Origin of the sequence: Psychrobacter sp. UBA3962, from assembly GCF_002385225.1 — a bacterium.
GTDB lineage: Bacteria > Pseudomonadota > Gammaproteobacteria > Pseudomonadales > Moraxellaceae > Psychrobacter.
Genome location: NZ_DGDC01000041.1, coordinates 1 through 83,435, shown reverse-complemented (window position 1 = coordinate 83,435; position 83,435 = coordinate 1). Strand labels below are relative to the sequence as shown.

68 protein-coding genes are annotated in these 83,435 nt (G+C 41.3%); 41 read left to right on the top strand and 27 right to left on the bottom strand.

What is annotated here, in order from left to right; translation table 11 throughout:
• Nucleotides 1–38: 38 nt before the first annotated feature.
• The 3 genes from B3S92_RS09965 to argS all read right to left on the bottom strand — a co-directional run bounded on the left by B3S92_RS09965 (nucleotide 39) and on the right by argS (nucleotide 3,615).
• Nucleotides 39–797 (bottom strand): IclR family transcriptional regulator, encoded by a 759-nt coding sequence (locus B3S92_RS09965; RefSeq protein WP_296205548.1) that lies wholly within the window; start codon nucleotides 795–797, stop codon nucleotides 39–41.
• Nucleotides 798–831: 34 nt separating this feature from the next.
• A complete protein-coding gene (locus B3S92_RS09960) occupies nucleotides 832–1,641 on the bottom strand; it encodes an SPOR domain-containing protein (RefSeq protein ID WP_296205545.1) in 810 nt (269 codons plus the stop codon).
• Nucleotides 1,642–1,785: 144 nt separating this feature from the next.
• Nucleotides 1,786–3,615: an arginine--tRNA ligase gene (argS, locus tag B3S92_RS09955; RefSeq protein WP_296205542.1), complete on the bottom strand. Its 1,830-nt coding sequence runs from the start codon at nucleotides 3,613–3,615 to the stop codon at nucleotides 1,786–1,788.
• 242 nt (nucleotides 3,616–3,857) lie between these two features.
• Between argS and B3S92_RS09950 the strand changes: the two genes are divergently transcribed.
• Entirely contained in the window at nucleotides 3,858–4,088 is a 231-nt protein-coding gene (locus B3S92_RS09950; RefSeq protein ID WP_296205541.1) for a DUF2788 domain-containing protein, read from the top strand.
• 63 nt (nucleotides 4,089–4,151) lie between these two features.
• On the opposite strand, the gene B3S92_RS09945 is transcribed toward B3S92_RS09950, so the two are convergent.
• The 4 genes from B3S92_RS09945 to cmoA all read right to left on the bottom strand — a co-directional run bounded on the left by B3S92_RS09945 (nucleotide 4,152) and on the right by cmoA (nucleotide 7,528).
• Nucleotides 4,152–5,288 (bottom strand): DUF1176 domain-containing protein, encoded by a 1,137-nt coding sequence (locus tag B3S92_RS09945; RefSeq protein WP_296205539.1) that lies wholly within the window; start codon nucleotides 5,286–5,288, stop codon nucleotides 4,152–4,154.
• Nucleotides 5,289–5,426: 138 nt separating this feature from the next.
• On the bottom strand, nucleotides 5,427–6,488 hold the full coding sequence (cmoB, locus tag B3S92_RS09940; protein WP_296205536.1) for a tRNA 5-methoxyuridine(34)/uridine 5-oxyacetic acid(34) synthase CmoB: 1,062 nt from the start codon (nucleotides 6,486–6,488) through the stop codon (nucleotides 5,427–5,429).
• Between the two features lie 120 nt (nucleotides 6,489–6,608).
• Nucleotides 6,609–6,722, bottom strand: coding sequence for a bifunctional adenosylcobinamide kinase/adenosylcobinamide-phosphate guanylyltransferase (locus B3S92_RS09935; protein WP_296205533.1), 114 nt, complete (start codon nucleotides 6,720–6,722; stop codon nucleotides 6,609–6,611).
• On the bottom strand, nucleotides 6,719–7,528 hold the full coding sequence (cmoA, locus tag B3S92_RS09930; RefSeq protein WP_296205531.1) for a carboxy-S-adenosyl-L-methionine synthase CmoA: 810 nt from the start codon (nucleotides 7,526–7,528) through the stop codon (nucleotides 6,719–6,721). The genes B3S92_RS09935 and cmoA overlap by 4 nt, the downstream gene beginning before the upstream one ends.
• A 162-nt stretch (nucleotides 7,529–7,690) precedes the next feature.
• Here cmoA and msrA point away from each other — a divergent pair, with 162 nt between their 5' ends.
• From msrA to B3S92_RS09910, 4 genes are all read left to right on the top strand, one after another.
• Complete coding sequence (msrA, locus tag B3S92_RS09925; protein WP_296205529.1) at nucleotides 7,691–8,212, top strand: peptide-methionine (S)-S-oxide reductase MsrA; 522 nt, start codon at nucleotides 7,691–7,693, stop codon at nucleotides 8,210–8,212.
• A gap of 68 nt (nucleotides 8,213–8,280) precedes the next feature.
• Entirely contained in the window at nucleotides 8,281–8,973 is a 693-nt protein-coding gene (locus B3S92_RS09920; protein ID WP_296205527.1) for a thiopurine S-methyltransferase, read from the top strand.
• A gap of 71 nt (nucleotides 8,974–9,044) precedes the next feature.
• A complete protein-coding gene (locus B3S92_RS09915; RefSeq protein WP_296205525.1) occupies nucleotides 9,045–9,950 on the top strand; it encodes a D-hexose-6-phosphate mutarotase in 906 nt (301 codons plus the stop codon).
• 352 nt (nucleotides 9,951–10,302) lie between these two features.
• Nucleotides 10,303–11,691 (top strand): lytic murein transglycosylase, encoded by a 1,389-nt coding sequence (locus B3S92_RS09910; RefSeq protein ID WP_296205523.1) that lies wholly within the window; start codon nucleotides 10,303–10,305, stop codon nucleotides 11,689–11,691.
• Nucleotides 11,692–11,800: 109 nt separating this feature from the next.
• On the opposite strand, the gene B3S92_RS09905 is transcribed toward B3S92_RS09910, so the two are convergent.
• From B3S92_RS09905 to B3S92_RS09895, 3 genes are all read right to left on the bottom strand, one after another.
• Entirely contained in the window at nucleotides 11,801–12,103 is a 303-nt protein-coding gene (locus tag B3S92_RS09905; protein ID WP_296205521.1) for a hypothetical protein, read from the bottom strand.
• A gap of 253 nt (nucleotides 12,104–12,356) precedes the next feature.
• Nucleotides 12,357–13,262 carry a glutamate racemase gene (gene murI / locus B3S92_RS09900; RefSeq protein WP_296205518.1) on the bottom strand — a complete coding sequence of 302 codons (906 nt, stop codon included), beginning with the start codon at nucleotides 13,260–13,262 and terminating at the stop codon, nucleotides 12,357–12,359.
• A gap of 80 nt (nucleotides 13,263–13,342) precedes the next feature.
• Entirely contained in the window at nucleotides 13,343–13,960 is a 618-nt protein-coding gene (locus tag B3S92_RS09895) for a DUF1285 domain-containing protein (RefSeq protein WP_296205516.1), read from the bottom strand.
• Between the two features lie 352 nt (nucleotides 13,961–14,312).
• Between B3S92_RS09895 and B3S92_RS09890 the strand changes: the two genes are divergently transcribed.
• Complete coding sequence (locus B3S92_RS09890) at nucleotides 14,313–15,980, top strand: electron transfer flavoprotein-ubiquinone oxidoreductase (RefSeq protein ID WP_296205514.1); 1,668 nt, start codon at nucleotides 14,313–14,315, stop codon at nucleotides 15,978–15,980.
• Between the two features lie 84 nt (nucleotides 15,981–16,064).
• Here B3S92_RS09890 and B3S92_RS09885 read toward each other — a convergent pair whose 3' ends face one another.
• Nucleotides 16,065–17,573 carry an alanine/glycine:cation symporter family protein gene (locus B3S92_RS09885; protein ID WP_296205513.1) on the bottom strand — a complete coding sequence of 503 codons (1,509 nt, stop codon included), beginning with the start codon at nucleotides 17,571–17,573 and terminating at the stop codon, nucleotides 16,065–16,067.
• Between the two features lie 611 nt (nucleotides 17,574–18,184).
• On the opposite strand from B3S92_RS09885, the gene B3S92_RS09880 reads away from it, so the two are divergent.
• The 3 genes from B3S92_RS09880 (at nucleotide 18,185) to B3S92_RS09870 (ending at nucleotide 21,007) form a co-directional block, all read left to right on the top strand.
• Nucleotides 18,185–18,445: a DUF4212 domain-containing protein gene (locus tag B3S92_RS09880; RefSeq protein WP_296205511.1), complete on the top strand. Its 261-nt coding sequence runs from the start codon at nucleotides 18,185–18,187 to the stop codon at nucleotides 18,443–18,445.
• Between the two features lie 3 nt (nucleotides 18,446–18,448).
• A complete protein-coding gene (locus B3S92_RS09875) occupies nucleotides 18,449–20,317 on the top strand; it encodes a sodium:solute symporter family protein (protein WP_296205509.1) in 1,869 nt (622 codons plus the stop codon).
• Between the two features lie 159 nt (nucleotides 20,318–20,476).
• On the top strand, nucleotides 20,477–21,007 hold the full coding sequence (locus B3S92_RS09870; protein ID WP_296205506.1) for a hypothetical protein: 531 nt from the start codon (nucleotides 20,477–20,479) through the stop codon (nucleotides 21,005–21,007).
• Between the two features lie 29 nt (nucleotides 21,008–21,036).
• Here the strand turns inward: B3S92_RS09870 and B3S92_RS09865 are convergent, their stop codons facing one another.
• Nucleotides 21,037–21,390: a ComEA family DNA-binding protein gene (locus B3S92_RS09865; RefSeq protein ID WP_296205504.1), complete on the bottom strand. Its 354-nt coding sequence runs from the start codon at nucleotides 21,388–21,390 to the stop codon at nucleotides 21,037–21,039.
• The gene (gene mazG / locus B3S92_RS09860) at nucleotides 21,383–22,258 is read right to left on the bottom strand and encodes a nucleoside triphosphate pyrophosphohydrolase (protein ID WP_349678958.1); all 876 of its coding nucleotides are present in this window, start codon (nucleotides 22,256–22,258) and stop codon (nucleotides 21,383–21,385) included. Before mazG ends, B3S92_RS09865 begins: the two co-directional genes overlap by 8 nt.
• A 180-nt stretch (nucleotides 22,259–22,438) precedes the next feature.
• On the opposite strand from mazG, the gene B3S92_RS09855 reads away from it, so the two are divergent.
• The 3 genes from B3S92_RS09855 (at nucleotide 22,439) to B3S92_RS09845 (ending at nucleotide 26,545) form a co-directional block, all read left to right on the top strand.
• On the top strand, nucleotides 22,439–23,728 hold the full coding sequence (locus tag B3S92_RS09855) for a nucleotide sugar dehydrogenase (protein ID WP_296205502.1): 1,290 nt from the start codon (nucleotides 22,439–22,441) through the stop codon (nucleotides 23,726–23,728).
• Between the two features lie 160 nt (nucleotides 23,729–23,888).
• Nucleotides 23,889–24,995, top strand: a complete 1,107-nt coding sequence (locus B3S92_RS09850; RefSeq protein WP_296205500.1) for an RNA-guided endonuclease InsQ/TnpB family protein — start codon at nucleotides 23,889–23,891, stop codon at nucleotides 24,993–24,995.
• Between the two features lie 71 nt (nucleotides 24,996–25,066).
• Entirely contained in the window at nucleotides 25,067–26,545 is a 1,479-nt protein-coding gene (locus B3S92_RS09845) for a phosphomannomutase CpsG (protein ID WP_296205498.1), read from the top strand.
• 124 nt (nucleotides 26,546–26,669) lie between these two features.
• Here the strand turns inward: B3S92_RS09845 and B3S92_RS09840 are convergent, their stop codons facing one another.
• From B3S92_RS09840 to sdhC, 12 genes are all read right to left on the bottom strand, one after another.
• On the bottom strand, nucleotides 26,670–28,007 hold the full coding sequence (locus B3S92_RS09840; protein ID WP_296205496.1) for a UDP-glucose/GDP-mannose dehydrogenase family protein: 1,338 nt from the start codon (nucleotides 28,005–28,007) through the stop codon (nucleotides 26,670–26,672).
• Nucleotides 28,008–28,063: 56 nt separating this feature from the next.
• Complete coding sequence (pgi, locus tag B3S92_RS09835) at nucleotides 28,064–29,743, bottom strand: glucose-6-phosphate isomerase (RefSeq protein ID WP_296205494.1); 1,680 nt, start codon at nucleotides 29,741–29,743, stop codon at nucleotides 28,064–28,066.
• A 26-nt stretch (nucleotides 29,744–29,769) separates the two neighbouring features.
• On the bottom strand, nucleotides 29,770–30,648 hold the full coding sequence (locus B3S92_RS09830; protein ID WP_296205493.1) for a UTP--glucose-1-phosphate uridylyltransferase: 879 nt from the start codon (nucleotides 30,646–30,648) through the stop codon (nucleotides 29,770–29,772).
• A 248-nt stretch (nucleotides 30,649–30,896) separates the two neighbouring features.
• A complete protein-coding gene (sucD, locus tag B3S92_RS09825; protein WP_296205491.1) occupies nucleotides 30,897–31,772 on the bottom strand; it encodes a succinate--CoA ligase subunit alpha in 876 nt (291 codons plus the stop codon).
• A gap of 33 nt (nucleotides 31,773–31,805) precedes the next feature.
• Complete coding sequence (gene sucC / locus B3S92_RS09820) at nucleotides 31,806–32,975, bottom strand: ADP-forming succinate--CoA ligase subunit beta (RefSeq protein ID WP_296205488.1); 1,170 nt, start codon at nucleotides 32,973–32,975, stop codon at nucleotides 31,806–31,808.
• A 137-nt stretch (nucleotides 32,976–33,112) separates the two neighbouring features.
• Nucleotides 33,113–34,570, bottom strand: coding sequence for a dihydrolipoyl dehydrogenase (gene lpdA / locus B3S92_RS09815; RefSeq protein WP_296205485.1), 1,458 nt, complete (start codon nucleotides 34,568–34,570; stop codon nucleotides 33,113–33,115).
• A 222-nt stretch (nucleotides 34,571–34,792) separates the two neighbouring features.
• A complete protein-coding gene (odhB, locus tag B3S92_RS09810) occupies nucleotides 34,793–36,016 on the bottom strand; it encodes a 2-oxoglutarate dehydrogenase complex dihydrolipoyllysine-residue succinyltransferase (protein WP_296205483.1) in 1,224 nt (407 codons plus the stop codon).
• A 226-nt stretch (nucleotides 36,017–36,242) separates the two neighbouring features.
• Nucleotides 36,243–39,119, bottom strand: coding sequence for a 2-oxoglutarate dehydrogenase E1 component (locus B3S92_RS09805; RefSeq protein WP_296205480.1), 2,877 nt, complete (start codon nucleotides 39,117–39,119; stop codon nucleotides 36,243–36,245).
• A gap of 999 nt (nucleotides 39,120–40,118) precedes the next feature.
• On the bottom strand, nucleotides 40,119–40,829 hold the full coding sequence (locus tag B3S92_RS09800; protein ID WP_028859107.1) for a succinate dehydrogenase iron-sulfur subunit: 711 nt from the start codon (nucleotides 40,827–40,829) through the stop codon (nucleotides 40,119–40,121).
• Between the two features lie 116 nt (nucleotides 40,830–40,945).
• Nucleotides 40,946–42,796, bottom strand: coding sequence for a succinate dehydrogenase flavoprotein subunit (sdhA, locus tag B3S92_RS09795; RefSeq protein ID WP_077450680.1), 1,851 nt, complete (start codon nucleotides 42,794–42,796; stop codon nucleotides 40,946–40,948).
• A gap of 151 nt (nucleotides 42,797–42,947) precedes the next feature.
• The gene (gene sdhD / locus B3S92_RS09790) at nucleotides 42,948–43,301 is read right to left on the bottom strand and encodes a succinate dehydrogenase, hydrophobic membrane anchor protein (RefSeq protein WP_208606897.1); all 354 of its coding nucleotides are present in this window, start codon (nucleotides 43,299–43,301) and stop codon (nucleotides 42,948–42,950) included.
• Nucleotides 43,302–43,318: 17 nt separating this feature from the next.
• A complete protein-coding gene (gene sdhC, locus B3S92_RS09785) occupies nucleotides 43,319–43,696 on the bottom strand; it encodes a succinate dehydrogenase, cytochrome b556 subunit (RefSeq protein WP_296205475.1) in 378 nt (125 codons plus the stop codon).
• Nucleotides 43,697–45,300: 1,604 nt separating this feature from the next.
• Between sdhC and gltA the strand changes: the two genes are divergently transcribed.
• Complete coding sequence (gene gltA / locus B3S92_RS09780) at nucleotides 45,301–46,581, top strand: citrate synthase (RefSeq protein WP_296205471.1); 1,281 nt, start codon at nucleotides 45,301–45,303, stop codon at nucleotides 46,579–46,581.
• Nucleotides 46,582–46,752: 171 nt separating this feature from the next.
• Here the strand turns inward: gltA and B3S92_RS09775 are convergent, their stop codons facing one another.
• Nucleotides 46,753–47,826 carry a hypothetical protein gene (locus tag B3S92_RS09775; protein ID WP_296205469.1) on the bottom strand — a complete coding sequence of 358 codons (1,074 nt, stop codon included), beginning with the start codon at nucleotides 47,824–47,826 and terminating at the stop codon, nucleotides 46,753–46,755.
• Nucleotides 47,823–48,308, bottom strand: a complete 486-nt coding sequence (locus B3S92_RS09770; protein WP_296205466.1) for a hypothetical protein — start codon at nucleotides 48,306–48,308, stop codon at nucleotides 47,823–47,825. Before B3S92_RS09770 ends, B3S92_RS09775 begins: the two co-directional genes overlap by 4 nt.
• Nucleotides 48,309–48,702: 394 nt before the next feature.
• Here B3S92_RS09770 and B3S92_RS09765 point away from each other — a divergent pair, with 394 nt between their 5' ends.
• The 28 genes from B3S92_RS09765 (at nucleotide 48,703) to B3S92_RS09630 (ending at nucleotide 83,333) form a co-directional block, all read left to right on the top strand.
• Nucleotides 48,703–50,031: a replication-associated recombination protein A gene (locus tag B3S92_RS09765; RefSeq protein ID WP_296205463.1), complete on the top strand. Its 1,329-nt coding sequence runs from the start codon at nucleotides 48,703–48,705 to the stop codon at nucleotides 50,029–50,031.
• Nucleotides 50,032–50,243: 212 nt separating this feature from the next.
• Nucleotides 50,244–51,362 carry a bifunctional 3,4-dihydroxy-2-butanone-4-phosphate synthase/GTP cyclohydrolase II gene (ribBA, locus tag B3S92_RS09760; protein WP_296205461.1) on the top strand — a complete coding sequence of 373 codons (1,119 nt, stop codon included), beginning with the start codon at nucleotides 50,244–50,246 and terminating at the stop codon, nucleotides 51,360–51,362.
• A complete protein-coding gene (locus tag B3S92_RS09755; RefSeq protein WP_296205458.1) occupies nucleotides 51,346–52,452 on the top strand; it encodes an alpha/beta fold hydrolase in 1,107 nt (368 codons plus the stop codon). Before ribBA ends, B3S92_RS09755 begins: the two co-directional genes overlap by 17 nt.
• Nucleotides 52,453–52,691: 239 nt before the next feature.
• Nucleotides 52,692–53,558 (top strand): bile acid:sodium symporter family protein, encoded by an 867-nt coding sequence (locus B3S92_RS09750; protein WP_296205455.1) that lies wholly within the window; start codon nucleotides 52,692–52,694, stop codon nucleotides 53,556–53,558.
• A 324-nt stretch (nucleotides 53,559–53,882) separates the two neighbouring features.
• Nucleotides 53,883–54,764, top strand: coding sequence for a beta-1,6-N-acetylglucosaminyltransferase (locus B3S92_RS09745; protein WP_296205452.1), 882 nt, complete (start codon nucleotides 53,883–53,885; stop codon nucleotides 54,762–54,764).
• A gap of 92 nt (nucleotides 54,765–54,856) precedes the next feature.
• Entirely contained in the window at nucleotides 54,857–57,064 is a 2,208-nt protein-coding gene (locus tag B3S92_RS09740; RefSeq protein ID WP_296205449.1) for an ATP-dependent helicase, read from the top strand.
• A 321-nt stretch (nucleotides 57,065–57,385) separates the two neighbouring features.
• Complete coding sequence (locus B3S92_RS09735; RefSeq protein ID WP_296205447.1) at nucleotides 57,386–58,531, top strand: polysaccharide biosynthesis/export family protein; 1,146 nt, start codon at nucleotides 57,386–57,388, stop codon at nucleotides 58,529–58,531.
• Between the two features lie 63 nt (nucleotides 58,532–58,594).
• Nucleotides 58,595–59,029: a low molecular weight protein-tyrosine-phosphatase gene (locus B3S92_RS09730; RefSeq protein WP_296205445.1), complete on the top strand. Its 435-nt coding sequence runs from the start codon at nucleotides 58,595–58,597 to the stop codon at nucleotides 59,027–59,029.
• A 109-nt stretch (nucleotides 59,030–59,138) separates the two neighbouring features.
• Entirely contained in the window at nucleotides 59,139–61,397 is a 2,259-nt protein-coding gene (locus tag B3S92_RS09725; protein ID WP_296205442.1) for a polysaccharide biosynthesis tyrosine autokinase, read from the top strand.
• A 60-nt stretch (nucleotides 61,398–61,457) separates the two neighbouring features.
• The gene (locus tag B3S92_RS09720; RefSeq protein WP_296205440.1) at nucleotides 61,458–63,437 is read left to right on the top strand and encodes a polysaccharide biosynthesis protein; all 1,980 of its coding nucleotides are present in this window, start codon (nucleotides 61,458–61,460) and stop codon (nucleotides 63,435–63,437) included.
• A gap of 56 nt (nucleotides 63,438–63,493) precedes the next feature.
• Complete coding sequence (rfbB, locus tag B3S92_RS09715) at nucleotides 63,494–64,552, top strand: dTDP-glucose 4,6-dehydratase (protein ID WP_296205437.1); 1,059 nt, start codon at nucleotides 63,494–63,496, stop codon at nucleotides 64,550–64,552.
• On the top strand, nucleotides 64,552–65,421 hold the full coding sequence (gene rfbA, locus B3S92_RS09710; protein ID WP_296205433.1) for a glucose-1-phosphate thymidylyltransferase RfbA: 870 nt from the start codon (nucleotides 64,552–64,554) through the stop codon (nucleotides 65,419–65,421). The genes rfbB and rfbA overlap by 1 nt, the downstream gene beginning before the upstream one ends.
• Before the next feature lie 10 nt (nucleotides 65,422–65,431).
• Nucleotides 65,432–66,505, top strand: coding sequence for a DegT/DnrJ/EryC1/StrS family aminotransferase (locus B3S92_RS09705; protein WP_296205431.1), 1,074 nt, complete (start codon nucleotides 65,432–65,434; stop codon nucleotides 66,503–66,505).
• Nucleotides 66,506–66,507: 2 nt separating this feature from the next.
• Entirely contained in the window at nucleotides 66,508–67,077 is a 570-nt protein-coding gene (locus tag B3S92_RS09700; protein ID WP_296205428.1) for an acyltransferase, read from the top strand.
• Nucleotides 67,078–67,147: 70 nt separating this feature from the next.
• On the top strand, nucleotides 67,148–68,263 hold the full coding sequence (locus B3S92_RS09695) for a TDP-N-acetylfucosamine:lipid II N-acetylfucosaminyltransferase (protein WP_296205425.1): 1,116 nt from the start codon (nucleotides 67,148–67,150) through the stop codon (nucleotides 68,261–68,263).
• A gap of 13 nt (nucleotides 68,264–68,276) precedes the next feature.
• A complete protein-coding gene (locus B3S92_RS09690; protein WP_296205423.1) occupies nucleotides 68,277–69,707 on the top strand; it encodes a lipopolysaccharide biosynthesis protein in 1,431 nt (476 codons plus the stop codon).
• Nucleotides 69,708–69,752: 45 nt separating this feature from the next.
• Nucleotides 69,753–70,922: a nucleotide sugar dehydrogenase gene (locus B3S92_RS09685; protein WP_296205422.1), complete on the top strand. Its 1,170-nt coding sequence runs from the start codon at nucleotides 69,753–69,755 to the stop codon at nucleotides 70,920–70,922.
• Between the two features lie 40 nt (nucleotides 70,923–70,962).
• Nucleotides 70,963–71,841, top strand: a complete 879-nt coding sequence (locus B3S92_RS09680) for a glycosyltransferase (protein ID WP_296205419.1) — start codon at nucleotides 70,963–70,965, stop codon at nucleotides 71,839–71,841.
• 124 nt (nucleotides 71,842–71,965) lie between these two features.
• On the top strand, nucleotides 71,966–73,144 hold the full coding sequence (locus B3S92_RS09675; protein WP_296205418.1) for an EpsG family protein: 1,179 nt from the start codon (nucleotides 71,966–71,968) through the stop codon (nucleotides 73,142–73,144).
• A gap of 91 nt (nucleotides 73,145–73,235) precedes the next feature.
• Complete coding sequence (locus B3S92_RS09670) at nucleotides 73,236–74,183, top strand: glycosyltransferase family 2 protein (protein WP_296205416.1); 948 nt, start codon at nucleotides 73,236–73,238, stop codon at nucleotides 74,181–74,183.
• A gap of 148 nt (nucleotides 74,184–74,331) precedes the next feature.
• On the top strand, nucleotides 74,332–75,444 hold the full coding sequence (locus B3S92_RS09665; RefSeq protein WP_296205413.1) for a glycosyltransferase: 1,113 nt from the start codon (nucleotides 74,332–74,334) through the stop codon (nucleotides 75,442–75,444).
• An 84-nt stretch (nucleotides 75,445–75,528) separates the two neighbouring features.
• Nucleotides 75,529–76,659: a non-hydrolyzing UDP-N-acetylglucosamine 2-epimerase gene (wecB, locus tag B3S92_RS09660; protein ID WP_296205411.1), complete on the top strand. Its 1,131-nt coding sequence runs from the start codon at nucleotides 75,529–75,531 to the stop codon at nucleotides 76,657–76,659.
• 8 nt (nucleotides 76,660–76,667) lie between these two features.
• Entirely contained in the window at nucleotides 76,668–77,930 is a 1,263-nt protein-coding gene (gene wecC, locus B3S92_RS09655) for a UDP-N-acetyl-D-mannosamine dehydrogenase (protein WP_296205409.1), read from the top strand.
• A gap of 47 nt (nucleotides 77,931–77,977) precedes the next feature.
• Complete coding sequence (locus B3S92_RS09650) at nucleotides 77,978–79,201, top strand: glycosyltransferase family 4 protein (protein WP_296205407.1); 1,224 nt, start codon at nucleotides 77,978–77,980, stop codon at nucleotides 79,199–79,201.
• The gene (locus B3S92_RS09645) at nucleotides 79,194–79,790 is read left to right on the top strand and encodes a sugar transferase (RefSeq protein WP_296205405.1); all 597 of its coding nucleotides are present in this window, start codon (nucleotides 79,194–79,196) and stop codon (nucleotides 79,788–79,790) included. The genes B3S92_RS09650 and B3S92_RS09645 overlap by 8 nt, the downstream gene beginning before the upstream one ends.
• A 13-nt stretch (nucleotides 79,791–79,803) precedes the next feature.
• On the top strand, nucleotides 79,804–80,451 hold the full coding sequence (locus B3S92_RS09640; protein ID WP_296205403.1) for an acetyltransferase: 648 nt from the start codon (nucleotides 79,804–79,806) through the stop codon (nucleotides 80,449–80,451).
• A gap of 96 nt (nucleotides 80,452–80,547) precedes the next feature.
• A complete protein-coding gene (locus B3S92_RS09635) occupies nucleotides 80,548–81,750 on the top strand; it encodes a DegT/DnrJ/EryC1/StrS family aminotransferase (protein ID WP_296205402.1) in 1,203 nt (400 codons plus the stop codon).
• A gap of 104 nt (nucleotides 81,751–81,854) precedes the next feature.
• Nucleotides 81,855–83,333, top strand: coding sequence for a capsule assembly Wzi family protein (locus B3S92_RS09630; RefSeq protein ID WP_296205400.1), 1,479 nt, complete (start codon nucleotides 81,855–81,857; stop codon nucleotides 83,331–83,333).
• Nucleotides 83,334–83,435: the final 102 nt, after the last annotated feature.

Here is an 83,435-nt window from a genome sequence, read left to right as displayed (position 1 = left end):
ATTTTGTGGAATTGGTATTAATTTCAATTAAATCAGCTTTAGCTTTGCAGCTCATACACCAAAGTTTGAATGTCTAAGGCCGCTTCGCGCAAGCGGGGAACCGACTGCATCATATCCTCAAGCGACACCCGTACCGTTGGGGCATGCATATATAAGGAGGCTAAGTAGCGGTCTTTTTTATCTAAAATAGGCACCGAGACGGCGACCATCTCTGATATAAACTCTTCGTTGTCGATACCCACTCCTGTTTCAGCAATGGCATCTAAGGCTTTATTAAGCTTATCAACATCCGTAATGGTATTTTTGGTGAACTTATCTAAGCTTAAGTTTTGTAGCATTTTACTGCGACGCTCAGGCGAAAGTTGGCTTAAATACAGCTTACCGGTCGCAGTACACCACATCGGTGATTTGGCGCCCACTGGCAAATAAATCTGTAACGGCAAATCGGTCTTAGCACGGTTGGTATAAATCATGTGCATATTGTGCGGTACACTAATGCCGCAAGTCTCTTTTACATCGCGCACCAGACGCTGCAAAATAACATGGCGCTCACTATAAAACTGGCGCTGTTGCCATAGCTCGACACTCATATTGCGTACTCGGCGTCCAGCGACAATGCCACCCGTAATATCCACCATGACAAACCCCTCTTCTATCAGCTGCTGTAACAGGCGATGAATCGTTGGTTTGGGGATATCAAGTTGTTGCGACAGCTCTAGCGGTGTGATTGGCTTGGCTGAGTAAGAGACTGCTTCAATAATTTGCAGTACTCGAGTAATAGAAGAAACTTTTGCCATAGTTAACCCACCTATAGATTAAGGATTATGTAATTTAACGGCGCTGTTCAACGACCAAAGAATCAATACCGTTATTTTGTAATCTTTGCTGGGCAGCAACCACATTTTGACGATTGCTCATGGTGGGTGAAACTACTTGATAAACCACCTGACCGTTAGCCATCTTGCTCTTTACTACATTAGCATCCACCCCTGCCATTAGCACTTGAGCCCGACGTTTATCTGCTTCTTCTGCACTGCTAAAGCTATTAATCTGTAGGATATAGCTAGGTTTTGCTGGCGCAGGCTTGGCAGCGGCTTGTGAGGCACTATTGATCTTGTTGCTTCGATTAGCCACCCCTTGATTGCTCTCGGCTGGATCATCATAGGTGCCTTCTTCCTCAACAATGACAATATCCTGCTCACCGCTAGGTGCCTGCTGATTTGGGGTCGGACTAATGGTTCTTTCTTCAGAGATATCAAAATTGTCAGGAGCGCGAACGCTACTGTCTCTAGGCTCTGTACTTGGCTGAGTTAGCACCACATCTGGCTGTAAATCACCGATACTGTCAGCAGGCTCGTCTTCTATAAATACTGCCTCATCTGGTAAGCTAATCATCTCTTGATCGGGTAGCAAATCATAGAACTCAAAGTCATTGGTTTCAGACATCGGCTGATTGATCGGCTCAACCGTACTCTTTTCGACCTTAGTTTCTGATCCAATATCAAATGGATTCCATAGATACAGTACCAATACGCACATGACGGTAAGCACTGCACCCACGAACATCCACAGTAAGCTTGCAGCCCCACCGCTTTGGCGTCTTTCTACGGTACCTTTACCTTTGGGTCTTTTTGCTAACATAAATTTTCTCCATTTATGATTCAGTCAGGCCATTTTTTTAAAATTGTTAATAAACCTATAAGTCAATCATAGCAAATAAAGCTGACAATTAACTTATAGGGGTTCAGCATAGAAAACCAATAGCCCGATCCAATCAACGGATTGCTACATACTGGTAGGAGCTGACAATCCTAATAAGCTTAAACCATTGGCCAATACTTGACGTACCGCCTTAGACAGACGTAAGCGGGCTTGCATTAAGTCTAGCTCTTCTTGGCTTGGGGTTTCATCGGCAATGATGCTGACAGGCAGAATACGATTGTCGTTATACCAAGCGTGGAATAAGGAGGCCAAGTCTTTTAGGTAGTTGGTCAATACGTGAGGGTCATAACCGGTAGCTGCTCGTTTTAAGGTTGCAGGATATGCCGCTAACAGCTTAATTAGCTCACTTTCTGCCTCTGCAGAAAGTAGACTTTGCATAGCTTTACCTTGTGCATCATCGACATCAAAGCCTTTGGCAATTATCTTTTCAAGCACACTGCATACTCGAGCATGAGCGTACTGAATATAATAAACGGCGTTGTCTTTACTTTGTGATTTGGCAAGCTCAAGATCGAAGTCAATGTGAACTTCTGGCTTACGAGCCACATAATAAAAACGAGCGGCATCGTTACCTACTTCTTCACGCAGCTCACGTAGGGTCACAAACTTACCTGAGCGAGAAGACATTTGGATTTTTTCTTCACCGCGCCATAGCGCCACGAACTGCACCAGAATAACTTCTAAACGTTTTTCATCGATACCCAAAGCAGTTAACGCTGCACGAACACGGGCAATATAACCGTGGTGGTCAGCGCCCCAAACGTTAATTACCGTATCAAATCCACGCTCAAATTTGTTTTTATGATAAGCAATATCGGAAGCGAAGTAAGTAGTTAAACCATTGGCACGACGTACCACACGGTCTTTTTCGTCGCCAAAATCTGTTGAACGGAACCAAGTATTGCCGTCTTTTTCGTATAGATGACCTTTGCTTTCAAGCTCTGCCAATACCGGCTCAATCTCATCAGCAATAGATCTTTCACTAAACCACTGTTCAAAACGAACCCCAAAGTCATTTAAATCATCTTTGATATCGTCAAGAATTTCATTAAGAGCAGCGTTTAAGAATACCTCGTATCCTTCACCAAGCGCTTTTTTACTATTGGCAATGAGCACATCAATGTGTGCGTTTTTATCACCAGAGACCACTTGTTGTTCCCCGGCCTCATTCACCTCAGACACTTCATCTTCTGGGGCATTGTCACTGATTACATCATACGGATGTAGGTATTTATCGCCACTTTCCGCTTTAATTTTTTTGGCAATATCGGTGACATAATCCCCTTGGTAGCCGCCGACAGGAAACTTGATTTCTTCACCGCACACCTGCAAATAACGCAGATAAGTACTGGTCGCTAAAATATCCATCTGACGACCGGCATCGTTAACATAGTATTCACGGGTCACTTGATAGCCGACAGCTTCTAACAGGTTAGCCACACTCATACCAAAGGCAGCACCGCGGCCATGACCGACATGTAGACTTGAAGTAGGGTTAGCTGAAACGAACTCAACTTGAATCTTTTTATCTGAGAACTCATCGGTCAAGCCGTAACGCTCATTGTTATCAAAAATAGCGTCTAATACCGCAAATTTGGCATCACTATTTAAAAAGATATTAATAAAGCCAGGGCCCGCCACCTCTAACTTACCGATGCTGTCATTGTCAGGCAAAGCGGCGATCAGTTGCTCTGCCAAAGCACGGGGATTGGACTTAGCGGCTTTGGCTGCTGTTAAAGCGATATTACTGGCATAATCGCCATGCTCAGGGTTTTTACTGCGCGTGATCTGACTGTTATTTTGCCAGTCATTCGGCAATATACCTTGATCAATCAGTACTTTGGCTGCGCTATCTAATAACGCAAAGATTTCATCAATTTGAGCTTGCGACATAATTTATTAAACTCTGAAGTTAAGTGAATATTAGATGGATATGATTTTACAGCAATACAGACCGATAAGGTATCGCTAATATATTTGGAGCAACCCTTTAATATATCAAGGTTTGACAGTTTTTTCCATAAACTTTGATGTTTGTTGTTTTGTTAGAGTTATATGGCGTTCATAGCATTTTACAAGCCCACTCCTCTATAATGGGCACTGTATTTTAAACTTTTTTATAACTGGATAAATTTATGATTGCTACTGTATTTGCTATCGCTGCTGAAACCGTTACCAATTGGGGCTTATATGTTTTACTGCCCATCTTTATCGCTTTTTTGTTCTTTATTATGTGGGACATCTCCAAAAAGTCTGATGCCGGTCGTGCCGGTACGTTTTGGATTTTCCTAGCGTTAGGGGCAGGTTTTGTTGGATTCTTATTGAAACTTCTACTAGAAGTTGTGTTCGAGAAATGGGTTCTTTAGCCCTAACGATGTCTATTTAAGCGTCGATAGCTAATTGACATTCGACGCTTTATTGTCGATTACCTAATTACTATAAACGTCACTAACGTAGGTAGGTAATTGCCACGCACCACCAGCAAAGCCACGACACATGCCCGTGGTCGCCTCTTTTGAAACTACAAAAGATTTCCCATTCCAAACCCACTGTTTTTGTCCCCAGCAGTCGCCTAACCCGCGACCTTTATGAGTTGCCCAAATCTCACCCTCAGAATACTCTGAACCGGAAGTAGTGATAAGCTGAGGCTTACTGGGTTTGGCGTCATCTATCAACCAATACCCATATCCCATATTATAAGCACCACTCCAGCACAAATGACTGGCCAATGTATGAGCACTATCTACTCGAGTAAAGGTCCAGTCAAGAAGGTTTGAGTCATATTGTTTGAAGGATTGATATTGTTCCGACTTGGGGTTTGCCAGTTCACAATCCCCCATTTCATCTTGAGTACCCATTAGGCTTTTAGAGTCTACGTTTATCCACTTCTCAATATTGGACTTAAAATAGTTAAGCTTTGCGGGCGGCAGCGTTGTTTGTTTTTTATCAGAAAAAGCAAACGCTTTATGAATAATAGGTTTGGTTACCGCTGATTTAGGGACTTGTTTATTACGATGACTCTGACTGACCAGCGCCAACGAGTTACCTACTCGACCTTGTACGTCATCTAATTTGAGTAATACCGCACTCATGCCCTTATCGCTGACTTGCCAGCGTGTACTTCCCACCTTGGAAACGGCCACTATCTCAATTTTAGTATTTTGCTTCGCCTGTCTGAGCAACGCTTGGGTCTGTTTTTGGTTTAACTCATAAATATCGCCGTCTAAACTGACGCTTAACTGTCCATAAAATTTATCATTCAGCCACAGCTCAATGTCCTGCTTATCGGCGGACTTTAATGGGGGTAAAAATTGTACTTCCACCTTAGGTATCATCTGCTGAGGTATGGCAGTGATTAAAATTGTGGCTGGCCTGTCGAAGTTGTCCTCGCTTGAATAACCTGCTGCTCGGCAGGTTAATGTATTATCGCAGACCAATTGCCAATCGTCTTTGTTATATCCCCAATCTTCAAATGGTTTGCCATAGCCCTCTGACGCCAGAGCAGGTAAGGTCATCACTGTAGACAATCCAAATAAAGCTGTGCTTATTAAATGCAATTTATCCATAGCCACTCTCCTGCTGTGTCGTCTAGACAAGATATTTCGACTAGGGTTAATATAACTTATATTTTGACTGTATCACAGCACAGGAATTTTCAATAAGCAATTTAAATGAATGGCTAAATTAATGCTAAATGCTAATAGCTACTTAGTGGCTATCAACGTGGCTCGCATCGGCGCTGGGTAACCTTCGACAGTTTTGGTCGGATCATTAGGATCTAAGAAATCTTTGAGCGATTGATAGGTCATCCAGTCTGTCGCACGCTGCTCTTCCACTGAGGTGATATCAATATCCACACACTTCACCTCACTAAAGCCCACTTTCTCTAGCCAGCCGGTTAATGCCGCCACCGACGGTAGAAAGTAAACATTATTCATCTTAGCGTATCTATCATGAGGGACAAGCACCGTGTTTTTATCACCTTCGACCACCAAGGTTTCTAGTACCAATTGCCCGCCTTTAATCAGTTGATTTCTGAGCTGATGCAAATGCTCAAAGGGCGATTGACGATGGTACAGCACCCCCATACAAAATACAGTATCAAACAGCTGATTGCCCTGATCCGAGCTTGAGGGTAATTCTTCCAAACCTACCGGAATATAATGAGTGCGATAGCCCACTCCGGTCTTATCGTCATCGGTATCAGCATCGAAACCAGCCACAAAATGACGAATGGCCATAAACTGATGATAGAACAAACAAGAAGGATCGATAACTATAACTTGTTTCGCGCCCGCTCCTGCCATGCGCCAGCCGTGGTAGCCTGAACCACCGCCCACATCTAATACATAACGGCCTTCTAGCGTCCCCAAATGTGGGGCAACCCGATTCCACTTCCAATCGCTGTGCCATTCGGTATCAATAAATACTTTATTATCGCCAGTTCCAATCTGAAACGGGCCCTTACGCCATGGCATCAACTGCTTCATCAAAGCCGTTATCTGTTTGTTTTGACCGTCAGTTAACTCAGCATCAATGGTCAATATGTCACTATTTAGATCGACATTTTTTATGTCTAGCTGAGGCAGGTTCTCTACCGAGGATAAATAGGCCGGAGCATGGGCATTACGACGCTTGTCTTTAATGTCGCTTAGCCACTGCGGTAGCTTGGCCAACCACTCATTAGCAATCGGACGATATTGGGCGCGTTGAATTAGTGCAAGGTATAGCTCGCGTTCTGCGGTTTCGATGGTTTTATTGGTCATAGAGGGTTCGGTTCGTTTTGTATTTGAATGTAGGGTAGCTATTTTTAAGGTAATTATATTTTAGTGCTTATTATGAAGGGTGTGGTTATGTGCGTGAACTTGGAGAAGAAAGCAACAAACTTATTTCAAGGTAGAGGTGGCCAAATAATAAGACTGGTCACTTATTTGCTCAGCTAAGGATTGCGCCAAGCTACTTTTGCCTGAGCGCTCCCCGCCGGTTATGTAATGACTCACTTAAAAGCAATCATAGAAGCAAAGTTTAAGAACTGGAACCACGTCAGGCTACGACGAAAACCTACTTCTGATAAGCGCTGATGGTGCTGCTCTAAAGTATCAGTAATCAATACGTTCTCTAAAGCATTACGCTTGCCACTAATCTCAAGCTCGCTATAACCATTGGCACGTTTAAAGTCGTAATAGCGCTCGACTAACCAAGCGTCGTCTTGCTCGTCACCGGTGTGATTTTTTTCGGTAAGTATCAGAATACCGCCCTCATTTAGGGCGTTATATACTGCTTGTAAAACTTGCGTTCTATCTTCAGGCGGTAAAAACTGTAAGGTGAGGTTTAAGATCACCATATCGCAAGGTTCAAACTCAAGCTTACGAATGTCTGCAGTAATGACTTCAATGTCATGGTCTGGGTAGTTTTCTTTCAGTAGCACCTCTGCTTTCTCAGTCATGGCAGGAGAAATATCTACCGCTTTTATTTGTAACTCGTCAGGCGCAAACCCTCCTGTTTCATTAAGAAGGGCCATAGTTGCACCACCCAATGAAGTACCCAAATCATAGACACGGCTGATACGCTGACCGTCTTCATTTACCTGTCCAAACTGACAGTGACGTTTGGCAAATATCGGCAACATCGCCAGCATCTGCCCGTACCCCGGCACACTACGACGAATCATATCTGGAAAGCAGGCCACCACTTGCTCATCAAAGCTAAAGCGGGCCGCTTTATCTAAAGGCGTAGTGAATACGTTATCATAGACCACAGTTGCAGTTTGGGGATGATTCGAATCAGTATCAGCAGTATTTGACATTTAAAATCTCTTATTTAAGGGACGACGCGTTGTATTATATCATTACTGTTTGTTACTTATAGCACCTCCCTACCCTGATAAAATTTAAGGGTAGCAATAACTTCTGATAAATAAGTTTCGATAATAATATTCGATAATTCGATAAAAAATAAGGATAAAAATATGCAAACAATTATCTTAGGTGGTGGCTGTTTTTGGTGTACCGAATCTGTCTTCCAGTCAGTAAAAGGTGTTAAAAAAGTGACTTCTGGTTACATGGGTGGTGAGGCAGCCACAGCCAATTATGATGCTGTATGCAGTGGGACAACCGGACACATTGAAGTCATTAAAGTTGAGTTTGATGACACAGTAATACCGTTAGAAGTGGTTTTAGATATCTTCTTTACCACCCATGACCCCACTACCAAAGACCGTCAAGGTAATGATGTGGGCAGCCAATATCGCTCTGTGGTTTTCTATACTGACGAAGAAGCCCAAAAACCCACTATTGATCGTACTATTAATAAGTTACGTAATATGGGGATTGGCGTGGTTACTGAAGTGCATCCTGCCAGCGAGTTTTTTATTGCAGAAGAGTACCATCAAGACTTTTATAATAAAAACCCAAATCAAGGCTATTGCCAGTTTGCTATTCCGCCAAAATTGTCTAAACTGCGTAAAGAATTTAAGGAATATGTGGGTTAAACTAAGTTTCTTTGATCAAGAAGTACCCACGCCTAATAAGTTTTTCAACAAGGACGTAGAGAGAATTCATGGAACCTAACTTTTGGCAAAATAAATGGCAAAGTAATAAAGTGGGATTTAACCAGTCAAAGCCCAATACTTTGTTAATGAAGCATTTTTCTGTATTGCAGCTGCCTAAAAACAGCTGCATTTTCGTGCCGCTATGTGGCAAAAGTATTGATATGATTTGGCTGGCCGATCAAGGCTATGATGTGGTCGGGGTCGAATTAGTAGAGTTGGCTGTTGAGCAGTTTTTTGAGGAGAATCAAATACAGCCCATAGTGGTGGAGCATCCCACTACTGCTGGGCTTAAGTACTATCAGGGTCGCTTAAACTCACAAACCATCACGCTTTGGGTGGGGGATATTTTTAAATTAACTGCGCAAGACCTAGGCTCAGTTGACGCTATCTATGACCGAGCTGCTTTGGTTGCTTTGCCAGATGATGGTACGAATGAGTCGCTACGGGTGCGCTATGCTCAGCAGCTTATTAAGCTGGCCCCAAAAGCTCAGCAACTTTTATTAAGCTTTGGGTTAAGTGGTGTCGATGAAGCTGAGTATGCCAGCTATTCAGGACCTCCCTTTCTTATTCCGACCCAAAAAATTCACGACTATTATCAGCACGCTTACCAACTTGATTTACTTGAGGCCTATGAAACCCAAAAAGTGAATAGTGAAGGCAAGCCTTTTTTAAACCTAGCTTGGTACCTAGTACCTTTATAACCTGTAATACCTGATAGTTACTGACTTACTCCGACTGCCTTTATTTTAAATGATTACCTTAAGGAACTGACTTGTTACCCACTCTTGAACGCAGCAAAATTGATGAGCTGGATGCAATTACTATTACCTCCCCTGACTATCGTGCCACTGTTTTATTGCAAGGGGCGCAGCTGATACACTTCTCCACCCCAAATGATCCTGATAATTGGCTTTGGGTTAGTGAAAAAGCCGAATACAAAACGGGCGACTCGGTTCGAGGCGGAGTACCGATATGTTGGCCTGTGTTCGGTCAGCTTGATGCCAATCCTCAAGCCGTGAAAGACAGTTTCGCGGACTGCCGTTTTGATTTAAAGCAGCATGGATTCGCTCGTAATCAAATCTTCAATGTTGATCTATTTAATCCCCTCCATCTCAACCGACGTTTGGATCACTACTCAAGCTTAACGTTAAGCTTGCCTGAGTTAAAGGGTTTTCATCCTAAGCTTGGTCTGCAAGTTAAGTTCTTATTTGGGGCGGAGAGCTTTAGTATTGCGCTAACCACTATCAACCATAGTAAAGAGACGGTTCATTTTTCGCAAGCATTGCATACCTATTTGCCTACCGGTGATATTGAGAAAACTACCATTAGAGGCCTTGATCAGGTCACCTACTCCGATGCCTTAGACAACTGGATAACTAAAACCCAGCAAGGCGACGTGACCTTTAGCGAAGGGGTCGACCGCATCTATCATGCTGCTCCTACAATAATCGTAGATGAACCCCGAATAAGCCTCCCTCATCTGGCGAGTAAGGGCAGTAATAGTACCGTCGTTTGGAACCCTTGGCATACTAAAGCTCATGAAATTTCTCAATTTGCAGCAGACGATTATAAAAAAATGCTGTGTGTAGAAACTGCCAATGCTCACTTGGATACCGTTAGCTTAACGCCAGGTGAAAGCCATGAGCTTAGTGTAGAGATTATGCATCTTCCTTTCTAGCGGGCTAATTCATCCCTATTTTAGCGACTCACAATCCTAAGCTGCATTTATCAAAATAGGCCCCATCAAATAGAGCCTATTTTGGACTGATACTTAGATTTATAACCTTAATATTCCTATCCTTATCTCTCTCACCTTACCCCAAACCTTGCTACACGTTTTCTTATGGTAACCAAACCTGCTCACAGCTTTAATTTAATCTTCATTTTGGTTACCCTAAGGTAGCGCCAACTATAAGCGTCTTGTTTGACAACTTTGTAAAACGGTTATGTTGTTTTACTGCTTAAAGGGTTGTCACCCTCTTTCTTATTTCTCATATTATAAATAACTAACCTTACTAAGGATTAACCCTATGCTGCCTACCCGTATTGCTGCTGCTTTAACCACAGCCATTGGCCTCTCTTTGGCTGCGACCAGCGCTCAAGCCGCTGCAGAAGCGCCTTATTTGTCCAACTCTCAATTTCAACAGTGTTTGAATGGGCTAAAAAACTCAAGCACTTTCCGCGGTGTCAGTAGCTCTACTTTTGAAAACTACCGCCCAAGTGAGCCTGATCCAAGCGTTATTGCTTCGCTAAATTATCAGCCCGAATTTCAAAAAGATGTCTGGGATTATCTGTCTTCACTAGTAGACAAAGAGCGCGTTGAAGATGGTATTCGTGCTAAGCGTGAAATGGCCGATACCCTGCGCCGTATTGAAGCCCGTTATGGGGTAAAGCCTGAGCATGTCTTAGGGGTATGGGGTGTTGAGTCCAACTTCGGTCAGACCCTAGGTAAAAAAGACTTATTCCAATCATTGGCCACTTTATCTTGCTTTGACCGTCGCCAATCTTATTTCCGTGGTGAATATGCCAATGCGCTAAAAATCGTTCAAAATGGTGATATTGCCGCCAGCGATATGAAAGGCTCATGGGCGGGTGCCTTTGGTCAAACTCAGTTTATGCCAGGCACTTTCTTAGAATTAGCGGTTGATTTCGATGGCGATGGCCGTCGTGACTTGGTAAACAGTAAGCCTGACGCTCTGGCTTCAACAGCGAACTTTTTGGCAAAACGTGGCTATCGTAGTGGCGAGCCTTGGGGTTATGAGGTGAAAATCCCTTCAGGCTTCTGGGGCAGCAACAGCCGTAAAGACAAGAAGTCTATGAGCTACTGGCGTGACAAAGGCTTTACTCTAGCCGATGGTCGCCCGCTACCTTATGACTTAAGTAGCGCAGGTTTATTATTGCCTGCAGGCTTAAACGGTCCTGCCTTCTTAGTGGGTAAAAACTTTGATACCTTCTATTCTTATAATGCTTCAGAAAACTATGCCTTAGCCATTGCCCATCTTTCAGATTTAATCGAAAAAGGCGACAGCAGCAAGACTGACTTTATTACTGCTTGGCCAACCGATGATCCAGGTATCAGTCGTCAGCAAGCCAAAGACATTCAGCAAGGATTAATTAATGCCGGTTATGACATTGGCGAAGTGGACGGTATTATTGGTGATAATACGCGTAAAGCGATCCAGCAGTATCAGACCAGCAAGGGTGTATTCCCAGCAGATGGTCGTGCGGGACAGAAGTTTTATCGCTTAATTAGTGGCGATCAAGGCATCTCTTCGCAGCCTACTTATCAGCAAAACCAATCAAACTCTCAAGGTGGCAGTGACAGTATCAGCCGTCTTATTCAGCAACAAGATGGGGCTCGCCAAGTCACTTCAGGAGATGGCACTATTCGTATTATTCGTACCGATACCGGTAAATAACTTGATATCGAGTAAAGCATAAAAAAGCCACGCAATTTTGCGTGGCTTTTTTTATATTATAGTGTTCAACCTAAATAGTGTCCGACCTAAATTAAAGTGTTGGCTCAGCTTAGATAACTGGTGGTGGATTAGGTTTACCGTTCTCGCCATCCCATTCTTCTTGAGCTTTTTTGTCTAGGTCAGCGGGGGTCTTGTGCTCCCACTTACCATTTTCTTTCCAAGTTTCATCGCCCCAATCATCTTCTTTGTCTTTTTCATCATCCCATTTTTTATAGGCGCTACTTGGGTCGATGCCACGACGCTTCATATCCGCCACTTGCTCTTCTAGGGTATGAAACTGATCCGCATCATGCATGGTTTCTTCTAGATGATTGATTTCATCTTTTAGGTTACGCTCATTACTATTCGACATATTATTTTCCTTAGACCACTGGGGGTCACTAAATTCTTATTTATTAATTAAAGGTTATTTACTGGTTCTAATTATAGTGAATATACTCAAATTCTACTGCAAGCTTGAGTCTGGCACAAACCAAACTCGTATGCTTTATATTAATAAAACAAGCTTTGAGTAACTTATTGGCCCTAACTGTATTCCTAGTCCCTTAACCAGATATCATTGACCCAAAATTAGTCAAAGTTAACTGGCGACTCCAAAGTAATTTTTAGCGATAAATTAATCGGCTTACGAGCTTTGAAACCTCGGCTAAATCCGCTTTGGGATCAGAGACAAAGAAGGCCAACTTAGATTGGGCTAAGTCCAATTCTTCTCGCGCTTGATTACTATGACCAATGTATAGACTAGCCTCTGCGGTGTTTGTTTGTTTTACGACGGCCAAAGACTGTGACTGCTGTAATAAAGTTTTGACCCGCGCTGCTATGGCCGCTCCAGAGTCTACCACCTTAATACCTAAGTCCTCATCGGCAATCTGGGCCATGACAAACTCTCGAAAAAAAGGATAGTGCGTACAGCCCAATACTAAATGATCTACTTTTTGTTGCGCAAAACTCTTAAGCTGTGCTTTTAATCGCTCTGGCGTCTCGCTCAGGGTTGGCATGCCTGCCTCCACCCAAGGCACCAAGCTGGGATCAAACCACTTCACCACATTAACCTGAGCCGGTAGCGCATAATCACTAATAACTGTGTTTAACAGCTCACCATCTAAAGTCGCTTTGGTAGCCAACACCGCCACACTTTTGCTACTACTGTTTAATACCGCAGGCTTTAACGCAGGCACCAAGCCCACAATAGGAATGGTGGGATATTTATGTCTTACTATTTGCAGCGCATGGGCCGAGGCACTGTTGCAGGCGATAACGATTAGCTTACATCCTGCTGCTACCAGCCAGTCCACCGCAATTAAGGTCAGCTCTTTAATCTCTGTACTAGATCTTGGCCCATACGGCACATTTAGCGTATCGGCATAATAAAGATACTGCTCATCGGGAAGCTGCTGCTTTAAATGAAGATAAACCGATAAACCGCCTACCCCAGAGTCAAAAATGCCAATGGGAGCGCTGTCAGTGTTAATTAAAGAGGAAATAGGAAGGGTTATAGCTTGGGTTGCCATGGTTTAGATACCAATTTACAGCATCAAAGCCAGCGCATTGGGTATCTACGCTGGCCTGATTAACGATAAGAAACTAGCAATTAATTTTCGACAGTCACTGAGTAGGCTTTCCCACCACTTTGTAGAGTCAAACTGGTGTTGCCACCCTCTTCAGTCAGCTCTCCTAGCTTAATCAAATGCATCAGCACATTGCGGGAGATTAGCCCTTTCATACCAAAGCGCACTTCAATATAAGGTCTTTGCTCGCCTTGATACTCTCCCATCACTAGAGGGTGCTCGTCATCTAAAGGCACCACATCGCCTGTACTGGTGATAAATTCAATCACAGGAGAATTAGCTGCTTGCTTTTGCTCAATGAGGTTGACTTCAGTGATTAAAAAAGGCACATCTTCAACCTGAATACGTATTTTTTCGACCGGGGTTTTTAAGTAGTAGCTAGGATCCTGATCAGTGCCTTCTCGCCACAATACTGTTGCAAACAAATCCACTAAAGATTGACGGCTAATCTTGCCTCCTTCATGCCACCACTCGCCATTGGCCTTAATCACCATGTCCATCTCACCCTGACGCTCAGGATGCCACTTGTCAAGAGGTGGTATTGAGCGACCCCGACGGTCACTACTCTCTTGCTTTATAAACTCCGAAAGGGAATCTAAGCTGCTCGATACTGTGACTGCTTGTTGCTCTGAGTGCGACATTATTATTATATCCTTGTATTATTGCCAATGACATCACCTTTAATTTTGATAGTTAACTTCACTGTCAAATGGTGAGTGTTGTTACTTTACCACGGCTGAGTCACAAATCGTGTCGTCTTTATCTAACTTTTATTTTATAATAGGTAACTAACTGCAACCCTTTTTTTATATTTCCGCCAGCCTAAATCATGAAAACCTTTTTTTAGCCTGACTGTGGTCGCTTATTGATACACAATTGGGTATATTTGACAGGTATTCAAATTAATATTTGCTAGCGATTCAATTAATAGTGTCCACACCTACGACTATTGTGTGGTGTTGGTATGATTTAGCCAGCTATAAGGAGTTTAAAATGCAAGATGAACAAATAGAACGTGAGTCGATGGATTTTGATGTTGTTATTGTTGGGGGTGGTCCCTCTGGCCTTTCAGCAGCCATCCGTCTCCGTCAACTCGCCCTACAAGCTGGCCTAGATGAGTTTATGGTCTGTGTTGTAGAAAAAGGCTCTGAGTTTGGTGCTCACACCTTATCTGGTGCGGTTATCGAACCTCGTGCTTTAAATGAGCTGATTCCTGACTGGAAAGAAAAAGGCGCGCCTTTAAATGTGCCGGTGACTGAAGATCGCGTGTTCTATCTAAACTCAGCGACCCGCTCTACCCGTACCCCTGATTCGATTATTCCTGCTCCTATGCACAACCAAGGCAACTATATCGTCTCATTAGGTAACGTCGTACGCTGGTTGGCTGAACAAGCTGAAGAGCTTGAAGTAATGATGTTCCCAGGCTTCCCTGCCTCTGAAATTCTGTACAACGATGATGGTTCAGTACGCGGTGTATTAACTGGCGATATGGGTGTGGCTGCCGATGGCTCACAAAAACCAAGCTACGAGCCAGGCTATGAGCTAAATGCTAAATACACCATCTTTGCTGAAGGTTGCCGCGGTCACTTAGGTAAGCGTCTAATCAGCCGCTTTGCGTTAGACAAAGACAGTGATCCACAACACTACGGTATTGGTATCAAAGAGCTTTGGGAAATTGACCCAAGCAAGCATGAGCCAGGTGTGGTGATGCACGGTCTAGGCTGGCCATTAACCGAAACCGGATCTAGCGGTGGTTGGTGGTTATACCATGACGAAAACAACCAAGTGAGCTTCGGTTTGGTGGTTGACCTAGCTTATCACAACCCATATATGTCTCCATTTGACGAGATGCAGCGTCTAAAAACACACCCCGTTATCAAGCAAGTATTAGAAGGCGGTAAACGTCTGTCTTATGGGGCTCGTGCACTAACTAAAGGTGGTCTAAATTCACTGCCTAAACTAACCTTCCCAGGTGGTGTGTTGGTAGGTGACGATGCCGGCTTCCTAAACCCAGCTAAGATTAAAGGTACCCATACTTCAATGAAGTCAGGTATGTTGGCTGCTGAAGCCATCTTTGCGGCGCTACAATCAGGTCGTCAGCATGATGAAGTCGAAAGCTACAGCCAGATGTTTAAAGACTCTTGGTTGTATGAAGACAACCATTCAGCGCGTAACTTCGCGCCAGCCATGCACCGTATGGGTCTGTTCATGGGCGGCGCCTTTACCTTTATCGAGCACAACTTGCTTAAAGGTAAAATGCCACTGACCATCCGTGACACAACCCCTGACTATGATAATCTAGACAAGGCCAGCACTTCTTATAAGCCAAATTATCCGAAGCCAGATGGTAAGTTAACGTTTGATAAGCTGTCTTCAGTGTTTATCTCTAACACCAACCATGCTGAAGATCAGCCAAGCCACTTGAAGCTTACGGACCCAACCGTTCCGGTAACTGTGAACCTACCCATTTATGCAGAGCCTGCACAGCGTTATTGCCCAGCTGGCGTGTATGAAATTGTGAAGGACGCAGAAGGTGCTAAGTTCGTTATCAACGCGCAAAACTGTGTACATTGTAAGACCTGTGATATCAAAGACCCCTCACAGAACATCACTTGGGTAACGCCAGAAGGTGGCGGTGGTCCAAACTATCCTAATATGTAATTACATAAGTTATTGATATTAAAAGAAAAACCCAGTCAAATGACTGGGTTTTTTATTATCTAAAGGATTGATGTTTAACTTTAACTAATCTTTCCAAGCATCACGGTTGGCTTCATTTTTTAGTTTTACAAATTGATCGGGATCAAAAGTAATTTGCTCGGGCGACTTCCCCTCTTTAACCTGACGCTCATAATCACGCAATACACGTAGCGCCACAGGCGTTAACAGTACGATAGCCACTAAGTTAGTCAGGGCCATTAAGCCCATGGATAGGTCAGCGAAGTTCCAAATGGCTGGCAAGCTGGCCACTGAACCCACAAATACCATGCCCAATACTAAGAAACGGAAAATCATAATCGCTACTTTGGCGCTTTTTTCACCCGAGATAAACTCTAAGTTTGACTCTCCATAGCTGTAGTTGGCAATGATTGAGGTGAAGGCGAAAAAGAAGATGGCCACTGCAATAAAGTAAATCCCCATATCACCCACATACTCAGATAAGGCCAACTGGGTCAACTGAATGCCTTCTTGTTCCACATTCGGATCACTCACTACCCCTGATAAAATGATGATAGACGCGGTTGCGGTACAAATGACTAGGGTATCAATAAAGACCCCCAACATTTGCATAAAGCCTTGCACCGCAGGGTGGTCTGGATGACTTTTGGCAGTCGCCGCAGCGTTAGGAGCAGAACCCATACCCGCCTCGTTCGAGAACAGACCGCGTTTGATACCATTAATCATAGCCTGAGCAATACCATAACCCAGTACCCCGCCTGCCGCCTGTTCTAGCCCAAAGGCAGATTTTACAATTAACGCAATGGCTGCTGGGAACTCAGAGAAGTTAGTAACAATAATAAATAACGCCAGTAATACGTATAAAATGGCCATTACTGGAACTACTTTACCCGCCACTCGAGCCACAGAACGTAGGCCTCCGAACACCACAGGCGCTACTAATACCACTAACACTAAACCGGTTAGCCAAGTTGGGGCACCAAAAGCTTGATGCGTGGCTTGAGCGATGGTGTTGGCTTGAACCCCATTGAAAGCCAGTCCAAAGGCAACCAGTAGACACAATGAGAAAAATATCGCCATCCAGCGTTGACCTAGGCCCTTTTCGATATAGTAAGCGGGGCCACCACGATAGACGTTATCAGTATGAGGCACTTTATACGCCTGAGCCAACGTTGACTCAATAAAGCTGGTCGACATTCCCAAAAGCGCGGTAATCCACATCCAAAACACTGCACCAGGACCACCGATATAGACTGCAATGGCCACCCCAGCTAAGTTACCGGTACCGACCCGGGCGGCAAGCGAGGTCATTAAGGCTTCAAAAGAGCTGATGCCGCCATCTTTGCGACCCTGCCCTGAGCTACGTAATAAATTCCACATGTGACCAAATTGGCGGAACTGGACAAAACGGGTGGCAATTGTAAAAAAGATACCTGCACCAATCAGCACAAATACCAACAGACCATACCAGGGGTTGTCCATGATTAACCAGGAATCATTGCCCCAGATAATCCCATTCCCCCAGTTTACAAACGCATTAAAACCTTCAACGAAGGCATTCGACGATTCCGCCATAGCAATTCTCCTTGTCTCTACCCCTTCCTGAATCTGCAAGCCTCTTTTGCTTAACTTCTAATCGGCCAATCTTTATTAAAAGCCAAGCAAAATCTAAGTACGAAGCCTCAGTAGATAACTGTCGGGTATAGAGCCATTTAGTGAGCTTAAATTAAATAGATAAGTAAGGGGAGACGCCATTTGCGTAGCTTGAAGCCCACAACTAAGTTAGCCATAACGCCCCTTCCTAGATAATCCGATGATAACTGCACGGGCAGTGGGCCATTTGTGCAGACAAACCGGTCATTCTATGAAAATGTCGAGTCGAGTACAACAAGCGAGATAAAAAAATAAACTGAAAATAGAGTAACTAATCTTAACCTTTTATATTTATTTTAATTATATTTAAACAAACTTCATTTACTCAATAAATGATTTTTATGAAAATAGTTAATTGCTATCGTTCAATTACAGCTGTAAACTAAAAAAATAACAAGTAACCAGATTGATACAGTTTGTGTTACTTTAAAATTTTATCGAAACAATGTTTACATTGTACTTAGTGACTGCAGGAAGCAGTTTTCCTTCAAGGGGGCTCCCTCCCCCTTTCATTGACAAAAGGAGTTTGTCTTATGAATCCCTCACAAGATTCGTCAGGCTATTGGAAAGCCAATGTCCGTTTGATTCTTATCTGTCTTTTTATCTGGGCTTTTTGCTCGTATGGCTGTGGTATTTTATTCCGTCCTTTATTGGCTGGGATAACCTTCGGCGGTGCTGATCTTGGCTTTTGGTTTGCCCAACAAGGTTCGATTATCACCTTTATTATCCTCATCTTCTTCTACGCTTGGCGTATGAATAAGCTGGATAAACAATACGGCTTAGATGAGGAGTAGTTTATGAGTCAATTTACCATTAATATTTTATTTGTCGGTGCCTCGTTCCTACTCTACTTTGGTATCGCTATTTGGGCACGAGCGGGCTCTACCAAAGAATTCTACGTGGCTGGGGGTGGCGTTCACCCCGTTCTAAATGGCATGGCAACCGGTGCTGACTGGATGAGTGCCGCCTCTTTTATCTCAATGGCAGGCCTGTTGGCCGCTGGCGGTTATGGAGCTTCTACTTATCTGATGGGCTGGACTGGCGGTTATGTTCTTTTGGCCATGTTATTAGCCCCATACTTACGCAAATTCGGTAAGTACACCGTGCCTGATTTTATTGGCGATCGCTTCTATTCTAAGGGGGCAGCTTTAGTCGCAGTGGCCTGCTTAATTATCGCCTCTACTACGTATGTTATCGGTCAGATGACAGGCGCTGGTGTGGCCTTCTCACGCTTTTTAGAGGTCGATAATACCACGGGGCTAATTATTGCCGCCGTTGTGGTCTTCTTCTATGCCGTATTGGGCGGTATGAAAGGCATTACCTATACTCAGGTTGCTCAGTATGTGGTATTAATCATTGCTTATACCATCCCTGCAGTCTTCATCTCTCTTGAATTAACAGGCAACCCTATTCCCGCTTTAGGCATGTTCTCAAACCACACTGAATCCGGTATCCCTCTACTTACTAAGCTTGACCAAGTGGTTACTGACCTTGGCTTCACTGCCTACACAGCAGATGTGCCTAACAAGCTAAATATGGTGCTATTTACTTTATCATTAATGATCGGTACTGCTGGTCTGCCGCATGTCATCATTCGCTTCTTTACGGTTCCTAAAGTAGCGGATGCGCGTTGGTCTGCAGGTTGGGCATTGGTATTTATCGCTCTGCTATATTTTACAGCCCCTGCTGTTGGCGCTATGGCCCGCCTAAACCTTATGGATACTGTTTATCCTCAAGGTGTTGAAGCGCCTGCGCTACGTTATGATGAGCGTCCAAGCTGGATGCAAACTTGGGAAGAAACCGGTCTGATTCAATACAATGATCTAAACGGTGATGGTCGTATTCAGATGTACAATGACAGTGGCTTAGGAGCAGCGCAAGCAGCTTTAGTCACTGCACAAAATGAAGGTGGCGATGTTGCCGCTGCTACAGCTGCCGTTGAAGAAGCGAAAGTGGCGCATGCAGCAGAGCTCGAAGGTAAATTTACTAATGCGGGCTGGGCAGGTAACGAGCTGGATGTGAACAATGACATCATGGTATTGGCCAACCCTGAGATTGCCAACTTACCACCTTGGGTTATTGGTTTAATTGCAGCAGGTGGTTTAGCCGCAGCTTTATCTACCGCAGCAGGTCTGCTATTGGCCATCTCTTCTGCCATTAGCCATGACTTAGTCAAGCGTAACTTTAATCCTGATATTACCGATAAAGGTGAGCTATTGGTAGCCCGTATCTCAATGGCGGTTGCTATTGTGGTCGCGACCTACTTAGGGATTAACCCACCAGGTTTTGCGGCGCAAGTAGTGGCGCTAGCCTTTGGTATCGCTGGTGCTTCGCTGTTCCCTGCATTGATGATGGGTATTTTCTCAAAACGCATCAATAACTATGGGGCTATCGTAGGCATGTTGGCCGGTTTAATTACCACTTTGGTCTATATCTTCGTGTACAAAGGTTGGTTCTTTATCCCAGATACTGCCAACTTCCCTGATACCGCTGAGTACTGGTTATTTGGTATCTCGCCAATGTCGTTTGGTGCCGTTGGTGCTCTAATTAACTTTATCCTAGCTTTCTTGGTATCTTCAATGACTCAAGCACCTCCAGTACATATTCAGCAATTGGTTGAAAGTGTTCGCTCTCCTCGCGGTGCTGGGGCAGCTATTGACCATTGATATGCAAACAAGACATTCTATTTTTCTTAACTGCAAAACAACTCAGTGGCCCGCCCACTGAGTTAGTCAAAAAGATGAATAGGTCACTTAAGCGGCTTATTCATCTTTTGTTTATTAATACTAGCCATTTTTTGACTCACTAACCTCGGACTCCTGCCCATGATTTATGAATTTATTGCCACGATAACTGCAGGCTTTGGTATGGCTGGTATCGCCATGATTATCCGCCATCTTACTAAGTTTGCTGGCAAACAAGCCCCGAAATGGCTCATTCCTATTTTTGCAGCAATCGGCATGTTAGGCTTTCAAATTCATCAAGAATACAACTGGCAACAGCAGCAGATAGACAGGTTGCCCGAACAAGTAAAAGTGGTCAAAACAGTTGAAGGACAGGCTTGGTATCGCCCTTGGAGCTACCTAAAACCACAGGTGATTCGCTTTATGGCGGTTGAGGCAGGCGAGCCGCTTGGCTCTGATATTAATCTGACCACAGAAGATATCAGACGCAGTAATATCTACTTGTTTGAGAGACGCATTAGCACCAAAATCATTCCACAGCTGGTCAACTGCCAACAACCTGCCATCACCAGCTTAACCACCAAAGCCCCTTTGTCTGCCGCTACTTTTAAACAGCTGCAATGGCAACCTTTAGCCGCTGATAATGAGATTTTGCAAGTGGTTTGTCAGTAATCCGCTTTTGGTACTGGCGAAGCTTATGACTACTCTACACTCATCCGAGCTCTATTTTTGGCCACAGTTTTATCCCCAATGCCTTTCACTTTTACCAAATCATCAACAGAAGCAAATGGCCCAAAGGCCTCTCTATATAACATGATCTGCTGAGCCTTACTGCTACCGATGCCTTTTAATTGTGTTAACTCCCCCTCAGCTGCAGTATTTAAATTAATAACCCCGCTTTGCTTAACCAATTGTTTATTCTGCTGCTGAGTTATTAGATACGCATAGGCACGATTGGCATCAGCAAAACATTGCTGCGCCCAAGCATTTGAGATTACGCCCAACTGGAGTATCAATAATATCCCAAGAACTACTGTTCTTATGGGCTTATTCATGCTGTTTGGCCAGCTCCCACAGCGCATCCATTTCCTCTAAGCTACTTTCTTCAGCCGTTTTACCTTGCTTCGCCAATTCCGCTTCTATAAAGCCAAAGCGTGAGCGAAACTTATGCACGCAGGTTAAGGTAGCCGCTTCAGCATCTAAGTTCAGCTTGCGTGCGACATTCACTAAACCAAAGACACAGTCACCGAGTTCTTTTTCAAGCTCCTGTTTATGAGTGGCATCCACCTTCTCGCCGGCTTGTGGCAGGATTTGCTTTAATTCCGCGATTTCCTCTTCTAGCTTCTCAATCGCTCCGGCTACTCCTTCCCAGTCAAAACCTAACTTACTGGCGGCTTGTTGTAAGCTTTGCGCCTGCATTAACGCACTGCCAGCTTTGACAGCATCTAAGCTGCGTTTGGGCTTACCGCGGCGTTCGCGCTCTGCATTTTCTAGAGCTTTAATCTCATCCCAGCGTTTTTTTACTGCGGCCTCATCAGGCAGCTTATCAGCTTCAAACACATGCGGATGACGGCGAATCAGTTTACTTTGCAGGGTATAAATTACCTCGCCTAAATCAAACTGTTGCTGCTCAGCATAGATTTGGCAATGGAAAATCACTTGTAATAATACGTCGCCAAGCTCGCCTTTAATATCTTCAACATCACCTTCCTGAATCGCTTCAGCGAGCTCGTATGCTTCTTCTATCGCATAAGGAATTAAACTGTGATTGGTCTGCTTAATATCCCACGGACAGTCAGCGCGCAATCTGGCCATCAAAGCCAATAAATCGCTCATATCAGAGGTGGGCTCTGGAGTTCCGGTTACTGGGGTTGGTGCTTTTATTGATGCATTGTTTGATGTAGCTTTTGGTGATTGAGACATGGCCCTATTACCTTTATAAAATTAAAATTACTGTTTATAGATATGGTTAAGCTAGCTACTACTTTGAGTGTGATACCTGAAGTGTATCATTTTATAATTGTAATTATGGTTTCATCAGCATATAGTAAACTTCATAATAACAGCTCAGTAATACACTTTTTAAATAAGAAGAAAAAAGACATGACCGATAAAACAAATCACCCTGCTCCTCTAGAGAATGCAACAAACACAACTTCAAATGATACTTCACCTAACCACGATACTTTACCCTCTTTAACCCACATTGTGGTCATTGGCGCAGGCTACGTAGGCTTATCCAATGCCGTTTTATTGGACCAGAAACATCTAAATACCCAAGTCACGCTGTTTGATATCGACCAAAATAAGATAGAGCTGTTACAACAAAATAAGTCTCCATTACAAGACACTGAAATTTGTGATTACTTGACCAATAAACCGCTTAATTTGACCGCCACCGAGCAGTCAGTGATAGACAATCAGGGCATTTATCAAAATAGTGATCTGGTAATTATTGCCACACCAACTAACTATGATGTGGCTTCAGGCAAATTTGATACCTCCTCGGTTGAAGCCAGTATTGCTGCAGTCCGAGAGCAAAACGCTAGTGTACCTATCATCATTAAGTCGACTATTCCCATTGGCTTTACCGATAGCATGCGTCAGCAATTTGACAGCCAAATTCTATTTATGCCTGAATTTTTACGTGAAGGCCAAGCCCTGTATGACAACTTATATCCCTCACGTATCATTGTTGGCGCAACCTCCAAGCAGCAAGCTTTGGCGACGGCCTTGATGAACTTATATCGACAAGCCAGCCTAACTCCTGAGGTGGCCACCCTTATGATGCCTCCGACTGAAGCTGAAGCAGTTAAGCTTTTTGCCAATAGCTATCTGGCCACCCGCATTGCTTTTTTTAATGAACTGGACAGCTTTGCCGAAAAGCATCAGCTAAATAGCCAGTCTATTATCACCGGCGTTGGCTTAGACCCTCGTATCGGGCAGCATTACAACAACCCCTCATTTGGCTATGGTGGCTACTGCCTCCCTAAAGATACGCAGCAACTCAAAGCCAATTACGCCGGTATTCCCGCTAACCTAATCCATGCTGTGGTCGATGCCAATAACACGCGCAAGCGCTTTATCGCCCGTCAAATTATTGATAAAAATCCCAATCAAGTAGGGATTTATCGTCTAAGCATGAAAAAAGATGCTGACAACTTTAGAGACTCGGCGGTGCTTGACGTGATTAATACGCTTAAGCAGCATGGTATGAGTATCACTATATATGAGCCAGCTTTAGACACCGACAGCTTTGAAGGTTGCCAGGTGATTAATGAGTTAGACCGTTTTAAACAGCAAAACGACTTAATTGTCGCCAACCGCTGGCACGATGAGTTATCCGATGTTAAAGACAAGGTTTACTCGAGAGACGTGTTTGGCTATAGTTAAGCCGATATCTCAACCTAGTTATAGCACACGGTTTTTAGCTATTTTATCACCGGTCGCCGTAAAACCACCCACTTCAGAGGTTGAATATAAAGCGACATACACTGTCGTGAGAAGTATTTAAAGGGTTGTAAGTTAAAATTAACCTCGCCATACTAAATGTATGAAAACCCTCAAGCTACGCATCAAAGACAAGCACATAAAAGAGCTGAATCGTCTAAGCGGTTCCGTAAACTTCGTGTGGAACTATGTTAATGCGCTTTGCTTTGAGCATTTAAAACGTACCGGTAAGTTCTTTAGTGCTTATGATCTAAGTGAGTACACCAAAGGAAGTGGTGAGTATTTAGGTTTGCATAGTCAAACCTTGCAAGCTATTAATGAGACTCACGCTAAATCACGTAAACAGTTTAAAAAAGCTAAGCTTAATTGGCGTACCAATCGTCCTGATGCAAAACGCAAATCACTGGGCTGGATACCTTTTAAAAAATCTGCCATCAAGTATTTACATACAAGGCAAACTGGGAAGAAAGCACTTAAATCAACCATACAACTATCACTCTCTAAAGGTGACAAGTTAGTCATTGACGTGTTTGATAGCTACAACTTATCTTTGTATCAAATCAACACGCTTGAGATAGTACAAGACAGTCGTAATCGTTGGTATGCGTGTATTACTGTTAAGGACTACCCCAAACAAGTAAGCGGTACGGGTAGTGTTGGCATAGACTTAGGCTTAAAAGAAGCTGCCGCCACATCAACGGGTGATAAACTACAGATTAAGCAAACTCAAAAATGGGCGCATAAATTAGCGACAGCCCAGCGTGCCAAGAATAAAAAACGTGTCAAAGCAATCCATGCCAAAATCAAAAATACAAGATTAGATTTAATTCATAAATTCACCACCAAGCTTGTTAAAGATAATGCTTTAATTGTGGTCGGTGATGTTAAATCACGCTCATTTACAACTAAAAAAACCAAGCTGGCTAAATTGACATACGATGCCGGATGGTTTGAGCTTAAAAGACAACTGGAATACAAATGCAAGCATGCAGGTTGTCGTTTTGAGATAGTAAATGAGAGTTACACTACCCAGACCTGCTCGTGCTGTCATAAAATAAGTGATAGTAGTCCGAGAGGTAGATCAGGTCTTGGAATAAGAGGATGGACTTGTGCTGAGTGTGGCACATGGCATGATAGAGATATCAATGCTGCCAAGAACATCCTTGCGGTCGGGCTTGACCGTCTAGCTGTAGGAATCCCCTCGGTTTAGCGAGGGGAGGAAGTCAAAACTGATTATTTAACGTACTGTATTGCTAATCCATTTTACAAAAAAGGCTGCACATGACCACACCCAGTAGTTCTGATATTGCTAATAAAAATAATGATACTTTAACCCATCGCCCCATTACTTCCTTTAAAGCTTATGACATTCGCGGTGAGCTCGACGTTAATCTAGATGAAGACATTGCTTATCGAATCGGCCGTGCTTTTGCTCAGATTTTAGCGAGTCAAAAAGCTGACAGTGAAAGTAATGAGACGTTAGAGAACAGTATCGTTATTGGCTGCGACATTCGTGACTCCAGCGAGACACTAAAGCAGGCGACCATTCGCGGTATTGTTGATGCAGGAGTTGATGTGATTGACTTGGGCATGACCGGTACCGAAGAGGTGTATTTTGCCACTAGCCATTATAATGCGCTAGGCGGTATTGAGGTGACTGCCAGTCACAACCCCATCAATTACAATGGGCTAAAGCTAGTGCGTGAAGGTTCAAGACCGATTAGTGCGGACTCTGGTCTGGCAGAGATTCAAGCTTTGGCAGAGCAAGGTAGCTTTGCCGCCTCTGCTCAAGCAGGGAAGGTAGTAGAGAAGTTTGATAAAACCGCTTATGTCGATCACTTAATGAGCTTTATCGATACCGATAAGCTAGTACCATTAAAAATTGTCATTAACTCTGGCAATGGCAGTGCTGGACCCACAGTAGATCTGTTACAGCAGCGTTTACAACAACAAAACGCTCCTATTGAAATCATCAAAGTACACCACACCCCAGATGGTAGCTTCCCCAATGGTATTCCCAACCCCATGATTTTAGCCAACCGTGACTCTACCAAACAAGCGGTTATCGACAATAAAGCCGATTTAGGGATTGCCTTCGATGGCGACTTCGACCGCTGCTTCTTATTTGATGCTCATGGCGAATTTGTAGAAGGCAGTTATGTGGTCGGCATGCTGGCCCAAGCCTTCTTGCAAAAGCATCCCGGTGCAGCCATCGTCTATGACCCTCGCGTGCTTTATAACACCGAAGCGATTATCGCAGAGGGTAATGGTAAAGCGGTGGTTAGTAAATCAGGCCACTCTTTTATTAAGCAAGTCATGCGTGAATCAGGAGCCGTATATGGCGGTGAAATGAGTGCTCATCACTACTTCCGTGACTTCTTTTATTGCGATAGTGGTATGATTCCTTGGCTACTGACCATTGAGCTGTTATCGACCACCGGCAAATCATTAGGTCAATTGGTGAATGAGCGCATCAGCGCCTACCCTAGCTCAGGTGAGATTAACTTTAAGCTGACTCAAGCCAGCAGCGATGAAATCATTGACGCTATTGAAGACTACTTTAGCGCGCAAAACCCCAATAAAAACACTTTGGATGGCTTAAGTCTAGACTTTGGCCAGTGGCGCTTTAATATTCGCGCCTCCAACACTGAACCTTTAATTCGTTTGAACATCGAAACAAAAGGTGACGAGGCCTTATTGACTGAAAAAACTGCCGAAATTAAGCAGTGGTTGGCCACACAAGGGGCTGAGATTGCTTAAGTCTAATTTTTAAGTTGTCAGGTAAAACTTTGAGCCACAAAAAAAATGCCTAAAAAATCCCGTTAACCAGTTTTGGCTTAACGGGATTTTTGCTTTTAACCTAAAAACTTTAAAGTAAAACCACTTACTTACTACGGCCAATACCTTGATAGTCGCCAGTCAGTGACTGGATTTGATCCTTAGTAAACGCATTTTGGGCATCAAATACCGGTATCACCACCTCATTAAGAGCACTGATTGGTAGACGCTTGGTCTCTGGCCATGATAGTACAAATAAGGCATCACAATTCGCTAATTGCTCGGTTGGGTTCTCAATAATTTGCAATAAAGGCTGATCAGGATACAACCCTGCCAGCTCGCTTTCCGCCTCTGATGCATAAACCTGAGTGGTAATGTTATAAGACCACAGCAAAGTTAATAACGGGTGAATAGCCGCCTCAGAAGTGCGGCCTGAACCTGCTTTATAACTGGCACCCCAGATAGAAACCTGTTTATTCTCAATAGCTCCGTCAAAATACTGCCAGAATTTACGGAAAATAAGCTCTTTTTGGTCATTATTGATAAGATCCACAGCTTGCATTAAACGATGATCCACCTGCGTGTGAGTCAAGGTTTGTTGTAATGCTTTAATCTCAGCTGGCAAGGTAGTTCCGCCAAAGCCCCACCCTGCCTGCAGATAGCTACTGCCAATACGGGTGTCTAAGCCCATAATGTCAGCCACTTCTTGTATATCTACCCCTTGACTATCGGCCAGTCTGGACCACTCATTCATAAAGCTTACCCGAGTGGCGAGCATACTCATAATTGCACTACGCGAAAACTCGATAGTCGCAATATCAGTGATATAGCTGCGCTGGGCTTGAGCAATTAACGGCTGTAATACCGCCACTTTATCTATTGAGTCGGCTGTCTTTTCTCCCATCAGCCATAGCTTAGGCGAAAGCATTGAAAGGTAAGCGCTACCGTCTTGTAAGAACACGAAGGGTACGTAATAAACCCATGGACGTTGACAATAATCAGCAATATCGGCAAAAACTCCTAAAGTACTAATACCACTTAAGATAATCGGAGTCTGACTGGGAACCTGGCTTTCATTCAGCTGAGTTACCCAAGCCGGCTTATTGTCACTATTCTGACACCAAGTCTCAGGTAAATCACTATGAAACACCCAGTATAAACTCGCAGCTTGCTGAGTAAATACTTCAGTCGCTTGTTCTGGAATAGGCTGTACCACAATACTTTGTTGGTTTAGATATAGCTGCCATAAAGCTTGCTGTTGATACTCAAATTTATAGTTGGTTAAGGTATGCTCAAGCTCTTGTTGATTGGCATACAAGCTGACCTTATTCCCCAAACTCACCATCACAGTAGCAGTGGTAATGGCATCAATTGAGTGACCAATAATTACGCACGGGTTGTCTTCTGAGCTATTACTGGGCTTAACATAGGCGGGCATGCTCATCAAATCTCATCCTTTTTATTTTTTTAGTAATCATTAGTAAGCTTCATATAGACTACTTACTCTTCAATTTGTTTATTAATATGCTGCAATAAAGCCTGAGTAGAGCTGTCAAAAGTGGCTTGTTCTTCTGCAGCTGCCCTTGATTCAGGTTTTGTTAAATGAATATGAGCAAAGACTTCATCGGCCACTTTTTTACCCATTTCCACACCCCATTGGTCGAACGGGTTGATGTCCCAAATACTGGCCATGACAAACACTTTATGTTCATACAAAGCAATTAGAGCCCCAAAGCTACTAGGGGTTAGCTCATCTAATAAGATCGTGGTCGATGGCTGATTGCCGCGATAGCGTTTGAATTTGTCCAATTCCGAAACTTCTTGCTCTGGTTTGGCGGCTAGCGCCTCGTTACCAAAAGCTAGGACGCGACTTTGCGCCAAACAGTTAGCCAACGACAAAGCATGTTGACGCTTTAACTCACTAGACTCAGACTCTTGATAATAATTGACGCAGGCAATGAAATCACAGGATACTTTTTGGGTTCCTTGATGAAGCAATTGATAAAAAGCATGCTGTGCATTAGAGCCAATTTCCCCCCATAAAATTGGGCAGGTGGCATAGGTGACTGGCTGACCGTCATTGGTCACTGATTTACCATTACTTTCCATTTCAAGCTGGGTTAAGTAGCTTGGAAAGTACTTAAGACGACCATCGTAAGGCAGCACGGTATGGGCATTAATATCTAAGAAGGTACTGTTCCAAACGCCAATTAATCCCAGTAACACCGGCAAGTTTTGATCAAAATCGGCATGCAGAAAATGTTGGTCCATCGCATAGGCGCCTTTCAGCATTTCATTGAAGCGCTCACTACCAATGCGAATGGCCACTGCCAGTCCAATAGCTGACCACATCGAGAAACGGCCACCCACCCAGTCCCAAAGCTTTAATTGGTGTTCCGCGGGAATTCCCCAGGCGCTGACTCTCTCAGGATTGGCAGAAATACCAATAAAATGTCGGCGTAGTAAGGTGGTTTTACTGGCCCCAGTACTTAGTAGCCAAGCTCGAGCCGTCTCTGCGTTAGACAAGGTATCTACGGTGCCAAAGGACTTAGAGGAGATGATAAATAACGTCGTTTCTGGATTAAGGCGCTCCAATAAACTGCCCAATTGAGTGCCATCCATATTAGACACAAAGTGGACTTCAATGTCACTGTCCGCCCATTCATCGAGTGCAGTATTGGCCATAACCGGGCCCAAATCTGAGCCACCTACCCCAATATTAACCACATCGGTAATGGCTTTACCCGAGTAACCACGCCAAATACCATTGCGAATTCGACTCACCAAGTCTGCTGCTTTATCCAGACTATCATGAACCTCTGCCACCACATCTACGCCTTGATGGGATAGCTTGGCAGTCTTTGGTAGACGGAGGGCAGTGTGTAGTGCCGCCCTATCCTCACTAGTGTTTACCTTGTCGCCTTGATATAGACTCTGAATTCGTTGCGGTAAACCGCAAACCTCAGCTAATTGTATCAATTGCTGTTTCACTGACTCATCAAGGCATTGCTTAGAGTAGTCAAAATAAATCCCTGCGGCCTGAACACTGAACTTTTGCGCTCTGTCTTGCTGCTGATCAAATAGCTGTGTCAACGACCAAGACTTTTGTGCCAACTGTTGCAGCTGTTGCCACTGTGGTAACTGAGTAGGTAGAGCATTTTCTTTGTGCGCTGGTATCATAATACTGTGACTCAATAAGGCTAAAGTTAGGCTTGAAGCTGCTGCTCAGCAAAGTAGATAAAGGCCTTCATGTAGCTGGTCATATCGCCGGCATCAAAGCTTTCGCCTAGCATGGTAGTGATATCCACCCCTTGAGTGCTAATTAAGGCATCGATAGCATCGGTCAATTGGATTTCACCGCCTACTGAAGGCTTAGTCTCAGCCAAATAATCAAAGATAGTGGCGGTAAACACATAACGTCCCACCACCGCCAGATTAGAAGGCGCGTCGGCTAATGCTGGTTTTTCTACAAAGCCAGCCACCGCAAAATTGGCATTCTTATCGGCAGACAACTGTGAAAGCTCTTCATCATCTTTTAGTTTAGCGATACCATATTTATGTACATCTTCATCGGCTACGGCACTTACTAATATTTGCGAATGGTTACTTTGCTCAAAGGTCTGAATCATATATGCCAAGTTGTCTTTATCCATACTAGTGGTGAATGGGTTCAGCACCACATCCGGTAGCAATACCGCAAAAGGATTGTCACCAACAATAGGACGTGCTTTTAATACCGCATGACCAAGACCCAATGGTTTACCTTGACGAATCATAGACACTGAGACATCCTCTGGTAGCCAGTTCAAACTGTCGGCCAGCTCGTCTTTACCTTTGGCACGCAATTGGTTATCAAGCTCAGCGTTGACATCAAAGTAATTCTCGATGGCACTTTTTTGGGCATGACCTACCAATACAATGTGCTTAATACCAGCAGCAATGGCTTCTTCAATCACGTAATGGATGGCGGGACGATTACCCAGTGGCAATAACTCTTTGGGCACAGACTTTGATAAAGGCAACATACGAGTACCGAAGCCAGCAACAGGGATAACAGCATGAGTAACTTGAGAGGTCATAAGCATCCAACTTTGATAAATATAGAGTTTATATTTGATATAGGGTTCGGCTCATATTGTAGCAAACTTTCATCTGTATTCTATGAATGATGAACAATAATCCCCCTATAAACCAAAACCTAGAGTAAAAACTAAAATAAAAAACTGAAGCTAAAAAATAAAGCCAAAAAAAAGAGCACCCCGAAGGATGCTCCTTTAATTTATAACTAAACATTATTCAGACAGGGATTAAGCTGCCTGAACAATATAGCAAATTACCAACCAGTAACTTCTTTAACGGTCTCACCAATCTTAGAGGGGTCACGAGTATACGCGATGCCCGCTTCTTCGAAAGCTTTGAATTTTTCTTCAGCAGTACCCTTACCACCAGAGATAATCGCACCAGCATGGCCCATACGCTTACCTTTAGGCGCAGTAACACCAGCGATGTAACCGATAACAGGCTTAGTTACGTGCTCTTTGATGTAAGCAGCTGCTTCTTCTTCAGCAGTACCACCGATTTCACCAATTAGTACGATGGCTTCAGTTTGAGGATCTTCTTCGAACATCTTCAAGCAATCGATTTGGTTCATACCTGGGATTGGGTCACCACCAATACCGATACAAGTTGACTGACCAAAACCAAGCTTAGTGGTTTGAGCCACAGCTTCATAAGTCAAAGTACCTGAACGTGAGATGATACCCACTTTACCTGGTAAGTGGATGTGGCCTGGCATAATACCAATTTTGCACTGACCTGGAGTGATTACGCCTGGGCAGTTTGGACCAACCATTTTCACATCGCCAGCTTGCTCGATGTAGCGTTTTGCTTTTAGCATGTCTAAAGTTGGCACACCTTCAGTGATCACAACGATTAGCTTAACGCCTGCGTCTACCGCTTCGATGATTGAATCTAGAACGAAAGGAGCGGGAACATAGATAACTGACGCATCAGCGTTAGTCGCTTCCATAGCTTCTGCCATAGTGTTGAATACAGGTAGGCCTAGGTGAGTTTGGCCGCCTTTACCTGGAGTTACACCACCCACTACTTTAGTACCGTACTCAATCGCTTGTTCTGAATGGAAAGTACCGTTTTTACCAGTAAAACCTTGCACCAATACTTTGGTGTCTTTATCAATTAATACACTCATTATTTACTCCTAATTAGGGTCACTTATTTGGGATTATGCAGTTTTTACAGCATCAACAATTTTTTGCGCAGCGTCAGATAGACCTTGAGCTGAAATTACTTTCACATCAGACTCGTCTAACAACTTAGCACCTAACTCAGCATTGTTACCTTCTAAGCGAACCACGACAGGTACAGTTACATTCACTTCTTTAACCGCTGCAATGATGGCTTCAGCAATCATGTCACAACGTACGATACCACCGAAGATATTGATTAGAACGCCTTGTACGCTGTCATCTTCTAAGATGATTTTGAACGCTTCTACAACGCGATCTTTAGTAGCACCACCACCAACGTCTAGGAAGTTAGCTGGCTTACCACCGTATAGTTTGATGATGTCCATAGTTGCCATAGCAAGACCGGCACCGTTAACCATACAACCGATGTTACCTTCTAGAGCAACATAGTTTAGGTCAAATTCAGCGGCTTTTAGCTCACGCTCATTTTCTTGTGAGGGGTCATGTAATTCAGCGATTTTTGGCTGACGGAATAAAGCGTTTGAATCCACACCAATTTTACCGTCAACACAAGCCAATTCACCATTTTCACGAACCGCTAGTGGGTTGATTTCAATCATATCGAAATCGTTTTCGATAAAGGCTTGGTAAGCACCGGTCATTAGCTTAACGAACTGGTTGATTTGCTTGCCTTCTAGACCCAGTTTGAAACCTACTTCACGAGCTTGGAAAGGCAATAAACCTACTAAAGGATCTACTGTGATGCTGAAGATTTTCTCTGGCGTTTCTTCTGCAACTTTTTCAATCTCAACACCACCTTCCGTTGAAGCCATGAAAGTTACACGACGAGTAGCACGGTCAACTACCGCACCTAGGTATAGCTCAGTTTGTACTGGGTACATGTCTTCTGCAACTAGTACGAAGTTTACTGGCTGACCTTCAGCGTCTGTTTGATAAGTAACTAAGTTAGTACCAATTAGGCTATCAGCAATTTCTTTGGCTTCTTCACGAGTTTTAGCAAGCTTAACACCACCCGCTTTACCACGGCCACCAGCGTGAACCTGTGCTTTAATTACCGCAACATCCGTTGGTGTTTTGTCAAAAGCTTCAGCAGCTTCGTCACCAGAGTATGCGATGATACCTTTCTGGATAGGTAAGCCGTAGCTCTCTAGCAATAGTTTTGCTTGATACTCATGTAAATTCATAAAGTTATCCTTTAGTTTTTTATTTAACAGGTAAAGCTGACACCAGATACTTAAAACCTTCTGATGTCAGCAACTTAATTAGTAACAGACTTTTATATAAATACTAATTAGCACTTCACTAAGTCTATAACTGTTTCTTATTTACGTTTTTTACGTTGGATTGCGTGGATAGCACGGCCGTCAGCTGATAAAGCAGCTTCATGAACGGCTTCACTGATGGTTGGGTGAGCGAAGGTCATCAACTGTAGGTCTTCAATGCTTGAAACGAATTCCATAGCGATCATACCTTGGTGAACGATATCGCCTGCGCCCGCACAAATAGCGTGCATACCTAATAAGCGGTCAGTTTTGGCATCAGCAACGACTTTAATAGAGCCTTGACCTTCACTTTGTGCCAAGGCACGGCCGTTAGCAGCTAGGTTAAATGAACCGGTCTTAACTTCATAGCCTTGCTCTTTCGCCGCTTGCTCAGTTAAACCTACCCAAGCAATTTCTGGGTGAGTATAGATGACGTTGATGATGGTGTCATAGTTAACTTGCGCTTTTTCACCATGGATACGCTCAACGGCCATCATGCCCTCTTCCATTGCTTTGTGAGCAAGCATTGGACCACGTACCAAGTCACCGATAGCGTATACGCCATCTAGGTTGGTTTTACACTGATCATCTACTTCAACCAAACCACGGTCAGTTAAAGTAATGCCAGAGTCTTCACCTAGAAGTTTTTCAGAGTAAGCACGGCGACCGACACAAACGATTAGCTTGTCGAAAGTCTCCTCATTTGACTCGCCACCTTTTTCGCTGGTCACAACCACTTGGCCGTCTTTAACTTCTGCGTTGGTTACTTTAGTATCAACACGGATGTCTAGACCTTGTTTTTTCAGCAATTTGCCGGCTTCTTTAGAAATATCTTTATCAGCAGCAGCTAGAAACTCTGGAAGTGCTTCATAAACCACAACTTCAGCGCCCAGACGACGCCATACTGAACCCAGCTCTAGACCGATAACACCAGCACCAATCACACCCAAACGCTTAGGCGTTTCAGTGAAATCTAAAGCACCTGTTGAGTCAACGATAATGCCTTCTTCGTTATTAACCGGGGCAACAGGGATATCGATAGGCACAGAACCGGCCGCTAAGATAACGTTTTTAGCAGTGATTACTGTTTCTGATTCATCTTCTAAAGCGGTGAATTTGACTTTCTTTTCGCTACCTTTACCGTCAACTAAAGTACCCCAGCCTTGTAACCAATCTACGCCGTTGCCTTTAAGAAGCATAGCAACACCGCCGGTTAACTGCTTAACGATACCTTCTTTACGCTCGATCATTTTTGCAACGTCGATTTCAACATCGCCAGTAGTGATGCCGTGCTCAGCAAGGTCATGCTTAGTGGCTTCATAACGATGTGAAGAGTCAAGTAACGCCTTTGAAGGGATACAACCTACGTTTAAGCAAGTACCGCCCAATGCAGGCTCACCTTTATAAACGCGTTTTTCGATACAAGCCACGCTCATACCCAATTGACCGGCACGAATAGCGGCTTCATAACCACCTGGACCACCGCCAATAACAACTAAATCATAATTGTCTTTCATAGTATATTCCGTCTTTTAATCAAAGAATTTTAAAAGCTCTTTTATTTATAATTTGAATTATGAAATGACTTATTTATTCATTTTTATGGGGCTAATTAGCACTCGGATCACCGTTTAGGCTTGCCTGTATTTAAAAAAACTATGTGCTAAATAACTTAATAATCAATCAATCCATAACGAAAAAGCTTGTACCAGAATCTCTCTGATACAAGCCCGTTGACCTTATAGGTCAAGTAATAGTCTTGCTGGATCTTCAATCAGCTCTTTGATCGTAACTAAGAACTGTACTGCATCTTTACCATCAATCATACGGTGATCGTAAGATAGCGCTAGGTACATCATAGGTAGAATTTCAACTTGACCATTAACCGCCATAGGACGATCGTTGATCGCATGCATACCTAAGATAGCGGTTTGTGGTGGGTTCAAGATTGGCGTTGACATTAGTGAACCAAATACACCACCGTTAGTGATAGTGAAAGTACCACCAGTCATTTCTTGTAGTGATAATTTACCATCACGTGCTTTACCAGCAAATTCACGGATACCCGCTTCAACATCTGCCATGCTCATACGGTCGGTATCACGTAATACAGGAACCACTAGACCACGGTCGGAAGATACCGCAACACCTACATCATAGTAACCATGATAAACGATGTCATCACCGTCAATTGACGCGTTAACCGCTGGGAAACGTTTTAGCGCTTCAGTAGCGGCTTTAACGAACAATGACATAAAGCCTAGACGCGTACCATGACGCTTCTCAAACTGATCTTTGTACTTAGCACGTAGATCCATCAATGGCTTCATATTAACTTCGTTGAACGTGGTTAACATAGCGGTTTCTTGAGTCGCTGATAACAGACGGTTAGCAACAGTCTTACGTAGACGTGTCATTGGAACACGCTTCTCAGTACGCTCGCCTACTGATTCAGCTACTGGACGGCCACTGTCAGACTTGATAGAGCTGTCCGCTTTAAGCGTTGGGTTAGCCATATCCTGTTTAGTAACACGACCACCACGGCCAGTACCTTCAACATTTTTCGGATCAACACCAGACTCTTTAGCTGCTTTACGAACTGCTGGGCTTTGATCTTTGTGATCATCAGCGCTGTCTGCAGCTGCAGCAGGCTTAGCTTCCGCTTTCTCTTCAGTTTTTTCTTCTTGGCTTTCTTCAGCGGCGCTATCAGCAGCTTTGGTGCCAGTAGCACCCGCTTCAAATTCAGCAATTAATTCGTCAGAAAGTACAGTGTCATCTACTTGTTTAACAATTTTAGTAACCACACCATCATCTGGAGCCACTACTTCTAAAACTACTTTATCGGTTTCGATTTCAGCTAAGATATCATCACGGTTTACTTGTTCGCCTTCACTTACGTGCCATTCAACGATGGTACCGTCAGCTACTGACTCTGGGAATACGGGCGCTTTAATTTCTGCCATGGGAACTGCTCCTGTTATAAATATAAAATGATTAATAACTTATTTTATTTCAGACAACAAACAACCTAGGGGTAACTTTACAGTCTTTAACTTCGAATTAGGGTTGTCTATTGTTAAAAGTTGGTTAAGTGATAAAAGCCAATTAGGATAATAAAACTCAATAAAATCTGTTAGAACAAATACTGAAGGTCTAAGCGACTGTTCGCCGCTTAGACCTCTTTAGGATTTATTTAAGTTGATCTACTTCGATACCTAGGCCACCAGCAACCAGCTCTCTTTGCTGACGAACGTGAATCGCAGGCAGACCCGTTGCAGGTGCTGCAGAAGCAGGACGGGCAACAGGCTCAACGATGTGTGCTTTAGTAACGCGTGGCTGATCGCCTTGTGGACCAAAGATACGGAACATATGTGGTGCTAAATAGTACCAAGCGCCTTGGTTTAATGGCTCTTCTTGACACCATACAATCTCTTCAAGGTTGGCATATTTCTGCACTTCTTCGACCATTCTTTCTTCAGGCAGTGGGTATAACTGTTCAATACGAACAATAGCCACATGATCTAAGCCCAGTTCACGACGCTGCTCAAGCAGATCGTAGTAAACCTTACCACCACACATTACCATACGAGTTACTTTGTCATTATCTAACTGATCAATCTCAGGTAGAACGGTTTCAAACTTACCGTTTGCCAGCTCTTCTAATTCAGAAGTGGCCAGCTTATGACGCAACAAGCTCTTCGGAGACATAACTACCAATGGCTTACGAATTGGACGTACCGCTTGACGACGTAAGGCATGGAAGATCTGAGCCGGTGTGGTCGGAGTGATTACTTGCATGTTGTCTTCAGCACACAGCTGTAAGAAGCGCTCTAAACGGGCTGATGAGTGCTCAGGACCTTGACCTTCAAAGCCGTGTGGTAACAGCATAGTTAGACCACACACACGCTGCCACTTAGTCTCACCGCTTGAGATGAACTGGTCAATCACCACTTGGGCACCGTTGACGAAGTCACCGAACTGAGCTTCCCAAATGATTAAGGCATTTGGTACAGTGGTTGCATAGCCGTATTCAAATGCCAATACCGCTTCTTCTGACAACAATGAGTTGTAAGTCGCGAAACGGGCCTGAGTATCATTCAAATGGGCTAATGGGACATACATCTCACCATTTTCAGTGTTGAAGATTTCAGAGTGACGGTGTGAGAAAGTACCACGACCCACATCTTCACCAGTAATACGAACTAGGAAATCTTCATCTACTAAAGAAGCATAGGCTAAAGTTTCAGCCGCACCCCAGTTCAATGGCTCTTCACCAGTTTGCATCGCTAAGCGCTGCTCAACCATTCTTTGAACTTGGCGCTGCAGCTTAAAGCCTTCTGGCATCACCGCCATACGGCGACCATATTCTTTTAGCTTCTCGATATCAACGCCGGTATCCCAGTCATCTTCTAACTCATGACCTAAGTATGGACTCCAGTCGACATAAAGCTCTTCGTTTGGTTCTTGTACCAATGAGTTCGCTACATATTCGCCTTTATCTAAAGCTTCACGGTATTCGTCATCAAGCTTTTTGTCATCTCCTTCAGAGATCACACCTTCCGCCAACAGTCTTTCTGCATACTGAGTGCGAGTGGTTGGTAGCTTCTTGATGATGGCATACATTAGCGGCTGAGTAGCTGATGGCTCATCGGCTTCGTTGTGACCGTTACGACGGTAGCAGAATAAGTCAATTACGATGTCTTTATGGAACTCATGACGATAATCTAACGCCATTTGTGCCGCAAAAACAACCGCTTCAGGATCATCACCATTAACGTGAATGATTGGCGCGTGAACCATCTTAGCGATGTCAGTACAGTACTCAGTAGAGCGCGCATCTTCTTGACGGCTAGTGGTAAAGCCCACTTGGTTATTAATAACGATGTGAACCGTACCGCCTGTGGTATAAGCGCGAGTCTGTGACATCTGGAACGTTTCTTGAACCACACCTTGGGCGGCAATAGCAGCGTCACCATGCACTACCAATGGCAATACTAAGTTACCATCGGTATCGTTACGACGAACTTGGCGCGCACGTACTGAGCCTTCTAGTACTGGCGATACAATTTCAAGATGCGAAGGGTTGAACGCTAGGGCTAAGTGAGCTTCACCGCCTGGTGTCATCACGTTTGAGGAATAACCATTGTGGTACTTCACGTCACCTGAGCCTTTTTCAGGCATCACTTTACCATCGAACTCATCAAATAAGTCCGCTGGGTTTTTACCTAAAATGTTCACTAATAAGTTTAGACGACCACGGTGAGCCATACCGATAACCATTTCTTTGGTACCGTAGCCACCTGCACGCTGAATGATTTCGTGCACTGCTGGAATGAAGCTTTCACCGCCTTCAAGACCGAACCGCTTAACCCCGGTATATTTACGAGCTAAGTATTTTTCTAAGCCTTCAGCAGCGGTTAGACGCTCAAGGATCTCTTTTTTCTTTTCTTTATCAAACTTGATATAACCTAAGTTGGTTTCCATGTAGTTTTCAAACCAACGCTTCTCAGTGCTGGTCGTTACATGCATGTATTCAAGGCCAATATGACCACAGTAAATACGCTCAGCCACTTCGATAATTTCACGAAGCGTCGCTTCAGGTTTACCGATATTAAAGTCACTGGTTGGGAAAACTGTGTCTAAATCTGCTTCAGACAAGCCATGATATTCTAGAGTTAAATCTTCTACTGGAGCACGGGCTTGTAACTGTAATGGGTCAAGCTTCGCACGGCGGTGACCACGACGACGGTAGGCAGAAATTAATTTCTGTACGCCCATCTGACGAGGATCCATACAATTGGCATCAGATCCAGCACCGGCTGGAGCCGCCACGCCTTTATTGGCAGTTTGGTTGCGGGCTAACAGTAAGAACTGATCCTGGATAGCATGGTGCAAAGCATCATTACCCGTTTCATATTCTTTAAAGTAAGCCTGCCAATCAGCATCTACACTGTCTGGGTCTTGTAGGTATTGCTCATATAGCGACTCGATATAAGTTGCGTTGTCGCCTGCAAGCTCTGTCGCACTTGCTGCTTTTAAAGCATCTTCATTAGTCATAGTATTCATAGTCTTTTCTTATTTACATTAAGGTTTAATTAAAATAAAACGCATTTAGATCAAGCTATTGGTGTCGGTAACTTATTTTATCAATTAAAGTCATTAATCTTGTTAAAGTCTGTAGTCAGTTTACTCAATCGACACTGAGTAATGTTGCTCAATAATCGGTGATACTTACCATCTATTGGCCCAAAAGTTAGGCCATACAATTTTTTATAGGGCAATATTTATAATACTAAGAGCTAATCAAGTGTAATTAACCAGTTTTAATATTTCCCTTTGGGATATATGCTAAAAATAATCATTTACACAGCCAGTTGTTTGGAACTTAGTTTTTTGAAACCTAGCTGGTGCCCTAGCTACTTTAAGATTTCAGTAAGCAATCTGCTTAGCCCTTTGATCTTTTTTGCTAATCTTAATTGGCTTATCTTATTATATAGTCACTAGTCACCGTAACCCGACAGCTAAACTCACCAACCTAGCTATTTCTCTACCTATTAACCACTATGGGGACATTTTAGTTGATTACTAGCTTTAAGCTCTTTCTACTATAAGCCTTGTCCACGCTAGGATAGATTAAAATCTTGACGCTTAGCTAGAAAACAGAGTCTCTTTCAGTCAATAGAGGCGCAATGAAAACAGACATAATCAAAACAGCCAACCTCATTTAGGTAGGATTCTGTTCTATCCAAACCCCGATTGTTATCGTGGCTTTTATTACCGTCAACCTAGGCCATATTCTACCTCGAAATGAACTAAGAATACAGTTGAACACTCAAAGTAAGGGTAATATGTCACCAAAAAGCTCTAGTTTCGTTTCCTACATACTAGGTATTTAGAAACTAAATGTTCATCATTTGCACAATGCTAATTTTAACAAAAAAAGACCCCTATCAACAAATAGAGGTCTGTGGCATTCACGTAAAGTATTGCTAATCGATAGTGATACCTTTTTTTTAAATTAAAATTATTAGTGTCTAAATTAACCAAACCCAATTAAGGTAACGATTAGCCCGCTTGTTCTAGTAACAGGTTACGTAAATGACCAATCGCGCGCGTTGGGTTCAAGCCTTTAGGACAAACCGCCACACAGTTCATAATACCGCGGCAACGGAATAGGCTGAATGGGTCATCCATACGTGCCAAACGTGCTTGAGTATCGGTATCACGGCTATCTGCTACGAAACGGTAAGCGTTAAGTAACGCAGATGGACCTAAGAACTTATCTGGGTTCCACCAGAAAGATGGGCAGCTGGTTGAACAGCAAGCACATAAAATACACTCATACAGACCGTTTAGCTTCTCACGTTGTTCAGGAGACTGTAGACGCTCTGTTGGTGGTGCTGGCTGATCGTTAATTAAGAAAGGATGAACTTTTTCATACTGCTCGTAGAATTGGTTCATGTCCACAACCAAGTCACGTACCACAGGCAGACCTGGTAGAGGACGTACTGTGATTTTTTCTGGTAGGGTGTTCATGTTAACCAAACATGCTAAACCGTTTTTACCATTGATGTTCACCCCGTCAGAACCACAAATACCTTCACGGCAAGAGCGTCTAAACGTGATGCTTTCATCTTGTTTTTTCAAACGTAGTAAAACGTCAAGCAACATACGATCTGAGTCTAAAAGCTCAATCGTATAAGTTTGCATGTAAGGGGCTGCGTCCTTATCAGGATCGTAGCGGTATATCTCAATGGTGCGAGTACCTCGGCTCATAGTGCTAACTCCACACGGCGTAAAGCTGCTTTACAATCTCCCAACTTGGGTCAGGCTCCACAGCTTTACTAATTCAAAAAATTAAATTCAAATAGGTTACGTTAATCAAGCTTGGCTTAGTAAACGCGTACTTTTGGCTCAACGTAATCAACAGTCAATGGTACTTTACGAACTGGCTTATAAATAATCTTATTGCCTTCAGAGTACCAAATAGTGTGCTTCATCCATTCGTTGTCGTTACGACCGTTCGGCGCAACAGCATCATCTTCTGGACGCTCATAGTCAAGCACGGTATGGGCACCACGACACTCATGACGCTTAGAAGCTGAAAGCATAGTTGCTTTGGCTACTTCGTAAAGGTTAGCCACTTCTAACGCTTCAATACGCGCAGTGTTGAACACTTGCGACTTATCGGCTAAGTGAATGTTATCCACTTTTTCTTGAAGTGCTAATAACTTCTCAACCCCTTCATCCATCAAGGCTTGAGTACGGAACACACTGGCGTGCTTCTGCATCGTTGCACGAATTTCATCCGCCACGTCTTGAGCATTGTAGCCCTGAGTAGACTGCTGTAGCTTATTCAAGCGGTTCATAGTGAAGTCTAGAACACGAGGGTTCATTGGATGATAGTTGTGGTCAGAGCTGCTGAAGTTATCAATGATATGTTTACCCGCAGCACGGCCGAATACTACCAAGTCAAGTAATGAGTTGGTACCTAAACGGTTGGCACCGTGAACACTCACACAAGCACACTCACCAATGGCATATAGACCTTTAACGATCTTACCTTCAGTGTATAGACCTTCTTCGTCTACTGGACCTTCTAAATCTGGAACAATAACCTGACCGTTAATCGTGGTTGGGATACCGCCCATCATGTAGTGAATGGTTGGAATAACTGGGATTGGCTCTTTGGTAATATCAACGTTAGCAAAGTTTTTGCCAATCTCAAATACTGAAGGCAGACGCTTCATAATGGTGTCCACACCTAAGTGAGTCATGTCCATCACGATATGATCACCATTTGGACCACAGCCACGGCCTTCTTTAATCTCTTGGTCCATTGAACGTGATACTAGGTCACGAGGGGCCAAGTCTTTAACGGTTGGCGCATAACGCTCCATGAAAGCTTCACCATCTTTGTTACGTAAGATAGCACCTTCACCACGGCAACCTTCGGTTAATAGTACACCAGCACCGAACACACCCGTTGGGTGGAACTGCCAGAATTCCATATCTTGTAATGGAATACCTGCACGTACTGCCATACCTAGGCCGTCACCAGTGTTAATGTAAGCGTTGGTAGAAGCGGCGAAAATACGACCTGCACCACCTGTTGCTAATATAGTGTTAGTGGCTTGGAATACGGCTACAGTACCGGTTTCTTGGTCAATAGCGACTACGCCATTGATGTCACCTTTTTCATCTTTAATAAGGTCAAGTGCGATCCACTCGATAAAGAATTCAGTACCCGCTTCCAAGTTCTTTTGGTATAGCGTGTGTAGTAGCGCGTGGCCAGTACGGTCAGCGGCAGCACAAGCACGTTGTACCGCTTTTTCACCATAGTTTGAAGTATGACCACCGAATGGACGCTGATAGATAGTTCCGTCTGGGTTACGGTCAAACGGCATACCCATGTGCTCAAGCTCATACACTACTTTTGGTGCTTCACGGCACATAAATTCGATAGCGTCTTGGTCACCCAACCAGTCTGACCCTTTTACGGTGTCATAGAAGTGGAAGTGCCAGTTATCATCACTCATGTTACCTAAACTAGCTCCAATTCCCCCTTGAGCCGCAACAGTGTGCGAACGAGTTGGGAATACCTTGGTAATGACAGCTACGTTCATGCCGCCTTCTGCTAATTGCAGAGCTGCACGCATGCCTGAGCCGCCACCGCCAACGATAACAGAGTCGTAATTTAGGGTTTTAATATTGCTAATTGTATTGTCTTGTCTAGTTGCCATTACGTTTTCCTAATGAATACGTTAGTCGTCATATTAGCTGGCGATGGGCGCTATAAAGTATCAGTTCTTTATAGCCTCACATTACCAGACAGGCTCGCTTTACTCTAAAGTGGTTTTGGTTCATTAACTAACTAAAGCAGGCTTTAGCTAATTACATGATACCGCGGCCCCAAAAAATCATGACGCCCCAGAATAGGTACACCAAAATTGCGATAATCATAGCAGCCTGTAGCACGATGCGTAAGCCCGTAGATTTGATATAGTCGGTGAATACCGTCCACATCCCTACCCAGGCGTGTACCGCTAAGGCAACGATTGCCAACAAGCTTAACAAACGCATTGGCATGCTCATGATGAACATTACCCATTGTTCATAGCCAACACTGCCATTGAACAAGAAGAAAGCCACCATAACTACGGCATATACTGCTAATACCACAGCGCTGATACGCTGCATAATCCAATCGCGCGAACCTGAGCCAGTTAGGCCTGTCGCACTTTTAATTCCAGAATCATTTCTCATTAGAACATCACCCATATAAATGACAGCACTATCAATATAGCGGCAATAACAAAGCTCACAATTGACGCTGTTCTACCAGACTGATGGTCTTCGTTGAAGCCCATGTCGGCAAATAAATGTTTGATACCCATAACAAAATGGTAAGCAGTCGCGGCAACAAAGATCCACACAATAAAGCGCAGCACCATGTTGTCAAAAACAGCGGCGAAATGGTGAGGAGAATATAAAGAAGTTTGCAAAAGCCATAGCATCACTGGAATTAGGATGAAAAGAATAATTCCTGAGATACGATGTAAAATCGAAGCTCTGGCCGTCGGTGAACTGTTAACGCTTATCACTTGGCTAAGTGGCAGATTAATCGGTCGGTTGCTTTTCACAGCGGGCGTCCTTTTGCGGTTGACACTCGTGGTTACGCTCCTAAGGCTCAGCGACTCATTGGGTAATGAGATAAAAAGTCACACTTACTTTATCAGCAGTTATTGGCTTAAGTCATTCATTACCACAGCTTGAGGCCTAAGACGGACACGAGACGGATAAGTTAAGGAGTTGCTAACTGGCTAAATTCATACCTAGCCGTACTGTAAAGCTACAGCACTCTAAATATATTGCTTAAATATAAATAAAATAAATAATTAAGTATAAAAATAAGTTAGAGCATATAGATTCGATGCTAAAGCTTACGCCTTTAAGGCGTTGGCGACCAACATTTAGTTAACTTATTGATTTTGCAAGAAAACACTCTCGAAAATTTATAATTAATACTGTTATAAACCGTACTAAATAGGGATTACCCCTGATACTAATTATAAATCTACGTCTTTTTCTGCACTCACAATCAATTAAATAAATGGTAAGCCAGCATCTATAACGCAGTAATTATAGAGTTTGTTGCTATCAATTACAAATAAAATACCAAATTAGCTTTTATATTCACTTTATTTATAGATATTACCCTAAGTTAAGCTTGTTACTGGTCTTTGTCAATCTAGGTTAACTCTTTAAGCTTCCTTACTGGCCTTTAATGTTATGGCCAAAATCTGTTTATTGATATAGACCTAGCTTCAAAGGTACTTATAAACAAGCGACTCTAGCTCCCTTTGGCCAAAAAACTGCGCTTTAAACTCTTAACATGCGTTTTCTATTTTGATATTGGTTATTTATTAGCAGAATATAAGAAGAAGATCATAGTCGACTGTGTCTAAGCTGACTTTATGACAGCGATTCTTACTAAAGCGTAACTAAATATTACCAAAAAAACCCCATGTCAATCCTAGCAAAGCAGGCTCAACCACTTGCCTATCCCCCATTCTACTTTAAGGCTTAGCTTTATAATGAAGCGGTTAATGAGTTTATGCTGTAAGGTAAAAAATGTTTTGCCCGTTAAAACAAGAGTGACTTAAAAACGCTTGAAAAGTTATCAAGTTGGCGGGCATAGATTGACTAAAGAGGGGATTTTGCGTTATAAATGTTTTTTCAATTCAATAGACTTACTGCTAGTATATAATCGGTATGTGCCAATACCTTTCCCATATTGGGTCTAAAACTGCTAATATGACTTTATAAACCACTCTAAACCTAGAAGCTTTTAGCTCTGAGCTTAGAGAAGTGATATAAGCTAGCAATCATGACCTTTTTCAGTCATCCTTGCCAGGGAAATAGGCATAAATAACACCCCAAAAGTTAACCCAGCTGACTTTCAGCTATTGGCAGCTAGGGGAGTGTTATACCGAATAAAAGCAAATTAAAAAATATTTTTTAATGGTTTTTTAGGCTAATTAAATTATTTGAGGCAGACGGCTTTAAAGTCGTAAGCTTTAAGTGAGTGAATTAGCAAATGTGTTTTTTAAGTGTCATACCCCGATAGCCTGCTTAATTTAGCAAGCAATTAGATTCGTCTTAAGACAGCCTAACTGTTTTCTATTTTATCGTGGATGTTATCGACCCCAAACTTACTGTTTATTCCAATAATTAAGAGGATTTTATGGCTAACGAAACTGCATATCTAAAGGTAGATGGACAGGAATACGAATTACCAATCATCAAGGGCACTCTTGGTCCGTCAGTAGTTGACGTTTCAGCTTTCCAAACTGCAGGCTACTGGACTTACGATCCAGGCTTTAAAGTAACGGCTCCTGTTGAGTCAGAAATCACTTACATCGATGGTGACAAAGGTGAATTATTACACCGTGGCTACCCAATCGATCAATTAGCCGAAAACGCTGAATATCTAGAAGTTTGCTACGCTCTACTACATGGTGATTTACCAAACGCTGAGCAAAAAGAAGACTTCTACAAAAAAGTAAGAGAACATACTGGGGTTCATGACCAGTTACGTAAATTCTTTGAAGGTTTCCGTCGTGATGCGCACCCAATGGCCATCATGGTAGGTGTTGTGGGCGCTCTATCTGCGTTCTATCATGACAACCTAGACGTTACTGATGAAAAACAACGCGAAATCACTGCAATTCGCCTGATTTCAAAAATGCCAACCATCGCTGCGATGAGCTACAAGTACACCAAGGGCGAACCATTCATGTACCCACGTAACGACTTCAGTTACGCTGAGAACTTCTTATACATGATGTTTGCAACGCCAGCTGATAGAGATTATAAAGTAGATCCAGTGCTGGTTAGAGCGATGGACAAAATCTTCACTCTACACGCTGACCATGAGCAAAACGCCTCTACTTCTACCGTTCGTCTAACTGCTTCTACTGGTGCCAACCCTTATGCTTGTATCGCTGCTGGTATCGTAGCACTTTGGGGCCCATCACACGGTGGTGCTAACGAAGCTGTACTAAAAATGCTAGATGAAATCGGTACAGTAGAAAACGTTGATGAGTTCATGGAAAAAGTTAAACGCAAAGAAGTGAAGCTAATGGGCTTCGGTCACCGCGTTTACAAAAACTTCGACCCACGTGCCAAAGTTATGAAAGAAACTTGTGACGAAGTTTTAGGTGCCTTAGGTATCAATGATCCTAAGCTTGAACTGGCAATGAAACTTGAGAAAATCGCTCTAGAAGACGAGTACTTCGTAAAACGTAACCTATATCCAAACGTTGACTTCTACTCAGGTATCATCCTAAAAGCAATCGGTATCCCAACTTCAATGTTTACCGTTATCTTCGCTCTAGCCCGTACTTCTGGTTGGATCAGCCACTTGTTAGAAATGCACTCAGCACCATTCAAGATTGGTCGTCCACGTCAGTTATACACTGGTGAAACCAAGCGTGACTTCGTTAAGGTTGAAGACCGCAAATAAGTTATTTAAGGGCTGATAGCTGTTTTAATAACCAGCTTATAAGCCAAAAAAAGCGTTCGATATTACTATCGAGCGCTTTTTTTATGTCTGCTTAACTTTTTTATGTCTGCTTAACTAGAGATATCTAATAGATCAATCAAACTACAATTAAAACAACCTATTTAAAATGACCTATTTAAATTGCTTTAATTTGGCTTCATAATTTTTAATTTGCTCGTCATAAGCCTCTATTTTCTCATTAAACTCTGCGGTTAACGCATCAAATTCTGCAGACTGCGACTGCTTCAGGGCTTCAAGCTCAGCGCTCTGCTGGCGCTCTATCTGCTCCCAAGTTTGATACTGTTTTAATAGTCGGGCCAAAGAAGGACTTTTGATTACCAAACGCTGTGCCAACTCTGCGTTATTAAAAACCTCTGGGGTTAACATAGCCACGCTCAGTAAGGTATCTATGGCTTGGGCCGGTAGTGGCTCCGCATCATCAAGATACAGCGCCTGCATGGCTTCATTATAACGCTCTTTAATCTCTGCAGCGCTCAGCTCCTCTGGTGGCGCAATGGCCAAGTTAATTAATGGCAGCTCCTGTAGGGTTAGCTGCCCCACCTCCACATCCGACTCGCCTGGCTGTACTGCTTTGGACTGTGCAGTGTCTGTTGCTTGGCCCTCTGGCTGGGTAGCTGTTGTCGAGGCTGTCGAATTCGATGAATCAGGTTTTGGACGATCAGCACCCTCTGAGCTAGTAGCACCCGTCCCTTCATCGCTAGCCACTGTCGCATCCGTCAACTCAGAACCCACTACATTCTGTTTTGCTTTATTTTGCGCTGCTTCTGTATTTTGAACCTCTTTTTTTGGATCAATCAGTTTTTGGCCGACCGTCTTCTTCTCAGGAATCGCGTTATCCGCCCCTTCAGCAGCAGCAAACAAAGCCTTATTGTCCTCTGGGCTATCAGCAGCTTGCAAAGCTTCATACTCTGCTAGCTGACTTTGCTGCAGATTGAGTTTACGATTGACATACTCTTCCTCGAAGCGGGCAATTTGGGATTTGGCCGACTCGCTCATTACCAGCTTTGCCTTCTCTTGCTGCGACAAAGCAGTGTCACTATCAGTGGGGCTATCCTCAGATTTAGGTTGGCAGCCTGTTAAGCCTAATACCGCACCTAGGGCAATTACCAATAAACTTTTACGGCTATTCATTGCTATCACGCTAGCTTTGGAAAAAGAGTTTGTGTTATGAGTGTGATCGATCATACTTTATATTCCTTATTATTATCGTCCTTGTTTTTGTATCTCTTATGGTGCTGCAAGAAAGGGATACAGGCTTGCCAAGCCCCACAGTCTTTGCCCTGTTCGCGGCACACAAAATAATCTTGCACCATACGCGCTTGTTGCTCAATACCATAAGTAAAAAAAGGCTTGTCTTGCTGCAAAATGTAGTCATAGCGGCGATTAATAACGGCCCCGCGCACCACCTTTAGCCCTTTTTGCAGTTGCCACACATGGGTAAGCTCGTGAATCAGCCAACTTTTTTTACCTAGAGACTGCTTACTAAAATCCTCTACCCAGTCTTGCGGATTAAAATAAATATTGCCATTGGGGCTAACGGCATAATTCTTTAGTACCCACCAGGCTGTTTTTAGACGCACCTGGCGCACATCAAAGTCTGCTCCAAATACCGAGTGCGCCATCTGTATTTCGCCTTCAGTTAACGGTCTACTTTTTTGCTTTTCCATTTTTGAAGCCAAGTTTTTGGCAAGCAAGCGGTTCTTTATGGGATTTGGAAATTGGGTTAATTGCTTTTTTATTTTCAAGCGCATGGTGATAACTCTACAATAAGATGTTCTATTTCAATATAGAATATTAAATATAGACTGAGACCTTTAACTTAAGAATAATAGGTCATTAAATTTAAATAATAAACTGTTAATAAGTGCGGTTATCAATAACTACAAGGGCTGGTCACATCCACGCACATTTAGACACAGCCCGCTGACGTAGGCATTACAAAAATCATATCCAGTTACCTGAGCTTAACTTGCATTTTGGCCACTTTTAAGCTGTAATCATGGAACTAACCCCTGCTCTGTTTCTTCTATATCCATTTCGCTAAGGTAATTACTCGATACTATGCCCAGCAACGCTATGTCCAATAATCGTAACCCCTCTTACTCTGATACGCCTCTCGCGCAGCGTATGCGCCCCAAATCATTGCAACAAGTTATTGGACAGACTCATCTTCTGGCACCGGGTGCGCCCATCCGCCGCTTTGTTGATCATGGTCATCTGCCCTCGCTCATTTTGCATGGAGAGGCTGGGATTGGCAAGACCACCATTGCCATGCTGTTAGCGGATGCCGTGGGTCGCCCTTTTTATCCCCTATCAGCGATTAATACTGGGGTTAAGCAACTACGTGAAGTATTAGATGCGGGCAATCAATCGGGGCAAACCGGCTTAGACTTCGCAGCACCTGTGGTGTTTATCGATGAGATTCACCGCTTTAATAAAGCGCAGCAGGATGCTCTACTTGGGGCCGTAGAATCTGGAGACATTACCTTAATTGGGGCCACTACTGAAAACCCTTCGTTTAGTGTCAATAATGCCTTATTGTCCCGTTGTCAGGTATATCGTTTAGAGCCCTTAACGGAAGAGCAGATTGAGCAGTTATTACAACGGGCCATTGTGGAAGATGAGTTTTTATCGAAGCTGGATATTCAGCTACAAGCCACGCCGCAGATTGCAAAATTGGCGCAAGGTGATGCCCGCAAGTCGCTCAATTTATTAGAGCTGGCGGTACAGGCCTCAGATCACAGTCAACAGCCTATTATCATTGATGACACCTTACTGGCCAGCGTGGCCCAAACGGCATTGCAACGCTATGACAAAGATGGCGACCAGCATTACGATATCATCTCAGCAATGATTAAATCGGTGCGTGGCTCCGATCCCGATGCGGCTCTATATTGGATGGCCCGTATGTTGGTGGCCGGTGAGCCGCCCGAGTTTATCGCCCGGCGTTTGGTTATCTTGGCCAGTGAAGATATCGGCAATGCCAATCCCAATGCGTTGCTGTTGGCCGATGCCGCGCTACGTTCGGTAAAAATGATTGGTATGCCCGAAGCCCGTATTATCTTAGGTCAAGTGGTGGTGTATCTGGCCACTTCGGCAAAAAGTAACAGCACTTATTTAGCCATTAACAAAGCGATGCAGCTGGCACAAAAAGATCAGTCGCCAGTACCGCTACACCTGCGCAATGGGGTAACCAAGCTGATGCAAAGCCAAGGCTATGGTGGGGGCTACATTTATCCTCATGACTACCCCAATCATTATCAGCCTCAGCAATATCTGCCTGATAACTTAGTCGGCACCCAGTTTTATCATTATGCCGATAACCAGCGTGAACAACACAGCCTACAATTTATGCAGTGGTTAAAATCTCAGCCCGATACGCCTAAATAAATAGACAACCCAACAGACTAAGTAAAAAGATAGCCATAAGAGCAGACATAAAACGGTAATCTTTGCCCTTTGACTGTCTCATGACTGCTGTTCAACAATTTTTCTAATAGCATTGATTCACTGCAGTGAATGGCACTCAGCCCCAGTTACAGGTACAATGGTCTCCATAGTTATAGCTAATAATCAGATAAACAATAAAAGAGAAACCTTTCATGGCACTAGATAATATCAAAGACATCATTGAAGACATTCGCATTGGTAAAATGGTCATCCTAATGGATGATGAAGACCGCGAAAACGAGGGCGATCTCATTATGGCCGCCACTCATATCAATAGTGAAGCCATTAACTTTATGATTACTCATGCCCGCGGCTTAGTGTGCTTAACCTTAACCGAAGAGCGTTGCCGTCGTCTTGAATTGCCGTTAATGAGCGATAATAACGAAGCCAAATTCAGTACCAATTTCACCGTCTCAATTGAAGCCGCTGAAGGGGTAACCACAGGGATTTCTGCTGCCGACCGTGCGCGTACCGTGCAAGCGGCTGTTTCTGCGACCGCCAAAGCGGAAGACATCGTGCAGCCCGGTCATATTTTCCCCATCATGGCCAAAAAAGGCGGCGTTTTACACCGTGCCGGCCATACTGAAGCGGGCTGTGACTTAGCCCGCTTGGCAGGTCTTGAGCCTGCTGCGGTAATTGTCGAGATTATCAATCCCGATGGCACCATGGCCCGCCGCGATGACTTAGAAAAATTCGCTGCTGAACATGATTTAAAGATTGGTACCATTGCCGACCTAATTAACTATCGTATTGCCAATGAGCAAACGGTTCATGAAGTTAGCAAGCGTCCCTTTGAAACCGACTTTGGTACTTTTACTCTGTATCAATTTAAGGAATACGGCGCTTCTGAAACTCACTTAGCTTTGGTAAAAGGTGATCCAAGCGAAGGCGTAAGTACGGTCCGTGTGCATGGCTTCCATCCGCTACGTGACTTATTCTCTGCCAAACGTGATGCCACCGGCCGCAGTGGCTGGAGCGTCCAAAATTCACTGCAAGAAATCAGTCAATCTGAGCGTGGTGTCTTAGTATGGATCGGCAACAACGAGCCGGTAGACTTGGGCGAAGCGCTTGAGCGTGCCAGCAATAATCAATCGGTCTCTACCCTAGCCAATCAACCTTATCGCAGTATCGGTGTGGGTGCCCAAATCTTGCGTCACTTAGGGGTACGTGACATGCGCTTATTATCAACGCCACTTAAGTTTAACGCATTATCAGGCTTTAATTTAAATGTCGTAGAATGTATCGACTCTCCTGATGCGCCTAACCGTTAATTCTTTTTCACCGCGCTTAAGCAGAACGCTTAAAGCTACCAAGAATAAAGCTTCTATTCTGCTGCAGCCTTACACTGTAAGACTGCAGCAGTTGGTCAGCTATGATGGGGCTACTATCCCAATTACTATAGTCGGCAACCCCGAGGCTGAACCGGTTGTGCTGTTACATGCTTTTGGTATGGATGCCCGTCAGTTTTTACCTTTTGTGTTACCGCTGGCTGGGCAATATTGTTTTTATCTGCCCCATTTCCGCGGTTTTGGTTTAGCGGCTGACACCCCCAGCACTGAATTTAACTTTATCGAGCAATACGCCGATGATGTGGATGTTATCCTGACCCATATTTGTACTAAGCATCAAGTAGATTCTGTTGATGTGGCTGCCATCTCTATGGGAGCGCTGGTGGTATGGGCGCATTTTAATCGCTATACCAATAACGATAACTGTTTCCCTAAAGCTACTGGCGACAACAGCAAGACTTCTAATAATAAACGCCCTTCTACCAAAAAACATTCTAAAATTAAACGCTATTTAAACATCGACCAGTCCCCTATCGTGCACAATCAGCCCGATTGGCAAGGTGGCGTTTTTGGCAAAAATCAGACCCAAATCTTTGATCAGTTTAGAGAGGTCTTACAGGCCACACTGCCCTATTTTGAACAAAAAAACATCAGTGACTTCACTCAGTTATCCTTTGCCGTAAAGCGTCAGATCACGCAAATGGAGACAGCATTTTCATTAATGTCTGCGCAGCGCCTACCCTCGCAGCTATTTATCAAAGGCAGCAGCTACTTGCCAGATTATAAACTGGCAGTGTATCAACACCCCACTTGGCAACAAAAGCTGCGCGGTCTAAACGCTTATCTTCAGCTGCCTTATGATTACCGTGAGGCGCTCTCTCATACCGAGACCCCAATAACTCTGCTAATTGGCGGCCAATCGCAGCTTTACAATCCTACTTGGCAACGCCAGGTGGCAGATATCCTACCCAATGCTGAGGTGGTTGAAATTGCTGAGTCCGGTCATGCTATTCCCTTGGATGCACCCTTTCAATTTGCTCAGGCTTTAAAGCGTTTTTTACAAGCCAGTTAAGATGAAACTCCTTAGAAATTAAGCTGGTTATAACTGAACCGAATACAGCCTGACAGAATATCAGCTCTGACAAAGCATTAGTTCAGCGCTGCCTCAAATCTGATTCAAAAATTGACCTAATAGTTAATAAACAGCGCCCAACCTAGCTTTAAACACCCGTCTAACCGCCATCGCTTGTGTCACCGCGTTGTATTGCCTATACTTGAGGTACCTATTCACATACCTAAATGGACTTAAGTATGGATACGCTCTCTGTGGCCTTATTGCCGCTTATTCTGGCTTTTATTATGTTTGCATTGGGCTTATCGATGCAAATCGCCGATATCAAGTACATCGCTAAAGAACCCAAGCCTTTTATTATTGGCTTTATTGCACAGCTGGTGCTACTCCCTGTGATAACCTTGATACTGATATTATTACTAAAGCCTGCTCCGGAGTTTGCCTTCGGCTTTATGCTACTCAGCTTCTGCCCAGGCGGGGTCACCAGTAATATGTTGTGTACTTTATTAAAGGGCAATCTACCGCTATCGGTGGCTCTAACCTCAGTGATGAGCTTGGTGTCTATTCTGACGGTGCCCGTTTTAACCGCTTGGGCCTATGGTCACTTTTTGGGAACTGAAGGCGGTTCGATTAACTTGGTGAGTATGGGGATTAAAATGTTTTTGATCACCGCTCTACCGGTCGGACTGGGCATTTTTATGCACGAAAAAAAGCCAGAATTTACCCGAGCTCACCGTGATAAGTTTATGAAAGTCGCTTTTGCGCTGTTTGTGATATTGGTGGCTGTGGCTATCTTTAGTAATCGCGAAGTGTTATTTAATGAGTCTGGGCAAATCACGGTAATGATTGTCACTTTGCTAGTCGCCCTATTCATCGTAGGCTTAGGTATACCTAAGTTGCTAGGCTTATCTTGGCGAGATGCTAAAACCATTGGCATGGAAGTGGGGATTCAAAACAGCTCGATGGCCTTGGCGCTGTCTGGTATTTTAGCGGTATCGAGTGACTCGGTATTGCCGGCTTTTACCCTGCCTGCTGCCGTATATAGTGTGGTTATGTATTTGGTCGCTGTGCCTTATATTTGGGTGTTTCGCAAATTCAATGATTAAAAACTGCTTTCCTATTTCATGATCTATTTATTATTAAAACTTCTTATGAGATTATTAGTCTCAGATGGTCTTTAAAATAAGAGGTTAATCTATAAAGTTAGCTAGACATGAATATTGAATCTTAGGTTATTAATCTTTTAATTGCATAGCTTAATACTTAATATGCTAAAAAACCTTATAAGTACCCAAATAAAGTTGGAGTATGTTATCTAAATAAAGTGCTCTATATGTGTATAATTCGAGTAATCTATCTTGAAACAAGCGCTTAAACATCTGACTTTCAATTTAAATTAAACTATATTTTTATAAACAAGAGCTACCTGTATGAAAATAATCTACGCTTTTACTTGTCATAGAATGACTAACCCCCTCATACATACCGTTAATTACCTCTCTTCTTTCCCTGAAAACATCATTCTTATACACGTTGATAAAAAATCCAATTTGAAAGACTTTGAGACTTTAAAAAACTCTAACGTGTATTTCATTCCAAATAGAATAGATATAACCTGGGGTGATGAGACTTTAATGCTAGCAACAGTCGAACTAATGAGGTTCGCATGTAACTTTAATTATGATTACTTTTTTCTGTTATCTGGTGATGATATTCCACTAAAGACTGATGCTGAACTTAAATCCCTATTAAGCAATAATAGTGACTATAATTTTTTATACTTTGATGTAAATATGACAGATGACAAGATTGAGCAGAGAGTTAGATATAAGCATCCAGATGTTTTCTATAAGAGAGATAGTAAGCTAATTACTAAAATAAGGAAAAAGATTTTTCATCTTACGCGTGACTCATTCTTTAAGAATAAGTCGCTAGAAGAAAATAAGCATAGGCTACCTAAACTATATAAGGGAACAAATTGGTTCGGCTTAAAAGCAAGTGCAATAGAATATATACTAACCTATATAAATGACAACAAGTGGTTTGTAGACCTGTTTAAACGGTCTTTTGCTGCTGATGAAGTAATATTCCATACTATCATTAAAACTAATCCAGAAATAAAGATTTTTAATCATCCTGATTATCCAGTCCCTTCATTAAGATACATCGACTGGCGATCTGGACCAGAATACCCTAGAGTATTGACGCCAGATGATGCACTGAAAATGATTGCCAGCAATTGTTTTTTCGCAAGAAAGATTAATGCTAATGCCAGTTCAAAGTTTATGAACTCTTTTTTAAATGAAAGATAATCTCTATAGTTAGTCTATATTTACTGACTATCCGTTTTTAACTTACTATATCATTGATTTATATCCGCTATTTTGCTATAGCCTGACTGCTTATGACTGACTCTTTATTTTCAACTTACCATTATCGTTACCCCAAGCTTAATGATGACATTCGTGAAAAGATACAGCATTTGCGTCAGTCGATTGCCAAGCTTGAGGCCAATCTGATTACTCCAGGTTCGATTGATAAAGCGTCAAAACAAAATCAAAACGGCAGTCCTGCTTTAGATACTGCTTTAGATAACGAGGTCCTAGCAGAGAGTGAGGTTGACTACGCTGGCGAGTTAAATCCCAGTCAGTTATTGGCGGCCACGACCATTGAAGGCAAGGTACTGGTCATTGCGGGTGCCGGCTCGGGGAAAACCAAAACCCTGACTTACCGTACCAGTTACTTGATAGAAAATGGCGCCTCTCCCAATAGCATTCTACTGCTGACCTTCACCCGAAAAGCGGCCAATGAAATCAAGGGCCGAGTCAAAAGTTTATTAGCTGAAAGCTTGGCGGATAATCGAGCTTTAAGTGGCTTGGATCTAAATGCCATTACCAGTGGTACCTTCCACTCTTTTTGTAATATGCTGCTGCGTCGCTATTCAGGCTTATTGGGAATTAACCCTAAGTTCACTATTTTAGATACCGGCGATAGTGAAGATGCGCTAGATATGCTGTGTAAAGAGCAAGGAATTGTGCGTAAAAACATGAAGCAGGCGTTCCCTCGCAAGAATACGCTACAAAAGCTGATTTCCACCTCGCGCAACCGGCACATCCTACTACGGGATTTAATCGAAAATGATTATCCTGATATCGCCATTCATATTCCAGTCATTGAAAAGCTGGCGATGGAATATCACAATTACAAACGCGCCAATCATTTATATGATTTTGATGACATCATCAGCCAAGTGGTCAGTCACTTGAAAAACAACTTACAGTTTCGTAAGCTGATTCAAGACACTTACCGTCATGTGATGGTCGATGAGTATCAAGACACTAATATTCCGCAAAAGCAGTTGATCGACTACATCTGTGAGCCGGATAACGTGTCCCTCATGGTGGTGGGCGATGACAACCAGAGTATTTATGCTTTCCGCGGCGCCAATTACGAAAATATTCTGTTATTCGGTGACAGCTATCCAGAAGCTAAGCTAATTAAGCTTGAGCAAAATTATCGCAGTACCCCTGCTATCTTAGATTACGTCAATGCGCTGTCTGAGCAAATCACTCTGGGCTATCAGAAAAAGCTGTATTCCAACTTACCCGTTGCTGGCTCAAAGCCGGTTTTAGCACGTCGCAGTAATGACAAAGAAGAAGCGAAATACATTGCTGATAAAATTATCAAATTGAAACCTGAGCATGACTTTAATGATTTTGCGGTACTGAGCCGTACCTCGTTTCAATCTAACGAAATCCAACTGCAGTTTATGCAGCGCAATATCCCCTTCATTGTAGTTGGTGGTATTAAGTTTATTGAAAAGCGCCATATCAAAGATATTTTGGCATTAGTGAAAATATTATATAACCCTAATGACACCATTGCTTGGCACCGCATTCTTACTTTATTTAGTGGTGTTGGCGATGTGACCGCTGGCAAGATTACTAAAGCTATTACCAGTAGTAATGATTCTTTGCAACCGCTACTCGACTCTAAGCTGACCAAAAATAAAGAGCACATTACCGAGCTATATCATGTGCTGACTAAAGCTGAACAGCAAGAAACGGTCGCCGATATCTTACAGACCTTAATTGACTTCTATTTGCCTATCCTAAAGACACTTGAAGACAACTGGCGCGATCGCTCGGAGGACTTCCGAGTATTGATTAACTTAGCGCGGGAGCACAGCAGTTTAGATAACTTCTTGGAGAACTTAGCGCTTGATCCGCCCAATGATTCAGTGGCCGTTATGGGTAATCCGGATAAAAAAGAGCCCGATGCGGTTACCATTTCTACCATTCACAGTGCCAAAGGTCTTGAGTGGCCAGTGGTCTTCGTCAATGCTTTGGTGGATGGGCTAACCCCGCACCACCGCTCTTTACATGAGTTTGAAGAATTAGAAGAAGAGCGTAAGCTGTTTTATGTGGCCTGTAGTCGAGCCAAAACTCACCTTTATTTAACCGCTCCCGACTATTACTCAAGTTTCGCCGGTTATTTTGATAAAGTTTCGCGCTTTATTGCAGAGGTTGCAGCGGATACGGTGCAAGTTGATGGCGCTGTCTCGAGTAGACGAGATACAAGGCGTGAGTCTAATGAGCCTGAGTGGTGGTAGTGTAGTAGCGCTATCTGCCACCATACTTGATATGCCAGCAGGCTACTCTCTATCCTATTCAAAGTCATAAATTATCGACTGGCAACTTAACTCCTTACTTTTATCGTATATATCCTGCCTTTTTATAGTAAGATGCTCTCATATTTGGGCAACACTCTTAATTTAATGTTAAAATACTCAGGATAATGGGTTTACTTTACCCTGACAATTTTTATTGAAAAGTAGAGTTGTTCCCTAAACATATTTGCTATTAACTTAGTTGACTCTTAATCTCAACAATTTAGGGGCAGAGTCGGTCGAAATAAAGGTAGAGAAGTTAGCATGAATTTTTTTAAACACCGCAAATCTTTGCTTACTAGCACCGCACTTGCTGTGACCATAGGCTTAACTTCAGGTTGTGGCACCATTAATGCGGGCATGCAGTCTGGTGATTTACCACCTCAAGGGGCCTTTATTGCTGAAAATGGGATGCAGTTTAATATCCAGCCATTATCTTTAGCAAACTTACCCCCTGCTCCTAGCTATGCCTCAAGTCGCTCAGGCACAGGTATGAAAAATGCTCGAGTACGCGAGCTATTGAATGGATCACGGGGTGTGGCGGATTATCGTATCTCTACTAGTGATGTACTGAGTATTAACCTTATCGAATATCCTAATATTACGCCTTCAAATAATAATAATAACGCTAGTGCCTCTAACCCCTATGCTGCTGGCTACCCGGTCGACCAGCAAGGCTATATTCAGTTTCCACTAGTGGGCCGCATTAAAGCCAGTGGCTTAACGGTCAGCCAATTTACCAATAACTTACGCAGTCAGTTGCAACGCTATTTAAAATACCCTGACCCTCAGGTGAAGGTAGTTAATTTCCGCGGTAGTAAGTTCTTTATTGATGGTGCGGTTCGTCAACCTGGTGAGTTCAATATGGCCGATGCTCCTATTTCATTATATGGGGCTATATCTATGGCAGGTGGCGCTACTACTGAAGGCGACTCCAATAGCGTAGTATTAACCCGTAGAGGCGTGCAGTATGAGCTAGGACTTCGTGATTTACAGGACATGGGTATCTCTGCCAGTCAGATCTATTTGCAAGACGGCGACTCTATCCATATCAATCGTCTTGATCGTAATAAAGTCTATGTATTAGGTGAATTGGGTGAGATTAAGCCACTTGAAATCCCTGATCAGGGCTTAACACTAACTCAGGTTATTGGTCAGTCAAAAGGGCTTAACCCTTCTACTTCTAATGCCGCTAAAGTCTATGTGGTTCGTGATCATGGTGCTGCTTCTTATACCGATATTTATCTGGTCAACTTACAGACGGTCACTAACTTAGCGTTGGCCAACCGCTTTGAGATGCACCCCAATGATATTGTCTATGTTGATCCTACTGGCTTAACTCGTTGGAACCGCTTTATTAACTCGGTTCTACCTTCGAGTAATGCAATTAGACAGTTATCTGATTTATAACCTAGCCATCATGTGCTGTGGATAATTATTATATTTTTTAGAGTTTAGTTGTAGGAGTCTCTCATGGCTTTTGAAAATATCTTGGTAGTATGTGTGGGTAATATCTGTCGCAGTCCTATGGCAGAAGCCTTATTAAAGCAGCGTTTCCCTGAGAAAAACATTGACTCTGCCGGCGTTGGAGCCTTGGTGGGTCATGGAGCCGATGACGCAGCAATTAAGGTAATGCAGGAAGAGCAAAATATTGATATTAGCAGTCATGTGGCAAAACAGATCGATGAAAAGCTAGCCCAAAAAGTCGACTTAATCTTTACCATGTCTGACAGTCAGAATAAATGGATCGAAGAGCGCTGGCCGTTCTGTCGTGGCAAAACCTTTAAGCTAGGTCACTGGAATGGTAACGATATTGCTGACCCTTATAAGCATGAGATGAGTGCTTTTCAGAACGCGTACCGAGATATTATTCGTGGTATTGATGAGTGGCAGGATAAGCTGGTTTAGTTTTATTAGCTCTATACCTTACTACTAAACCTTGCTTTTAAATTTTTTACTTTATTTTCTAAAAAACACCCTCTCCAATTAATTAGTGATTAATAAATAGCGAAGCCTTATGAGTAAAATTGCACCAAACTCTTCTGTCAATGATGCCACTCAAAAAGACGATGAAATTGATCTGATTGCACTGCTACTAACACTGTTACGTGGCTGGAAGACTATCCTTGCATTTGCTCTATTAGGCTTAGCTCTTGGAGTAACTTATAGCCGTTATGTTCAGCCTACTTATAAAACAGATGCTCTGATTCAAATTGATAAGAAGTCTCAAGGAATATCTGCTTTAGGCTCTAATATTTCTGAATTGGTTGGAGCAGAGGCTACACCAGCAGAAACTGAACGTGAATTAATCAAGTCACGTATGGTACTAGCACCTGTTGTTAAGAAGCTAAAGTTAGACATACGCATTAGTGATGCGGAACTTGGAACGGTAGATCGAATTGCTCAATCTTCAATTCCAACCCAAACTAGCACCGAAGAAGGTGTATTTTTAGATACCAAACAAGGTAAAGTCCAAATTTCTAGCTTTACAGTACCTCGGGCTTATGAAAATAAAACTTTTAATATTGTCAAAACCAATACTGGATTTGAGTTAAGTATTGAAAGAAATGAAGAACTTGAAACCTATAAAGGTAATATCGGTAGCCCAACTGTTATTAAAACTCCTGAGGGGGATATTAATATCTCTATAGAATCTTTACCTTCTATAGGCCATAACATAAGCCTTGTAAAGCTCTCAGCACCTTCAGCTATTCAACGCCTGAGTAATACATTATCAGTATCAGAACGTGGAGAAAAAACCGGGATTGTTCAGTTAACTTTGACTGGAGAAGACCAAAAGCAAGTTAGTCGCATACTTTCTAGTGTAGTTCAGTCTTATGTCGATCAGAACTTAGCTCGTGGTTCAGAGCAAACCACAACAACTATCAAGTTTATGGAGTCACAAATCCCTCAACTCAAGCAAAAACTTGAACAATCTGAAGAAGCTTTTAATAGATTCCGTGAACAGTATGGCACTATTGATGTTACTAAAGAAGCCGAGATTTTACTGAATGAAAGTGCCCAAATAGAACGTCAACTTAGTGAATTAAAGCTTAAACAAGCCGAACTATTGACTTACTATACTGATGAGCACCCCCTAGTGGTTCAAATTAATGATCAACTAGAAGTATTGAATTTACGACACCAGGAAATCAAAGAGACGGTAACTCGAATGCCAGAGACTCAACGTGAGTTCTTACAGCTGTCGCAAGACATGGATATCAATCGTGAAATCTATCTAACCATGTTGAAGAACTATGAGCAGCTTAAAATTGCTCGTGCTGGTGAAATCGGCTATGTGCGTGTAGTAGATATGCCTATTAATACATTTAATCCAATTGCACCAAGAAGATTAATTATTTGGGCGTTATCTTTAATAGTTGGTACATTATTAGGATCGCTATTAGTATTGGCTAAAAGCTTATTACGTAATACGGTTAAAGACCCTGAACGTCTCGAAGAAAAAACTGGAGTACCAGTTATTGCAACTATCCCTCGTTCAAAAACCTCTATCAACTTACTTAAAAACAATAAAAATAGTCGACGCCTATTAGCCATGGTCGATCATGATGGCTTAAGCTATGAAGGTATTAAGAGCTTAAGAACTTCACTGGTGTTTGCAATGCCGCCAGTCAGTAAAGTGGCAAGTATCTTTGGCGAGTTAGAAAGAGAGGAAGCTGCTAAAAAAGGTAAAATTATTGTTATCTCTGGTGAAGCTCCAGGCATCGGTAAGTCTTTTATATCATCAAACTTAGCTGAGACCTTCTCTCAGCTGAATAAAAAGGTCTTGATCATTGATGGTGATATGCGTCGCGGCGAACTCCATAAAATATTCACTATTAGTCAAAGCAATGGTTTAGGTGATTATTTAACCGAGAGAGATGCTACCTTGGCTAACTTCATCCATCCTACCAGTTTTGAGTTTATCGATTTTATGCCACGCGGTAAGCATCCACATAATCCTGCTTCTCTACTATCTACCGATAAGTTCAGCAGTATGCTAGTACAATTGGTATCGATATATGACTACATTATCATCGATACACCTCCAGTACTTGCAGTATCTGATGCTATTATTACTGCGCAGTATGCAGACAAAGTACTAATGGTTACTCGATATAATCATTCAGTTGAAGGTCAATTGGCTTATGCGGTTAAACAAATGCATAAAGCTAATGTTACAGTTGATGGCATTGTTTTAAATGATATGGTACAGGGCATTACTAGTAAATACAGCTATCATTATAGCTATGCTTACGGTAATTCTAAAGATTAGATCATAGCAGTATGAGCCCTACTAAGTTAGCCTGATACTCAATACGATAGTGATATATTCATGCAACAAAAAGATAGAAGCAATTGTAATAAGCAGGATCCTAATAGGAGCGCACAGCGTTCTAATTCCTCGCTGACTAAGCTTAGTACCTTAGTGGAAGAGCTATTAGTGCTACCTAGACCAGTAAAACAAGCTATTTTATTGGTCGGAGATTATATTGTCTCAATTATTTGTTTGTTTTTAGCATTATCACTACGTCAAGGAGTATTCGATGTTAATGCCAGTCCTTTATTAGTATCGCTATATGCACTAGTGCCTATTATAGGGTTATATGTTATAGGCTTTTACCGCGGTGTCACTCGCATCTTTTTTGATACAGATATGCGGCGTGTATTAAAGCTATTTGTAATTATTCTAATAATATTCACGATTGTTTACCTGTTTGACTTTATAAGCAGTATTCCGCGCTCAGTCCCTACACTATATTTATTTATGCTTTTCATTTGGTTATGGGGTAGCAGACTGTTTCTACGAGATTTACTACTGCGTCTGCAAGGCAAGCCCGTTTATCAAGAATTAAATAAAGGCTCTCTTGAGCGTGATAATGTACTAATTTATGGTGCCGGCTCTTCAGGCACTGCCCTATTAGAGGCTTTACAAGACTCCCCTCGCTATCAAGTAACTGCTTTTATCGATGATGATAATCGCTTGACTGGCGGCCGCATCTTAAATAAGAAAATATATCCAGCCAAAGAAATTGAAAGCTTGGTCGAAGAACTAAAGGTCGCCCAAGTATTTCTGGCGATGCCTTCAGTTAGTCGCCTACGTCGTCGTGAGATTATCAACGATTTAACCAATCTTTCTGTAAAAATAAAAGAACTTCCTAGCCTACAAGATATCGCTGAAGGCAAAGTAACTGTCAGTACTATGCGCCGGGTTGATATCTTGGATGTACTAGATCGCCAAACTGTTGATCCTGATCCTGTACTATTGGCCAAAAACATTACAGGAAAAAATGTTTTAGTGACTGGTGCTGGGGGTTCCATCGGTAGTGAGTTATGCCGGCAAATTATAAAAAACAAGCCTAAATGTTTAGTACTGTATGAGTTATCTGAGTATGCCTTATATGCTATTCATCAAGATTTATTGGCATGGCAAGCCACTCATCTAGAACACTTTCAAACTGAAATTATAGCTTTGCTAGGTAATGTCAATAACCAACAAAAATTAAATAAGGTATTTAATACGTATTCTATAAATACCGTTTATCATGCTGCCGCTTATAAACATGTACCGATCGTAGAATATAATCCTTTTGAAGGAGCGATTAATAATGCTAAGGGCACTTATCATTGTGTCAAAGCAGCAGTCGAATCTCGAGTCGAGACCTTTGTACTCATTTCCACCGATAAAGCCGTAAGACCCACAAATGTTATGGGAGCATCTAAGCGTTTAGCAGAATTAGTATGCCAAGGCTTTAGTAATCAGAAACCGTTGACTAAGATAAGTATGGTACGTTTCGGTAATGTATTGGGATCTTCAGGTTCAGTAGTGCCTTTATTTACTAAACAAATTTCTCAAGGTGGGCCAATTACGGTAACTCATCCTGAGGTAACTCGATATTTTATGACTATTCCTGAAGCAGCTAACTTAGTAATCCAAGCTGGTGCTATGGCTGAAGGGGGTGAGGTTTTTGTGTTAGATATGGGCAATCCTGTTAAAATTGTTGATCTTGCTCGTCGTATGATTCATTTAAGCGGCTATGAAGTCAAAGATGAGACCAATCCAAATGGTGATATAGAGATTATATTTAGTGGACTAAGACCTGGTGAGAAGTTATATGAAGAACTAATCATCGGTGATGATAACATTGAGCCTACTCAGCATTCGCTTATCATGCAAGCACGCGAGCATAGTTTTGAGTTATCTGATATTGAGGCTACCTTTTATCAATTGGATCAAAGGGCACAAAATCACGATGTAAAATGGTTAAAGCAGCAATTGGCCCATTATGTAGAAGGCTATACTTATAAACTTTAAAATCAGCATTATATTATGACAATTAAATTTATAATAGATATCTATAAGGTTAAAAAATGAATATTCTAGTAACCGGGGGAGCTGGCTTTATAGGCTCTGCTGTTATACGTTATATAATAAAAAGTACAAATAACAAAGTTCTAAATATTGATAAATTAACTTATGCGGGTAATTTAGAGTCGTTAGTTGAGGTGGGAAATAATCCTAACTATAATTTTAAGCAAATAGACATCTGTAATGAAACAGCTCTCGAGCAAGCTTTTCATGACTTTCCGCCTGATCTCATTATGCACTTAGCAGCTGAGTCACATGTTGACCGTTCTATAGATGGTCCTGCAGAGTTTATCAATACCAATATTGTCGGTACTTACACTTTGTTAGAAGTCGCACGCAAATACTGGCAAGGATTAGACGATAATAAAAGGTCTGTATTTAGATTCCACCATATCTCAACTGATGAAGTATATGGTGACTTAGAGGGAACAGACGACTTATTTACCGAAACAACCCCCTATGCGCCAAGTTCCCCCTACTCTGCTTCAAAAGCAAGCTCTGACCATCTTGTTCGTGCTTGGCATCGTACATATGGCTTACCTGTAATTATTACCAATTGCTCTAATAACTATGGTCCTTATCATTTTCCAGAAAAACTGATACCGCTAGTAATTCTAAATGCTTTAGATGGTAAAGACCTTCCTATCTATGGTAAAGGCGACCAAATACGGGATTGGTTATACGTAGAAGACCACGCAAGAGCACTGTATAAAGTTGTCACAGAAGGTGCTATTGGTGAAACCTATAATATTGGTGGTCATAACGAAAAACAAAACATTGAAGTTGTTAAAACCATTTGTCAAATTTTAGATGAGCTAAAGCCTCAAGCAAATGGCCAACCTTATGAATCCTTGATTACCTTTGTGAAAGATCGTCCTGGTCATGATTTGCGCTATGCCATTGATGCGACCAAGATCAAAAATGATCTAGGATGGACACCTGAAGAAACATTTGATAGTGGCATTCGTAAAACAGTTGAATGGTATTTAAATAATTTGGATTGGTGCCGCCGTGTCCAAGATGGTAGCTATCAACGTGAGAGACTCGGAGTGAAAATCTAATGAATACAAAAGGAATTATTCTTGCGGGTGGTTCAGGTACTCGACTGTACCCAATTACAAAGGGTGTCTCAAAGCAGTTACTGCCTATTTATGACAAACCTATGGTTTACTACCCTTTATCAGTATTAATGTTAGCAGGTATTCGAGAAGTATTAATTATTAGTACACCAGAAGATATTGACGGTTTCAAACGTTTATTAGGCGACGGCAGTCAATTCGGTATTGATATTAGCTATGCGGTACAACCGAGTCCTGATGGACTGGCTCAAGCTTTTATTATCGGTGAAGAATTTATTGGCGATAGTAATGTATGTCTTGTGCTGGGTGATAATATCTTCTATGGTCCAGGCTTCTCTCCTCTATTGCGTAAAGCAGCCAGTCAGACTTCTGGTGCGACAGTATTTGGTTATCAAGTAAAAGACCCTGAGCGATTTGGTGTGGTTGAGTTTGATGAAAATAAACGTGCTATTTCTATAGAAGAAAAGCCTGTCAAACCAAAGTCTAACTATGCTGTAACTGGCTTATATTTCTATGATAATGATGTAATCAAAATTGCAAAGCAAGTTAAGCCCTCAGACCGTGGTGAACTTGAGATTACTACAGTCAATCAGATGTATATGGAGCGTGGAGACTTAAATGTTGAATTATTGGGTCGTGGGTTTGCTTGGTTAGATACTGGTACACATGAAAGCTTACTGGAAGCAGGTATGTTCGTTGAGACTGTCGAGAAGCGTCAAGGTTTTAAAATCGCCTGTTTAGAAGAGATAGCTTATAACAACGGTTGGCTAAGTACAGAGCAAGTACTAAAAACTGGTAATGAGCTTAGTAAAAATAGCTACGGTCAATACCTTTTAGATTTAATTAAATAGTGAGTCATATATGATACCTGTTACTAAGTCATACCTGCCTAATATTGATAAATACAAAGCTTACATTGATAGTATCTATGAGAGTGCTTGGCTAACAAATAATGGCGTGCTTGTTCAAGAACTAGAAAAACGTCTTAAAGAGTATTTAGATGTTAAACATATTATTTTAGTAGCAAATGGCTCATTGGCCTTACAGCTTTCTTATAAAGCACTAGATCTAACTGGTGAGGTAATAACGACTCCTTTTAGTTTTGTAGCAACAACTAGCACTCTTTCATGGGAGGGATTAGAGCCAGTTTTTACTGATATTAATGCTGAAAGTTTTAATGTAGATCCAAATAAAATTGAAAAGCAAATATCGAATCGCACAAGTGCAATAGTCCCTGTACATGTTTTTGGTAACCCATGTGATGTCGATAGTATTGCAGATATCGCAAGTAAGTATAATCTCAAAGTAATCTATGATGCTGCTCATGCCTTTGGAACTAAGTATAAAGGAGAAAGCGTCTTAAACTATGGAGATATCAGCACACTCAGCTTTCATGTTACCAAGCTCTTTCACACTATTGAAGGTGGAGCTATTATCACTAATGATGATGATATTGCAGAAAAAGTTAGATTGCTCATGAATTTTGGTATTGCCAGTCCCACGAGCATAAACTTAATTGGTACAAATGCCAAAATGAATGAGTTTGAGGCTGCCATGGGATTATGTGTATTAGATGAAATAGAGTCTATTAAGTCTGGTAGACAAAAAGTATGGAATACCTATGAGAAAGCCTTCTCAAATACGCAGCTACGTTTACAACAGTGGAATAGGGATAGTCAAAATAACTATGCGTATGCTCCTGTCGTTTTTCCATCAGAGCAATCATTATTAAAAGCGGAAAAAGCTCTTAAAGATAATGATATTTTGCCAAGACGCTACTTCTATCCAAGCTTAGACACATTGCCTTATTTAGACAAAGGGCAAGTTTGTAAAAAGTCAAGAGAGCTATGTAGCCGAATTTTATGTCTACCCATTTATCCTAACTTAAGTGAAATAGAAGTCCAAAAGGTAATAAATATAATTAAGGATATGTAGATATGGCTTATCTTACAGAAGAACAAATACAGGAAATGGGATTCAAGAGTATAGGTAGTAATGTCCTATTGTCTGATAAAGCTTCCTATTATAACTGTAAAAATATTAGTATTGGTAGTAACGTAAGAGTTGATGATTTCTGCGTTTTATCAGCAGGCGAAGGTGGTATTGACATTGGAAGCTACGTTCATATAGCTATTGGAGTTAGTTTAATAGGCTCAGGTAAAATTATATTAAAAGACTTTTGTGGGCTGTCTTCTAGGGTCTCCGTTTACTCTAGTAATGATGACTACAGTGGCAAGTTTCTAACTAATCCCACCGTACCTACAGAGTTTACTAATGTTAGTCATGGCCCTGTAACCATAGGTAAACATGTCATTATTGGCTCAGGGTCTGTGATACTACCTAACGTAATTTTGGAAGAAGGTGTAGCGGTTGGCGCACTTAGCCTGGTGAACAAATCCTGTAAAGCTTTTGGTATATATTTAGGTGTTCCTGCTAAAAGAATAAAGGAACGTAAACGCCAACTCCTAAATATGGAAAAAGAATTATTGATGATAATCAATAATTAAAGTATACAACTTCTTATTCATAAACCTATAAAGTGAACAATCCCATTTTATATAATTATTAGATCCCTATATGAGCTTAAAAATAACTCACATTATTTATGATGATAAATTTCTAGATGCGGCATACACTGCTTTTGAAAAAGCTTATCCTAACCAAAACGAGTTTATTCTTTTTACAAATTCAAAAAAGTTGAATTATATAAAACTTTTCAGACCAAAAACTTTACCGTCGTATTATTTGTATTCTAGCTACTTATTAAGACAGTCAATAAAAGCTGATATTGTAATTTTTCATACTCTGAATGAAAATAATCTTCGAGTTTTAAATGCATTGCCTAAATCCATTAAAACTATCTGGCTAGGCTGGGGATATGACTATTACGACTTAATAAAAGGCACTTTTTTAAAAGAAAAAACACTAAATTATCAAGCCTCTATGTTGGATAAGCATCCTATAAAATTAAAATCTATTATAAAAGCATTAGTACTACCTAAAATTAATAAATTAAAGTTAATCAATAAAATAGATATTTTCTCTCCTGTCTTATATGAGGATTACTTATTGGTTAAGCAGAATATTAAAAACTTTACTCCTAGGTATGTTTCTTGGAACTATGGCACACTGGAAGATGATTTAATAAGAGGATTTGATGGAAAAAGTATTAATGGTGAAAATATATTGTTAGGTAACTCAGCTTCTCTTACAAATAATCATTTAGATGCATTTGAATTGTTAAAGACTTTAAACTTGGGATCTAGAAAAGTAATTACCCCTTTAAGTTACGGTAATTTATCATATAAAAACTATATTATTGAACAAGGTGAGATAGCTCTTGGTTCAGCTTTTACTCCTTTAGTCGACTTCATGCCTATTGACGATTATATTAAGACCCTTCAATCATGTTCTATTGTGGTTATGAATCATCTGAGACAACAAGCCTTAGGGAACATTGTAATTGCTCTGTATTTAGGGGCCAAAGTATTCTTAAATAAGGAAAATCCTGTTTATCAGTTCTTTATTAATTTAGATGCTTTTGTTTATGATATAGAAAGTTTAGAATTTGAAATGAGCTCTAAACTGACTCAATCTCAAATTGATAGAAACCGTCAAATACTACAGAATTATTGGGGTCGTAAAGTAAGTTTGGATAAAACCTATAACCTAATTAATGCTACTCTAAACTAAAAGTTTAAAATATATGACTCCTAGAAAAATATTATCTTTTGCACTTGGGCCTATTGGAGGTGCTGCACTAGGTTTTATTACCCTGCCGCTTGTAACTTGGTTCTTCTCTCAGGAAGATGTTGGCCGCATGTCAATGTTGGGCGTCGCTATAAGTTTTAGTGTACTTCTATATACGCTTGGTCTAGACCAAGCCTATGTTCGTGAGTTTCATGAGTCGAAAAATACGCCAGCTCTTCTCAAGACTACAATACTTCCTGGGTTAACACTATTACTTCTTAGCTTGGGAGTATTATTTAGTTTTGGCAATGTTATATCCCAGTGGCTTTTTGAGATAGATAGCCTCTTATTAAGTATAATGGTAGCTTTGCTCATTCTATCTAATTATATAACTCGATTTCTATCGCTGATACTACGAATGAACGAACAAGGCTTGGCTTATTCAATGAGTCAACTATTACCCAAACTACTATTAATCTTAATTATTGGTAGCTATGTAGTTTTCTCTGCAGAAAAGACTATAACTAATTTGGTGTTAGCACATTTAGTATCTACTGCATTAGTCTTTGGTATATATGCTTGGAATACACGTAAAGAATGGCTAGAAGGCTTAAAGCAAAGTATTGATTATAGTTATTTAAGGCGTCTGCTTAAATTTGGGTTGCCACTTATTTTTGGTGGACTAGCATTTTGGGGATTGACAGCAACTGACAGAGTATTACTTAAACAACTGGCTAATTTTGAGCAACTTGGGTTATATTCCGTATCTATTAGCTTCGCTACCGCTGCTACTATATTCCAAAGTGTTTTTTCGACAATATGGGCTCCCACTGTATATAAATGGGCAGCTGCCAATGAAAAGTTAGAGAATATTTATAAAGTAAATCGTTATGTATTACTAATCGTTATAATATTATTTTGTTTAGCCGGCCTTTTTTCTTGGATAGTAACATGGATATTACCAAAACAATATAACGAAGTTCGTTGGATTGTCATATCATGTTTAGGGTATCCTTTACTGTATACCTTATCAGAGACAACAGTCATTGGTATTGGTATTACTCGACGCTCTAGTTTTGCAATGCTAGCATCTGTTATAGCTTTTGTAGTTAACCTTCTAGGTAATTGGTGGTTAATTCCTATTTATGGAGCAGCTGGAGCAGCAGTAAGCACGTGTGTTGCATTTTGGATTTTCTTTATATTAAGAACAGAGTTTTCGATATATTTATGGAAGCCAATGCCTAGATTAACTTTATATCTATACTCTGCTACTTTAGTAGCAGGAGCAGTCTTTAGTACTCTTTATGGTAAAATCTATACTTTAGAGTCTATAACTTTCTGGGTCCTAATATTATTAAGTGTAATACTTTTTTTCAAAGACGAAATTAGCGAAACTAAAGAATGGACTAATAAAAAATTGAAAAATAGGGCTATATCAAATCTGTAAATTAGTTTTTAAATATTGATAATTTTTTAGGACCTTAAAGTAATTATGAAAATAGCAGTAGCAGGTACAGGTTATGTTGGCTTATCAAATGCCATGCTGTTAGCACAGCATAATGAAGTAGTAGCTGTGGACATAATTGAAGATAAGGTTAAGTTACTAAACCTTAGACAATCTCCTATTCAAGATGAGGGGATAAGCGAATTCTTGTCTAATCACCAACTAAACTTCAAGGCTACTTTAGACGCTACAAGTGCTTATAGTGAAGCTGATTTCGTAATCATCGCTACACCTACTGATTACGACCCTAAAACCAATTATTTCAATACTGATAGTGTCGAGTCAGTAGTCAAAACCGTTTTGTCTATTAATCCTAATGCAGTAATGATTATAAAGTCTACTGTACCCGTAGGATATACTGAACACCTTAAGCAAAAACTTGGCACTAGTAATATCATATTCTCTCCCGAATTTCTGAGAGAAGGCAAAGCATTATATGACAACCTCTACCCTTCACGTATTATTGTGGGTGAACAAAGTGAACTTGCAAAAACTTTTGCAAACTTACTATTAGAAGGTGCAATGAAAAAGGAAGTTCCTATTTTATTCACTGGGTCAACAGAGGCTGAAGCTATCAAGCTATTTTCTAATACTTACCTTGCAATGCGTGTAGCCTATTTTAATGAACTAGATACATATGCTCAGACTTATGGACTTGATACTAGACAGATTATTGAAGGTGTTGGTCTAGATCCGCGCATCGGAAGCCACTACAATAACCCTTCTTTTGGTTATGGAGGCTACTGCCTACCCAAGGATACTAAGCAGTTATTAGCTAACTACGATAATGTACCCAGTAATTTAATTAAAGCAATCGTTGACGCTAATAGAACTCGTAAAGACTTTATTGCTGACTCTATCATCGCAGAAAACCCAAAGGTTGTTGGTATATATCGGTTAGTTATGAAGGCAGGCTCAGATAACTTTCGTGCTTCTGCAGTTCAAGGTATTATGAAACGCTTAAAAGCTAGAGGTATTGATGTAATTGTATACGAGCCAGTCTTAGAAGAGACTTATTTCTATAACTCGCCTGTCATTAACGACCTGAAAGAGTTTAAAGACAAAAGCGATATAATTGTTGCTAATCGCTTGGTAGGTGAAATATTAGATGTGCGAAATAAAGTTTTTACTAGAGACTTATTTGGCGGGGATAGCTAATTGCGAAACTGTAGAGGCCTATTTATAAAGAGAGCTAATAATGACGAAACTTGATAACTCTCATCCATTAGTGACTGTCTATATGCCAACCTATAATAGGGTTGAGCTCTTACAGCGTGCTGTACAATCCGTTCTATGTCAAGATTATAAAAATATAGAGCTTATCGTAGTTGATGATGGTTCAACTGATGGTACTCATGAATATCTAGCTAGAATCGCTGAACAGCATTCTTGTTTTAAGTACTTTATAAATAAGAAAAACTCTGGTGCCTGTATTAGTCGCAATAAGGCTATCTTTGCAGCCAATGGTGAGTTTATTACTGGTTTAGATGATGATGACTACTTTCTACCTAATCGTATCTCGAATTTCTTATCTTTTTGGAAAAATATTGATAAAGACTGTATAGCTCTTTATTCTAATACTTATGTGAAAGGCAAAAACAATACGCTTAAACCTGATACAAGAGTTACGTCATGCAGTAAGGCCGATTTACTGTTAGCCAATTGTGTAGGTAATCAAATATTTACTAAGACTGAGTTTTTACAGAATATAGAAGGCTTCGATAAAGAACTTGCCGCTTGGCAAGATATGGAGTGTTGGTATAGACTGCTGAAATTTTATAATGCAAAAGCATATTCAACGCAAGCATATACTTATGTAGTAGATATGAGTCACCCTCACGAAAGAATCTCTACTAGTAAAATTGATTCAATATTGAAGGCATATAAACATATATGTAATAAATATGAATTGAGTCCTAGAAAGAGAGAAATACTATCTATTCAACTAGCACCTTATACTAAAATTCACCCAAAGATAAGCTCTATAGCTTTAAGCTTACTGTACTCTCCAAAAAAGCATACATTAAAGAGAGCTATTTTGATGACGTACAAATCCTTAACAAGAAAACCACTTTAGAGTATTTTAATTAAACAAAAATAGAATATGTAGTAGATACTTATATACTGTCAGCTGAAATGACCATTTTATTATAGATAGATATGGCTAATTAATTGAAAATACGTATAACTGAGACTTGTAAATGCCCTACTTAGTTCTTATTCTGTCTTTAGTACAGCCAGTCTTAGCTCTACCATTTGCTATGTATATAAGTGTAAAAAAATATAGTAGCACTATTGGCGTTTTTTGTATTGCCTTAGCATTTGCTACTTTAGCATTTACTGCTATCCCTCCCGAGACTTATGATTTAGCACGACATTATATTCGAATTGAAAGTTTACGTGGTTTACCCCTTAAAAAAGTAATAGAAAGCTCAGGTATGGGCTACTATTTATTCGAGACTTATGCATGGCTAATAAATCGATTAAATTTGCCTAAAGAGTTTTTTCCAGCGAGTGTTATATTTTTATTATATTATTTAGTCTTCTCTGTCTATAATGATGTTAAGGTTAACTTTCTTCAAAACTCTAAACCTTTATATATAGTTTTAGTGTTCCTAGGGTTTTGGCTATGCATTAGTTATGCAGGTTCATTAAGTGGTTTAAGAAATCCATTAGCTAATGTGATTATATTCTATCTAGCTTATAGGCTGTTCTTCTATAATAACAAGCTACTATTCATTCTAGGGTCAATATTAGCATTTTTCATCCATCCCTTTTCAATTGCTCCAACGATATTAGTGTACCTTGCTTACAGACTGTCACCGTGGTTTAAGCACACAAGATGGCTTATAGCTATCGGTATGTTACTGTCTTTATCTACCAAATTAATTAGCATAGGTATTGAGTATATATCCAGTTTTCTAATGAGATTTAGTTTTTATTCTGGCGCATATTTTGATGAGAGTAGTGAAGTAGGAGGAGCTTCTATTGAGTCAAAAACTTTAAATGGCTTAATTATTAACGTAATCTTACCTCGATTAACTATTTTCATTGCCCAAATATACTTACTTACCTTAAAGTCTAAGAAAAATGACCCACTTTATCTTCTTCTTGCTATGACATCTTTGTATCTTGGTTTCTTTGCTTCTTACGGGGTATTATATGGAAGAATGGCAGCATTCTTCTTATTTATATTCACTCTTTTCATTTCTTTAGAATATAAAAAATCTAAGAACAGTAGATTTGTCTTAATAGCTTATGTAGGACTACTAATACTTATCTCACTAATAGCTGTTTTTATTCAGTATCCAACTTTTATTGGTTCGAGCTTTCCAGAGGCAATATATAAACCCATCTTATTTATATTATTTGGTCTCTAAATCAATGCAGTATATATTACATTTATTATATCAGCGAAATAATAAATCACCTTTCCTTATTTAAAACTGATTGTCTATCGGATTACTAGTTATGTATAAGCTCTCTATTATAATTCCAATATATAAAGTTGAAAACTACATACAAGAATGTCTTCAAAGTGTTCTATACCAACTACCTGATAACGTTCAGATAATCTGCGTTAATGATGGTAGCCCAGATAACTCTATAAATATTGCTAAAAATCTATTGAAATCATACAGTCAGAAAGTACAAAGTCAGTTCATTTTTATAGATCAACCTAATCAAGGTTTAAGTGGTGCACGTAATACGGGTCTAGAATACGCCAAAGGCGAGTACATTGGCTTCTTGGATTCAGATGATAAACTTAACGACAACTATTTCGATAGTATATTAAGTATCTTAGAAAAAGAAAATTATGACATTATTGATTTTAATGTTATTACTTCTAAAGGTGATATCCTTAGAACTAGAAAAGTAACTTACGATAGCGTATTTAGTGTTTCGAAATGGTTCTGTCCAGCCCGTGTATTCAAAGCTAACTTATTCCATAACACTAGATTCACAATTGGCATTAGCTATGAAGACGTAGACCTAACACCTAAACTCTACTTAGCTGCCAATAGCACTTATCATATTGACGCCCCTCTTTATTGGTATCGCCATAATGAAGAAAGTATCACAAAATCATTTACACATAAAAATAACGTTCAAACAATTGAAAGTTTAGACTACATATGTGATAACTATCTAAATCTTTATGAGGAATCTGAAAACCCGTACTATGCCATTGTAGCTATTCAAAGTTACTACCTATTATGCATAAGTGTTTGTAGAAGATTTAATTTAATAAAAGCTCTGCACTATATTAGAAAATACGAAAAAAGAATGCACTCTATAGATACAAAACAGCTACCTATAGAGCGTGATGTTATTCATGGTAAAGTACTTGCTTTATATCGTCATCCTAGGGCTTTTTGCTCTGTATATATATTATATGATCGTTTAAGGACTATTTAGAGTGATACGACAAGGGCATAAAAAGATTTAGCCTTCATTTATAAAGCTAAAATATACATTGTCTATAAAACTTACTTCCATATAAAAAATATATAGATATATAAGCTTAATATAATATTCAGTACTTACTTGCTTAATAAGGTTTCTCATGAAAATAGCTCTTTTATCTGGTGCATCTACTATTCATACCATCCGCTGGGCAAATGGTTTAGCAGCGGCAGGAGTAGAAGTTCATTTAATAAGTCAACATCCTGTTTTAGAAGCTTTAGATCCTAAAGTTAAAACTTATATATTTAAATATAGGGGAGTGATTGGCTATTTTACAATGGTGCCTAAGGTTAAAAAATTATTAAAAAAGATAAAGCCAGACTTAGTAAATGCTCATTATGCTAGTGGTTATGCTACAACAGCTCGTCTTGTTGGCTACCACCCCTGGGTGTTATCGGTATGGGGCAGTGATGTATATGATTTTCCTTATAAATCGCCTCTACATGGTAAGCTAGTACAGGATAATTTGTTATATGCTGATCAGTTAGCTTCAACAAGTATTTGTATGGCTCAGCAAACCCAATCACTCATACCTAGCAGAGACTTAGATATTACTATTACTCCTTTTGGTGTAGATACAAAGTACTACGATTCACTAACAACGCCTCTATCTGAAAAGACTAATGACACCAGTATTGTCATAGGAACTGTAAAAACGCTTGCTCCTAAATATGGTATTGATACTTTAATCAACGCCTTTGCTTTAATATTAAAAAGTCTAGCAAACACACATCCAAATATTGAAAAAAAATTGAAGCTTAGGATTGTAGGAGATGGACCTCAAAAAGAAGAACTCAAAAATTTAGCTGAACAGCTTCGTATAAAAGATAGAGTCGACTTCGTTGGACGAGTTAACAGTAAAAATGTACCTTATGAGTTAGATAAGTTTGATATTTATGTTGCTTTAAGTCGACTTGATAGTGAAAGCTTTGGGGTCGCTATTATCGAAGCTGGAGCTGCTGGCCGTCCTGTCGTGGTCTCAGATGCAGGAGGCTTACCAGAAGTAGTCATTGATGGTACAACAGGGTTCGTGGTACCTAGAGAAAGCCCTAAAGCAGCAGCTGACGCTATTACTAAATTGGTTCTTGAAAAGCATTTAAGAATAAACATGGGAAATGCTGGTAAAGAGCACGTATCTTCTAATTACGACTGGACTAAATGTATTGATATTATGATAGATCTTTATAAACAGACTATCAAAACTCAGAGTTGATTTCAAGATTGTAATAGCTCCATATAAGCAACACAATAAATAATAAGACTTCCTTATTAAAACTTTCAAACTTGGTACTCAAACATGAAAAAAGTATTATTAGTTTTTGGAACTCGTCCCGAAGCAATAAAAATGGCACCACTGGCCCTGAAATTAAAAGAAGAAAAAAATAGTTTTGAAACTAAAGTCTGTGTAACTGGTCAGCATAGAGAAATGCTAGATCAGGTTTTAGAGTTATTTGCATTGGAGCCAGACTTTGATCTCAATATCATGAAACCTGGGCAAACCATATCAGAAGTAACTTCTAACGTATTACGTGGCCTTGATAAGGTTTTCGACTCTTGGAAGCCTGATTTAATACTAGTACATGGAGATACTTCTACTACTTTTTCGGCAGCTCTTGCAGGATATTATCACCAGATTAAAGTGGGGCATATTGAAGCAGGGTTGCGTACTGGAGATATTTATTCTCCTTGGCCGGAAGAAGGTAATCGTAAGCTAACCAGTATCTTAACTCATTACCACTTTGCACCCACTAAAGAATCTTTTAACAACTTAGTCAAAGAAAATATTGACTCTGATTCGATTATTATTACGGGAAATACAGTGATTGACGCACTGCTCTCAGTCAGAGATAAGATAGCGGCTGATTCCAAATTACGAGAGAGTTTTAAACAAAAGTTTAGTATTTTGGACTCATCGAAAAAGTTGATTTTAGTAACAGGTCATCGCCGTGAAAGTTTTGGTAAAGGGTTTCAGAATATTTGTCTAGCATTAGCCAACATTGCTAAGAAGTATAATGACGTGCAGATTGTCTATCCTGTTCATCTAAATCCAAATGTACAGCAACCTGTTAACGAGATGTTATCTAATATAGATAATATCCATTTGATTGAACCACAAGATTATTTACCTTTCGTATATCTAATGGATAAAAGCTATCTTATCGTTACTGATTCAGGGGGTATTCAAGAAGAAGCGCCCTCCCTAGGTAAACCTGTTTTGGTTATGAGAAACACTACAGAGAGACCCGAAGCTGTTGCAGCAGGAACTGTAAAGCTGGTGGGTACAGACCCTGAGTTGATTGAGCGAAATATTAAAAAACTGATTGAAGATTCTAACCTTTATAACACTATGCGAAGAGCTCATAACCCTTATGGAGATGGTAGTTCCTGCGAAAAAATTGTAAATTATCTTAAAGAGAACTTTAAATAGGATAGAAAATGATAGATTTAAGTTTTGATAGCATCTGTGTTGTAGGATTAGGCTATATAGGGCTACCTACTGCTGCTACTTTCGCAGCTTATGGTGCTAGAGTTACGGGAGTAGATGTTAATCCTCATGCGGTGAACTTGATTAATCAGGGTAAAGTTCATATTGTAGAACCCGACTTAGATGCTCTAGTTCGTGATGTGGTTACCAGTGGTAAACTCACTGCTTCTAATAAACCTGTAGAAGCAAGTGCCTATATTTTAGCTGTGCCAACACCCTTTAAAGAAAACCATAATCCAGATCTAAGTTACATTAAATCTGCTGCTACCGCTATAGCGCCTTATCTCAAGGCTGGGAATTTAGTAGTATTGGAGTCGACTTCTCCGGTTGGAGCAACTGAGAAAATGTGTTCATGGTTAAGTGAGTGTAGGCCCGATCTCACCTTCCCAATGACAACTGATGATGAAGCAGATATTATGATTGCTCATTGCCCAGAAAGAGTTTTGCCAGGTAAAGTTTTACAAGAATTAATTAGTAATGATCGAATCGTTGGAGGGATAACTAAGCGTTGTGCTGATGCTGCTTGTAGACTATACAGTTTATTTGTTAAGGGAGAATGCTTAATAACAAATGCTCGTACTGCAGAAATGTGTAAGCTAACAGAAAACTCTTTCCGAGACATTAATATTGCCTTTGCTAATGAGCTTTCTATTATCTGTGATAAGTTAGGTATTAACGTTTGGGAGCTGATTTCATTAGCAAATCATCATCCTCGTGTAAACATATTGCAACCAGGGCCTGGTGTAGGTGGACATTGTATAGCTGTTGATCCTTGGTTTATTGTTTCATCATGTCCCGAGGAAGCTCGTATAATTAGAGCTGCTCGAGAAGTCAACGATAGTAAACCTGATTGGGTTATAAATAAGATTAATAAAGAGGTAATTCGTTACCTTCAAGCCAATCCAAATAAAACAATTACCGATATAACTATCGCTTGCTATGGTTTAGCATTTAAACCTGACATAGATGACTTACGTGAAAGTCCAGCTCTAGCTATAACAAAGCAACTAGCTGAGCAGGGCCTCAATATCTTAGCTATCGAACCTAACATCACCTCACTCCCTTCAATGCTACCAAGTAATATAACCTTAGGTGATTTACAAAGCAGCACTTCAGCAAATATCCACCTTCTATTGGTCGATCATAAAGAGTTCAAAAACTTTGATGGTGAGCAATATGACTATATGGTGGACACTAAAGGTATTTGGAGTTAACGCCTCGTTAAATACTTAAGTATTATAATTTATTTTTGAAGTCTATTATGCATATACTATATTTTCATCAACATTTTTCAACTCCCAAGGGCTCGGTTGGTATACGTTCTTATGCTATGGGTCAGTCTCTACTCAAGAATGGCCATACCGTAACCATGGTTTGTGGCTCTTTCAGTAGTGGTCAAACCGGATTAACTGGTCCTTTTAAAAAAGGGATGCGTCGTGGCCAAGTTGATGGACTTGATATAATTGAGTTTGAATTACCTTATTCTAATAATTTATCTTTTTCACAGCGAATTATGCTTTTTTTAAATTTCGCCCTGAGATCTATTCAGGTCGCTTTAAAAGAAGATTATGATATTGTGTTTGCTACCACCACACCCTTAACCGCTTCTATTCCTGGAATTGTTGCAAAGTGGCTGCGACGGAAACCTTTCGTTTTTGAGGTAAGGGACTTATGGCCAGAGCTTCCAAAAGCTATGGGAGTTATTACTAATCCAGTAGTACTTTGGTTAATGTCAATTCTAGAATTGATGTCTTATCATTCAGCGGATAGATTAATTGGATTATCTCCAGGTATTGTTGATGGCATCACAAAGCGAGGAATAGATCCGAATAAGATCGCTACTATACCTAATGGATGTGACTTGGACATATTTGCTACTACACTAGAAGGTTGGCGACCAAACGGCGTATCAGAAAATGAATTAATGGCTATTTTTACTGGTACTCATGGTTTAGCTAATGGGTTAGATGCGGTCATAGACACCGCATCAGAACTTCAGCACAGAGGTAGGCAAGATATTAAGCTAGTACTTGTTGGCAATGGGATGAAGAAAAAAGAATTGCAAAAGAAAGCAAAAGAATTACATCTCAACAATATAATTTTCCATGATCCTGTTGATAAGTCTAGACTAGCAGGACTAATGTCTGAAGCTGATCTTGGACTTCAAATTTTAGCAAATATCCCTGCCTTTTACTATGGTACATCACCTAATAAGTTTTTTGACTATATTGCTGCTGGTTTACCTGTATTAAACAACTATCCAGGATGGCTAGCAGAGTTGATTCAACAAGAAGATGCAGGATTTACTGTTCAGCCTGAAAATCCTAGTCAGTTTGCAGATGCATTAGAACAAGCTGCATCTAATCGTGGAAAACTAAAGCAAATGGGTAAAAACGCTCAAGCATTAGCTAAACGTGAATTCGATAGAGCTAAGCTTTCACAGAAATTTAATGACTGGGTTATAGGTGTAAAGAAAAATGCTTAAAAGACTAATCGACATAACTGCCAGTGGTGCTGCATTAGTAGCCCTCTCCCCTCTCTTAGCAGTGACCGCTTATAAAGTTAAAAAAAATCTAGGTTCACCTGTTTTATTTAAACAGACTCGACCTGGATTAGATGGTAAACCATTTGAGATGATTAAGTTCCGAACGATGAAAGATGCTACTGATAAAGATGGCAACCTTCTGCCAGATAGCGAACGCTTAACGCCATTTGGTCAAAAACTACGCAGTACTAGCTTTGACGAGCTGCCTGAACTCTGGAATGTACTGAAAGGTGATATGAGTCTAGTAGGCCCTCGCCCCCTGCTTATGGAGTACTTACCCCTGTATAATAGTGAACAAGCACGTCGTCACAATGTACGACCAGGTGTGACTGGGTATGCTCAAGTTAACGGTCGCAATGCTATTAGTTGGGAAGAAAAGTTCAAATTAGATACTTGGTATGTCGATAACCAATCACTATGGCTAGACTTCAAGATACTAGCTAAAACAGTGAAGCAAGTAGTTATTAAAGATGGTATTAGTGCTGAAGGTGAAGCCACAATGAGTAAATTTACAGGGAATGAAATTTAATAAGGACATAGTGATGAGAGAGTTAATTGGGGTCTATGGTGCCAGTGGCTTTGGCAGAGAAGTAATGCCTTTAGTAAGAAAGCAATATCCTTACTTGAATCAAGAGTCCTTTGTTTTTGTCGATGATGCAAGAACCCAAAAAATTTTGAATGGTTACAAGGTTATTACCTATTTAAATTTTTTGAATCTTGACGCCCAACATAAAAAAATTACTATAGCTATAGCAGATAGCAAAATACGCCAATTACTAGCGAAAAAGATTTCTAAAGATAGCATTTCTCAGATTTCAGTTAAAGCAGATAATACGACTATTCTTGATGGTGTTGATATAGGCGAAGGCAGTATTCTATGTCATCACACCTGCCTGACTTCTAATATAAAAATTGGCAAGTTTTTTCACGCCAATATTTATAGCTATATAGCTCATGACTGTGTTATTGGAGACTACGTAACATTCGCCCCTCGAGTCAGCTGCAACGGTAATATCCATATTCACAATCATGCTTATATTGGAACAGGTGCTGTTATCAAACAAGGAACACCTGATAAGCCGTTAGTTATCGGTGAGGGTGCTATTGTAGGTATGGGTGCCGTAGTTACCAAAGACGTCCCTGCTGGTGCCATTGTGATTGGTAATCCTGCCAAACCCCTAATAAAATAGTTCTTACTTATTCTCTTTTTTAAAACTTTACTTCAAAGCTTAGTAAGCTTTTTTCATAAAATAACATCGAAAATTTTAAAGGTGTAATTACCCCCCATGCTAAATACAAAGTTCCAACCTTGGCCCAGTTTCACCCTAGAAGAAGCTGACGCCGTTAGCCGTGTGATCTTATCAAATAAAGTAAACTACTGGACAGGCACAGAAAGCCGTGAGTTCGAGCGTGAGTTTGCTCAGTGGGCCGATAGTAAATATGCTATTGCCGTAGGTAATGGTACTTTAGCCCTGGATATAGCTTTGCAAGTATTAGACTTGCGACCAGAGGATGAAGTGATTGTTACCCCACGTACTTTTATCGCCAGTATATCAAGTGTGATTAATGCGGGTGCTAAGCCTGTGTTTGCTGATATCGATGCTGATAGTGGTAATATTTCACCTGAAACTATTGAAGCCGTCATCACTGACAAGACCCGTGCTATTGTATGTGTGCATTTAGCAGGCTGGCCGTGTGATATGGATGGCATAATGGCTTTAGCAGATAAACATGACTTGTATGTCATTGAAGACTGTGCCCAAGCTCATGGCGCTAAATACAAAGGCCGAAGTGTGGGCAGTATCGGTCATTTCGGTGCTTGGAGCTTCTGCCAAGACAAGATTATGACCACTGGTGGCGAAGGCGGCATGGTTACTACTAATGATGAATCACTATGGCGCAAGATGTGGGCTTATAAAGACCATGGCAAAAGTTATGCTGCGGTTTATGAAACTGAGCATCTACCAGGTTATCGCTGGCTACATGAAAGTTTCGGTACCAACTGGCGCATTACTGAGATGCAGTCTGTTATCGGCCGCATCCAATTAACAAGAATGACAGAGTGGACCGCCAAACGTACCGCAAATGCTCATGCTATTCTCCACGCCTGCAAGCCTTGGGAACAAAAAGGTTATCTCAATGTACCTGTTATAGAGCAAACCCTAGGCTTTGAAGACTGCATTCATGCTTACTACAAGCTATATGTATATGTAAAACCAGAAAACTTACCCGAAGATTGGTCACGTGATCGTATTATCAGTGAAATTAATGAGCTAGGTGTTCCTTGCTATTCAGGCTCTGCCTCTGAGGTTTATTTAGAGAAAGCTTTTGATAACACTGGGCTACGTCCGGAGCCTAGATTGCCTGTGGCTAAGCAGTTGGGTGAGACAAGCTTAATGTTCTTGGTACATCCTACTCTCCTAGATAGCGAAATCGAAAAAACCATTAACGCTATTAATACTGTATTTTCTAAGATGGATAGCCTTTAGATAGTTTATCTTTGTAGCCTATAATAGTAGCATTACTTAACTATTATCATTATTATGTGCGACCAGATACCTTTAAATATCCCTATAGCTTAAGGCCCTACCCTATGAACAATACCTTTACCTTGAACAAGCTAAGTCTATTACTAAGTCTAAGCTTAATGGGCACATTTGCCAGTGCTCAGAATTTACAGATGAATGATATGAGCTTAAAGTCAGAGCTTGATTGGTTAAGAGCGCAAGGTGTGGTTCAAATCAGCACTAGCACTTGGCCTTTAACGGCTAATGAGATTAATAGAGCTTTGTCTAATGCCGATATCCGTACACCTGAACAACAACAAATTGTGCAATCTATTCGCTATACGTTGAATAAAGAACCAAAGTCTTTAGTCAATACTAAACTAGCAGCTTATGCCCAAACTGACAGAGAACAACTACCTCAAAGTTTTGCTGATGATAAAACTGCTAACTTCCAAGCTTCGGCTCAAGCTAGCTTAAGTGAAGGAGATTGGGAAGTTAATCTTCGTGCTAATGTCAAAGACAAAGACATGATTGATGATGAAGATCTAAGCTTTGAAGGCTCATACTTAGCTGGTAAATATGCCAACCAGTGGCTTATTGCTGGTCAGATTCCTGCTTGGTGGGGACCAGGTCATGATGGTAGCCTTATCCGTGGTGACGCTAGCAAACCTGTCATTGGTGTCACTATGCAACGTGATACACAAGAAGCACCAAGCTACCCCTATCTAAATTGGATTGGACCTTGGCAATATCAACTATTTGCTGGCCAATTAGACGACTATGAGGCAGTACCTGACACCAAGTTAATCGGTATGCGCTTAACGGCTAGCCCAACAGAATGGTTAGAACTGGGGGCTTCACGTACTTTTATGTGGGGTGGTGAAGGTCGACCAGAAGACTTTAGTTCATTCTGGGATGCGATAAAAGGTACCCAAGACAATGGTGGTCGTGATGGAGGTGATCCAGCCAACCAACTGGCTGGATTTGATGCTCGCGTTAACTTAGCACCTTTAGTTAATGTACCCGTAAGTGTCTATAGCCAATATATTGGTGAGGATGAGGCTGGTGGCTTACCTGCTAAAAACATGTACCTAGTGGGAGCTGACTTCGCTTCAAGCTTAAATACAACTAATATGGGCTCTATGCCCTACCAGTTATATACTGAATGGACGGATACCCGTACTAGTGGTGAAGTTCGCGATATTTCTTATACTCATACTAACTATACCGATGGCTATTACCAACACGGTTACCCATTAGGTTATTCTCTAGGCGGAGATACCGAAAGTATTGCTGTGGGTGGTAAACTTTGGGTAAATAATCAAAACTTTATTAATGCAAAAGTGCAACATGCGAAAGTTAACCAGTCAGGTATTGAAGGAAAAAGATCCTATCTAAATAACCAAGCCTTCCCAGAATCAGACAAGCTAACCGTGCTAGACGTAGCTTGGGAACACCAGCTAAACCCTAAAACTACCATCTCTAGCCGTGCCTGGGTTTCTGACTCTGATATCCACTCTACAGATGTGGGTGGTGGTATTGGCGTTGAGTTTGCTAATTTTTAATAGCTGAATAACCTCTTACTAAAAGCTCTAGGCCATTGAATGGTTTAGAGCTTTTTTTGAATCATACTACTCTATAAACTAAGGTAAGCATCCGACCAACCC

What these genes read in the sequence shown, in the direction of transcription:
- B3S92_RS09965 (WP_296205548.1), bottom strand. Translation starts at nt 797, where the DNA reads ATGGCAAAAGTTTCTTCTATTACTCGAGTACTGCAAATTATTGAAGCA.
- B3S92_RS09960 (WP_296205545.1), bottom strand. Translation starts at nt 1,641, where the DNA reads ATGTTAGCAAAAAGACCCAAAGGTAAAGGTACCGTAGAAAGACGCCAA.
- argS (WP_296205542.1), bottom strand. Translation starts at nt 3,615, where the DNA reads ATGTCGCAAGCTCAAATTGATGAAATCTTTGCGTTATTAGATAGCGCA.
- B3S92_RS09950 (WP_296205541.1), top strand. Translation starts at nt 3,858, where the DNA reads ATGATTGCTACTGTATTTGCTATCGCTGCTGAAACCGTTACCAATTGG.
- B3S92_RS09945 (WP_296205539.1), bottom strand. Translation starts at nt 5,288, where the DNA reads ATGGATAAATTGCATTTAATAAGCACAGCTTTATTTGGATTGTCTACA.
- cmoB (WP_296205536.1), bottom strand. Translation starts at nt 6,488, where the DNA reads ATGACCAATAAAACCATCGAAACCGCAGAACGCGAGCTATACCTTGCA.
- cmoA (WP_296205531.1), bottom strand. Translation starts at nt 7,528, where the DNA reads ATGTCAAATACTGCTGATACTGATTCGAATCATCCCCAAACTGCAACT.
- msrA (WP_296205529.1), top strand. Translation starts at nt 7,691, where the DNA reads ATGCAAACAATTATCTTAGGTGGTGGCTGTTTTTGGTGTACCGAATCT.
- B3S92_RS09920 (WP_296205527.1), top strand. Translation starts at nt 8,281, where the DNA reads ATGGAACCTAACTTTTGGCAAAATAAATGGCAAAGTAATAAAGTGGGA.
- B3S92_RS09910 (WP_296205523.1), top strand. Translation starts at nt 10,303, where the DNA reads ATGCTGCCTACCCGTATTGCTGCTGCTTTAACCACAGCCATTGGCCTC.
- B3S92_RS09905 (WP_296205521.1), bottom strand. Translation starts at nt 12,103, where the DNA reads ATGTCGAATAGTAATGAGCGTAACCTAAAAGATGAAATCAATCATCTA.
- murI (WP_296205518.1), bottom strand. Translation starts at nt 13,262, where the DNA reads ATGGCAACCCAAGCTATAACCCTTCCTATTTCCTCTTTAATTAACACT.
- B3S92_RS09895 (WP_296205516.1), bottom strand. Translation starts at nt 13,960, where the DNA reads ATGTCGCACTCAGAGCAACAAGCAGTCACAGTATCGAGCAGCTTAGAT.
- B3S92_RS09890 (WP_296205514.1), top strand. Translation starts at nt 14,313, where the DNA reads ATGCAAGATGAACAAATAGAACGTGAGTCGATGGATTTTGATGTTGTT.
- B3S92_RS09885 (WP_296205513.1), bottom strand. Translation starts at nt 17,573, where the DNA reads ATGGCGGAATCGTCGAATGCCTTCGTTGAAGGTTTTAATGCGTTTGTA.
- B3S92_RS09880 (WP_296205511.1), top strand. Translation starts at nt 18,185, where the DNA reads ATGAATCCCTCACAAGATTCGTCAGGCTATTGGAAAGCCAATGTCCGT.
- B3S92_RS09875 (WP_296205509.1), top strand. Translation starts at nt 18,449, where the DNA reads ATGAGTCAATTTACCATTAATATTTTATTTGTCGGTGCCTCGTTCCTA.
- B3S92_RS09870 (WP_296205506.1), top strand. Translation starts at nt 20,477, where the DNA reads ATGATTTATGAATTTATTGCCACGATAACTGCAGGCTTTGGTATGGCT.
- B3S92_RS09865 (WP_296205504.1), bottom strand. Translation starts at nt 21,390, where the DNA reads ATGAATAAGCCCATAAGAACAGTAGTTCTTGGGATATTATTGATACTC.
- mazG (WP_349678958.1), bottom strand. Translation starts at nt 22,258, where the DNA reads ATGTCTCAATCACCAAAAGCTACATCAAACAATGCATCAATAAAAGCA.
- B3S92_RS09855 (WP_296205502.1), top strand. Translation starts at nt 22,439, where the DNA reads ATGACCGATAAAACAAATCACCCTGCTCCTCTAGAGAATGCAACAAAC.
- B3S92_RS09850 (WP_296205500.1), top strand. Translation starts at nt 23,889, where the DNA reads ATGAAAACCCTCAAGCTACGCATCAAAGACAAGCACATAAAAGAGCTG.
- B3S92_RS09845 (WP_296205498.1), top strand. Translation starts at nt 25,067, where the DNA reads ATGACCACACCCAGTAGTTCTGATATTGCTAATAAAAATAATGATACT.
- B3S92_RS09840 (WP_296205496.1), bottom strand. Translation starts at nt 28,007, where the DNA reads ATGAGCATGCCCGCCTATGTTAAGCCCAGTAATAGCTCAGAAGACAAC.
- pgi (WP_296205494.1), bottom strand. Translation starts at nt 29,743, where the DNA reads ATGATACCAGCGCACAAAGAAAATGCTCTACCTACTCAGTTACCACAG.
- B3S92_RS09830 (WP_296205493.1), bottom strand. Translation starts at nt 30,648, where the DNA reads ATGCTTATGACCTCTCAAGTTACTCATGCTGTTATCCCTGTTGCTGGC.
- sucD (WP_296205491.1), bottom strand. Translation starts at nt 31,772, where the DNA reads ATGAGTGTATTAATTGATAAAGACACCAAAGTATTGGTGCAAGGTTTT.
- sucC (WP_296205488.1), bottom strand. Translation starts at nt 32,975, where the DNA reads ATGAATTTACATGAGTATCAAGCAAAACTATTGCTAGAGAGCTACGGC.
- lpdA (WP_296205485.1), bottom strand. Translation starts at nt 34,570, where the DNA reads ATGAAAGACAATTATGATTTAGTTGTTATTGGCGGTGGTCCAGGTGGT.
- odhB (WP_296205483.1), bottom strand. Translation starts at nt 36,016, where the DNA reads ATGGCAGAAATTAAAGCGCCCGTATTCCCAGAGTCAGTAGCTGACGGT.
- B3S92_RS09805 (WP_296205480.1), bottom strand. Translation starts at nt 39,119, where the DNA reads ATGAATACTATGACTAATGAAGATGCTTTAAAAGCAGCAAGTGCGACA.
- B3S92_RS09800 (WP_028859107.1), bottom strand. Translation starts at nt 40,829, where the DNA reads ATGAGCCGAGGTACTCGCACCATTGAGATATACCGCTACGATCCTGAT.
- sdhA (WP_077450680.1), bottom strand. Translation starts at nt 42,796, where the DNA reads ATGGCAACTAGACAAGACAATACAATTAGCAATATTAAAACCCTAAAT.
- gltA (WP_296205471.1), top strand. Translation starts at nt 45,301, where the DNA reads ATGGCTAACGAAACTGCATATCTAAAGGTAGATGGACAGGAATACGAA.
- B3S92_RS09775 (WP_296205469.1), bottom strand. Translation starts at nt 47,826, where the DNA reads ATGATCGATCACACTCATAACACAAACTCTTTTTCCAAAGCTAGCGTG.
- B3S92_RS09770 (WP_296205466.1), bottom strand. Translation starts at nt 48,308, where the DNA reads ATGGAAAAGCAAAAAAGTAGACCGTTAACTGAAGGCGAAATACAGATG.
- B3S92_RS09765 (WP_296205463.1), top strand. Translation starts at nt 48,703, where the DNA reads ATGCCCAGCAACGCTATGTCCAATAATCGTAACCCCTCTTACTCTGAT.
- ribBA (WP_296205461.1), top strand. Translation starts at nt 50,244, where the DNA reads ATGGCACTAGATAATATCAAAGACATCATTGAAGACATTCGCATTGGT.
- B3S92_RS09755 (WP_296205458.1), top strand. Translation starts at nt 51,346, where the DNA reads ATGCGCCTAACCGTTAATTCTTTTTCACCGCGCTTAAGCAGAACGCTT.
- B3S92_RS09750 (WP_296205455.1), top strand. Translation starts at nt 52,692, where the DNA reads ATGGATACGCTCTCTGTGGCCTTATTGCCGCTTATTCTGGCTTTTATT.
- B3S92_RS09745 (WP_296205452.1), top strand. Translation starts at nt 53,883, where the DNA reads ATGAAAATAATCTACGCTTTTACTTGTCATAGAATGACTAACCCCCTC.
- B3S92_RS09740 (WP_296205449.1), top strand. Translation starts at nt 54,857, where the DNA reads ATGACTGACTCTTTATTTTCAACTTACCATTATCGTTACCCCAAGCTT.
- B3S92_RS09735 (WP_296205447.1), top strand. Translation starts at nt 57,386, where the DNA reads ATGAATTTTTTTAAACACCGCAAATCTTTGCTTACTAGCACCGCACTT.
- B3S92_RS09730 (WP_296205445.1), top strand. Translation starts at nt 58,595, where the DNA reads ATGGCTTTTGAAAATATCTTGGTAGTATGTGTGGGTAATATCTGTCGC.
- B3S92_RS09725 (WP_296205442.1), top strand. Translation starts at nt 59,139, where the DNA reads ATGAGTAAAATTGCACCAAACTCTTCTGTCAATGATGCCACTCAAAAA.
- B3S92_RS09720 (WP_296205440.1), top strand. Translation starts at nt 61,458, where the DNA reads ATGCAACAAAAAGATAGAAGCAATTGTAATAAGCAGGATCCTAATAGG.
- rfbB (WP_296205437.1), top strand. Translation starts at nt 63,494, where the DNA reads ATGAATATTCTAGTAACCGGGGGAGCTGGCTTTATAGGCTCTGCTGTT.
- rfbA (WP_296205433.1), top strand. Translation starts at nt 64,552, where the DNA reads ATGAATACAAAAGGAATTATTCTTGCGGGTGGTTCAGGTACTCGACTG.
- B3S92_RS09705 (WP_296205431.1), top strand. Translation starts at nt 65,432, where the DNA reads ATGATACCTGTTACTAAGTCATACCTGCCTAATATTGATAAATACAAA.
- B3S92_RS09700 (WP_296205428.1), top strand. Translation starts at nt 66,508, where the DNA reads ATGGCTTATCTTACAGAAGAACAAATACAGGAAATGGGATTCAAGAGT.
- B3S92_RS09695 (WP_296205425.1), top strand. Translation starts at nt 67,148, where the DNA reads ATGAGCTTAAAAATAACTCACATTATTTATGATGATAAATTTCTAGAT.
- B3S92_RS09690 (WP_296205423.1), top strand. Translation starts at nt 68,277, where the DNA reads ATGACTCCTAGAAAAATATTATCTTTTGCACTTGGGCCTATTGGAGGT.
- B3S92_RS09685 (WP_296205422.1), top strand. Translation starts at nt 69,753, where the DNA reads ATGAAAATAGCAGTAGCAGGTACAGGTTATGTTGGCTTATCAAATGCC.
- B3S92_RS09680 (WP_296205419.1), top strand. Translation starts at nt 70,963, where the DNA reads ATGACGAAACTTGATAACTCTCATCCATTAGTGACTGTCTATATGCCA.
- B3S92_RS09675 (WP_296205418.1), top strand. Translation starts at nt 71,966, where the DNA reads ATGCCCTACTTAGTTCTTATTCTGTCTTTAGTACAGCCAGTCTTAGCT.
- B3S92_RS09670 (WP_296205416.1), top strand. Translation starts at nt 73,236, where the DNA reads ATGTATAAGCTCTCTATTATAATTCCAATATATAAAGTTGAAAACTAC.
- B3S92_RS09665 (WP_296205413.1), top strand. Translation starts at nt 74,332, where the DNA reads ATGAAAATAGCTCTTTTATCTGGTGCATCTACTATTCATACCATCCGC.
- wecB (WP_296205411.1), top strand. Translation starts at nt 75,529, where the DNA reads ATGAAAAAAGTATTATTAGTTTTTGGAACTCGTCCCGAAGCAATAAAA.
- wecC (WP_296205409.1), top strand. Translation starts at nt 76,668, where the DNA reads ATGATAGATTTAAGTTTTGATAGCATCTGTGTTGTAGGATTAGGCTAT.
- B3S92_RS09650 (WP_296205407.1), top strand. Translation starts at nt 77,978, where the DNA reads ATGCATATACTATATTTTCATCAACATTTTTCAACTCCCAAGGGCTCG.
- B3S92_RS09645 (WP_296205405.1), top strand. Translation starts at nt 79,194, where the DNA reads ATGCTTAAAAGACTAATCGACATAACTGCCAGTGGTGCTGCATTAGTA.
- B3S92_RS09640 (WP_296205403.1), top strand. Translation starts at nt 79,804, where the DNA reads ATGAGAGAGTTAATTGGGGTCTATGGTGCCAGTGGCTTTGGCAGAGAA.
- B3S92_RS09635 (WP_296205402.1), top strand. Translation starts at nt 80,548, where the DNA reads ATGCTAAATACAAAGTTCCAACCTTGGCCCAGTTTCACCCTAGAAGAA.
- B3S92_RS09630 (WP_296205400.1), top strand. Translation starts at nt 81,855, where the DNA reads ATGAACAATACCTTTACCTTGAACAAGCTAAGTCTATTACTAAGTCTA.